We start from the raw sequence: 87,571 nt of genomic DNA on the forward strand, positions 1-87,571 counted from the left end.
AAAGTTATCTATTAAAAAGTGAGTTTTAAAAAATGTCTGGAGTTAAAAAAACAAGTGCTTTTTGTTTTGCATAATTTCCAGATTTAGTTTTTGTATTCATATGATTATTAATAGTATTCATAGAATGTTTAGACCGTTTAAACAGAATTCCCAGCCGTTAATCTTCCGATTTTGACCGTTCAGTAGTTCGTATTTTTTCCGATGAAAAAACTGATGATCTTTGATTTGTCAATCCACCGAGAGTGGTACTACTTAATTACAGCATTACCTACCGCAAACATCTGCTGATTATTATAGTCAGAACATTAACTGTTCTTTAGCAGAGCTTTGAATTTTACAATTCAAAAATCATTCACATTTATAAGCATCTCTTTTATGGAAGATACAAATCTATTCTACCATGAGGCGGCAATATACAATAACTGGTATGTGTTGCATGTGGATCATCATAAAACAGATTATTTTGTCCGTTTTGTTAAAAGGAAGTTAGGTAATGATTATCCTATCATATCATTTTCCCGTGAGTTGCTGCATTATAAGGATAAAAGGTATTTAGTGATTGAAAAGCCTTTGTTTCCGGGCTATTTGTTTGTTCATAAACATCCGGAGAAAGTATTGCATTTGCTAAAGGACAATTTCAAAGAGATTTATGCAAAAATCATTCGGTTTGAAGGAGAACCTGCAGAGGTGAATGTCCATGAAATGCGCCTTTTATTAGCTTTGTCAGACCACACAGGCAAGGTGGGTATATCTAAGGCTTATAAAGAGGGAGAGGGAATAGTAATAACATCTGGTCCACTTTCAAATTTGAAAGGAGAGATCAGGTTTATAGATAAAAAGAAAAGGAAAGTGAATGTCTCATTTCCTTTATTAAATACCTTGATGAATGTTTCTTTAAGTTATGATCTCCTATAGGGCCTGTAAACAATGCCTGTAGGGGGGCTTAAATATTTAATATGATAGTTGCTACAATTAAAATGATATATACCCTACTTGCTTTAGATTATGATTAAAATCAAAGATGTCATTGAAATACCTAAAGAGAATGAAATAACTTCAGTTGAAGATCATCATGGAGAATTCATGCATAACCTTATTAAGAATAATAATTTAAAAAGTACTCTTGAAATCGGTTTTGCTTATGGGAAGTCTGGCGCTTACATAATGTCTGCAACTCAGGGACATCATGTAGCAATAGATCCTTTTCAGGATGATTTTAAAAATATAGGAGTTGATAATATCGGAAGGATTGGCTTAAGTCAACATTTGGAATTGCACAGAGACTTTTCTCATATGGTGCTTCCTCAATTGTTAAAAGAAGACAGACGTTTTGATTTTGTATTTATTGATGGTGATCATAAGTTTGACGGAATCTTTATTGATTTCTATTATTCAGATCTTCTGCTGAATCCGGGAGGATTTATTTTGTTTCATGACACCTGGATGAGAAGCACTTGTATGGTTGAGAGTTTTATCAAAAACAACCGGAAAGATTATAAATACATTAAGATAGAAGAGAATAATCTCTGTCTGATTCAAAAGGTGGGAAAGGATGACAGAGAGTGGATGCATTTTAAAGAATTCTATACTTTGAAATCCTTTTGGGCTTATAAAATGACAATTAAGAAGCTTAAATTGAAAAATTAGAATGAGTGTTTTTTATCATGTATTCACACATCATCTGCGACAGGTATTGCAATACAGAGGTGCATTATTGCTATCTCTGTTCTTGCATCCGTTGATAATGGTTTTCCATACGCTCATGTTTAAGGGAATATATGAATACAATCACAAACAAACGCTCTTAGGATATACATTGCCTCAAATGATATGGTATTTCGGATCGATACATTTCTTTTATTATCTGGTCTGGAATAATATTGACAAAAGTATCAATGAGAAAGTATTGTATGGTGGGTTTGAAGTCCAGTTGCTGAAGCCCTTTTCAATCATGGCGTGGGAGTTTTCTCAATTAGCTTCCCAAAAGATACTTTCAGCTATTATTGAATTTGTTCCTGTATATCTGATCTATTATTTCATATGTTTTCCGGATTTTATGTCTGTTACAGGTTTATGTCAGTATCTGATATTATCGGTTCTTGCATTGATACAGTTTTTTCTGATGGGCTTTACTATGGGCATTTTATCTTTTAAGTTGAATAATTTAACATTCCTTAATAGTATTAAATTTATCATTGTTAACATCTTTGCAGGGGCTGCATTTCCTATAGAATTCTTTCCGGAAATACTAAAGAAAATAATATTGTTGCTTCCGTTCCATTATCTGTATTATACGCCCGTTCAATTTTTGTTAGGAAAGGTTAATATAGGGATGTGGAGAGTGTTTTCTAATTGCTTTATGCTGCAGATTATATGGATATTAGTCTTCTTCTTTATCGCAAGAACTGTTCTGAATAGAACGATGAAATCCTATATGTCTGTTGGAGGATAAGCAATGAGAGTAATTAAACTTTTCGGGCTGGATATAAAGAATAAATTTCAGAGAGCCATTGAATTCAGATTGAATTTCATAATCACTCTGATTATTTCATTATGCTATAATACGGCATTGCCAATATTTCAGTTTTTTATCTTTAAGGGAATAAATGGCTTTCCTGGCTGGACTGTTGAAGAGGTTATTTTATTTCAGGCAGTTCTTCTATTCTGGACCGGTATTATTGAATTTTTATTTGGAGGTGTAAGAAATAATATCAGCAAGGAGGTTCTGCATGGTGGATTTGATAGAGTTTTTCTTTGGCCTCATCATCCGCTGGTTTCAATATTTACAAGAGGAGTGGATGTGTTCGCTTTCCTAACGGTGGTGGCAGGTTTCGCAGGTATCATGATTGTTTCTTTTCGTTTAGGAATACAGATGTCCTGGTATACATTGCTTCTGTTTATTTTGTTTTTGTTCTGCGGAATAGTATTTTATGTTTCTCTGCTTATTATTTACTGTGCATTAACTGTTCTGTTGATTAAAATGGATAGACTTCAGGAAGTGCTGGATAAAATTTTCTTCTTCGGTTCTTTTCCGGTTGACCTATACCATGGCTTTGGAAAGATATTTTTCCTGGTGATTTTTCCGTCAGCCTTGTGGATACATATTCCATCAAAGGTATTGCTTGGTGGTGTAGATGAAATTAGTTTTTATTCAGTTATAACAAGCTTGTTATTTTTCATGTGTGCAGTTTTATTCTGGGAGTATCAGGTTAAAAAATATACGAGCTCAGGAGGATAATATGATTGTAGTAAGAAATTTATCTAAAACATATAAGGTTAGTAGTGCTGATAACTCAAGTTTAATCAGTTCTTTAAAATCCTTCATAAGCCGTGAATATCGATATATAAAAGCACTTGATCAGATAGATTGGGAAGTGACACAAGGAGATATTCATGCGCTGATAGGAAGGAATGGTTCTGGGAAATCTACTTTGGTGAAGATACTTTCAGGAGTGATTTATCCGACTGAAGGAGAGGCATTGATTAATCATTGTAATCCCTGGAAAGACAGGATCAAATATGTGAGGAATATCGGGGTTGTACTTGGTCATAAAACCCAGCTGACGTGGGAACTTCCTGCAATTGATACATTTATCCTATATAAAAATCTTTATTCCGTTAAGACCTGTTTTTTTAATGAAAATTTGAAATACTTAATAAAAGCATTTGATGCTGAGTCTATAATCAGAAAACCTGTAAGAAACCTGTCTCTGGGGGAACGAATGAAATGTGAAGTCATTTGTTCTTTACTACATGCCCCTAAAGTACTTTTTCTGGATGAACCTACAATAGGCCTGGATTTGATATCAAAAGATCAGGTGAGGTCTGCAATAAAAAACATTAATAAAGAATTAGGCACAACTATAGTGCTTACTTCTCATGATATTTCGGATGTTTTAAGCTTATGTAATAAAATCAGTCTGATTGATAAGGGCAGGTTTCTCTTTAAAGGCTCTGTGAATGAATTGCTGGAAGTTCATGCTTCTTATAAATTAATTTCAATAGAATTGTTAAAGAGAGTTGACGAGTGCTCACTGGACGGTTTTTCATATATAAAGACTGGTGATTATAGTATTCAGATGGAACTCAATGAGAATACCAATTCAATTCATAAAAAGCTTTATCAGGTAATTGATGAATTGCCTATAAGTGACATCACAATTGAGTCTGTGAAGCTAGAGCAAGTTGTGAAGTCTTATTATGAGAAAGCCTGATGCTTTTTTATTAAAGTTAAAACGGATAGTATAAGTGAAAGTACTTTTTGTTGTATATGAGTTTCAGGATTTCGTCTCTGGTGGACTAAGTCGTGTGATAAACGGTGTTGCTCCCGAACTATGCAAACTCACTGAACTTGATGTTCTTCATATTTATCCATCCTTTATCGGAATTAATCTATATGATGTATATAGGTGCAACGAGGCCAGCTATGCAGCGTCTTTCAAAAGGATGAGGCTAGCGACGAAGAATAACATAATAAAGCATATCGAAAAAGAAAACTATAATATCATTCATTTTTTCTATGTGCTGGATCTGATGGCTGATGTGATGCAAGAATTGAAAGAGAAATCTTACAGTAGTAAACTGATTTATAGCGTTCATAATCTTGTTAAAAAGGAGACGTCTATAAGGAGAAATCCTGATGGTTTGTTAGATTGTGAGAAAAGAATGTTTGAACTTTCTGACAGGATCCATCTCCTGAATAAATCATCTCATTCATATTTTAAAATATGTTATCCTGAGTTTTCAAAGAATGATAATATTTCAATTATACCAAATGGGCTGGAAGGAAAGTCATTTGTTAATAAAGATGATGCATTTATACAATCATTAAAAAATAAAATTGGTCCTGATAAGAAGATTATATTTTCATCATCCAGATGGGCACATGGAAAGGGCCTCGAATTTCTTATAGATTCTATGGAATTACTTCTTGAGAAAAGAGAAGATGTCGTTTTGGTATTAGCAGGAAGGAAATCTAAAAGTTGGGAAACAGAGGGAGATAAATATGTTAGAATGATCGACGAGAAAGTTGAGCGAATTAAAAATTCTGTAATCGTATTAGGTTGGATTAATGAGGCTCAGAGAAATTCACTTTTTGAAACTACTGATTTATTTGTAATGCCAAGTGAATTGGAATACTTTTCTTATGGATCATTGGAACCTTTGTTTTGTGAAGTTCCTCTTGTGCAATCAAAAATTGATTGCCTTGAAGAGTTTCTTGTAGATGGAGAGGATTGTTTATTTTTTAATCCAAAAGATAGTCATGATCTATCCGTTAAAATTGAAATCATGCTAGATGATAGTGAGCGTTCATTGTTAACAGCCCGAAATGGGAGCTTGAAAGTTAAAGCGAATTTTATCTGGTCCGAGATCGCAATAAAGTATATGGAAATGTACCAAAGCGCATTAAACCCTGTACAAGACCTATGAGGTATGCAATTGTTCAGGAAAACCCAGATGGTCAATTTATTGGTTTTAATCAGTGGAAACACATTACAAGTGGAGTATTCGCAAGTAGAGAAGATATTATTGAGCTGCATGAAAAAGATAACTTTGATGTAATTCACTTTTTATTTGATGAAGAATCAATTAGCCTAAATATAGATTTGACTGAAAAGCTAAAAAGACTTTCTCCAGATGTCATAATCATTTTGTCTTTTGAAAATAAACTAAGTGAAAAGTTTGATCAGAACTCTGTATCGTTTGATTTATTTGATCTGATACTATTTTGCAATGATTCGTATTTAAAACTTTTTGGAAAGAAGTTGGCTGGGAAAATCCACAGGGTATTGACTTCGCCCACTGATATTAGCTTTTTAGAAGCTTCAATTGTACAGAGTTATCAGGAAAAAAAGTACTTTACTGTTATAGATGAAAGTTTTTCAGTCCTAAGGTTATTTCTGACTTTCGGTTTCTTTGCTAATAAAATATTGTCGGAATACACATTAAGAGTGATAGATGCCAATGCTTCTGACAGTTCATTGCAGGATTGCTTCCAATCAAGTAAATATGTCTATGTCCCCAAACCAATATTTGATAAAGGAAAGATAACTATATTATCAGCTTTGTACGGCACTATACTTATAGCTCATCCATCTGTTGATGGGGCCAAAAGTATGTATCCATATACAGTATTCAATCCAGAGAATTCTTCAGGTCCCAAATACATGCTGAAGTGGCTTTTTCAATCAAAGGATTATGATGATTTTATTAAGGAAAGTGCAAGAATTAATATTATAAGAGAATCGGGAGGAAACAAATTGAATCAATTACTTAATCTGATTAATTATTCTAGAATAAGTCGCTCTCTTAATAAGATAGATGTTGTTAGAAGTTTTGAGAATGAGCTTTCAATTGAAAATGAAATAAAATTAATAGGTGGAGTTGCTCCTTTCCCGATTAGTGATGATGAATTTAGGGTTGTGTGTATGTTGAAAGACGGAGAGGATCATCTGCCTGTTTTTTTATCACATTACAGGAATCTGGGCTGTAAACATTTTATTTTCGTTGATAATTACTCAGATGATAACACTATGAACCTCTTACTTCAACAGGATGATGTAACAGTGTATCAGACCAGTTTACCTCATAAGCTATATGAAAATGATATCAGAAGAATTATGGTCGAGAAACATTGTAAGTTTAACTGGTGCATTTTGCTTGATATAGATGAGTTGTTTGACTTTCCTCTATCGGATCAGATAGGCATGAGGGGGTTACTTCAGTATCTCAAATCATCAGGATACAATGCAATGGTTGCGAATATGCTGGATATGTATTCTAGTGAAGATTTAGCGTTAGAAAATTTTGATCCTGAAAATATCAAAGAAATTTATACTTCTTATGATATTTCCCATATCAAAAGAAAGCCATATTTTGCCCAGACTAATATTTCTTATAACAGGAGCAATATACTCGGAAATAAAAGAATTTCATGCTATTGGGGAGGTGTTAGAAGCTATATATTCCCAACATTAAAACAGGATACAATACTTACCAAACATCCGCTGATATATCCCGACGGGTCATTATTTCCCGTTTCTAATGCTCATTTCTCAGACAATGCAAAGGTCGCAGACATAACAGGTGTTTTACTTCATTATAAGTTTATACCATCTTTTAAATTTAAAGTTGCGAAATCGCATAGTCAGGGTAACTATGCAAAGTTTACCCAGGATGAATATGATTCATATCATCAAGTTATGGAAGGGAATGAAATATTTAAGATCCATACCCCTTATACTCAGCGATTGAGGCATATAGACGAGTTAATAGATTCAGGGTTTTTAGTCATAAGCAATGCTTTTAAGAGATTTGTTAAGGATTACTCAGCAGTTTAATATTATTTGTTGTGAAATATTGCATAGTATCTTCTGGAAGTCAAGGGAATGAAAAATCGGGATTTTATCAATGGGCAAAAGCATTTGATACCTGTGTTTTGACTCCTGATGAATTTTGCTATAAGGTTCATTCATCCGAAACATTTGATATAATACATGTACTGTGTTGCGATGAAGAGTTTGAATTTATAAAGAAAATAGGAGAGAATCCTTTTCTAAAAGGAAATGCCTTGTTAGTGTTGTCATTGAATACATATCTGCCTGAGGCGCAAGAATATCTTGATCAGTACAGATGCTTACTTTCTCTTGCTGATCAGGTAATAGCCTGTGATCTTTCTATCAAAAATGACATTTATGAAAAGACGGGAATTCTGGCTAAAGATTTAGCACATCCATTTGATTTTGATTTTTTTAATAATGAGATATCAGATAAAGTAAAGAAGAATACTTTTTTGATTTTATCAGATAAAATAAAAAAATGTAAAAGAGAACTTGGATATACTTATTGGTTATTGTCTCTTTTTTTTAATGTCAAAATTACTAATCCTTATGATGAGGAAAGGATTATTGGGGAGTCTATAAAGAAAAGCAGATATGTTCTTACTCTTGATAATATTAATGATGGCGGCAGAGTTGCTTGTTTATGTGCTGTGGCTGGTTCTATTATGATTTCAACTGCCAGATATGAAGCTGCAAGAGTAATATTTCCTCTAAATGTTTTCCCTCATGGTGATATGTCTAGAATGAGAGAGATATTGAAGTGGATCATTTCATCACGAACCTTCAGGAACTATTTTAAAGAAACAGCTCTGAAAAATGTCCTGAACTTTAACTGGGGAAATAGTAAGGATAGTTTTTTAAAGTTGGTTGGGATACAGTCTTGTTCTCAGCCTGTGATATCAAAAGAAATTATTTACAATAATAATTTCAGTATTAATAATGAGATCAAACATTTATCTGGCCCTGTTGAAATAAAGTATGAAGAGGAACAATGTATAATTGTATGCTTGCTTAAAGATGGTGAAGAGCATCTATCATCGTTTCTTAAACACTATAGAGAACTCGGAATCATTCATTTTATCTTTATTGATAATGGCTCTGAAGATAATACACTTTCAATTCTTACCCATGAGATAGATGTAACAATTTATCAAACTGTTTTACCTCATAAATATTTTGAAATAGAAATTAGGAGGTATATAGTAGAAAAGCATTGTAAAGGCAGGTGGTGTATGGTAGTGGATATTGATGAGTTATTTGATTTTCCTTTATCAGATAAATATTCTTTTAATGACTTTATTCAATACAATAGAACGAATGGTTTTAATGCTGTAGCTGCATACATGTTAGATATGTTCAGCACTGAAGATCATATGACTTATGATTCGGAAGGTCTGGATTTAAAAGCTACATTCAAATATTTTGATATCTCCAATGTGAGGAAATCTCCTTATTTTGATTCATGGAATGTTGCCTATAACCAATGGAATTCGAATAAAAATGAGGCTATATTCAGTTATTGGGGAGGAGTGAGAAAGTCCGTTTTTAAGGGAATTAAGCATGATACAATACTTTTAAAACATCCTCTGATATTTCTTGACGATCATATCAAGCCTATCACAAATGCTCACTTCTCTGATCGTATTAATTTATCTGATGTCACCTCTGTTCTATATCATTATAAATTTGTTCCTTCATTTGCCAGTAAAGTAAATGAAATCAATAATAAAAATAATTATGTTCGGTTTTCACAGGATGAGTATAGGGCTTATTATAATTATTTATTGAGGAACAAAAATATCAGTATTAAAACTGTCAATGCAACAATTCTTGGACATGTAAATGAATTGATAGAAAATGGATTTTTAGTGGTTTCTGAAAGATATAAAGAGTATATGAAACGTAGTGATTATAAAGTGTTGATATGATTGTCTCTTTTTTATTAAAAAAATGAAAATACTTTTTGTAACGTTTGAATTTGGAGAACATGTTCTTGGGGGGCTCGGAAGAGTCATTAATGGCTTAACGCAAGAGCTTCGCCATCATTTAGTAGTTGATGTTTACCATATTTATTTTGATCCCAAAATCATGTCTATATCAGCGAAAGTATATAGGTGTGATAAAAATAGCTATGGAAAGTTGATAGCGAAATATCCATTCAGATATGGTACTAGTCTTATAAGACATGTAAAGAATGAAAAATATGATCTGATCCAGTTTTTTAGTGTTCACTGGATAATTGGGAATATTATTAATAGAGTGAATAAGGAGTTGTCGGATTTGAAGATTGTATATAGTATTCACAGTCTTATTAAATATGAAAAAGGAATCAGACTTAATCCCAATTCATTTTTTAAGTGTGAGCAAAAATTGATTGAATCTGCCAGTTCTATTCATGTTTTAAATAAAACATCCTTTGATTATCTGAAATCTTCATATGATGAGCTTTCTGTACAAAAAAACGTTGCGATTATTCCTAATGGGGTAAATTTAGATGATTTTTATGAAGACGATATGCAATTTAGAAGAAAGATTAAGGGGAAATTGAAAGATCACGTATTTGTGGTCTCTTGCATGTCTCGTTGGGCACATGGAAAAGGCCTGGAATACTTTTTAGATGCTGCTGAGATTTTACTAAAAAAAGGAAGAAGAGTACAGTTTATACTTGGGGGAAGGAAGTGGATTAGCTGGGAAATGAAGTGGTATAGTTACATGTGGAAGATTGATAAAGCTGCTAAACGGATTAAAGATGGCGTTATTATTTTAGATTGGCTTAATTCAACCCAAAGAAATACTTTATTCAGTCTGAGCGATGTTTTTATAATGCCTAGTGAACTGGAGTATTTTCCTTACTCGATTTTAGAACCAGCAGCAGCAGGCGTTCCGATTATTTCTTCAGATATTCCTTGTGTGAGAGAAATGCTTACGGATAAGGAATGCCTTTTTTTTCAGCCTGGCAATAGTAATGACCTTGCAGCGAAAATTGAATTGTTAATGGATAGTGCTGAGTTAGGATGGAAGCTTGCAGAAAGAGCTAAAAAACGAGTAGTCAGAGAATGTGACTGGAAGAATATAGCCAGTCAGTATGTTGATATGTATCAATTGGTTGCTGATAGCACTGATAAACAAGTTGTGAAACTGGTTTAAATATGAGGACTGCCTATTTAACATCAGATATAAAGCTTAATGCTGCATGGATAAAGGGGCTAAAGGCTGATTATATTAAATGGAAAGAATTAGTTAATATCAATTCTCATAATTTAACCTATGATCTAATTATAGCAGATATCTATGCGGATTGTAGTATTTATATACAAGAGTTATTAAGGATTAAAAATATTTATCCCGATTTATTGTTGGTTTTAATCATCAAGGAGTCTTTTGCTATTACAAATTTATGGATGAGAGCTCTTACAGAGGCTGATTATATTTTTGGGAATTCATATAACTTAAGCAAAAGGATTGAGTTGCAATCAGGATTTAAAGTTACAGAATTTTTTGTGCCTGAAGATATAAATCTTGAAGATAAGTATATTGAGTCTGTCAAATCTGATAAGCTACTTATAGTTTCTCAGAAGCCCTATTCACTATGGGATTTTATAAGAGAAGTAGGAGTGTTAGCTGGTTTATTTGCTTTAACAAAATATAAACTAAGAATAATTAATTGCCAGGACCTTACGAAGGTTTATAAAGAAATAGAATCAAGCAAAATTGTTTATTTGTCAGACCCCTTGGATGATGAAGGGATGTTAGTTCAATACTGCTGTAATGCTAAAACGATCCTGGTTTCTATAATTGACTATAATCCTGCTAAGGTTTGTTATCCTTATACTATATTTCACAAAGGACATAAAAGGCAGGGACTATTGCTTTTGTGGATTTTTACATCAAAAGCTTTTTCGAACTTCTTTATAGATACTGCTAAGCATAGCAGCGTTAATCTGGACAATGAAAATAGGGTATATAACTTTTGGGAAAAATTAAGATATAGGATTACAATTCCAGAATTTGAAAGCAATCAATCATTGATGAGCTACATTCATCATTATTTTGGAGATAGTAATATACAATGGGGTGAAGATGAATGTGGGTTGGTTTGTCTTTTAAGAAATGGTTCTGAGTATATAGAAACTTTCTTAATGCACTACCGTCAAATGGGCATTGCTCACTTTATCTTTATTGATAATGGCTCTGATGATGATACATTAGATCTTTTGAGAGGAGAAAAGGATGTTACAATTTACCAAACTTCATTGCTTCATAAATTTTATGAAAATGATATCAGAAGATTAGTTATAGAGAAGCATAGTAAAAATAGATGGTGCCTGAACGTTGATATTGATGAACTATTCGACTATCCTGATTCTGATAAAATTTCCTTGAAAGATCTGCTTGGGTATTTATCCGGAAATCGATACACTTCTATGGCAGGCTACATGCTGGATATGTTTACTAAAGAAGTTATCTTTAGTAATAGGGAAAAAATAAATTTGAAAGAATCATACAGGTTTTATGATATTTCAAATATAGAAAAGAAAGATTATTATGCTCCTGATGTGATTGCTTATTGCAATTATAATAAGTTATCATCTAACGATATTAAATGTTATTTTGGTGGTATACGGAAGACCCTTTTCTCCAGCAATGTTGCCGGTCATTACCTGTTGACCAAACATCCGCTTATATACCTAGATGGTGAGCTTGAACCTGTTACGAATCCTCATTATTGTAATAAATCCAAAGTAGCTGATGTGTCTAGTGTTTTGTACCACTATAAATTTACTCCATCTTTTAAAGAAAAAGTACTTGAAAGCCGGAAAACAAATAGATACATCAAGTTTGCTCAACGTCAGTATGATCAGTATTATAAGAAAATTGGAGATGATAAGTCTTTAATTATAGATACTCCCGGAAGTAAAGAATTATTTAGTGTTAATGATCTTGTATTAAATGGGTTTATACAAGTGTCTCCCGCATATAAAAAATATGTAGAATCTGTTTGCCTGCAGCAGCAATTGATTCCTTAGCTATGGATATTATGTATTATATTTTATTGATCATGAATTACTTTTATGGATTCATGGGATTTTTGTGTCTGCTTATGTTCTTATTTCCTGTTTTCTATTATTTGCAAAAAGGACTATTATCAAAACAATACTTTTCATTAGTTCTTTTTTTATTGGCAGGAGTTTTTATCTTTTCAGAGATAGGCGTTTCAATCATTTCAATTATTCTTTCTGCAGTTATTGTTATTAATGTCTTATTCTATACTTTTTTTTCTATTAGAGGATTAAAGAAAAAAAAGATCTTAAATGATCCATTTACATTTGAGCCCTCTGTGTCCATCGTAATAGCCGCAAAAGATGAAGGAAATGTGATAGGAGATACATTACGATCTTTATGTGAGATCGATTATCCTAGGGATAATTTTAATATAGTTGTCATTGATGATGGATCTTCAGATAATACCTGTTTTGAGGTGGAAGAGTTAAGAAAAGTTTTCCCAAATATAATTTTGGAAAGTAATGAAAGTTCCAAAGGTAAAGCCTGGTCTATAAATTCTGTGATTTCAAGGTTAGATAGTGAGTTTATATTAATATTAGATGCGGATCATTTGGTAGATGAAAATATACTTAGAAATATGGTTAAAAGTTTTGAGTATGAAGATGTATCCTGCGTTCAGTCTGCCAGTCTGGTAAGAAACGGAAGCGTCAATCTTTTGACTAAAATGTTGGAGTTGGAGTATATCTTCAGATGTAAAAGCATATATCCAGGAAAATCAATAGGCATATTTGTAGGTTCCGGGGGAATGTTCAGAAGAGTAGATCTCATTGATCTAGGTGGATTTAATACTGAAATGCTTACAGAGGATGTAGAATTATCTTACCGCATTTATAAAAGCGGAAAACGTATTGCGTACAATTGTGATATTACAACATTTGAATTAGCAACTCCGGATTACAAAAACTTTTACAACCAAAGATATCGATGGATGAGAGGATTATGGAGCGCAATGTTCAGACATCTTTTTCATAAAGACAGCTATATGCTGGACTTCAGAACAAAAGTTCAGTTTATTCAGTTTACACTTGATGGTTTTGTTGTATTTTGTTTCTGTTTATTACAGGTTTATTTTTTTCTGGGATTGATTGAATTAATAACATTTAAAATGCAATGGCCAATATTTATTCTGTCTTTGAATTGCATTTTCACATTTGGTATAGGTTTTTGGAGAGTTAGTAAATGGTCTAATTTTAATTACCTTATTCTTTTTTCATTTTACATGATCGCTCATACCTATCCGTTTATGATGGCTTTAATTGATAGTTATCTTCTTAAAAAGCCAGAAGTATGGATCAAAACAGACAGGTCTGTATTAGTAAAGTAAATTATACTGCCGAATTAGTTACTGCTAGGCTCTTCATCAATTACCTCTTTAGTTTTAATTTCTGATAAATAAGTTATGTTATACCAGGATCGCGATTACGTTTTGACTGGTGCTACCGGTATTTTAGGTAGTCATGTCCTTTATGAATTGCTAAGAATGCGTAAAGAAAAAATACTTAGTGGAAAAATTATTTTGTTGTCAAGGTCCATCAAATCTTTGAATGTTTCAGAGAGAATTGAAAAACTCTTTGATGACGATCTCATTCCTGATTATATAAAAGCATATGATAAGAGAGAGCTACTAAGCATGATTCATATCATCGACGCTGATCTCAAAACGCCTGGATTATTCTCTGAGACTCTTAAAAGTTTAACCAAAAAAGCTGTATTTATACATCTCGCAAGTATTGTAGATTTGGGAACAAAAAAATCAACCAGAGAAAAGATATATGAGAATAATTACCTTCCTACAATTAACCTTCTTACAGAACTTGAAGAAATAATAGATAGATTCATTTTTGTAAGTACAGCTTTTGCATCTGGAGAAAGGGAGGGGATCATAGATGATGAATTTTTAGGTTTAGATTTCAATAAAAGAAAATTCAGAAATCATTATGAAAGGATTAAACTGGAAACAGAACATGAAGTGAGTAAAATCTGTATTGAAAAGAAGATAAGCTATCAGATCCTTAGACCCAGTATTATATGTGGCAGATTAATGGATGCTCCTTATTTCGTAATGCCTAAGTTTCTAACCTTTTATTTGGTCGGTGGATTTTTTTATTCTATGAAAAATAGAAGTAATGGAAATATGGAAATGATAAGAATTTCCGCTAACAATTCCTCTGTATTAAATATAGTTCCAGTTGATTATGCTGCAAAGGCAATAGTGCGGGCAATGGAAAGAGACGATATTACGGAATTAAATATCGTTAGTAATTGTGGCGTTACTATTGCCGAAATCGGATCGATCATTTTTAATTGTCTTGACTTTGAAGATTATATGATTGTAATGAAAGAGCCAGAAGAGAAAAATCAGTTAGAGCAACTGTATTATAAAATAGTAGGAGAGCAGTTTAATAGATATATTCATAGCGGAAAAACAGAGTTTGCAACAAATCTGTTGGAATCTGTTATGAATGATCTTGAATCGCCGGATGTACGGAAAAATTTGGGAAGTTTGTTTGAATATGCTTTTCAGAAAAAATTTATTGATTCCTTATAAGATCATATTAAATATTAAAATATCAGGATTAAGGTTATGGACAGGTTTTTCTATGGTTGGTACATCTCAGTACTTGAAACTATTAAAGATTATCTCTTATTTGGTGGTACTGCGTTTTTAATTTTCTATATTTTATTTAAAGGATTTTTTTACTCAAGAAAGATTCAAAAAAAGTATCCCAAATTTGATGATTATAAAAGAGATATATTTTATTCCTTTCTTTCAATGATCATACTAGGCCTCAGTGGTGCATTGGTGTTTTTTGTTTTCAGTGAATATACTTTAGTCTATTATAATATTTCAGATTATGGTATTTTATATTACATTATTTCAATACCACTGGTTATTTTTTTACATGATACATATTTTTACTGGACACATAGATTTATGCATTTACCTTCATTTTTTAAGATCTTTCATAGTATTCATCACAGAGCATATAATCCAAGTCCATGGTCTGCTTATGCCTTTAATCCTTTAGAGTCTATTGTTGAAGCTGCGATTGTGCCTATAATAGCTTTTATAATTCCTGTCCATATTCACGTATTTTTATTTTTTTTCTTATTTCAGATCTTTTTTAATGTTTATGGACATCTAGGATTTGAGTTGTACCCGAAGGGGTTTAATAGAACACTAATTGGAAGATGGCTTAACACTTCTGTTGGACATAACATGCATCACAAGTATTCTAAAAATAATTTTGGCCTGTATTTTTTATTTTGGGATAGATGGATGAATACATTGGATAATAGGTATGATGACCACTTTGATGCTATTACAAATCCGTTAAAGGAGGAAGATAAAGTCTTGAATTAAGTATTAATATTGTCGTTTTGAGACACTTTTAATTCAATTAGTTATCTGATAAATAGTTTACCTTTATTATTCAAGCCATAGATTATTCTTTTTTGAATTCCACTTTTGTTTCTGATTTTCCTGATTATAGACTTCTTCCCAACTTCAACAACTTCACTCGAATTTTCATTTTGTAGATTATCCGAAGGTGGAGGTATTTCCTGGCAAATCCATTTGTTGCTTTCTTTGGTATAACAAAAAATACGGCATTTTAGATATTCAGTTGAATCTGTTCCTTTTTTAAAATAGCCCGTCACAAATACAAGTTCCCCAATTGAATCATTATTTAAATCTACTGCTTTTACCAGGTAACTTAATCCTTTTATTGAATCGATTATTTGCTGTTCTAATTTATTGTTTTCAAAAAAGTTAATTTTCCAGTACAACCAGTCATTTTTTACGTTACTTACAGCCTTAAATGATTGCTTGTAGATGGAATCATTATCATGAAAAATGAAAGATGATTGTAGCGGAGTTAATGTGTCATAGATTTGATGTACAGCACTAGCATCATCCTTTTTATTGATACAAGAGAACAAAATGAATGTTATGGATATAATCAGATTCTTTTTCATTAGTCCAGATATTGAAGAAAGGGTTAGGTATAAATTACCTTTTTTAGCTTATCCGTTATTTCTTCTATGCTTGCTGATCCATCAATAGAAATGACATTCAATTTAGATTTCATGTATTCTATAGCAGGTCGTGTTGTCGATTCAAATATATTGATGCGTTTAAAATGAGTTTTGGGATCCTGATCGTCTATTCTATCAGATGTTTCAGCACGCTTTTTTGCACGAATTAATAATTCATCCTTTGGTACTTCTATGTTGATCACTTTGTCAATTAGCATTCCTTTTTCCTTAAAAAGATCGATCAACGTGTCGACCTGAATTTCTGTTCTAGGATATCCATCTAGTATAATACCCGTCTCCTCTATATTCTCATCAACAATCTTTCCAAGTAAAGTTTTCATAATTGAATCTGGTACCAAATCACCCTTCTTTTCATATTCATTCGCAATTATCCCGAATTCGGTATTCTGTTCTTTTTCCAATCTGATTCTATCTCCCGTTGAGATATGGCGAAAGCCTAGTTCATTTTTCAATATTTCGCATTGTGTTCCTTTACCCGAGTAAGGGGGGCCGGTTATTACCAATATTTTCATCTGAATTAATTGAAATTTAAATCAATATAATTAAAATTTTGATATTTTGTAGAGACGCCATGCTGGCGTCTCCTTTTCTATAATAGATATGCTTTCAAGCTAGCACAATTTGCGATGTTCTTAATTTCAGAATGGTGATTAATGATTTTTTAGATAGTAGAATGAATGATGAGATTTTTTTCATTGACCTGTTATCGAAAAAGAGACGCCATGCTTGGCGTCTCTTTTAGTAGTATTAAATAAGTTCTTATAAATTCTTATCGCCAGCCACCTCCAAGAGCTTTATAAAGATTGGTCTTTGCCATGTTCTGCCTTTTTCTTGCTTCCACAAGTTGTAATTGTGCATCAAGCGACTTCTGCTGTGAAATGATCACTTCAAGATAGGTAGCTCTTCCTGATCTGAAAAGCTCAGTTGAAATATCTACTGACTGACTCAAAGCAAGAGATTCATTGGTTCTCAGGTCGTGAATCTCCTGAAGTCTTTTTAGTCTTGCCAATTCATTGTACACTTCAATATATCCATTCATGATGCTTTGCTGGTAATTATACAAAGCTTCTGTTTGTGCAGCATTAGCATTCTGGAATTCTGCTTTTATCTGACTTCTGTTTAGTAATGGGGCTGTAAGTCCTCCGAATATTGTATAAGCTATGGATTCCGGACTGGTAAACAGTAAACTTGTTCTGAATGCCTGATAACCATAAGCACCTGTAATGTTCAACGATGGATAAAAGGCTGCCTGCGCAGCTTTGACATTTGCTTTGGCCGCCTTTAATTCAAATTCTGATTGTCTTATATCCGGGCGGTTTCCAAGTAGGTCAGTTGGAACCCCAACATTGACAAGAAAATCAAGCGAGTCTTTATATTGATCTTTATTGCGTCTTACAGGCTGTGGATATCTACCAAGCAGATAGTTTATTCTGTTTTCAGTCTCAAGGATTTCCTGAAGGGTTTCTTTTTCCATGGTTTTTGAATTTAAAACCTGACCTTCAAATTGTTTTACAGCAAGTTCATTGGTAATGCCAGCTTGTTTCTGAGTTTGTACGATCATTAGCGCATCTTCCTGAAGCTTTATATTTTCTCGCAAAATATCCAGTCTGTTATCAAGAGCCTGAAGCTCATAATAGCTATTTGAAACTTCAGCAATAATATTGGTTACTACAAGATTTTTAGCTTCAATGGAACCTAAGAATCTTGCAACTGCTGCTTTCCTTCTGTTACGTAGTTTTCCCCAGATGTCAGCCTCCCAGCTTGTTTGAAGACCGAGGTAATAATCACGAAGGTTTATTGGTACAATTTCATCTTGTCTGATATACGTCGAAATGTTACCGGCTCCATCCATTGTATAAAGTCCATATCTTCTCTGTGCCATTGTACCGAATCCACTTACAGTCGGGAGCAAAGCTCCGGTGGAAGATCTAACGCCAGCTCTGGAAGCTTCAATTCGTTGAAAAGCTTTAAGAATATCAAAGTTTTGATTTAATGCCGTGTCAATCAAATCAATGAGAATGGGGGTATTGAAGTATTCTCTCCAATTGATTTTTGCAACGTTCAATGAATCTTTTTCTCCATAATAGGAAGATGGAATCCCCTTGGAAAATCCGGCGTTGGGATCGGTGATTTTGCATCCCGAGATAAGAATGCAAAAGGATATGTTTATTAATATGAATAAATATTTCATTGTTTAAATTGACTCAGTTAATGAAAATTGTTCTTTCATAGCTTTCTTTTCTCTCTTTTCTACTATTGTTGCAAAGAAGACATATAAACCCGGGATAATGATTAAGCCGAATACTGTTCCGAAAAGCATTCCTCCAGCTGCCGCAGAACCTATGGTCCTGTTACCTACTTCTCCGGCTCCGCTGGCAAACATAAGCGGAATAAGCCCGGCAACGAATGCAAATGAAGTCATTAGTATGGGCCTTAATCTTATCTGAGAACCTTCTATAGCGGCTTGCAAAGGCGTTTTCCCTTCTTTCTGTTTTTGTATTGCAAATTCAACTATCAGAATGGCATTCTTACCCAATAAGCCGATAAGCATCACCATGGAGATTTGGGCATAAATGTTGTTTTCAAGTCCCAATATTGCCAGCATGAAAAATGCTCCAAATACTCCAACTGGAAGTGATAAGATAACTGATAATGGTAATATGAAACTTTCGTATTGAGCAGAAAGGAGCAGATATACAAAAAGTAGACAGATCATAAATATATAAATGGTCTGATTCCCCGACATCACTTCATCACGTGAGATCCCAGCCCAGTCAATGCCATATCCCTTTGGTAGTTTTGTTTCTGCTACTTGCTGTATTGCCTTAATCGCGCTGCCGCTGCTATAGCCTTCTGCTGCTTCACCATTTAGCTCTGCGGAAGGGAACATGTTGTATCGGGTGAGCTGCTCCACCCCGAAAACTTTCTCTAGAGTTACAAATGCGGACAAAGGCACCATTTCATCCTGGTCATTTTTCACAGTAAGCTTTAAAATGTCATCCGGATCTGCTCTGTATTCTGGTAAGGCCTGAACCATAACTTTGTACATTTGTCCGAATTTGATAAAGTTGGTAGCATATTCGCTACCAAGCAGGGTCTGTAATGTGGCCATTGCATCACCAACTGTAACACCTTTCTGTGCAGCTTTGTCATGATCGACATGCAATAGATATTGAGGATAGCTGGCATCGAAAATGGTGAAGGCTGTAGCAATTTCCGGCCGGGCTCTCAGATCTTCCATGAATTGATTTACAACTCCTTCCATCTTTTTAATATCACCTGTGCCCGTCTTATCCAAAAGTCTGAGCTCATATCCGCTAGCATTTCCGTATCCGGGCACAGCAGGAGGGGGAAAGAATTCAATCTTCGCATCTTTGATATGCGCTGTCTTTTCTGAAACAAGTTCAATGATTTCATCAACAGATTCTTCTCTTTTATCCCATGGTTTTAAATTAATCAGGCAAGTTCCGAATGTAGCACCCGTGCCGTCTGAGAGTACATTTGTTCCTGCCAGTGATGATACGGATTCAATTGAGTTGATGTCTTTGCAAGATCTTTGTATTTCATTCACAATAGCCTTGGTTCTTTCCAATGTAGAACCGGAAGGTGTTGTAATACTTGCATAGAACATCCCCTGGTCTTCTTCAGGAATAAAACCGGAAGGGAGTGTGGTGCTTAAAAGTCCTGTGCCAGCTGAGAATGCGAGCAATACTGCGAAAGTTACAACTTTTCTGTTAGCTATGATGCTTAATAGTTTTTGATACCTTGCAGAAATATTGTCATACCAAAAATTAAATATTCTGAAAAATCTTCCTAAGAAATTATTTTTGGGTTCATCGTGATGCACGGGTTTCAGGAATAGTACACAAAGAGCAGGGGTAAGGGTAAGTGCTCCGATGCCTGAAAGAATAATGGCAATAGCCATCGTTAAGGAAAACTGCTTATAAAAGATACCGACAGGACCCGTCATGAAAGAGGTAGGAATGAATACAGCTGACATGACGAGTGTAATGGCAAGTACTGCCCCGCTGATTTCTTTCATCGCTCTTTCAGTAGCTTTCTGAATAGTGTATTTTCCGGTCTCCAGTTTGGCATGTACAGCTTCCACAACAACGATCGCATCATCAATAACAACTCCAATAGCCAGTACCAATGCAAATAGTGTAATAAGGTTAAGTGAGAAACCGAATAACTTCATGAAAAAGAATGTGCCTATCAATGATACAGGAACTGTTATGGCTGGAATTATAGTAGACCGGAAATCCTGAAGAAATATGAAGACAACAAGAGATACAAGTATGAATGCTTCAATTAAAGTTTTGATCACTTCATGAACAGATGCATCAAGAAATCTTGATACATCATAACTGATCTCATAATCCATTCCTTTCAGGAATGTAGATTGCTTGAGTTCCTCCATTCGGATTTTCACATTTTTGATCACCTCACTGGCGTTGGATCCTGGCAATTGTTTAAGCATTAAAGATGCAGAGGGTTTGCCATTAAGCTTTGATTCCACATCAAAGTAAGTTGTTCCGAACTCAACATCTGCAACATCTTTTATGCGAAGTATTTGTCCGTCCGAGTTAGCTCTTATGGGAATATTGGCATACTGTTCTTCAGTATTGTATCTTCCGGTATACTTTACTATGTATTGCAGAGCCTGAGCTGACTTATCAGAGCTTTCGCCTATTTTACCGGGAGCTGCTTCGATGTTTTGTTTCTGCAAAACCTGAATGATATCATCTGTATCAATATTATAAGCCAGCATCTTGTCAGGCTTGAGCCATATTCTCATGGAATATTCTTTGGCACCAAGAATATCTGCATAGCCTACTCCTTGAATACGTTTTAATTCAGCCAGAATATTGATATCTGTAAAGTTGTAAATGAATTTCTCCTGAAAGCTAGAGTCGGTGCTGAAAATATTGAGGTACATGAGCATGCTGTTTTCTTCCTTCGCTATTTTGACACCGTTTTTTATAACCTCTGAAGGCAGTTCTCCCATTACCGCAGAAACTCTGTTTTGCACATTTACAGCAGCAATGTCCGGATCTGTACCAACTTCAAAAATGATCTGAACAACACCTACACCGTCGTTTCCTGCGTCTGAAGACATGTATTTCATCCCTGGAACACCATTAATAGCTCTTTCCAGAGGTACAATAGCTGCTTTGGTAACTGTTTCTGCATTGGCACCTGTATATTCAATAGTCACGTTTACCTCGGGTGGCGCAATGCTTGGAAATTGCGTCATAGGCAACTGAGTCAGTGATAGTAATCCCATTAAGGTGATGATAAGGGATATCACTATTGATAACACAGGCCTGTGTATAAATCTTGAAATCATAATTTTTTATATAATTAAAAAGCCTGTATTAATTTATCACTGTAGTACCTTCATTTGGAGCAATAGAAGCCGGTTCCGGTATGATTTTATCTCCTTCACGGACCCGTTGTAATCCTTCATAGACTATTTTGTCTTTGGGAGTAAGGCCGGATTCAATCACATATAAATGAGGAAGTCTTAGTTTGGGTATGATGTTTTGCATCTTAACCTCATTGTTCTGATCGACAAGGAAAACAAAGGTTCTGTCCTGTACATCAAAAGTAGATTTCTGAGGAATGATCATCACCTTGCTAAGGTTAGTCTTCAGAAGGACTTTGCCACTAGCTCCATGCTTAAGTATCTTATCAGGGTTTGGAAATCGTGCTCTGAAAGAAATGTTTCCCGTTGCTTTGTCAAACTCTCCCTCAATGGTTTCAATCTTACCTTTGTATGGATGCTCTGTTGAATTGGCAAGAAGTAAGCTTACCTCTTTAGTCTCGGCCTGTTGCTTTGTATGTGTTACAAAATTCAGATATTCATTTTCTGAGACATTAAAATATGCGAAAACTTCTTTGTTGTCAGATATGGTAGTAAGTAATGTGCCTTCGTTAACAAGGCTTCCCATTTTCAAAGGTATCCTGTCAATAATGCCATCAAACGGAGCTTTGATTTGTGTAAATGATAATTTCAGACTTGCATTTGCTGTCTGAGACCTGGCTTCATCGATTTTTGCATTAAGAGCCTCCAGCTTAGCTTCGGCTCTAGCTACTTCTGTTGGAGAGACAATATTTTTTTCAAGGAGAGCTTTGGTGTTTATTAAATCAAGCTCAGCAGATTTAGCTTCTGCTACCGCATTTTTTAGCTGAGAATTAGCTTTGGAAAGTTCTTCTCTGTATGAATAATCTTCTATGCTAAACAGCAGCTGCCCCTGTCTTACACCCTGTCCTTCATCTATGTGGATCTTTTTAATTTCACCATATACTCTTGCTCTTATTTCGACATTTTTTATCGCATGCAGGTCGGCAACATATTCCTTGGTATATGAAGTGTCCAAGATAACGGGACTTGTTACTGGAAAAGTCTCTATTCTGGTTTGGTTTTCTTTATGTGAAGAGCAAGACATTATGAGTATGCACAAAAGCATACATGCCTTGCCTGTATATTTTTTCATATATAAGTTTTTAAAAAGAATGGGATATTTCAAGCAGAATTTTCTTCAATAGAATTCTGACTAAATGAAATATCATTTAGTAAATAATAAACATGCAAGTACCATAGCTGCGAACAGCAATGAACTTGTTGAATTATAGAATGGATTATGCCTGTTTAGGCGGAGGTGATGAGTGTTCTAAAAATGAAGAATAAGGCCTTATAATTAAGGGTGATTTAGGGTCCTCAATTAAAATGAATTGTTCTATAGAAATATCTATAATCTGGCAATAATAAAAATCATTGGTCTTCTTGAGCCAGTCCGGATTGTCGTCATCCTCGTCTTCAGGGGTATCATCGGGAATTTCCATATATACCTCTTTAACCAGCTCAACAACACTGTTATATTCTTCTTCAACTTCTTCAACTTCATTAAATGGAGTATCATCTTCATTTTCGCCAGGCAAAAATGCAGTATTAAGGAAGCATAATAAAAGTATATATGTCAGTGCTTTTTTCCACATACCTTGGCCAATATAACGAAAAGATTTTCTTCATTTGTACTATTCGAATGGGAAAATATTTAAATAGTTTAAAATGTAATAGGTCGTTGTATTATTATTAGAAATAATTGATTAAATCAATTTGTAGGAATACAGGATAGATTCAGATGATGCAAGAGATTTAGCTCTGAAATCATCTGTTTTAGATTTCTTTAAATTTTTGATAAAGGGAAAAAATAAAGGTGATTGGGAAAATGATAAGTCCTATAATAAATATAGTCTTCCCATGTTTTCGGTCGTTCTCTGAATAAGCATATATTTTTTGGCCGTTTGGGAGAGATTTTTTATAAGTTATTATATGCCAGCCTATAAAAATTCCTGAAAGTCCGCCTAGTATGGTCATTATATAAGCAAATAGAATCCAAGCCTTCTGACTTGCCTCCGGTTTGGCAAGGTCCTCAATCCTTTGTTTTCTTAATGCATTTAAAAGTTCAGGATCAAATTGCTTTCCTCTTTGTATCAATAGTTTGTGAGCAATTTTATAGTCAATATTACTCCACTCATCAGGCTTCATTAATATCTCATAAAGTTCTTCATCTGAAAAGCTGTGCAAATAGTGTGAATCTTCAATCTCTGTAGTCAGATTATCAGCCTCTTTGTCCAGAAATGCATTGGCTTTAGCAAAATCCTTCTGATGTATTTTTAGTTGTACAGAATTAGAAATGAGTACATCTCCACTATAGAGTGTTCCTTCAAGAGGTTGATTGTTGTGTATTAGTTCGGCTTCAATACCAATTTCTTTAAGAACATCAGCAAAGTCTCTGGCCTGCTCTATATTAGTGAAATTGCGGAATACTGAGTAATCGTCGGAATTCATTAGTTTATTTAAATCAGAATTTTTAATTGAATTTATTGTGAATTAAATAGTTGAAGTATCGTTTGTTGTTTCTGCTTCTGTTACTGCATTCTCTTTTTCTACAAGTCTTTTTAGTTTTTCTGCATAATCTTTTGCTACAACGTATGTATCACTCCATTTGTCATGCCAACCTCTGCTTGGAGAGCCGAGACAGGAAAATGCTTCAAATGGGACATATCTGATTAAAGCTCTCAGCAAGCAGGTTCTAAAATCTGGTTTTTGAGCAAATTTGTTTATTACAATGTACCCTGTAATCATTTTGCCAGGTGTTTGTTGAAAATAATATTCAAAAAGGCAATTTAATAGAGGGTAGGAAAGTATGATGATAAGGTTTGTGAGCGCTAAGATAGCTTCATTGATTGCTGGTATTGCGGCTATCAGGTAACCAATAATTATAAGTACAAAATAATCAGTAATTAAATGAACAAACCTTAATCCAGCATTGATGGTTCTTACCTCAACTTTATTCTTGTAAGTTCTTGTAATTTTTCTTGCTATTCCGTCTTTGCCACTCTCCATATGAGAGATTGTTTTTTCGACAGTAATTTCTTCGAGAGATTTCATATGGTTAATCGTCAATTTTGCAGTATCTAATTATAAATGATTTTTGTTTGTTTTTATTTGTAAAAATTAATTGTACTCTGTCGATGTCACAAAAATCTTTCATTTTTGATTTGAGAGAATCATTAATTTGAGATGCAATTTCTTTTGGAGTGTGCTTAGAAAAATCAGCTCCGATAATTTCTAATGAAGCATATGATCTAAAGGCATCTTCGGAGTATCCGGTTAACATGACTTTGTCACAATTACAAGCTGAGGTCGTTATTTCTTCCAATTGTTTCGTTTTGTTTTGTAACCTTTCAATTGCATCACTAAACCAGCAGCTGGAAGTAACCAAACAAAATATTATTGGCAGGAAAAATTTGAAACTTTTCATTAAAACTATTGATGCTGAAATAATAATACGAATTTACAAAAAAAATGGATAAGTCTTATGGCTGTTGATCTGGATTAAATTTGTGGAGAAATTTTTGGGGAAATACGTAACTTTATAGATCTGTAATCCTTCATCAAACTATGCCGTATTAAAGGTTTATAAGTCAGTTACATTGACTTAAGACGAATTATGAGGAAATTTTTAATGCTCCTATTTATCACTTTTTTAGTGATAGCCTGTCAGGAATCAAAAAAGGGGAAAGAACCTTTAACTACAATAATAAATGATTCAATCATATCAGAACATGACGGTCGTTGCCTTCAGTGTTTCAGTCTTTCTAAAGAAACTAAGGATACGACTTTGTTAATTAATAACGAGCCATATGTATTAACATATTCTTCAGTTATTGATACTTCTGAAACGCTTACACAGATTGATGTTTATTCTAGTAATGGTAAAAACTATAAAGATATTTTCAGAGGATATAATGCTTACTATACAGTTTCGCTAAAAGATTCAAATAGGCATACAATATTCTCAAAGAAATTTCTGAAAAAGGAGTTTGGTGGAGATAGCTATGATAAATCTATAGTGGTAGAAAGTGGTGCTAATATGCCCAAATTCAAAGGATATTTGTCAAAGTTTGATTCATTTTTATTTACTCTAGAATTTTGGGTTCCTGACAGTGATATAGGTCTTGAATGTTTTTTTATGTTAGACCGAAAAGGGAATATAATAAAGAACTTTGTAAACAATTGGTTTGGTGGTGGAGATTGTGATGGAACTATTGAAGTATCACCATCTAAAGATTTCATTCTTACTTGCAGAAGTATAATTAATACTAATGGGAAGATTGTTAATCTTGACAAAGAAGATGTTGGGCTTGTGTGTACTAAACTCATTAATGATAGTATTATATTAGTAATCGAACAGTTTAATGATACAACCAAACTTCCCAATGCTATTTTGATGAATAATTTTGGAAAGGTTTTAAAGAAATTCAATTACCAGGGATATTATAATGTTTTAGGTTATATTGTTCCCATACGCTACGACAGCCGTTCTGAGAATTATTATCTTTTTGACCAAACCTTAAAAAATATCAGAACTATAAACCGTGATAGGCCGTTAGGGTCAGAAGCTCTGAGGCTGGACCTGATTGAGTCATATGATGGCAATCAAAGAGCGCATGAAGTCAAGGTCGTTTTCAAAACAGAAGGTAGAGCTAATAACTTTTATATAGATTCAATAACACAACAGATAAGGTATGAAGGAGGTATTGGAAAGAAATAATGTAAAACCACAACACATTTTTATTAGTGCTATGATAGTTGATATTGTCATTTATTTATTATGGCATACTATAAAAATTTTTGATCCGGAAGTAGCGGATTCCAATTATTTCGAAATAATACTGTCTATTATAGATCTTGCGGCCTATTCTTTTTCATTATATTTTCTTATTTGGATAGAAAGTAGAATAAATGAAAAAAAAATGCTCAGATTCCCAGTTTATGGTTTAATATTATCACTGGTTATACAAAGGCTTGCTTATTTTTATCCCATTATCGCTCTTCCTGCTAACAGCATTTTGATTTATATACCAGGTTTAATATTGATGGTTATTCTGATATCTTTTCTTATTAAGAAAAAAGGAGTTTATTCTTCGGAATTTAAATTTATCGGAATTACTTTTCTTGTTTCATTAGTTGTAATGCTCACTTATCCTGTGATGTTTGCTATGATTACAACTCAGTATCCAGAGCTTATTTCGTTTAATGTGATATCCGAAATTATTCAACTTATTATGATACTTCCCAAAATAGCAATTCTAATGCTGACGATTAAGTCTCTCAAAGAATTTAAGAAGGAAGAAACAGAGGTATTAGAAAATTATTAAATTCAACTTTAAGGATTATATATTTAGAATTCAAATCAAGCAACTAAATTGCCTCTTAATCTTTTTCTCTGAAGGCAATAGTGGGGAGTTATCAACTTTCTACTTTAAGCTTTCAGCTTTTAACTTTACTATACCTATATTCATCACATATAACATCATTCTTAATGGCAGATTTTTCGAATATACATTCAAATTTGAATCCTGCTTTTTCAAGTACTTTTTGAGAAGCTTTATTAAAATCAAATATACCACTATATATACGAATCAGGTTTAATTGATTAAATCCATAATCTGTAATGAGATGTACAGCTTCCGTTGCAATGCCTTTTCCCCAATATGGTTCACCTATCCAATAACCAAGTTCAGCTGATATCCTGTGAACATCATCCTGTGGGACTAATCCTATGCATCCGGCTAATTCTCCTCTATACTCTATTGCAAATGTAAGATAGGGTTTCTGAGATATACAGAAATTAATGAACTCCATTGCGTTTTGTACAGTATATGGATAAGGAAAATAATCCCGGACATTGTCCCATATATTTTTATTGTTGGCTAGCTCTGATAATCTGTCTCTATCTGAAATCTGAAATTTCCTCAATAAAATATTATTACTCATATTTGGTTATGGGTATTGATAATCAATAAGGTATGTGGTAAAATTTTATTTTCGGTAATTTAGGTATATCATATTGGAAAAAAAATAATTTTTCAGAGGTGACCTTTTATCCGATCTTCCATTAATAGTAAAAAAACAATAATCATGAGTGACGAGCTTATTATTGAGTTGATTAAAACTAACAAAGAGGATAAAGCTTTTCGAGCCTTATATAAGTATTTTCCAATGATCAGGAAAATGATCATTTCTAAAGGTGGCAAATTGGAAGATGCAGAGGATGTCTTCCAGGAGGCTCTTATCATTTTATATAAAAAAGTAAGATACACTGAATTCAGGCTTACTGCTAAGCTAAGTACCTATTTATACAGTGTTTGTCGGTTTCTATGGAAGGACGCTTTGATAAAAAATGGAAGGCAGGATTTCTCTGATATGATTGATGCAAATGAAGATAATGAAGAAAGTATGTGGGCAGAAATGAAAGAACAGGAGAGTGATCTTAGTACTTCAGAGAAAATTATAAATGATCTGGGGGGGCGCTGTAAAGAATTATTAATGCTTTTCTATATGGAAGCAATGAAACTAAAGGATATTGCATCCAAGATGGGCTACAGTTCCGAAAATACAGCTAAAAATCAGAAATACAAATGTCTGGAAGCTGCAAAGAAGAGGCTAAAAGAACTAAAGAAGGTAGGTATATAATTTAAGCTTGAAAATATAAATCTGATGAGCAAGATATATGAAATAACAGAGAAGATAGATCGATATCTGTCGGACAAGCTTAGTGAAACTGAGAAATTACAGTTTGAAAAGATGATATCAGAAGATCCTGGCCTTCAAGAAAGCGTGGAACTTCAAAGGGAAGTAATGAATGGCGTTGAAGGTCTTGTATTAAAGCAGAAAGTTTCAAAAGCATACCATCGTTTTAAACTGACAAAAGTACTGATTAAAGCAGGGCTGATTAGTCTTGGAATAATAGCAGTTGTCCTGGCCGTGGCTATTTTTAGGTCAAGTAAACATCATACTCATTCATCCCATCCGCATAAAGAGAAGGTGTTTGATTCTAAAGATATAAAGACTGAAGAAAATCATTCTCTGCCAATAATAGAACTATCACCACAAGAAGTTGAAAAGGTTGATGAGAATATTAAAAAGGATTTATCTGAAGCAGGTCAATCTCTTCAATTACAATTATTCACATTAAATTCTGAAAAGGATACTGTAATACAGACAAACGCAGGTACAGTACTTTCAATTCCCGCATCATGCTTTATTAATGAGAATGGCAAGCCAATAAAAGGTGAAATTCAATTGACGTTTAAAGAAGCTATGGATGCAGCGTCTATCATGAAAAGCGGACTGACAAGTACGACGGATGGTGCTTTACTGGAAAGTGCAGGTATGTTTTTTATCAGCGCCAGGCATAATGGCCAAGAATTAAAAATTGATTCGTTAAAGAATATTTATGCGGAAGTACCTACAAATAACAAAAGGGGTGATATGCAATTGTTCGATGGAGTACATACGAATGATGGTAAAATTAATTGGGTTAAGCCCAAGCCTTTGAGTAATTATTTAACTCCAGTTGATATTCATTCTCTCAATTTCTATCCTCCAGCATACCTTGATTCTCTTGCAAAGTGGGGATATAATGTTAGGGATAAGAAATTTACAGACAGTCTTTATTATTCTTTTGCAGGTTTGTTTGTAAAGGTAAATAATTTGGAACCCAAGGAGGAGTACGTTCCCGAGGACACTTCAGTTGCCAGAGACAATCAAGAAACTCCGGTTTATAAGAACAATCAGCAAAGGAGCAAGCTTGGGTTTGTAACTAATGACGTTCAAGCTATAAACCCAGGCAAGATTAAGGCCATTTGGAATGATCGTTTTCAGAAGACTTTAATTGCTACACGTGAGTTTCAAGAGCGAATACCTTTCATTCATAAAACATGCGATAGTAAAATTTTAGACTTGTATGTAAAGAATCTGAATAAGCCAATTTCAGCAATTGACCTAATGGCGGCTCAGCAGCTAAACGGAGAGTTGAAAAAAGTTTTTCTTGATTTTGCTTCCAGAAAAGAAGGAAAGGTAAATGTACGCAACAGTCAGATGGAGAAGCTTCGTGAGTTTTATTCAATTCAAGCTAAAGCAGTCTCGGAAGCTGCATTTAAAACTGAAGAGGCAATCAGACAAGAACAGAATAGACTTGAACGAATTGCTCAAAAGAAAAAAGCCACTCATGTGAGTGAAGATAAGGTAAGAGAAATTATGAATCTTCAAGAGGAATATGATCTTAATCTTACTGAGGCCTGCAGGCAATTAGGAATTATCAAACCAGTTTTTGCCTCTACACAGGTTTATGGTTTTTCAATACGATCTAATGGTTGGAAAAATATAGATAGATTGGTCTGGGAGGCCGCTGTGAATAGGACTACATTCAAATACTCTGCAGGTGGAAAGAAAGCAGAAATTAAATATCTTCCATTTTCGGTTAAGTTAAATGAGTATAAGCAGTATGATAGGATCTATGTCTACCTGCTGGCAGATAAGCTTAATAGCTTTATGCGACTGCAACAGGACAATGACCTCTTTAAAGAGCAGCTTAATGAGCTAATGAAATACAAAATGGTTTGCCTGGGTTTTAAAGGTGATAAGCTTTATTTCTCTGAAGTTGAAAATGTAGAATCAAAAGTATATGAGGATATCATTTTAAAGGAGATAGATGAAAAGATTTTAAATCAAAAGCTTAATTCATTAAAGAATTTAAATCAACTGGAAGGTATTGTGAAAGAAGTGGATTATTGGAAAAGTGAACTTCAGGAGGAGAAAAGAAGGAAGAAAGAAAGAGATAGAAGGAATTTCAGAGTGAAAGTTATGCGGGTGATATTTCCTTGTGCGTTGATCCCTTCAGATGAGGAGGTGTACGACTAGCACATTTGAAGGATGAGAAACAGGGCACTTCCATCGGGAGTGCCCTGCTTTTTATGACATTTTCCATTAATTATTGATAATTTTTTAATCCTTAATTTAAGTTTTAAACCAGTTATGACATGCTAGTACATTACGGAATCAAGGGGGATGGGAAGAAAATATTCTTTTTAATTTAGTTTGTGTGTAAATATTTTTTTATTTCCTTCGCTATGTTTTTAAATAAATAGCGATATGAAATATTTTATTTTAGGAATTTTTTTATTCGTCGTTGCAGACGCATTAGGTCAAAGCGATTCCCTTTCTTCTTCTGATACCATAAGACATCAGAAGTTACAGGAGATAATAGTGACGGCATCTAAGACAGAAGAGAAGCTATTGCAAGCTCCAGTTAGCATTGAAAAACTAAATTTAATGGAAATAAGAAATTCCGGACAGCCTACCTTTTTTGAAGCCATTGGAAATTTAAAAGGTATACAAATGATTACACCCAGTCTGGGATTTAAAGTGATCAATGCAAGAGGGTTTACGAATACAACAAATGTCAGATTCGTGCAGATGGTCGATGGTGTGGATAATCAGGCGCCACACATTGGCGCTCCGATTGCCAATTCCCTTGGTCCAAACGAGCTGGATATATACAGGGTAGAAATTGTGCCTGGGTCCGCATCTGCTGTATATGGAATGAACGCAATTAACGGAGCCGCAAATTTTATAACTAAAGATCCATTTAATTTTCAGGGATTCAGCTTTCAGCAAAGGTCAGGAGTTAATCATATAGGAGATAAGGAAACTGATCTAAAATATTTCAACGAATCAAGTTTCAGATGGGCTAAGAAGCTGAACAATCAGTTCGCTGTTAAATTTAATGGATCTTTTATGAAAGGAACGGACTGGTATGCAACCACCATGACCGACCTAAATCCCAAAGCCAATACCTCAACGGGGCTTCTGGGTGCAGAGAACGTTGGTAAGGATCTAGTTAATAATTATGGTGATGAGTCTTCTAATCGAAGAACCATTAGTTTGGGAGGCAAGCAATATGTAGTAAGCAGAACAGGGTATTCAGAACAAGACGTTACCAGTTATAATCTTCAGAACATAAAAGGCGATGCAAGCTTTTATTACAGACCTAATGAGAAAATCGAAGTATCTTATCTATATCGATTTGCATATATGAACAATGTTTATCAAAGGACAAACAGATTCAGATTTGACGATTATCTGACTCAACAACATGTGCTGACTGCAGGGACAAAGAGTATAAGATTTAAAACATACCTTACAACTGAAAATACAGGGGAATCATATAACATAAGATCAATGGCAGAAAATGTAGAGAGAAGTTTTAAAAGTGATGATGCCTGGTATAAAGATTTTACTACTCAATACAATAATAGCGTCACAGCTGGAAAGACAGTACAGGAGGCCATGGGTGATGCAAGGAATTTTGCAGATAAAGGCAGACCTGAACCAGGGTCTAAAGAAATGAAAGACCAGATAGCAAAGCTAAGAGATATCAATAATTGGGATTATGGAGCGGCTTTAAAAGTAAAGGCATACCTGGCGCATACAGAAATTCAACATAATCTTACAGACGAATTATGGTCTTCCTTGAGAAGAAAGCATAAAATAAACATCAACTATGGCCTGGACTTCAGGGAATATATCATTGTTCCTGACGGAAACTATTTTATTAATCCTGTTGAAAACGGACAGAACCTGACTTATTGGAAAACAGGTGGATTTGTTCAGGCAACCAAATTACTATTTAATGAAAAAGTAAAGATTAACGCAGTATTAAGAGTTGATAAGAACCAGTACTATAAAGCAAAGTTTAATCCGAGACTTGCAGTTGTATATACGCCTGTTCAAAATCATAACTTCAGGGTTTCTTATCAAAATGGATACAGGTTTCCAAGTATTTTTGAAGCATTTTCAAATATCAATAGTGGTGGCGTAAAAAGGGTAGGCGGATTGCCAGTGATGTCTAATGGGATTTTTGAAAATAGTTACCTGAGAAGTTCTATCGATGCTTTTCAAGCCGCTGTTACCAATGATGTGAATAAAAATGGTTTGACTCAGGCGGCAGCTATTGAAAAGAATAAAGGCCTGTTAAAAAAGAATACTTACACTTATTTACAACCAGAACAAGTCTCTAGTATCGAAGCTGGTTACAGAACATGCGTGTTAAACAAAACTCTGACGTTTGATGTGGATTTTTATTACAATATATATAACAACCTCATGGCTCAGGTGGAAGCCAATATGCCTAAGACAAGCAATGCTGACAGTGTTGCCTATTATCTCAATGATAAAAAGAAGCAAGACAAATACAGGCTTTGGACCAATTCTAAAACAGTAAGTTACAATTATGGTGGAACAGCCGGAGTTTCTTATTTACTTCCACAAAATTTTGTGATAGGAGGAAATGTGACTTTTGCAAAACTATACAGAAGAGATCAGCAAGACGGGCTGGAAGATGGATTTAATACCCCAAAATGGATGTATAACATTTCTTTAGGTAATCCTAGAATGTACAAATCTTTAGGATTTAATATTAACTACAGAAACCAAAGTGGTTTTTTATGGCAGTCAGCTCTTGCTACTGGAACTGTACCGAGTTATTCAACAGTGGATGCTCAGGCTCAATATAACCTTATGAGGGAATGTTTAAATATCAAATTAGGAGGAACTAATATATTTAATAAATACTATTATACTTTTCTCGGTGGACCGTCTGTTGGAGCTTTTTATTACATAGCTGCTACCATCAATCTATAGGGTTTTTAGACGAAGATTTGATTAAGTTATCTTTCCAAGATGCATAATCTTGGAAAGATAATTTTACTCAGATTTTTAATTTTGCAGATTTTTTGTCAAGAAACTCTTGAATATCACTTTCAAGGTCTTCAAATAACTTTATCATCTTTTCACCTTCTTTGGTGAGTATTGCACCTCCGCCGCCTTTTCCACCAATAACCTTTTCTACAAGTGGAGAAGATGCCTTCTCATTCATTGACTGGATCAGATGCCAGGCTTGTTTATAGGCCATTTCCATGGATGCGGCGGCTTTTGAGATGGAACCATGTTCTTTTACCTTTTTAAGGAGTTCTACACGTCCCCGGCCTAAAAACGGGCCTTTTTCAGAGTTTATCCAAAATCTGCCATCTATGCTATATTCAGAATTAGAAGCCTTGCTCATTTTTTTTATTTTTACCTCCATAAAGATATATAAATGATTTAATTAATGAATTAGCATTTTTCAGGCACCAATGTAAGGGAAATTTTTAATTAGTTGGGTTAAGTATTTGATTTATAGTATGTCATTTTGTTCGATAATCTGCATAAAATATTTTTAAAATAAGCTGTAACTTTTGAGTTGAGTCGGTTGTCTTATGACTGATTTATCTGATACGTGAGAATTTAAATGATTAGCACTAGGGAATATAATACTGCTGTAAAGGAGTATTCCAGAAATATTTTCAGGTATGTATTCAAATGCATAAAGGACGAAGACGAAGCTAAGGATATCGTCCAGGAATGTTATTTGAAGCTGTGGACGTGGAGAACTAACGTCAATCCTGACAAGATAAAGTATTGGCTGTTCACCACTGCGCATAATACTATGCTCAACCATTTAAAAAAATCATCAAAGGTTGTCCCTATGGAAGGGTTGTCAAATATAGATCCTTTCGTAGTTCCCAATGACGGATTTGATTTAAAAGGCCTCATAGATAAATCACTGGATTTGCTTCCTCAGATGCAAAAGACAATTATAATTTTACGAGATCTTGAGGGGTATAATTACAATGAAATAGGGGAGATGCTTGAGCTGTCAGAGTCTCAGGTAAAGGTATATTTATTCAGAGCGAGGCAGAAGATGAAGGAGTCGTTAAAAGATTTAAATAAGTATTATGAGAACAATTGACCAAAGTAATTATGAAGAATGGATCTTCGAATATTACGAAGGTACATTGAATGCTGAAGAAAAAGCCCAGGTGTTAGACTTTGTGCAGATGGATTCTTCATATATGGAGGAATTTGAAGCTTTTGCAAAAACTTATTTAAGAGAGCCTCTTCCCGATAAATTGCCTATTGAAAGTTCTTTATTAAGAAGAGAAAATTATTTCAGTATCAATTATGTAATAGCTTCAACTCTTGTAATAATTGTCTCCGGATTATTACTTGTTAAAAAGTCCGAAGTGAAATCTGAACAGGTCAATATTACAAAGCATTCAGTGATTAATGAATTACATCAACAGGGGGAATTATCTAAAGAAAAAAGACTTCCTGTTCAGAGGCTGAATTACAGTAATCCTACAGTGAAAAGGGTTGAACCTTTTGTGCAATTTGGTATTAACAATGAACATATAATAATTTCAGATACCAACCATACTTCTTTACCCAATGTTGTTAGGGACCTTAAAGAAGTTCAGGAAGTGCCTAAAGTAAATGCCTATGACAGTCTTTCTGGGGAAAAAGCTACAACTACTATCGCACCAGAGAAGATAACCGACAAAGATGCAATAACAGCTCCAAAATCAAGGTTGGAGAGGAAAGCTGAAAAGAGAAAGTTGAAGCAAATTGCGAAAGCTAAAGAAAAACAAAGAAGAGAAAGGGAAGCTCAAAAGCTTATGAAAGGGAATATGCCTTATGTAGTGCCACTAGATCCTAATACTTTTTAAAAAAATCAATAAATATCATAGTTAATATTAAACTCTCCTGAAATAATGGAATGCAGATATTCTTTGCCTAATGAAAGTGATAAAGTTGAAATCTTGAAATTAAAACAATCATAAAACAAAATTTAAAATCATTAATCTATTTGGAATTGAGCAAAGTCTTTTACAAAAATTTTTAAACACAATATGAAAATGAAAAACATATATTTTTTATTTCTGATAATGATTATTGGAATGTGTGAAAAGACTTTCGCTCAATCCAGATGGGTTGGCATAATGCCTATGGAGTTTAATCCTTCATTTGCGGGTAATGCCGGTGGGCATAGAATCGTTTCTTTGGGGGCTGGAAATACTGTAAGCACAGAATTTTCTTATGCTAAAGGTAGAATACTTAATACAAGTGTTTCATATGATAATTTTATTTCCAGATTAGCCACTGGTGTTGGAGTTATAGCTTCCTGGTATGATGGAAATATTAAATCAACTTCATACGAAGGGAAATTATCAGCTTTAAAAACTGGTTTAATTGTTTCACCCAAGATAAGTATCAAAGGTAAATATACGATAGCGCCATCTGTTGGATTGTATTATAGACACCTTGACTTATATACAAATAATTATGATTACAATACCTTAGCTTTAATGTCTGATTTTTTTAATCTTAAAGTAGGCTTGCTGTTTAATTCTGAAAAATTTTATTTAGGGTATGTCCATAATTTTTTGCCCTTAGAAGTTAGGAACCCAAAAAATACGAATATGGGCCCTTATTATGAAGATGATTATCGTGGTTTTAAAACATTTGGTATAATTCAAACAGGCTATAAATTTCAAAAAAACAAAGAGTCAAAGATAGCATCAACATTGCAGGCCGCAATAAGGGTAGGTAAATACACAGAGTTGTCTGATTTGATGAATAAGGTGAATTATACTGTTAAATATAAGAAAGTCCTTTTAGGAGTATCAACGGCAAGTGGATCAAGGCCTCCACCAGTGCTTTCAAAAGTATCTTATTTAAAGCAACGACTACATTTTGATTTTCTTGCAGGTATTGGGTTTCAGACAAAAAATATAAAGATTTTTTATGGACAGAATATCTCGAATTTGAAATATTGGTATAACGGAGAATTATCATGTCGCATCATTATATCGAACAAAACTAAAATAATTAATCAGTTTTAATATATCAGATAGTAATAATAGTTTGACAGGACCATTTACGTTTTGATGTTGAGCTTATAGTTATAATGGGTTAAATCCATCCTGGGTTGAGTAAAGTCTTTAGGCAATTAAAAAACGAATAAGTAGATGAAAAACATTTATTTTTTATTATTGATAGTGATCATTGGAAAGTGTGAAGAGACTTATGCTCAATCGGGTTGGATAGGGTTAATGCCCATGGAGTTTAATCCTTCATTTGCCGGAAATTCAGGTGGACATAGGATTGCAGCATTAACAAGCTATGAGCATTCTGTAAAAAGAAGTAGGGAAACAAGTCCATTGAATTCAACACTTGCCAGTGCTTCATATGATAATTTTATATCTAATATTGGAAGTGGAGTAGGCTTTTATATGTCCTCCAGAAAATATTCTTCTGGGGATACCAGTTCTCCTTATCATATTTCTTATACTTCATTTAATGCATTAAAAGGTGCCCTTATTATCAGCCCTAAAATCAGTATTCGAGGTAAATACACTATCGCCCCTTCTTTAGGATTGAATTATAAACATTTAAGTTATGATTTTCAAGCTCCAGGGGGAAACGTCAATTATGATTCTTCGAAAATTAAGTTCGAAAATTTTAAGTCTGAGATTTTTTATCTAAGCATGGGTCTGTTATTTAATACTGAAAAATTTTACATTGGATATTCACATTTTTTCCAGGCCTTTAATGGTGCTCGCAACATGAATTCTTTTTATGAGGAAGATTATAGATCAGGCAAGCAATATGGTATAATTCAGGTGGGTTATAAATTTCAGAAAAATAAAGATTCTAAATCTTCATATACTCTACAAAAAGTTGTTTGGACGAATCGAAAGTTTGATTTAATTACTATAGTAATAGACGGTCTTACATTTACATATAAATATAAAAAAATCCTTGCAGGGATTTCTACTGGAAGCTCATCTCATTTTGGGATTGGTTATCAATCAAATAAATTAAAAATATTTTATTCACAGAATTTAGATTTAAGTAATTTTTACCATGGCGAATTATCTTGCCGTCTTTTAATTCCAAACAAGAAGAAAACTTTTTATCAGTTTTAGCATCACGTATACAAAAAACTTAAATTGAGGTTAGTTATATTCTAACAATCATGAATTTAAATCAGATAACAGTTCCATCATTAGACCTTGCGAAGTCAGTCGCATTTTATGAAAAGATAGGTTTAAGATTAATCGTAAATGCATTGCCTGAATATGTCAGGTTTGAATGCCCTGATGGAAGTTCAACCTTCTCTCTGCATAGAGTAGATGATCTGCCTTCCGGTGATGGTATATGGGTATATTTTGAATGTGAAAATCTTGATGATGTGGTGAATACCTTATGTGAAAAGGGAATTGAATTTACTGAGATGCCCAATGATAAATCCTGGTTATGGAGGGAAGCAAGATTGAAAGATCCTGATAATAACCAATTGATATTTTTTTATGCGGGAGTAAATAGAGTTAATCCTCCATGGAGGGTGTAAGGGTTATGCTTGCAAGATGTCTTTATTCTGGATGATTTTTGTTCTCTCTTTGATATATATTTTGATTTTAAGTCTTTAAATTCTTTCTATTATTGATCTATTCTTTCGCTGATTTGAATAATTAAATCTGAATGGGTAGATTGTTAAAATTTTTATTATGAAAGAACTCTTAAAATCATTTAACCTCCTTTCTGAAGAGGAGATAGCTGAAATATATTCTGTCACAGAGGTGTGCAATCTTGAGCGAGGTGAGTTTTTTATCAGGGAAGGTAGCATTTGCAATGTCGTGGCATATATTGAATCTGGTATTATAAGATCTTTCTATACTACTGAAGATGGAGAAGAAATGACGTACTGTATTTCTTTCCAAAATTCATTTATGACCGCCTATTCTTCTTTTATTACAGGCCAGCCTACTTTGGAAAATGTTCAGGCTATAACTCCTGTAAAGCTTCTTATACTAAAAAAAAAGGATTTGGAGCAAATTTCTGAAAAAAGTATAAACTGCCTCAAATTTGGAAAGTTTATGGCTGAAAAGGAATACCTGGAATTGGAAAGAAGGGTCTTTTCTTATCAGCGTGAGAGTGCAAAGGAACGCTACAACAGTCTTTTACTGAATCATCCTAAATACATAGAGCAGATTCCTCTCAAATACCTCGCGTCTTATCTAGGAATAACTCCAAGACATTTAAGTCGCTTAAGAACTGAAATGATTTAATAGACATTTGTCTTTTCAGACTTCTATTCCTTATCCTACTTTTACCGGAAACTCATTTCGGTATATATGAAAAATGTTGTAATTATTAATGGTCATCCTTTCAAGGAAAGTTTTAATGCTTCTCTTGCTTATGCTTATAAGACCGGCGTACAAGAAGCAGGGGCTAATGTATCTGAGATTTTTATTGGCGATCTTACTTTTAATCCAAACCTGCAATTCGGATATAGTAAAAGAATGGAACTGGAGCCTGATCTTCAGGATGCCTGGAAAACTATTAAAGAGGCAGATCATCTTGTTTGGATACACCCTGTCTGGTGGGGAGGTATGCCATCTCTTATGAAAGGATTTATAGACAGATTGTTTCTTCCCGGAATGGCCTTCAGTCCTAAGGAAAATTCTATATGGTGGAATAAATTACTTATTGGTAAAACTGCAAGAATCATTACTACAATGGATCAGCCTGGATGGTATTACAGACTTGTTTACGGAAGACCTAGTATCAATCAACTTAAAAGATGTACTTTAGAGTTTTGTGGAATAAGGCCTGTCGAAGTTACTACCATAGGAATAATAAAAACTTCCGATAATGCAAAAAGGGAAAGATGGCTCAAGAAGGCTTATGACCTAGGGTTAGCCTTAAGTTAGTTGTTCTTGGTCGGCTGATCTTTTTGTTTGGTCAAAAATGAATAGTTCGTAAAAACTTTTTGAGACTTGAAGGCGTTTATTTTATCTTCATTACTTCTATGGTTTCAAACAGACTTTTTGACGCTCCTTACTGTGAAATAAAGGAGCGAAATGACGGTATTATTTATGCCAAATGGAAAGGCTTTCTAAAACCTGGGCAGGTTAAAACAGGATGTCGATTTATGACTGATTATGTCAGGAATAATAAAATTACTGTTCATCTGAGCGATCATAGAGATCTCAGAGTGCTTTCAAAAGATGTTCAGGATTATTTGATAACTGAATGGTTTCCAGAAATCGAAAATCAGGGTATGAAGAAAATTGCTGCATTGGAGGCTCCAGATCCCTTTGCAAAAGTAACTGTAGATAAAGTAAATAAAGAAGCGCAGGTTGGCAATCTTATTATTCGTTCATTTGAAACGGAAGAGGATTGTATCAACTGGCTGCTTGAATAAAAGCTAATAAAAACTATATTTAAGTTAAGGGAGAATATAAGTTCAATTCAGAAATTATATTCTCCTTTCATTTTAATAAAGTCTAATACCTGGTAACAAGCGCTAATCCCTGAAATTTTCCTAAATCATCTTCTTCTACAAAAACGGTTTCACCTCCCTTGCTGAGATTTTTCTCAATCATTTCATCTATCAGGTCATCAATAACGTCGGGCTCATGGAGGGCACTATGATCTTTTAATTTGATGCCATCATTTTCAACTATGCCTGGCTGAAAAAGGCCTTTTTGCACGTATAATGTTTTTCCTCTTCCTTGTTCGATGGCATTCCATATTTCATTGATGTCGCTGAAGAATTTACCGGTTCCTACAGCGGATTTAAGTTCATTTATTCTCTCCCTTGAAGTATTTTTATGAAACTCATTTACAGTAGGCCAAGCTTTTGCTATAATCTGATTTGGCTTTACTTCATTCCTGTCAATCGAAACTGATCCTATGATCGCAGATTTATTGTCTGCAACATTCATATAATGTACATAGTTTCGTTCTTCAGTTGCCAGAATAAGAGGTTTGGGATTATTTATAAGAACCTTCTGAACCTCCTTATCAACTTTGTTGAAAAACTCCTCTGTAAGATTTTCTTGTCCTTTGGACATAGACGCAGCATGCTTACTCTCGGGAAACGGTGAGTCATTTATTATCGGAAACGGTGAAACGTTTTCAGTAATTTCCTGATCATTGAAAGCTTCTATTAGCCGTGCTTCCTGGTGACTCAATACCAGTATATAATAAGAAACTTGTTCATGAAGAGCCCTTATAAGGTCTCTTGTAGCAAAAGTATTATCTATAATTACTCTGTCTTCAACATGGATTGGTAAACGAGTATATTCCAGAATATCAGCATTTGCGAAAATTACCAGACTTTCTTTATTATGGTAGCTATGATTTAAGGTTACCGAAAGTTGATTTAATTTATCTATGATATTTTTGGTTAGCTTTTTATCATTATATGCAGAGAGTCTTTCTTCTGCTTCATTTATAAGGTTTTTAAGCTGAATGGGATCTTTTTTATTATCAGGGTGTGTTCGATGCGTATTTAAAATGATCGTAACACAGACGTCAGATCTGATATCCTTTAACTTTTCAAATAGTTCATTTATCATATCTCTTTCCTTTTGGTTCCTTCTTCATAAAAGGTAACAATGAATCCGAAGCTAAAAGTTTACAGATAGGCTAAAAGCTAAAAGCAGAAAGCTTAAAGTTTTATGTTCCGCTTTCGGCTTTAAGCTTTTCGCTTTGTGCTTATTAAAACTTAACAATTTTAAACTCAACCCTTCTGTTTAGTTTTCTTGTTTCTTCTTTATTATTGTCAGCTATAGGCTTAGCTCCTCCATAGCCTTTTCCTGATATCCTGTCTCCTGAAATTCCTTTGGAAATAAGATAATTTTTAACAGTTTCAACTCTTTGCTCTGAAAGCGTTACATTTTTATCCGGATCCCCCATATTGTCTGTGTGTCCTGATAGTTCAATCTCTATTGTAGGATTTTCAAGAAGCAGATTTGCAAGTTTGTTTAATTCTGGGTAAGATATAGGCAGTAATTTTGGTTCACTTCTTACGAAGAAAACGTTTTTCAATGGAATGTCTTCACCTACTTCCAGCGGAGTAAGATAGATATTACGCTCTATTTCCATATATTCACTAATGTTAGGAACGCTGATAGTATCACGCACTGAATAAAAACCGGGGTGCTCGGCAAAAAAAGAATAAACCTGGTTATATGGCAATGCTATTTTATAATCTCCATTATGTGGATCTGAGCTTGCTATACCAGCTTCCTTATCGTCATCCAGGTCTCTGTAAGTAATGCCTGTTTCAATAGGTTCCTTGGTCTTGCTGTTAAGTACTTTTCCATAGATAAGTACCAGAGGGTTAGGTTTTATAGGGCCTGGTAGCTTTATTCTGAAGATGTCACTTTTACCTGTTGCTTTTTCCTCAGATATAAAATACGCATATTCTCCGGATGCAGGGATGCTGTAGTAAGCGTCCATTCCTTTCGAGTTTACAGGCAAACCTATATTTTGAGGGACAGACCAGTTTGTCCAGGAATTATCTAGTCTTCTCGTCACGAATATATCATTCTTTCCATATCCCGGATGTCCTGTGCTGCTAAAGTATAATGTAACTCCATCCGCTGCCAGAAAGGGCGATAATTCCGTTCCCGGTGTATTAACAATAGAACCAATGTTTTTAGGTACTGACCATGTATTATCATCTTCCAGAAATGAAACATAAATATCTCTTGATCCATAAGTTTCATCTCTTTGCAGAGCCATTAACAATACTTTCTTGTCACTACTTAAAAAATATTCATTGAAAGTACTTTTATTATAATAATTTCTGACGTTAATTCTAGTAGGCATGCTCCATCCATTCTTGGTCTTATTAGACATGGATAATCCCATTCCCTGAGCCGCACCTTTGGAGTCGTAAGTATTCATCAACAAAACAGTATTGCCGTCAGGACTTACAGAAGATACTGCATTTGGACCGTCGTTATTAATAGGAACTCCGACATTTATAGCTTTACCCCACTTACCATTTTGAAAACTTGAATAATATACATCCTGATAATCACCCGCACCGCCTTTGTTTTCAGGAGAATAATTTCTCGTGAAATATAATCCGTTTCCATCAGGAGTCACAACTGGCGTTAACTCTCCATATACAGTGTTTACACCAGCTCCAAGATTTTCAGCCGGCGAACTGTAACTCAGGTTAGGAGCAGTATTGATTTTAAGTTTAGTCCCTTTGATGAAAAAATCATCCACATCAAATGAGGAAGCTCCCCATGCTGCAAAGCCCACTGCTTTACCAGTAAGAGCATAATTGATCTCCGACAACACATGATCATTTGCAAGAAAGCGGACAGTTGAGCCACTCTTTTCTATTTTTAAAATATTATTATCAACCTTTATTTTTAATGATGTAGTAAAGTCCTTGATAAGTGTTGGCTTTCCTTTTTTAACTTCAAGTACCCGGTATTGCAGGTTTTTGACATTGAAATATAAAGCGTTCTCCTGATCTGTTCCAATCATGAGGCCATATTCGCTTCCTGGTTTACGTATTCCAAATTTGGCTTCTGCTGAAAAGTTTGCAGAGGTATTGAGTAGATTAAAGTAATTATTAATGCTACCACCAGCAATGTCGTTGTGTTGCCATACCAGTTTGCCACCTCTGATGTCTGATTGATCTGTTGGGCCATTAGGAAGCCGCCATCCTGTATCGTTATTATCAAAATGATCCTCTTCTACTATCCCTGCTGTCTGTGCAAAGGAAGTTTTAGTTAAAATGAAAAATAGCAAAATAAGGATGTTGGTTGGTCTTGTCATTATGTGCGTATTTTTAGGGAGTAACGATTGGATTGAAGATAATATTTTTGATGAATATATAAAATCTACTTCCATATATATTCTATTCTCAGAATAGATGATATTATAAGTCAGTCGTTTGCCTTGTTTTCATTTCTTTTATCATTTTATAAGACATGTATCCAAGGCCCGTCATTATAAGAAATATTGTAACCCATACCCAAAGCATTGAGGAGAAAAATGTTTTCTCAGGCGTTTCAATTTGTTGGGGAATATCATGGATGGCTCCGACATTTATAATGCTTAGATTTTTCGGAATGCTGTCTTTAAAGTACCCTAAATCATACTGAGGATAAGATAATTTTTTATCTCCGAATTGAAGCGTATACGCTTTCCCTTTCTCAAGCATAGCTGTCATGTAATATACAAGTTGATAGCTTTCTATGTTTTTTATTTTTAATGGCTGATTATCTTGGTTTTCAATGATCAGTTGGAAATCCTTAACTTTCAAATGATCGAATTCAATGATATTGTCGCTGTTCGAACGAAGTGTAGTCTCAGTGATAGTGTTATAATGTTTCTTGCCTTTTTGGTAATAGGTGGTGCATATTGCAGTATTCCTGAAGTAATAATGGGGCTCTAGAGCAGTTATTTTTATTTTATCTATCAGTTGAGCTGAAGGAAAAGAGATAGAGATGTAACTTTTCTTATCGGAGCTGTCTTTCCTATGTACATGGGCCCTGGGAAGTTCGATAAACTTCCCTTTTTGGGTATAAGAGTCATAATATCCTGCCTTTAAAATGTTGAGAGGAGCGCTCCCTGAATCGCCTATTTCGAGCATATAGTACTCATAATCCAACAAAGGGAAGTTCAGAATTTTAACTTCTGAAGTATTATTAGCAGAAGGGTAGGACTCTAGATGATAATCGTCTTTAATAATATACCAAAGTTTATTGTCACTACTACCGCTAAGTTTTGCTTTCTTTCTTACATCTGAATTTTTAATGATCAGGCTTATGTTATCTATTTTATTTTTAGCAGTATTCTGAAGTATCAGTTTGGAACAACATTTTGATTGAGATTTATATTCTTTAATGTTGTATTCTTTAAATATCTGATGTACCTGTAAAGGGACTTCTCTGCTTAATATATATGGGATTTCCTTTTGGGTATTATCATAAATTCTTATATCTGACAGATCATCGTTCAGATGAGTCACGATTTCGGGAGTCAACAGAATTTTATAGAACCTGCTTTCATTTACTTTACTTAATGAGGCTTTCTTCTTAAATGCTTGTCCATATGAGTGTCCGAGAATAAGGAAGAATAATGTATATAACAATAAATTTTTCATAATCATTAAGAAGTAATAGTTGTTTCATCATCTATGATCAGCTTTTTAAGCTTTTGATACATAAATGAAATTACTAGTAATAGAATACCGAGACAGATAAATGAGGCTATTTTGCCGCCTTCTGAAATTCCTCTTAGGTCGAATATAAATAACTTAAGCAGAGTGATAAAGAATGTTGTCAAAGAAATGATACGAAGCTCCTTTCTTTTTTTCTTCATTCCAAGAACCATAAATACGAGGGAGCTTATACCCCATAGTATAGGATAGCCAATTTTATGATTCTGACTTATAATGTAGCCAGTTCCTTGCATTTCTTTAAAGAAAATGAAAAGTACTATATGGTCCAGTTCACTACTTAGTATGAAAAGTGCAACAAATGAAATAAACCACAAAAAGACTTTGCCAGTTTTCACTTTAAAGCCAAATACCGCTTTGACTTTACGGTACATAAAAACTAAGATCCCAATGAACAGTAGCGTATCAATGTATTGGTAGGAAAAGCTGAGGAAAGAAGTGTTTTGATTTATAAGATACTCTTCTCTCAGTTTAATAATTTCCTGATGATAATAAGTGGTATAGAAAAGGCTTGACAATAATCCCAGAACCATTGTTCTGATCATCGATAATCTTGATGTGTCCTTGTGGTCTAAAAGCAAGAGGGAAAGCACAAACATGAGGTTGTAGCTTCCTGTAATGGTAGCTCTTAAGCTGCCAATTGATATGTGGTTTAGTAATTGATAATGAAGTTCCAGGAAGCCTGAAAAATATAATAGAATAAGGAATATGGTGCCCAGCGCTTCGTCATAATATTTGACAGGCAGGAAAATTATATTTGTAGTAGTTTCTTTCTTCAGTAATAGTCTTGTAAGGATTATAGAAGTAAGAGATATTAGGCTTGTGATAAATCCTTTGTTTAAAATGATTGTTTCAGAAAAGTTTCTGTCGTAAATATTTATCCAGTCCATTATAAGGCTTATTAGCATGAGAGCTGTAACTACTAAAGATCCGGTCTTAATAAGTGTAATACCCGATTTCTGAGATAACCACAACAAAAGCACAGCTTCTGCTGCCCAGAATAGCGTGATGTAGTTTCCTTCCAGCTGAACAGGCGCGGCAAGGCTGAGGAATGTAAGAACAAGACCTATAAGTAGGTAAATAAGGTTGGTGTCTGCTTTTTTGGTTTTATACAATGTGAAGGCAAAGATAAAATTGAAAATTGCTATCACCGCTGTGAATAATCCCTGGAACATTCCTCCTTTAATATTGGCAAGTATGATCATACCAGCAGTGTAATAGAGGAATGTGTTGCTCAATAATATACTGATATCTATGGCTGCGAATCTTTTGTTTTCTTTTATATTGTTAATGATATTCATGAGGAAGAATATCAAGTAAAAGATTGTGGCAAATACCATTGCTCCAGTATATGGAGCATCAGGGATGCCCTTTACTTTGGTTATAAGCCAACCTCCATAAAGCACAATAGTGAAGAGGTAAGAGATTATATTCAGAATCTTCCAACCTTTAAAGTAAGCCAATACCAACATGCCCGTGTTTAATGTAATGATGTAGGTGAAAAGTATAATGTAATTACCTTCTCCTGTGCTTACCATGAATGGAGACGCAAAGCCTCCGATAATAGCAAGTATGGCAAGTTCTTTTCTGTTATAGGTTATGGAAAAGAGTACTGAAAATCCTGTGATCACTACCATTATCAGAAACGCTGCTGTTTGACTGAATAAATGATATTCATGAAATGCAATTGAAATCGTAAAATAAAAGATAGACATTCCTCCACCTATCAACACAGAGCTAAACGCAGCGAATGTCTTGCGCATTTTATGAGCAAGTCCTAGTAATATTCCTCCGCATAGTATTCCTATAAATACCCTTCCGATTTCATGTATCCAGTTTTGGTCTATTGCATATTTTACAAAAAATCCAATACCTAAAACCAAGATGGCAATACCAATTTTATTGATGAGGTTTTCTCCAATGAATTTTTCAATGTCCGGATTCCTTTCGAAGAAGCTCGGTTTTTTCTCTTTTGGTTTGGCTGCAGGAATTGCTTTTGCAGGAGGTAAAATAGGAACCTGTTTTTTTATTGGTTCTTGCTCCTTTGATTGTCCTTCAATTTTAGGCTCGTTAATCTTAACGGGTTCGGGTTTTGGGGTGTCAAGATTAAATATTTGTGATAATAAAGATTCATCTTTCTTCTCCACTGACTTAGAGGGCTTAGGTTCAGGGACTGAAAGTTTTTTAATGTCGTGTTTTAGACTATCAATTTTTTTTGATAATTCATTGAATTTATTGTCGACTAAGCTGTTCTGTCTGATTAGCAATATGATGATTATCAGTAGTCCAATAAAAATTAAAAGTTCCATAAGTATCTTAATTCCGGATGTTTATTTCAATTACGAATGGGATATCTTTCCGTTAAAAAAAGGATAAAATTTAGGTAATTGAATTTTAAATTTATATTAAATTATTGTAAAACAGTTTATTGTGATTGTTTATTTTTCAGCCGGATTACAAGCAAACTCCTGGCCAGACTATCAAATTTTCCCGCTTGCACTTTTAAGCGCGTTGTTATGTTTTTATAATAAGAATTTAAAAAAAGGAGGGGAGAATGAAAAGTGCAGTAATTGGTAGAATTTATACACTGATATTTTTTGTGCTATTTCTTTCAGGATGTCAGGTGGTAGAAGGTATTTTCAAGGCGGGTATGTGGACTGCTTTCATTATTATAGCCTTGGTAGTAGTGCTCATTATATTCGTATTGCGAAAGATATTTTGAGGACGGATTGATATTATTTTCTCTGTTGTTCTCTGATTTTAATAAATTACAAAGAGAAATACATGGTGAAGTGCGTAATTGTGCAAGCGATTAAGTACTCTTAATCACTAGTATGACTTATGCTTTCTATTGTTCTATCTACTACAAGAGAGTTCCATCCATTGAATTCTTTTTTATCAAGTACTTTAATTCTGTCCTTAATTTTTTTCTTGAAATTTGAGCAAGTAGATTTTCTTAATGACAACATTTCGGATAATTCATCTGATGTGATGTCCTGTTTGTTTGAAACAAGATACATGATGTAAAATGCCTTTACTATCGGAAATTTAAGTTTATGGAAGATTGTATTTGCTGTTACAGATTCATTGTATCCGCATTTGCTGCATCGTCTGTCAAATTGTTCCTTGCCTTTACCGCAGCTTGTTGAATTGCATTTTTTGCATTGAAATTTGGTTTGGCCTTTAAGTTCTTCCAGATATCTGAAACAGGTAAGCTCATCAGGATAAACTTTAACAAATTCTTCAAAATTTACCTGGTTTTTCATGATTCTGGTCATGGCTATATCAGACATATCCTTCTTCAGTGCTCTGTTTGCAAGATCAAGCTGCAGGTTCATCGTAGTGATTTCTTCAGTTTGGTTGATTAGCCTTTCATATGCCTGTTTAAGCTGTTCTGTTCTTTGTGCTACTTTTTCCTCTAGTTCCTTGTTAATCTTGTCCTTTAATAATTCCTTCTCTTTCATTTCTTCAATAGACTTATTTTGTGCGGCTTGCCTCATTTTGATTTCAGCCCCCATTCTGTCTGTCAGCGACATAGAAAGTAAGATTATATCGAGAATGATACCAATATTTAGACTGTACACAGTGAAGATGGTTGATTTGATAAAGCCATAGTTTTCTAATGCAGTTATTGTAAATGCTGCAAACAAGCTTGTATATGCAATCCATAAGAAAAAGGCAGTTTTGTTTCCTCTTAAGTAACTTCTGAGAGATATTTTATATGCTAGTAAAAACGGGATAGTATCAATGTAAATAGCATATAAGATATTTCTGTTCAAGAATAAACCATATAATAATATCAATCCTCTGATGACTATTACAAAGTTTATGACTTTGTTAAAAAAAGGTTGAGTTTCTTTTAGATTTAAAAATCCTTTTATGAATAACAAGGCGAAAGTAATGATTCCATATAAAGCAAGACTAAAGGCATATAGATTCCACTCCGGGTTTTCAGGCCAGAGATATTGGAATGCGAAGCCACTTTGACACATAGAATAGAGACTGAATGACAGTACATAAAAAACATAATATAGATAAATGCTCATTTTGATTGATATGTACATCAAAAGATTGTACAAGGCCATCATAATTAAAATGCCATAAAAAATTCCTAACACATAGTACTCTGCCAGGGCATAGGATATGAATTTCTTATAAGATCTGATTTGGGGACTTAAATTGTTTTCGTTTTCCGATTTTACCCGAATGTAAAAAGTCAATGTTTGGTTCTGGGGAATCCGTAATTCAAATTCAGGATTTTTATGCAAAAACATACGTTTGTTAAATGAAATCAGATTACCTGCCTGAGTCAATTGGTAATGCCCATTTTCATCTGGGGCATAAAATGAAATATAATTTATGTTATGATCATATAGCTCAATCAGCCAGTTTCTCTCATTTTTTGTCAGGTTTTTAACAGAAAATCTAAGCCAGTAGGAGGAAGCTTTGTTAATGTTTACAACATCAGAAGTTTGATATCTGAAGCTGTCAGCATAAATAGGGCTTGTAATTGTTTTAATATCAAGTTTGTTGGTTTTATCTTCAAATACTCCTAGGTACTCTTTTCTGACTCCTTTTTCTTCAATTTTATTAGTCAATAAAAATACATGCTCTGCATTTACAGAGGTATTTAAAAAGTGTATTAAAAAAATGCAAAAAATATAATAATATGTTTTCATATTATTTTATGGTTATCAATAAGATGTAAAGGCTAAATTAATAAGATTTTTTTAAATGAGAATTGATAGTCTGAAAAAAAATATGGATAAATATACGCCTATGTTAGACGAATAAAAAGTTTGTCTTTTAAATGTTTTTAAAATTAATAATCGTTGAAATTTGAATTTTTGGGCATGTTTTTATTGTCTTTTAAGCGAAAAATATAAGTAATTTACATGCTTTCAAAAGGTTATAAAACCAATTTTTCCTCTCCTAAAATTTGACTTCTTCTCATCTTCTCGATAGTATGGTTTATAATCAAGCCCGAAAGTGAATAACTGGATTATTAAGTTCACTATTCTGGGAATATTCAAATTTGATAAGTAAAAGAGTCATTAAATTTTATCTGAAGATTTTTGCCTAAACATTAAGTAATAAGACTTATGGAAAGAATTTTAAGTACACCTGTAATTGAATTAGAGGATCAGTTTAATTTCTTTGAACGGGACTTAAGAGTTGAACTGGCTGCTGCTAAAATTGAAAAATTTGAAAAGGGAAATCGAATTCACAGACAGAATGCCTTCCTGGTTTCTGTACCTATTCTTTTAGAAGGGAGTTTAAGGATTTTTCGTCAAACTGAAGACAGAGAAATTTTGCTTTATTATGTAAATAAAGGAGAAACCTGTATGATGTCTTTATTGTCGTGTTATGGTCAAACACCAATGAATGCGGCAATGGAAGCTTCTGAGAGATCGGAATTAATTCTGGTTCCGAGAATTAAAGTGTATGAATGGCAAAGAAAATATTCTTCCTGGAATGATTTTGTAATTAAGACTTTTGCACAAAGACAGGAACAATTGCTGGATTCATTCGATTCTCTGGCGTTTTCAAGTATTGACAAAAGAATTAAGGATTATCTTATCCGTCTTTCTTCTAAAACCAAACAACAAATCGTTTCAATTACACACCAGGAATTGGCCAATGAACTTGGCACAACCAGGGTGGTAATTTCCAGAATTTTAAAATGCCTTGAAATTGAAGGCGCGATCGAATTGCTTCGGGGGGCAATAAAAGTTAAGGACTTAAAACTTAACTAACGCTTTAACTTAATTTTCTGCTTGTTTCGTAGCTATTGATAAACTAGTTTTTGTCAATAGCTTTTTTGTTTTTGATAATAAGAGAGTTATACTTTTTAAGACGTTTTATTTTAATTTGGATTAATTTTAAATAAAAATTAGCTTTGCGTGTATAAATTAATTTTATCCACCCTATGCTTTCTTTCTATACGAAACGAATTTTCCCCATTGTCTTTAGTGCAATCCTTTTGTCTTCGACAACATCCTGTAAAAAAGATAAAGATCCCAATCCTTCTTCTTCAGGTTCTAAAGAGCAGGAGGTAGTAAACAATTATGCTGAGATTGTTTATGCTTCCTATTTAGATTCATATAATAAAGGTAAAGATTTGCAAAACAAAATTAACGCTTTTTTAGCAGAGCCTTCTGCACAGAAATTAAATGAAGCAAAACAAGCCTGGCTGGATGCCCGTGTGCCATATCTTCAGACTGAAGCTTATCGTTTTTATGACGGCCCTATTGATGATCCTGAAACTGGGGTGGAAGGTTTGTTAAACGCATGGCCAATGGACGAGTCGTATATTGACTATGTTGAAGGTAATGAAAATGCTGGAATCATTAATGACTTAGGTGTGAGTCTTACCAAGGAAAATCTAACTGCTTTAAATGAAGGAGGAGGGGCGGCAGAAACTTCTATCAGTGTGGGATATCATGCAGTTGAATTTTTATTATGGGGCCAGGACTTCAGCAATGATGGCCCCGGTAACAGACCATATACCGATTTTATAGATGGTGGAACTGCTAAGAATCAGGAAAGAAGAGTTCAGTATCTTCGCACAATTACAGATATACTTGTGGAGGATCTTGATTATTTAGTTAAATCATGGGCACCAGGTTCTAACAATTATCGTAAATCTTTTGAAGCTAATGTAGATGAATCTCTAAGAAACATTCTGTTCGGTTTTGCAAGCTTAAGTGGTGGTGAGCTAGCTGGTGAAAGAATGCAGGTTTCCCTTGAGTCAGGTCAGCAGGAAGATGAGCACTCATGCTTCAGCGATAATACACATAATGATATCATCTATGATGCTCTTGGTCTTGAGAACGTTTATTATGGAAGATATACCAAACTGGATGGAACTATCATTGATAAAGCAGGCATCGACGAACTTATAGCAGCTAAAGATGCTAATTTGAGCAGTAAGATGAAAACTCAACTTGCAACTACCAAAACAAGTGTCAATGCAATTCATCATCCTTTTGATCAGGAAATTACTGATCCGGAAGGTAAAAAGCGTATTCAGGCTGCAATAGAATCGCTTTATAAACAAGCCGATCTATTAACAGAAATAGCTGCTAAACTTGAAATTACATTTAATAAGTAGAATGAGTTTATTAAATATAATAAAAAGCTGTACCAGGGGATTATTATTCCTTGGTACGGCTTTTTTATTTACCTTCCTTTTTATTATCACTTCTTGTAAAAAGGATAAAGAACCTTCCACAGAAAATGCTGCAGAGGCTGGTGAAGAGCTGGCCGGTGGCTTGGCAACAGTTTTTGATCAGACTGAAAATGCTTTTGGCCATTCTATTCCGGGAGTAAGTATAGAAGACAATGCCAGATTTGTAGTTGGCAATTCTTTCTTTCGTGATAACTGGGTAATCGCCCCTTCTTCAACAGCGGGTCGCGACGGAGTGGGGCCTTTGCTCAACACATTATCATGTTCAGGATGCCATTTCAAGGATGGAAGAGGCCAACCTCCTCTCGATGGGAACGATCCCGTTTCTATGCTTATGAGACTTAGTATCGCTGGTACCGATATTCACGGTGGGCCACTAGGGCATCCTGATTATGGAACTCAGCTAAGCCCTAATGCCATTTCTGGTGTACTTCCTGAAGGGACATTTAAAATTACTTACCTCCCTCTTGATGGCAGTTTTGATGATGGAGAGGTTTATCAATTGAGAAAACCTGTATATGAATTTATAAAGTTGAATTATGGAGACCTTGGTGCAAATGTACTAACTTCTCCAAGAGTAGCTCAGCAATTGCCGGGCCTAGGCTTGCTTGAAGCTGTTGATGAAGCAGTCATTCTTTCTTACGCCGATGAGAATGATTCAGATAAGGATGGTATTTCAGGTAGACCAAACTATGTTTGGGATGAAGCTCAGAATCAAAATGTCCTTGGTCGATTTGGCTGGAAAGCGAATCAGCCTAATATCAGACAACAGGTTGCAGGAGCTTTCTCTGGTGATATGGGAATTACATCATCTCTGTTCCCTGAAGAAAACCTTAGCCCTATCCAGTTTCAGAATTATGCCAATTTGCCTAATGGCGGGACTCCAGAAATTCAAGATGACCTCTTTGATAAAGTAGTTTATTATACGACCACTTTATCTGTACCAGGAAGACGTAATTGGACAGCAACGGAGGTATTGAGAGGTAAGCAATTATTTACCGAAGCCAAATGTAGTAAATGTCACATTCCTAAAATGAAAACAGGAATTTATCGTCCTGTTAAAGAATTGTCTAATCAGGAAATTCGTCCATATACAGACCTGTTGTTACATGATATGGGAGTGGGCCTGGCGGATGGTCGTCCTGATTTTCTTGCTAACGGTAACGAATGGAGGACACCACCACTATGGGGGATAGGTCTTGTTAAAAATGTAAATAAACATACATATTTTCTTCACGACGGCCGTGCTAGAAACTTTCAGGAGGCCATACTCTGGCATGGAGGCGAGGCAGAGCAATCTCAGAAAGCATTCAAAGCAATGTCAAAATCAGATCGGGCCTCACTTGTGAAATTTCTGGAATCTCTATAATCATTATCGAATGAAACACACCATATTTATTTTGCCCTTATTATTTTTGTTTTTTATCGGATGTAAAAAGGATACAGAACAGAAACCATCAGATGCCTTCAATTCTTTTGACAGAAAAGGAATGCTGGAAAATATAGGTAGAAATATTATTATACCTTCTTATAAGGAATTGAATAATTCTTCACACAACATGACGACTGCATGTGAAGGATTTGTAAGCAACCCGACAGAGGAAAATCTAATAGCATTACAAAACGCCTGGAAACAGACAGCAGGTGCATGGAAGAGATGTGAGCTGTATAAAATAGGTCCGGGTGATGATCTGTCTGTTGCTCTTTATAGCAGTATTGATTTTTCGCCTGTTAATACTTCTTTAATTGAAGATGCAGTTAATACAACTTCGGTAATTGATACAAACTATGTTAAAAATAAGGGAGCCTCTGTAAAAGGCTTTCCAGCTATTGAATACCTTCTTTTTAACTATGCTAATGGCAATGCTTATATTCTCAATAAGTTTGCAGGAACAGAAATTTCAATACAAAACAGGAAAAATTACCTTCTTGCATTGTGTAGGACTTTGGAATCCAAGTCTATTGAAATACTTGGTCTTTGGGAATCTGGCTATATCAATATATTTATAGCTTCGGATGGGAAGGATATCAATAGCTCAATAGGAATGTTGGTCAATCAGCTGATCTACCTTACAGAGGTTGTTAAAAATAAAAAGCTTGGAAAGCCATTGAACAATATGGGAGTTCCACAAATTAACCAACTCGAGGCCCGCGAGAGCGGAATGTCCCTGAGTCATATTAAAGAGAATGTTATTTCTCTTGAAAATGCATTTCTTGGTAAAAGTTCTAAGGGAGATTTGGCTGGGTTTGATGATCTTCTGAATTATATTGGTGCCAGACATGAGGATGTACTATTAAGCAATAGGATAAAACAACAGTTTGATAGTATCTATATTGCCATAAATAGGGTCGAACCATCTTTGCAAACAAGTCTTGAAACTTCTCAATCAAACGTTAAGGACTTATATTTGAAAGTACTGGAACTCGTTGGTTTATTTAAAGTGGACATGACAACTGATCTCGATGTCTTGGTTACTATCTCCGATAATGATGGGGATTGAGTTGTTAAAATGAGATTAGAATAGAAGGGGCCTGAGTATTCGGGACTCTTTTTTTGAAAAAATTAAATAAAAGAACAAAGAATTCTTAGCTAAATACAATGAAAGGTCAATTTAGCTACATGTTATTGTATTATTTGTATATGTAGTAGGATTAAAGATTAAAATTGGAAGTTACGGGAAATTAATTTTGGGTAATTTCATCCTGGAAATAAATTCTAACATGATGAATAAACCCATATTGTTTTTTTTATTGACTGTATTGCTGGCACCGCTGACAGCATCTTCTCAGTCTGCTACTCCTTGGCTTCACGTTGAGGGAAACCTAATTAAAGATCCTGCAGGAAACACTGTTATTCTTAGGGGCGTTGACTTTCAGGATATCAAAGAACAAGCCACTGATAGAACTGTTGGTTTGAATGGATTGATTGACGTAGTAACAAACCTTGATGATACTTTATCTGAGTCTCCAGGATGGTATACAAGGGTGCTAAGATTTACGGTAGAACCACCCATCTCCAACCTTGAACAATATTATCAGCAAACTTTAAAACCTGCTGTAGATTATGCTACATCTAAAGGGCTCTATGTAATTATCGACTGGCATTATATTGCCGATGTAAACGGGAATATAGCGACTACCAATGCTTTCTGGAGCTACATGGCGCCTAGGTTCAATAATTACTCCAACGTATTATATGAGGTATATAATGAACCTATTAATAATAACCTTACCTGGGGACAATTCAAACCATATATGCAGGCTTGGGTAGATCTCATAAGAAAGTATGCCCCGCACAACCTTATTCTTGCTGGAAGTCCAACGTGGGATCAGAAAATGGGAGATGCCGCTACTAATCCTTTAACCGGAGGAAACATTGTATATGTCGCGCATATCTACCCTGGTCATTGGACTGCAACAGGCGCTGGTTCTGTGAAAGCACAGGTAGAAAAGGTTGTAAAAGTTCATCCTGTATTTTTATCAGAGTGGGGCTTTAGCCAGACTGTTTCTGCTACAAGTACTTTGTTGAAAGGTACTATTACAAGCTATGGAGATCCAATAGTTAAATGGGCTGAAAGCCTTGGCCTAAGTTGGTCTGCTTGGGTAGCTGACAACGACTGGGAACCAGCCATGTTTACAAGAGACTGGAAATTAAAGGTTGGTCCTGGTGAAATGGGGGGCTTTGCTAAAGATAAACTGTATGAATTTAAAGATGATCACCAGCCTACTGATGTACCATGTTTTGCTCCGTATTTAGGCCTTCCTCAGACTTTGTGCGGTAAGAACTCTGTTACAATCGGTCTTCAATCAACTGCTGAAGATGTTTCTTTCAAGTGGTTTAAAGATGGAGAAGAATTAACTGACCAGATGGGAGCAACAATTGAGGCAACCGAAACGGGTAAGTATAGGGTAGAAGCGACTTTAGGCACATGTACTATGGCAGACGAAGTGGATGTTGTAAAAACTATGTTTCCTATTAGCCTAGGAAAAGGTGCTGTTCTAAAACAAGATCCTCTTGTTATAAAGGTTGATAATGCAGAAGAAAAGTTTACTTACCAATGGTATCATAACAATCAACTGATCGAAGGGGCAGATTCAAGTTCATTAGCTGTCTTTGATACATGTGGCGCATTTTATTCTGTTCTTGTTACTTCTGAAGATTGCGGATCTGTTTCTGATACATTTAAAATTTTATGTGCAAGAGGATATTTTAAAGGTAAACCTTTCGATATCCCTGGAATTATTCAGGCAGAGGATTATGATTTTCAAAATATAGCGAATACAACCTATTTTGACTCGGATCCTTCCAATCAGGGAGGTTCATATAGAAATGACGAAGTAGATATTGAGGCGACCAAAGACGTTAACGGTGCGTTTAACGTAGGCTGGACAGCAACAGGGGAATGGCTGGAATATTCTATATCAGTAAAAGAAAATGGGGAATATCCTGTATATCTTAGAGTAGCTGGAAATCCGACACCAGCTGTTGGTGCAAATGTTCATATAAAACTGAATGGTAAAAAAGCATCTTCTACAGTTACACTTCCAATTACTGGAGATTGGCAAAAATGGGAAACAGTATCTTTAGGTATTGTTACTTTTAACACCACTGATACTTTATTAAGGTTCTTTATTGAATCCCCTGGCTTTAATCTGAACTATATAGAAGTTGGTCCTAAGGTAGAAACCAGTATTTTCGGCAGACGCAATGCATCTTCATTAATAGTTTATCCTAATCCGGTAAATGATCTCGTCTTCTTCTCAGAGGAAATACCATATGACTGGACAATCACTACGCTTATGGGAAATGTATTATTGAGCGGAAATGGTATTAATGCGGATGTGAGCAGCTTAAACAGAGGTACCTATCTGTTGAATGTCAATGGCAACGTTGCGAAAATAATGAAGTATTAATAGTTAAATGAATAAAGCAGAATGAAAAAAGAAGGCCGGATTTCCGGCTTTCTTTGCTTTTATATATAGGAAATGTAAACTTATTGAAGTTTAATTCTTAATAGGATTGTCAATTGTCCCACAGACCTCAGGTACTGGTATATCGGTATTTTCAGAATATCCATAGGTAAGAAGTCTTACTCTGTTAATACAAACTCGTATAAACTCCGGAACAAACAAATCAAATTTTTTATATGATGAACTCAATTCAGGATGTCTTTGCTGATATTGAATAACCACATCTTTTACCTGTTCCCAGAACTTGTCTTCAGAATATCCGGCATAAGTATGAAGGATATTGGATATATATCTGAATACTCCATCAAAAACACCAGACAAGATAAACAAAGTTGCATATTGATCTTCGATGTCACGTAGTATTGACCTGATATTATCAGGAACATTTTGTTTGCCTTCTTTTGTAAGAACGATCTCTTCAACAAAGTCTTTGATAATAATTCTCTCCGGTACATAGTTTTTCATTACCAGTATTGTGTTTTCTCCATGAGGACTAAAGAAAAATTTATGTTGATAGAAAATGTGAAGTATTGGTGTGAAATAGTTGTTCAGATATTTTCCTACCCATTCTTCTGCACTCAATCCCGACTTTTCTATCAGGGTTCCAATAAATGATTTACCTTTTGAGTCAACATACATTAATGAAGCCATGGTCATCATATTCTCTTCTTCATTAAGGTAGGGCGTAGCACTTTCCCTCCAGACAGCTCCTAGAAGTTCTTTATATTGATAAGGAGCTCCTTCAATCAATTCGTATTCTGAATGCTTGTATCCTACAGTTGCTACTTCTCCCAATAGGGTAAAGCCTGTTGATTGAAGCTCACTGTCTGAGCTCAGTTGATCCTTTACCCATTTTGTCACTAAAGGCGCTACTTTTAATTTTTTGTGAGATAATCCTCTGTATATAGAAGTATTTAAAATTGATATGGCAGTTTTTACATAGAATCTGTCAGGATTGGATATGTTAAAGAAAGTCCTGATAGATTGTTGGGGTGTATAGTCATCTTCTCCTGGCCCAAGCGGTACAATACATTTAGAAGCAATATCTCCGGCAAACTGAAATACTATTTTATTTTTCCATTGCCACTCATGTACAGGCATCATCCAATAGTTTTCAGGATTGAGATTTTGTGATAAAAGTACTTCTTTAAATTTTGAATATTGTTCATCTCCTAATTCAGAATAGGCTAGAGTTTCAAATGGCAATTCCTCGATGTTACTGTATTCAGCTTTTAATTTGTGAACAGCTATCCAGTTTAATTTAATAATCTGATCTGCTTCTGGCACAAAGGAACGGTAGTCATCAAGGTTAAATCCTATACGTCCTTTATTTACTGTAGCCCAAGGATGTCCGTCCATCTGATGCTCTATTAGTTGGTATCCAGCATCTGCAAGCTTGTCGGATTGTATTTTTCCTTTCGATTCGAGAAAGGCATCTGCATAAAGGGTATTGTTGGTTTCCTCAATGAAGTGGGTTAAGGTAAAAGGTTTTATTCCAAAAGTCTCCTGCATTTCTATGAAAAATAATGTAGCGCTGATATTTGGGACTTCTTGTTCATCGTGAAATTTACACAGTGAATCCTTATGGATATGCCAGTAGTCCATTTTGCGATGTTCTCCGGTAAATTCATAATATGTATTAGACTTATCTGTATATAACCTGAAATGTGTGATCCTTTTATCCGAAGAGCGGATCACAGGAGTTGCCAGTTTTTCGTGTATAAGCTCTGTTATGGCTTTGCAAAGGTATGCCCGGTTTACTTTGTTCCATAGGTTAATATTCAATACATCTGTTCCTGGTAATTTTGCAATTGGAGTATTTATTTGTTCTTCTATCATGATATTTTCGGGTTTAATATGGTTGAGTATTTTTTTGAATATTTAAAATGTAGCATTAAAACTATAGGTAGGGATAGTATTGCACATATTGACGCCATCATAAATGGAGCTATATATCCATCTCGTCCAACTAAAAATCCTGCTAATAATGGTGCTGACATGTAGGCAATATTTTGTGTAATATGCATTAGGCTATAAGCTTTAGCAGAATCCTTACCTGGAATTGTTTCGAAAAAAGATATGTCAAGATGGACGAAAATCAGAAAGATAGATATTCCAAAGAGACTTCTAAATATTATTTCTGAAATCAGAGACTTTACATAAGCTTGTAAAAGTAAAACACTAAATATGATGAGAATTACACCACAAATGAATGCCGTGTTTTTAATTATTGAACTTTTGCCTGCAAGCGGTAGCAGAAATAATGCAGATAAGCTTGGTATTATGAATAATACTGCTGCCCATGTATAGTTAGCCTGCGGAGCATACCTGTCTATGATAAATTCAGTATAAAATGGCCTTATCAAAGTTGATGACAGATAAAACAAAAATGTGATCATACAAATCCATAGAAGCCTTGTTTTATCAAATGATATAGATTCAGAATTAGATTGAATCTGAGCACTTTTTTGTACGTCTTTTAACCTGAGGCTAATTCCCATTTGTATAAAATCAAACAGTCCTATGATTATAAACAGGTATTGAACCGAAATCTTATCTATGATAAAAGCACCGGATATTGCAGAAACTATCATTGATAAGTGTACCAATATTCCGAGCTTGGTAACAACCGATGTCTTGTTTTCACTCTTGCTTATCAGATGGGGATACATTAACAGATAACTGCTTTTGAATAGAACCATCAGAATAGAACATACATAAAATAAAGTGATGTCGTTTGTTAAGCCGCAATAAACACTAGCTATACCTGCTATGAATTGAGTTAGGCAGAGCAGCCTGAAGATATCTGTCTTTTTTGAAACCAAGGCCCACAAAGGATATGATAACATAAATATCAGTCGGAGTATACATAAATAAGTTCCTGTATATGCTGGATCATTTATTCCAAATATCTCTTTGAATATCCTCGGATAGAAAGGAGCAGGAAGAGACTCTGCTAACGCAGCAAGAAACGCAATAAGTAAAATGGGGCTACTGTGTTTGTTATCTGTCATATTACTTCTTTTATATAACAGACTCATTCAATACTTCCATTGCAGAGGTTGTGAACGACTGAAATGCAATTTGTTTTTCTATAGCATATATTTCTTTACCTGCAATAGCATTGATAATGGTAGCATTCCTGTATGCGCCCATGCCCAAGTCTGGTGTAACGAATCCATGTGTATGCAGCTCAGCATTCTGGACAAATATTTCATTTCCTTTATAGTCTATTGAATAATTTCTGTTTACATCAAACCTACCAGATTTATCCCATTTAATCCTGTCATGGACCGGTCTGATACAGTCCGGGACTCTATACTTATAGCCGGTAGCGAGAATGATAGCATCAGTTTCCAGTTCTGTATCCTGATCAGTCTGAACATGCTTGAAGGAAAGTAATTTCTTATTCAGAACAGATGTAGTGATGGCTTTTAATTCATGACTTGGTTTAATGCTCACTGGAACAGGCCCTTCCAGGGTTAGATGATATAGAGTGTCATATATTTCATTGATCAGGTCATAGTTGATGCCTTTGTATAGCATACCCTGCTTATTCAATACGTCTGTTCTTTTATCCGGAGGCAGTGAATAGAAATGGTCTACATATTCAGGAGAGGTAAGCTCGAGTGTGAGTTTGGAATATTCCAGAGGAAAGAGTCTGTCAGGCCTTGTGTACCAGTTTAACTCCTGTTCTTCAAAAGAAATACTATTAAGCAGATCATGAAATATCTCCGCAGCACTTTGCCCTGATCCTATGATAGTGATAGATTTTTGCTTTAGAATATCTTTTTTTCTGAATAGGTATTCTGAAGTATGAAAAGTATTATCCAGCTTTTGATTTTTAACAAAAGCGGGAATGGAAGGAGAGGTCCCCGTTCCGATTACTAACCTTGGGGTACGGTAGATGCTTTCTTTTTCCGTATTGTTTTTCTTAACTATTACTGTGTATAAATTTTCTTTTTGATCAAATGTAATAGCTTCGACAGTATGTCCAAAAATACATTCAGGAAGCTGTCTGCAGACCCATTTGCAATACATATTGTATTCTTTTCTCAGGATAAAAAAATCTTCTTTTATATAAAATTTATAAATCCTGTTATTCATTTTCTGGTAGTTCAGAAAACTAAAAGGGTTGCATGGATCAGCCATTGTGACAAGATCAGCAAGAAAAGGTACCTGAAGTGTAGTATTGTCAAGCATCATTCCCGGGTGCCATTCAAATTCCGCATTGTTGTCAAAGAATATTCCACTTAAACCAGCCTTACCATGGGTTAAAGCAGCAAGGCCCAGATTGAATGGACCTATGCCTATACCTATAAAATCAAAGTAGTTATTCATTTTCCTGATTTAATGGTATTGATGAATGAATATTAATGTTGCAGTTGGGGAATCTTTCTTTATACCATTCCCTTGTACAAAAAGTAAGATTGGATGTTTTGTGTGGCATCGCAATTACCTTTTGAAGTTTGAAGCCTAATCTGGTCACCAGGATATGCATCGGCTTGGCGTTAATGTCTGCTTCACCGATGCATTTTCCCACCTCTGGCTGGCTGAAGATAAATTCCATTGTGAGTTGTCCTACCGGCATGGTAAATTTTTTGTTTTTATCTGTTGGTGCTATCAACAGGTGAGCACCATAGTCACCGGGAAGTGATTCATAATACTTTCCAACTGTATCTCTCATTGGCCAGTATGGTTCCAGTGTAAATGTTGGTTCACCGTTAATCATTCCAATAAATCCATTCGAATGATCGGCGTCTTTAAGCATGATATAGAAGGCTTCCAGGTCTCGTATAGGTCCATCCATTTTCCAAAATGTTTTTGTATGCTCTTGGTTGAACCAGTCATGTACCATCTCCAGATCTTTGGATAAGTCAAATGGCCTAAGCGTTATTTCAATTCCGAGATCAGGGAAATCTTTCTTGAATGCAAGACTGTTGATGTCAGGTTTAATTATGTTTTTTGAAAAATACCGGAAAACAAGAGGGTTGGGGTAATCCACGTATTCAGCAGGATTCTCAATAGGTGCCCGTGCTTCGTCTTTGTTACCTATGGTTGTAAGGAGGTTTCCTTTCGCAGTCCAGTCTCTGGCATAAAGGAGGTATTCAACAAGACCTGTTGTGTCTTCAATCTGAAGGGCTTCCAGTTCCTTAATTAATATTTTAATGAGACGTTCTTCATCAGCAAGACCATTCGATCCGAATGCGCCAATGATTCCGAATATGTTATTGATCAGAAGGTAATATGTATACTTTGGATGAATATAATCTTCAGGAATGATAGATTGGCTGGCTTCACCAAGGTCCGGAAGGAGATAATGTAGTTCTTCTGCTTTGCCCGCTCTGAAAAAGTATCCCTGATTGTCTCGGAAATACAACTGTTTAGGAAATCCTATATTATCCAGCTCTACCATAATATTTTGCTGATGCGCTTCGCAGGCAAGTCCAAAACGGTTGTATATTCTTATCAGTGGTGTCAGACTTATCTGTAAGTACTTTTTAAACCATTCTTCAGTAAGATTCTCAAAGGTTTTTCCGGTTTTTAGCGATTCACTTTTAATGATTACAGATAATCTGGAATCCTGGCCAAGCAGACCATCCTGAGTTAAGGCAGCAATAGGAGTGACATTCTTTTCTGAACCATCTCCTTTTTGGAAGATATTTTTTCTTATTACAGTATTAAACCCTTCAATGAAAGCTCCTTCAAGATTTTTTATTGCGATGAATCCCGGATCTGTAACAAATGTTATTTCAGGAAATTTATCTTTTAATTGTTCTCCCCAGGCCGTGTGCATAAGCCTGCTTATATCATAGCCTCTGTGCAACTCTCTTTCTAGGTTTACCCGTTCAGAATTGGTTATTTTTACGTGCAGGGAAAATTTAAACATGAACTCACTGTATGCACTGTAAACTGTTCTTACTGAAGAGGTGGCAGTGTATTCAGGTCCGAAAGGTCCTATATGAAGGAGTTTTCCGACTTCTATAAGTTTGATTACATCAGCTTGTTTAAGTAAATATGCAGCTTCCCATGGGTGTATAGGCAGAAGTTTTTTGTCATAATGGAAATTAACTAAATCTTTTGCCTCAGTTGAAGTTCTTGGGCTTTCCAATAATGAAGTTCTTATCTTTTGGGTTAATTCTGTTGCATAAGTACTTTTCTCCACAACGATTTCCGGATCAGCAAGGAAATAATGTAGTTGAAAGCTATTGCGCATTTCAGGAGTATAAAGAGCAAGTTCTTTTTTGCTGAAACCCATTCTGCTTTTTGATACTGGATGAAGTTGATGACCCAATAGCATAGATTGCTCTGCTTCAATAAATGGTATTGAAAGCTTGTTAAGTTCTCCTAATATATTGTCATGCAGCGCTTCTTCCAGGAATATAGCTGTATTGGTAATGCTATCGTTAATTCTTTCAAGCAAAAGATTTTGATGAGAGCTATTGCCTAGCTCCTTTGCTATAAGGAAAAGAAAGGAATCAATGTTGGTTTCAGATATTACATCTGTTTCTGCATTCCTTTCTATGATAGGGAATTTAAATAAATGTCTACCCGTTGCTGAATAATATATGAGCGGGCAATACACTTCTTTTTGGGATTCAGGAAAAAGAATTTTTATCCATTTATCATGATTTACTTTTAAGAAGTAATCTCTTAAAGTCTGGTCATATTTTGGAATATAGAAGAATCTATGCCAGTTTTTGTATTCTCTTAGAAAACAATTTAAAAGGGCTGTGAAATTTATTTCTTCTGATATATGCTCAATCTTAGTTGTTCTTTGCATAGTCGCGTCCATAGAGTTTAATTTGTGTCAGTATATTTTTAATATCATCAATGGTTGTTTCGGGATTTAAAATTGTAAATTTCAGGTACACCTCTTTATTTACCTTAGTGCTTGCTATTAAAGCTTTCCCGGATTCAAACATTTTCTTTCTGATATAGGCATTGATTGCGTTCAGCGATATATCATTTACTCCATAGGGATTGTATCTGAAAAGAATTGTACTGATCTCCGGATGATTGAGTAGTTCAAGCTCCTTATCTTTTTCTATTGATTTAGCTGCTTTAACAGCAAGTTCAATTATGGTGTCTATATAACTTCCTAATGTCTCTTTTCCTGTAAGACGAAGCGTAAACCATAATTTCAATGCATCAAATCGTCTTGTCGTCTGAATAGATTTATTAACCTGATTAGGGTATCCATCCTTTTCATGTTCTTTGGGGTTTAAATAATCTGCATGATGTGTAATGTGTTCGAAAGATGCTCCGTTTCTTACCAACAAAGCGCTGGAGCTAACCGGTTGAAAAAAGGCTTTATGATAATCAACAGTTACCGAGTCTGCATGCTCAATGCCATTGATCAGGTGTTTGTATTTATCGGAAAGCAGCAATCCACAGCCATAAGCGGCATCTACATGAAACCATAGTTGATGTTTAGTTGTTAAAGCACCAATCTCTTTAAGAGGGTCTATGCTTCCGAAATCTGTTGTACCTGCGGTAGCAACGATTGCAATTGGAATATTACCAGCTGCTTTTTCAATATCGATAGATTCCTGAAGTGCATTAATATCGATCTGATATAACCTGTTTGTTTTAACTGTTATGATAGACTGTTCACCGAGACCAAGTAAAATAGCGGCTTTGCGCAGACTAAAATGACTTTTTTCGGAACAGAAAATTCTGAACTTGCTCGCTTCAACTGGAAGTCCTTCTTTTTTTACATCCCATTGAATCTTGTGTTTCAGGAAATAATCTCTTGCGAGCATCATTCCCATGAGATTGGATTGAGTGCCGCCACTGGTAAACACACCATCGGCTAATGGTCCTAATCCTAGTTCTTTGCACGTCCATTCAATTAATTTCATTTCCATTAAAGTGCCACCTGCACTTTGATCCCAGGTATCGAGAGAGGAGTTTAGCGAGCTAACTATAACTTCAGCCGCAAGAGCAGGAATAAGTATAGGGCAATTAAGATGAGCAATGTATTGAGGCAAGTGAAATAGAACAGCGTGCTTCGTATAGATATCATCTACTTCAGCGAGGACTGCATCCAGGCTTGTAAGGGGAATATTCAGATCAATACCATTTACCTTAGGCCTTAATTGTGCAGGAGTTATTCCTGAAAATGGCTTGTGAGAACTTCTAAGATGATTGGATATGTAATCAGTAACCTTTATGATGGTTTTTTCATAATGCTGGATGTTGGATTCTTTATGGTTGAATATATTTAGATCGTTCCCTCTCGAACGGACAAACATCGTCTGGAGGGTCTTTTTTACCTTTGTAATCATACTCTGAGGATTTTTTTCAAAGGTATTTCTGCTTTGGCTGATCGAATGTGCTATTGTGGACATTTAATAGGCTAAAAAGTATAATCTTTAAAAAATACAATTATGGTATTGTGTACTATTCGTGGTTTATCTACAATAAAATCATTTTTATTTAATTTTTTTTGACTTTAAAACATATAATATGCTAAATTAGACCTTTAATTATATTTAGACTATTTATAAATAACTATAAATTGTACATTTTTATGAAAGTTTTTAGCATTCATGATTTTCTAAAAAGCCTTCAGACAATCGGAGCAGCTGTATATTCTTTTAATCAACATTATAGCAAGCTTCAGATAAAGAGGAAAGATGTATGCGGTGATATTTATGGTTATCAGATTGACAATGGTGTGGTAATGGCGATTCATGATCTGGAGATCTCTCAGCCACTTTGTTTTCCATCTTTAAGTCAGGAGGAATATTTTAAAATAAGCTTTTTTATAGAAGGTGATTTCAGGATGACTAATTCGGTCTCAGGCAAATCACAGGAGATACAAGGCGGAACCTGCAGAGGTTTCTTCTTTCGTAGTAAAGGCATCAATAGGGTTTATCCTAAAAAGAAAAAGATAGTTTCAGTTGATCTGGGAATAAGGTTAGGTTTATTAAAAGAAGTATTAAAGAATCTTCCATCCAGCAAGATAAATCTGAAGATGATACAGCTGATTGATTCTTTTCAAAATATATCCATATTGGGAAGAATTCCTCCTAATGTCAATAAAATTCTAACAGAGATCCTTCAAAATAAAGAGTCTGATTTTGCTCAGTTGCTTGTGATAAGAGCAAAGGTTTTTGAGTTGCTGGCAGAGTTGATGAAGTTATCGGATTCGTTTATCTGGGAGAATAATCAAAGTAATTTTCTTTCTGAAAAAGATCTTCAAAAGTTATTCAAAGCAAGGGAATATCTAGAAGACAATATCAGCAATCCTCCAACTTTAAAAGAACTTTCAAAGATTGTTTGTTTGAATGAGTTTAAACTGAAAAAAGGATTTAAAGAATGTTTTCAATCCACTGTTCACAACTACCTCGTTGATCGCAGGCTGTGTGCTTCATGCACATTGCTTAAGAAAAGTGATTGTCCTATCAGTCAGATTGCCTATGATATAGGCTATCAATGTCCAAGTAAGTTCATTCATTCATTCAGAAAGAAATTCGGTGTGACACCTGGTCAGTTCAGAAAGCAAAATGGACAACTTGTATAAGTTGTAAGTATTGAAAAAGCATAAAGTATAAAGCTGAAAGTATCCTCGTAGAGACGCCATGTTGGCGTCTCCATATCCACGAAGAGCTACAATTAATTTACAGTAGATGAATTTTATTATGTAGCTCTTGCTCAACTGTGGCTTTCAAGATTCCTTGAATAGTATATTTTGGCAGCATAGGGTGAAGCCCTAAGCATGATTGAGCTTGGTTCCTCAGTTGACAGACAAGATTCAGAAGATTTTATGAAGAGCTAATTTTTATAAATAAAAAAGCCACTTCATTTCTAAAGCGGCTTTCAAAGTATGGATTGGTTAAATTTTATTATTGTATCTGCTGCTCATGTTCAATGATAGCAGAAGAAGCATCGCTATCTTGCCCGAATACTACAATGCTATAATGCTTATTTAAGCTACCTGAAAATGTATTAGGTGCTTCATAGTAAATCGTTTTTCCCCCAAGCCTGTATATAATACCTGAAACGTTATACTCTTTAGTATCTTCGGAACCAGATTTGATAGCTCTCCATTGTGCTGCAGCGCCAGCAGTATATTCTGTAGATGCACTTGATTTTCCATAAGCTACATATTCGTGAGCACCTGCTTGTGTAGCCCAAAGTTTATATGATGGATAATAAGCTTGCATGGAAAGAGAATCATTTCCTGCTTTGAATAAATTTACAAATCTGTAGGAGAATTTTGTTAAAGGATCACTTACATTACCAAAGTCGTCATTCAAAACCTCAATCTTAGGAGCAGCGACAGTTCCGCTTAATAGTACAGTGTAATATTTATCTTTTTCAATCTTTAAATCAAAAGAAGTATTTGTTCCTCCTGCAGAAACTGTCAATTTCTGATTACCTTCAGAAACCTTGATATACTTGGAATATGCTTTTGTGGCTATATCTGCAAGAACTTCGCTTCCTAACTTAAATTGGGTATTACCAGAAGCATCCGAAAGTCCATTTACAAAAAGTATACTGGTGTTTTTAGGCAAATTGTTTGGCGTAGGAGTATCCTTTTTCTCTTCTTTACATGAGCTAAATAAGAATACTTGAAGCGCAAATAATAAGACAATATTTTTTAAAACTCTCATAAAATTTTTTTTAACAAAATAAGTATGCAGACAACCATATCTTATAGTCCATTTGGTATTTAAAATATGCTGATCGGTATTTTAAAAAATCCTGAATGGCCTATTTAACCTCCTGTTTTTCCTATTAGGCCTATTCTTATTATTTGTAATTATGTGATCGATATGTAATGATTCTCTTATGTTAAAATTTGTTATTCGTCTGTTTATTCTGACAGCTTTTTTATTTTTTGGAAATTTTTCATTTGCTCAAAAAACAATTTCCGGAACTATAATTTCTGATGATGGTCCTGTTCCTTTTGCTGTGCTGGAATTAAATGGCAATAGTGGTTCAAGACAAGCTATGGCTGATGATAGTGGCTTGTTTAGTTTTAATGATCTTACTGATAGCTCATATACTCTAAATGTAATGGCAGTTGGTTTTGAAGTCCACAAAGAAACTGTCCATGTTGGTTCAGTTGTAGTTATTCATCTGAAATCTGAAGAGATCAAAGAAGTGGTTGTTTATGCAAGTCGCATTGGTAAAAGGGAAGAAGAAGTGGTGTCAGTGTCTGTATTATCAGAAAAAGAGCTTCAGCAACAGGCTACGATCAATAATAATCTTAATGATATTTTAAGTAAAACAACTCCAGGAGTTGCTCAGAGCACGGAATCTGCCAGTAACTATGGACAGGGAATCAGGGGAAGGGATATGTTGGTAATGCTGGATGGTGTGCCTCAGTCAACTCCTATTCGTAGCGCTTCCAGAGAGTTGAAGTCTCTTGATATATCTTCAATTGGAGAGGTTGAAATTGTCAGAGGTGCTACAGCTGTCTATGGGCATGGTGCTACGGGAGGTGTTATTAATTTCACTACAAAGAGTCCTAAATTTAAAAATGATACTGTTTGCTTTACAACTTCCGTTTCCGGCAATTCTTCTTTTGTCTTTAATAATGACGCCGTTCAGAAGAAAGATCCATTGGGTGGAAGAATTTTTCAGCAGATTACAGGTAAGGCTGACAGATTCAGCTTTCTAGCCAATGGAGCATATGAGTACATTGGGAAATACTATGATGCGGAGGGCGATCTTATTCCTGTTGATCCTTTGGGGCAGGGAGGAGCAGCGAATACGAATAACTTAAGTCTACTTGGAAAGGTTGGTTATGAGATCAATGATAAGTCAGGCATAGAACTGAAAGGGTTGTATTTTAATAGCATTCAAAAACCTGGATTTATAAGTATGGGAGGGGAATACAGAGTTCAGAAGGCCGGTACTCAGTTTGGAAATGTTTATGATGATCAGTTAGGTACTGCAACTAAAAACCTTAGTTTTACCTTACGTTATTATAATGAAGAGCTATTCAGGAATACTTCTTTTAAAGCTTTAGCCTATCTTCAGAACAATTTTGCCCGATTCCCTTATGAACATTCATCAACCTATTTTCCTCCTTTAGACAGCCTCAGAAGATCAGCTCAGAGTTATATTTCATCTGATAAAATGGGCATTCGGATCGACTTTAAAACTGAACTGCCTAAGTTGGTCGGAAGTACTCTTACTTATGGTGCAGATCTTGTAGAAGACAATACATTTCAGAAGCTTACTGATGGAAGGATTTGGGTACCAGGCATCAGGCAATATAACCTTGCTCCGTTTTTGCAAGCGAAAATAGTTCCTGTAAAAAAACTTGTGCTGCGGGCAGGACTAAGGAATGAAACAGTTATCCTAAAAGTAAATGATTACAAACAGCTGAGATCAAGTCAAATGGTCCAGGGTGGTACGCTTACTTATAACAAATGGCTTTTTAATGCAGGTGTCAGATATAATCTACATAAATTATTCAGCCCATATGTCTCGTATGGACAAGGATTTGCCACAACAGAAGTAGGACGTGAACTAAGAGGCACAGCAGCTAAAGCTCTAACTGATTTGAAACCTAAGCCGCAAGTGGTTAACAACTATGAGTTCGGTTGGGATATGGGACTTGGAGATTTTACAATTCAAACTGCAGTTTTCTATAATACCTCACAATATGGCGTTACAATCTTCGGAACTTCATTTGATGTTCAAAGAGCTCCTGAAAAAATTTATGGAATTGAATCGGTTGTGAATTATAGCTTAAAAAAATGGCATTTCAATGCATCTGCTTCTTATGCCGAAGGAAAGAGTGATCCTGATGGTAATGGCAGATTTACTGATTATCTGCTTGGGTCTCGTATCTCCCCTTTAAAGCTTACAGGGAGTGTATTGTGTAAAGTATCAAAAAAGATGGATGTAGGTGTTCAGGGGCTATACTCTGGTAACAGAAACCGCTTTGAAGGACAACCTGCAGGATTTGGAACAGGTAAGGTCACAGACTATTACCTAGTAGATTTAATGGTAAATTATGCTTTATGGAAAGGAACTTTCAGCATGGGGATTAATAACTTTTTTAACCGATTATATTTTCCTCCGATTTCTCAATGGGCAGGTTCCGGAAGCAGCTATGTAGCTGGAAGAGGACGTACTATTAATTTTACTTATACGATCAACTACTAATAAATGCCTATCAGAAATATAGATGTATTTAAAGTCCATTCATGGGCTGGAATCATTGCAGGAATTGGATTACTTATCATCTCTCTTTCAGGTTCCGTTCTCTGCTTTAAGCATACTCTGGAAGAAATATTACATCCTGAGTTGTATAATGCAAAATATCACTCTGTCCCTTTAGCTTCAGAAATGTATGGTGATCTAAACAAGCAATATCAGGAATGGTGTGTGACAACTCTTTATTATCCAAAGGAAAAAAATCAGGTTTACAGAGCTTATCTAATCAATAGAAACAATGCTAATAACAAAAGAAAAGTATATCTGGATTCTGAAACCATGAAATGGGAGGTGATGAAGTATGACCTCATTAATTTTACCGAAGACCTGCATTATTACCTTTTGTTACCAAGATATCCAGGACTAATAGTTACATTTATATTCAGCCTAGGGCTTTGTATTGCTGTAATTTCAGGAGCCTATATTTATCGTAAAAAACTTCTACAGATCCTTTCACTAAAATTTAAGAACCTTAAGAACTGGCATAATTCCATTGGTATGCTTTCTCTGGTTTTTAATGCACTGATGGCAACCACAGCATTATTAATTACGCTTTCAGGAGTGATAGGAGGGCCACGTGGTACTTCATTTTATCAGACAAAAATACCTAAGTCGTTCGATTTGAATGTGCTTGTAAATGAAGCGAAGGAGGCTAATCCGGATAAATATGAACCCATTAAATATATCTCCTTTCTTTCGGAAAGAACTATGTTCCACTTTCAGCATAATGATGGAAAAAACGGTGCTCTTGGAGCTTATCATAGAGTCTTTCTTCATCCTGAAACAGGTAAACTAATTTCAGTAGGAGGAAAGAATGAGTCACATTTAATGAGGGCATTGAATAGTAGTGTTTCATTTCATTTTGGAGATTTTTCAGGCATGCTTCTGAATATTCTTTATTCAGTTGGTGGAATTCTTATTTCTATCCTTACTATTTCAGGTGGCTTGATTTGGTTGAAAAGAACCAGAGGGGAAATAAAACCTAAAAAGGCAAAGAGGGAACAAGCAAATTTTGAATATAAATTCAGAAGATATTTTAAAAAAGGATGTAAAGCATTTGCTTGGCTGTTTCCATTTATGATAGGAGGAGGAGCTGTATTGGGGATTTTTACGGGAAACATTTTGCTAAGCGCATTGTACTTTACGACCTTGTTGTTGTTTCCATTGATTTTTAATTACATCATTCTTTTGATACTTTGGATCCCTATAGGAGTGGCTTTGTTAATGGAAAAGACAAAAGCATATAAGTTTAGAATTTATAATGCGGCATCTACAGCGCTTTTTGCAGGAACATTAATTTGGTATGTAGTGATGTGGTATTTGAGGTTTTAGAAGCGATAGTACATTAAATTATTTTTGATAACTGGTTATAAAAACAAAAGGGGCATTTGCATGCCCCTTGTTGTCTGTCAAAAAAAGTAACCAACTTTTTTTACACCTTGTGAATTATAAAATTCACGACACCCCAAATTGTGAAATCCATTGTATCTGTAATTTCGACTGGCTTTTCAGCATTGTCAGAAAAAAGGTACAGCTTATTTTGATGTTTTCCAACCCTTTTTAAAACCATTTCTCCATTAATAATCGCAATTACCATAGAGTTTTGGCCGGGTTCTTCTTTTCGGTCTACTACTAGCAGGTCACCATCTGTGACCCCGGGCAACTGAAGGTTGTTCCCCTTTATACGGACATAAAACGTCGAGGACGGATTTTTAATGATAAGATTCTCCAGATTTTTTTCTTTTTCATTTTCGGATACTCTTATCGACTGATTTACAGTTTTTTCATTAAAAATAGCCTCTTCGATTTTTAGTGAAATCCTCTGATCATTTGCAGATATTCTTAGCATGTCCGTTAATTATTTTAGCAAATATACATACGTTTTGCTAAATAATTTAGTTTTAGTGAAAATATTTTTTTTAACTTTGATCCGTTAATCAGGAAGCTTTAATAATTGAAAAAAACGGGTTGTCCTGCTGGTGTGTTCAAAGATTTTATTTTCCTCATTATCAATTGATGGAGATAAAATGAATTTAATTTAACAAAGATTTAATGCTTTTTGCAATCGTCGATATTGAAACAACGGGAGGGTACTCCGAAGGTAACAGGATTACTGAAATTGCTATAATAATCACAGATGGCTATAAAATAATAGACAGATTTGAATCTCTTATCAATCCCGGTGTGCCGATTCCTCCTTTCATTACAGGACTTACGGGAATCGATAATTCCATGACCGATGCTGCTCCTTATTTTAATGAGGTGGCCGGGGAAATTCATGATTATCTGAAGGACTGTATTTTTGTAGCACATAACGTTAGTTTCGATTTCAATTTTGTGAAGTCAGAACTTGCCGAAGCAGGCATTGAGTTCAAACCCAAAAAACTTTGCACTGTAAGATTAAGCAGGAAAATATTTCCAGGATTCCCTTCTTATAGCCTAGGTAACTTATGCAGGTTCTTAAATGTGGAAATTGAAAACAGACATAGAGCGGGCGGGGATGCTGAAGCAACTTATGAGGTTTTTACAAAGTTAGTAGAAAATGATTCGGAAGGGTTTATTATTACTTCTTTAAAAGCGAATTCAAAGGAAACAACACTTCCTCCAAATCTTGATAAAGAGCAGTTCAATTCTTTACCCTCTCTTCCTGGTGTATATTATTTTCATGATGAAAATGGTAAGGCTATGTATGTGGGCAAAGCAATAGATATTAAAAAGCGTATTGCGGGGCACTTCAGTTCCAGGAATTCTGCAGAGGAAAAACTTAGATTTTTTAATAATATTCATAGTATCTCTTTTGAACTTGCGGGTAATGAGTTAGTGGCTTTCCTTATGGAATCACATGAAATAAAAAGGCTCTGGCCTCCTTACAATAAAATACAGAAATTCCCGGAAGCTCAGTTTGGTATTTTTTCCTACTATGATCAAAATGGTTACCAAAGGCTGAGTATAGGCAAGATACAAAAAACAGTTCCTTTGTTTTCTTTTAACTACATGACTGATGCCAGAGATTTTCTATATGCAGCAGTCAGGGATTTTGATCTTTGTCCAAGATTGTCAGGGCTTCAAACAACTAAAAAAGCTTGTGTGGATTACAGTCTGAAAGCCTGCAAGGGTGCTTGTGTAATGGAGGAATCTCCTGAAGACTATAACAAAAAGGTAGAGGATGCATTGGATGGAATGAAACAGGAAAAACCGACCTTTGCTATAATTGGTAAGGGGAGATCACGGTATGAAAATTCAGTAGTTCTTGTTGAAGATGGGAAATACCAGGGCTTTGGCTTTGCAGAAGACAATACGCTTAATCATATTGATGATTTTAGAAATGTTATTACAAAACAAAAAGAAAGTAAGGATATTCAGAAAATCATCAATCAGTTTGTTGCAAAGCAGGAAAAAGGAAAGTTGAAAGGATATAAATTTATACCTCTTTCATCAGATAAAATTGTTGTTGAATAATAAGAGGGATATTTTCACACGTTCATTATATTAAAAGAGTCCCTAATAACGGGACTCTTTTGATTACAGACAATTATTCAGATTTTTTATATGTATCTATAAAATTCTTTATCTGGTCCTTTTCAATACCATTTGAGATAAGTCTTATAAACTCTGATCCAATAATAGCGCCTCGGGTATATTTACAAGCCATATCGAAGTTTTCTTTTGTCCGTATGTTAAAGCCTATCATTGTTGGTGTTTGTAATTTCTCATCTCTGATTTTTTCAAAGTATGAATTTCTGAACGCTGTTTTATCATTACTTCCTGTGGTGCTATTCGATGATAATACATAAATAAAACCTGTAGTCACTTTATCAATAAACTTCAATCGTTCTTTTGAAGTCTGTGGACTAATCATAAATATCGAAGAGAGATTATTCTCTTCATATATTTCAGCATAGTCTTCCAGAAGTTCTTCAGGAGGCATTTCCGGGAATAGAACGCCATCTATTTCACACTCTTTACATGCTTTGCAGAATGCCTCCATTCCAAATCTAATGGCAGAATTATAAGATCCCATCAAAACTAATGGTATTCTGACCTGATCTTTTATTTTTAATAACTCTTTAAACAAAAGCTTAAGTGTCATTCCATTGTTCAATGCTCTATTATTACTTTCTTGTATGATTGGACCGTCCAGAAGTGAGTCTGAATATGGAATACCGATCTCTATCATATCTACACCTGCTTCCTGTAACGTAAGTACTAGTCTCGAGGTATCATATAGCTCAGGATAGCCTGCAGTAAAATAAACAGATAGAATTTTATTTTTTATCTTAAGCGTTTTTGTTAGTTTATTATTTATTTTGATTGCTGTTTCCATAGTTTCAATTGTAGTTTTCATAAGTACTAAGATCTTTGTCTCCTCTTCCTGAAAGACAGATGACAATTACTTCATCTCTTTCAAACTTCTTTTTGTCAAGTATTGCCAGTGCATGAGCAGATTCCAATGCCGGGATTATTCCTTCTTTGGAAGCCAGTAATACTCCTGCTTTCATAGCTTCATCGTCTGTGACAGGAATATATTCTGCTCTTTTAATTTCATGTAACCTTGAATGTAAAGGTCCTATACCCGGATAATCAAGTCCTGCAGAAATTGAATGAGCTTCGGCTATTTGTCCGTCATCGGATTGGATGAACAGGGTTTTACATCCGTGAATAACTCCAGGCTTTCCAAGATAAGTAGTAGCTGCAGACATACCGGATTCTACGCCATGTCCTGCTGCTTCAGCTCCGATGAGTTTTACTTCCGGTAAATCAAGAAAGTGGTAAAAACTTCCAGCTGCATTACTGCCACCGCCAACGCAAGCAATCACATAGTCTGGTATTGTCTTCCCAGCTACTTGATAAAGCTGATTCAGAATTTCACTGCTGATCACAGACTGAAACTTTGTTACCATTGCAGGATAAGGATGTGGTCCGAATACAGAGCCAATAAGATAGTAAACATCTTCAGGATTATTAATCCAGTATCTTAAGGCTTCATTGGTTGCATCTTTAAGCGTTTTGCTACCTGATCTTGCTGGAATTACAGTAGCTCCAAGCATTTGCATTCTCTTTACATTGGGTTGTTGCCTTTCAATATCTTTTTCTCCCATAAAGACAGAGCAAGATATGCCAAGCAGAGCACAAACTGTTGCTGTCGCTACTCCATGTGAACCAGCACCTGTCTCTGCTATGATGTGTTTTTTGCCAAGTGTTTTGGCCAATAATGCCTGGCCAATAGTATTATTGATTTTATGAGAACCAGTATGGCAGAGATCTTCGCGTTTTAGGAGAATTTTGGTCTCATATATTTCCGATAATCTTTGCGCATAATATAAAGGTGTAGGTCTGCCTGTATAATGTTTAAGCAGCCAGAAGAATTCTTTTTTAAATGATGCACTGTCAATAATCTTCAGATAATTCTTCTGAAGTTCTTCTATGTTTGATATCAGTGTTTCGGGCACATAGGAGCCTCCGAAAGTGCCATAAAAGCCTTTCTCTGTTACTTCAAATGTCATAGGTTATTGAGTTAGGTATAAAACAAAAAAGGCTCACCGTGCACAGTGAGCCTTTTATATCATATAATATTATAATCTAATATTCTTCAGACATAACTATACTGTCCACAATCTCTTTAGGAGTAATGTGCCAGCACCAATAGTTATGTTTTAAATTATTCATGAAGCAAGTATAGATAAAAAATGCGGACAATCAAAGTTAAATACATATTAAAGTTTAAACTTTTAGATCCTGTTATAGTTTGGATATAAAAAAATACTATGATGATGAGGATAAAATCCGGAATTAATCTATTGCTATTTTTGGCTTTTTTTATTTATGCCCAAAACTCATTTGCGACTAAAGTGTGGATACCTTCATCCCTTACAGACGTCTTTGGAACTAGTTTACATTTTACAATAAGTGATGATGGAAAGGTTTCGGCAACGAAGAATTATAAAATAAGTCCTGGTGATACCATGGTATTGCAGCATGGTATGAGAAGCTACCTATTGTTTAGGGGAATTTTTGGTACCCCCGATAAATGGATTACGATTACTAATCAGGAAGGAGGAATTGTAGATATTAATTATCTGATAGTAAACCCGGTTTACTACAATTCAGCTTTTCGTCTTCAGGAATGTCAGTATGTGAAAGTATCTGGGCGAGGATCACCAGGTATAAAGTATGGAATAAAAATTTCTCACTCCTGTTGGGATGCAGCTCCTATAAACGGACAAATTACAAAGGGAGGAGGTTGTCACGGAGTTGTTTTTGAATGGACAAACTCTTCTATACCTAAGGATAAGCTTACAAGTCATATCGAAATAGAAAATATCGAAGTGACGAATGCCGGAGCTTCTGCTATTTCCTGCAAAATAGATGGAGGTGGTAATGGACTTGATGGAAGAGATAATTCTTTTGTCATGGAAGATATATTTATTCATGATAACTATCTGCATGATATTGGTATGGAAGGTATTTACATAGGACAATCAACTGAGTTGCCTATCTGGCATAGCACTATCAATGTAAAGTTATATAACAATCTGATCGTAAGGACTGGATTTGAACCTATACAAGTCCGTAACGCACTTGAGGTTGAAGTGCACAATAATATTTGTTATCAATCAAGTCTCCTTGACGGAACCAGCTATGGTGTGGAAAATAATGGATTTCAGATAGAAAGAGGTACAAGAGGAAATTTTTATAATAACATCATCATGGATGGTAAAAATGAAATGGTTCATGGACTTAACAGGGAAGGTTTTAAAACAGCTTTTCTTCCCGATCTTCCAGAAGGTAATCTTATAAATAAACTTGGTGCCGGTATAGAATTTTATAACAACTATCTTGATGGCGGAGCTGAAACATATACCTGGAATGATACAAGTGATGTGAATGATTTCAACAGTGTGTCTGCAGCATTTTATTGCGAATCTGATTATCTGGGGACTGAGAAACGTGTTACGAACTTTGATGGCAATTATGTAAGGAATATTTACAGAGGTGCCAATGACCCAGGAAAACCAAAGGCTGACCTTGAATATTTCTTTATTAAGCAGGACAATCCTGCCACTCCTGAGGATGATGAAGATCCTGTAATCTATAATATCTTTAATAACTACTTTTCCGGTGGTAATGGAATGGAAACCCATGGTACCGTTCCCACCTTGCAATTGGGAGAGAATCAGGTAAATCTTAATCTGGAAGAAATCCAGTTTATAGATCCTGTTTATGGTAAAGATAATTTTTGTATAGTGCCAGGATCATTTTATTATGATAAAGGGATTTCATCGTCAAGGCCGGATGCCAAAGGATTTGGCTTAACCTCTTGTATTGTTTCTCAGCTTAGTGTTAACAGTAATGTTGTAGATGTTGCATCAACTAAAACCTTTGACTTTACATTGAAGGTATTCAATAAATTTGCAACCTCTCTGATAGAAAGTAAGGCAATACTAATGTTCAGCCCTTGCGAAAAATGCACGCCTGTAAAAATTTCAGATGCATTTGATGTAACTGGAGGAGTGAAGGAGGTAGAAATAACAGGAAAAAGTTTTCCGCTTAATGCGTCCGATCTAAGCTACGGGGTGGGCAATATATATGCTGTTATATTCGATCCTCAGACGAATCATAAAAGCAATGAAATAAGTTTGGCTCAAGGTTCTTCAACCTCTGGTAATGAAATACTTACTGCTGATAAAGTGTTTTATTCCAATGCACCTTCATCCGCAATTGGAGCTATTGTAGGAAATCCTGTAAGTGGTTCAATCCAATGGGAGAAAAGCGTTGATAAAATTAACTGGACTCCTTTGCAAAATGGCAATCAAATAGCTTTTGTACCAGATGTTGATCTCTCTGCGACTACCTACTTCAGACGATTGAGTAATGGAAGTCCAAGTAATGTATTTACGGTTAACATACAACCAGGAACTGTAACTCATTCTGTAATCGGAAATTCACAGTGGTTTTTAAATTCTGGTGACCCTGTTGCATTATCCGGAAGCCCTGATCAACTGAATGGAGTGGATCAGGCTGGTAATGTCTATCAATGGCAGGTAAGTATGGATAATATTAACTACTATGATATTCCGGGAGCAAATGGGTTATCTTATGATCCGGGTATTGTTTATGTTACTACATATTACAGACGCAACCTTACAGGGTTTGAACCTTCTCAGAATATAGCTAAAGTAGGAGTCAGTCATTTGACTTGGGCTAATGACACGGCCTTTACAACAACAAATTGTTTACCTTCAACTTACAATGTTCAATACAATACCTGGGGTAATTTCCCTGGTAATACAGTATTTAGACTTGAATTATCTGATAATACCGGTAGTTTTGATAACGCTCTTATAATCGGTACATCTGAATCCAGACCTAATGGAATGATTACTGGAGAGATTGCTTCCTCTTTGCCTGAAGGGAGTTATAAGTTGAGACTTGCTACTTCATCTGGTGTTGGGGCGATTACAGACGGTAGAGATTTATGTTTTAATGTATTGTCAAATAATTCTCCAATGACTATTGATGGTTATAAGCTTTTCCCGAATCCATCCAGAGAAGAAGCACACCTCGTAATAGGACATTTAAAGGGACAGCAAGTGATGGTTTCTGTGGTAGACCTTTTTGGAAGGAAAGTAATTTCAAAAAAAATTATTGTAGGAGATGAGGAGCTTATCGGAGGAAACCTTGTTGCAGGAACCTATTTTGTAACAGTAGATTCAGGGAAAGAGAAAAGGACTTTGAAATTTATTAAAGTACAATAATTAAAAATAAGCTAAGCAGAACTGTCAAAGTTCTGCTTAGCTATAAAAGTTATTCAAGACCATTCATTTTTTCTCTAAGGATATCATTTTCCTGATTTAGTACTTTTAGCTGCTGGCTCATTTCCATCTCTCTTCTCATCATATCTTCCTGAGTAGCCCCAAGTTCTTCCAGGTTTTGTCTCATTTGTTCTTCCTGCTCTCTTAATTGCTGCGATTTTACCTGTGTTTCATCAAGAAGTTTTTTCATTTTCTCTGCTGTCATTGAATTTGAAAGAGAAGCAGCAATGTTTTCAGATATTTTTAATAAGAAATCAATTTCGTATCCTGCAAATACCTTAAAGGAGGCAAGTTCTATGATTCCATATATTTCTTCATTATATTTTAATGGAAAAACAATTACTGATCTTGGCATTGCCAATCCTATCCCGGATTTGATCTGCACATAATCTTCCGGTACTTCAGACATGAATATGTGTTCTTGCTCCACCCATGCTTGACCTGCCAATCCTTCTCCTTTTAAATAACGGGTTTTACCAAACTTTCTTCTATTCCATGCATAAGATGCTATCTCCTCAATATACTCTTCTTCATTTTCTACTTGACACACAAGGAACATTCCCTGGTTTACATCAAGATATTTTACCAGGGAAGAAAGGATGGTGTATGCAAATTCAGTTCTATCGTTATAATTATTTCTCAAAAGGTCATTAAACCTTGCATTACCCTCGTTCGCCCAATTTCTGATCTTGTCTTCCTCTGAAACTTTTTTAAGATTGTTCCTCATTTCAATTAATGAATTACCAAGAACATCCTGGCTGCTTAAAGGGCTGAACTCTGCTTCAAAATTTCCTTTACCAATGTTTTCTGCAAACTCTGAAGTTTCTTTTAATCCCTCAATCAAGGTATTGATTCCTTTAGCCATTTTACCAACCTCATCGTTTTTGATGTTCTGAATAGGTTCCGGATGTAAGCCTTTGCTAAGATCTTCTGTAACCTCTCCAATCTTTTTAATCTGATTGAGAACGGTATTAGAAGTATAAACGGATATCACCACACATACTACAATGATTAAAATACCGGAAATGAATAAACCATTTTTAAGAGACCCGAAAAATTCGGTCATCATAAATTCATCTTTTTCTTTTTCGGTTTCTTTAATCTTTATTATTATGTCAGTTTGTTCTATGATTTTGCTGGCAATCGGAATCACTGTTGCTTCAAAACGCTCACTTACTAAAGAATCGGATAAATTTGTTTTGTAGTTATTTATAATTGTAGTTTCAAGGGCAATAAGTTTGTCTGCATTATTCATAACATCCTTTAATAGCTCCTTCGATTCATCTTCTTCCCAAAATACTCTGTTGGCAAGTAAATCTTTTTTTAATTTATGTAAATCACTTATATAATCTATATCAGAAGATTTATCAGCCTGTACAGGGGAATAGCCATAAACAAGACCGGAGGTGTTATGTATACTCTGAAGTACCTCAAATCTGAACTGATTAAGATTTTGCAAAGAAGGATCTTTCTCCTTTAAAATTTCCCAAAGGGCTCTTTGAGAATTGTTAATGGCGGAAAGGTTAAATACACCATTCAAACCAAAGATGATTATTAGAATGAGGAAACCTCCAATGATTTTCTCTCTTATCCCGAAGTTTTTTATTTCCATTGATATAAGGTTCTATTCAACTATCTCAGAATGTTTTTGAAAGTATCTACCGTAATAGGCTATATAAACGTAACAGATGAAGGCTATAATAAGAGCTACCTTAAGACCTGAAACCAAACTTAAGGAATTATAAATTAAAGGAATAATTGCTCCTCCTGCAATACCCATAATAAGTAATGAGGCTCCTCTTCCTGTATATTCACCCAACTTGTGCAATCCTGATGCAAATATTCCTGGAAACATAATTGAATTGAAAAAGCCAATTGCAGCAAGAGAGTATATGCCCAACTCCTCAGATCCTGCAATTCCAATGGTAAGTAAACATAAAGTGCTTAATGCAAAGATAAAAAGTAGCTTACCTCCATTAACAAATTGTAATATAAATCCACCTGCAAATCTTCCTACCATTGCCAGAGCCCAATATGCGTAAATTACAGTCGCTTTATCACTTGCCAGGTCCGGATAATATTGATCTATGATGGCTCCAAGATTTGATCCTATTGTCACTTCAGCCCCTACATACATGAAGATGCCTAGTGCTGCGAGATACAGATTAAGTTTAGAAGTGTTCTGATTACATTGTTGTTTAGATTGATCATTCTTTACAAGATCCGGCATTGGAAGAAAGAATATCAAAGATGCCAGAATTATAAGCCATATGGCAACTGTCCAGTATGGTGATTGCACAGCTATAGCTTGAATTTTTCTAAAAGAAAGTAGTTGGTCTGGCTGCAGTAAGGAAATCTCTTCATGTGTAAGGCTGGCTGTTTTCATTATCAGAAAAGTTCCAAGCATTGGTCCCAGTGTAGCCCCCAGTGAGTTTAAAGCCTGAACCACAGTTAGCCTTGAAAATGAATTCTGTGAAGAGCCAAGATTTACAATGTAAGTATTTGCGGATATTTGTAATAGCGTTATACCTGAGGCCAGAACAAATAGTCCTCCCATAAAAAGAGGAAATGAGAGCAAGGTAGAAGCAGGATAGAAGAGGTAGGCTCCAGTGGCTGCTATACCTAATCCTGTTACTGTTAGATATTTATATCCGAAAAGAATTAATAGGTCTTTTTTGTATTCGGAGAAAAGAAAAAATCCCAACGACACAAAGAAATATGTTCCAAAGAACGTCAGATTTATAAGGCTCTTTTTAAAGTCATCCAATTCAAATATATAATCCAGTTGGGCAATTAGAGTACCATTCAATGATGTTAGTAATCCCCATCCGAAAAATATTATGCTGAATGCCAGTAATGTGGTATTTTGAAATGGCGGCGGTTGTTTTTTCATTTTTAAATATACATCGACAATATAGTGATTTTCATATTGAACTCTCAACGGAAAGCGTTTTAATTGGTTGTGCTAAAGTCTTGATTTAGTTATCTTTTGCTAAGATTTTTATGCCTATAGCTAATCATTTTATGTTCAGGATGGTACAAAAATAAATTTATACTTATATGTTGAATAGTATTTTTAAGTAAAGTGCTGATAATGTTTTGTTAAGGAGCTGAAAATAAGTGGAGCAGAACCATTTATTTAGGATTCTGTTAAATAAAAAAGAAGGTATTCAGACAGAAGAAGGAGGAGGGGTATGGAAATGATATCAAAGATTATTTGTCCTACAGATTTTTCAATCAATTCGAGTAATTCGGTGCGTTACGGATATGAGCTTGCTAAGGTTTTAAAAGCAGAGCTTGTATTATTCCATTGTATTGAATCAAAATATAAAGATGCTTTTGATGATAGTATTTCCCGCGAAAAGGAAAAGGCTTTAAAGGAGCTGGAATCAATTGCTGATGGGCATAGAATACGGGATAAATATGGAAATGTAAGCATTTCATCAATAGTATCGGCAGGGAATCCTGCTAATGAAATCATTAAGACAATAAAAGCTGGAGAAGGAAATCTAGTTGTAATGGCTACAAAGGGAGTATCTGAAAGATATGCTCCATATAGCCGTATCACCTCCGAGGTAATTGAAAAAACCTGTTGCCCGGTATTGGAAGTACCTCCAGGGACAACCTACACTCCTATACAGAAAATAGTTTATACAAGTGAACTTACCGGTGAGGACGAAAAGGAGGTAGTAGATTTTGTTGTGGAGTTGGGAGAATCTCTTCATGCTCATATTGATTTTCTAACTATACAGGATAAGCAAGCATCATCAAATGCTGATGAACTTATTAGTTATGGTTATAATAATTTCTTGATGAAAAGTGATACGAGCGATGTAGCCTTTTTTGTCCTTGAAAAAAAAGACATCATTAAAGGAATTAATGAATTTACAGAAAGGCATGAAGCTGATCTTATTATTGTTTCCCCTGGGCATGAGAAACTGTACAACAATTTTATTGAAGAAAGCAGCACCCATGAACTGGTTAATAAAACACATTTCCCTGTTCTGGTAATGCATAAAAATAAAGAATGTCTCGTGACAGCATAATACAATCAAGAATTCATTAGCTCTGTAAATAATATGGAACAAACAGGATTGAAATCATTGGTCGCTGGAATAGAGAAGATTGGAATTACTAAAGCTAAAAATATACATTGGAACCTTTCTCCTGCTGAACTTGTGGAACATGCAATCCGCAATGAGGAAGGTATACTAACTAATGATGCTGCTTTAGCTTGTGATACCGGAAGGTTCACAGGCAGAAGTCCTGATGATAAGTTTTTTGTTAAGGATGAATTAACAAAAGATTCAATTCACTGGGGAGATATTAATCATCCGATTGATGGAAGATACTTTGATGTTATCTTCCATAAGATGCTTGATTATTCGGAAGGAAAAGAGTTATATGTTCGGGATGCCTTTGTATGTGCCGATTTTAATTACAGAAAATCACTCAGAGTAATTACCACAAAAGCATATCATAATCTTTTCAGTTATAATATGTTTATGAGGCCTGAATTATCGGAGCTTCAGTATATACATCCTGAGTATACTATTCTATGCTTTCCTGATTTTGAAGCCAATCCAGAGACTGACGGCGTGAGAAGCAAAAACTTTTCTATTACGGATCTTACAAGAAAGGTGATTCTTATTGGAGGGACAGCTTATACCGGAGAAATCAAGAAATCAATATTTTCAATATTGAATTATATACTCCCTCATCAACATCAGGTGTTATCTATGCACGCCTCTGCCAATATAGGAAAGGATGGTAAGGTAGCTGTATTCTTTGGTCTTTCAGGAACTGGAAAAACAACTTTATCTGCAGATCCTGATAAATTTCTGATTGGAGATGATGAACATGGATGGGATGACAAAGGTGTGTTCAATTTTGAAGGTGGTTGTTATGCTAAAGTTGCTAATCTTAATCCAGAAGCTGAACCTGAAATTTATGGTGCAATAAGGTTTGGGGCAGTGCTTGAAAACGTCAGATGCTTCCCTTATTCAAGAGATGTCGATTATAATGATACAAGCATCACTCAGAATACAAGAGTATCTTATCCTATAGAGTATATTCCTAATACTGTACACCCATCTAAAGGTGGTTTACCTACTAATATTTTCTTTCTTACTGCTGATGCCTTTGGAGTATTACCCCCAATATCAAAGCTCACTCCGGCACAGGCTATGTATCATTTTATATCAGGGTATACGGCAAAGGTGGCTGGCACTGAAGAAGGAATACATGAGCCTAAGCCTGTGTTCTCAGCCTGTTTTGGCGCACCGTTTATGCCTCTGCATCCTACAGTATATGCTAATTTGCTTGGTGAAAAGATGAAAAAGAATAAAGTTAATATCTGGCTTATCAATACCGGTTGGACCGGAGGAGCATATGGTACTGGTTCAAGGATTAAACTGAGATTTACAAGGGCAATGATTACAGCGGCGTTAGAAGGAAAGCTGGAGAATGTTAATTTTAAAAAAGAACCATTTTTCGGGTTGATGGTACCTGATACATGTCCTGGAGTGCCTAATGATATTCTTTTACCTTACAACACCTGGAAGGATAAGGAACGTTATAAATCGACTGCAGAGAAACTGTCAGATGCATTTATAAAAAACTTTGAAGCATTTGAATCTTTTGCTACTGAAGAAATCCGTGCGGGAGCTCCAGTGGCATATTAGCCTAAAGGGTTTTAGAAAGCTTCTGTTAGATAAAGGTAAAAGCCTGAGGAGTTTTTGCCTATAGCGAAATCGACTCTGAGATTGATGCTTTCTTTAGGTACAATGGCAAAGCGTATACCTGCTCCCAATGAGTATTTCAAGCCATCGATGGAATAGTCTTTCAATCGCTGGCTTACTTCTCCCAATCCAGCAAACGCAACAGCACCAAATCTTCTCCATATGCGCATTCGATATTCGCTTTGCACTGCAATTGCATTGTTATCTCTGTATCTGCCGAGATAATAGCCTCTCATAATAAAAGGACCTCCAATATATGCAAGGTTTCTGACAGGAACATCACCTGCTGTGATTTGAGAAAATAACTGTAAGGCAAGAACATTCTGTCCGCCTAATTTTATGAATTTTCTAAAATCAAAAAAGTTGGTTTGAAATTTAAAATTACTACCAAAGATATTTCTGAAAAACACATAGGAAACCTGCAAATAGGCCCCTTTGGTAGGATAAAATGCATTGTTTCGATTATCCCAAGCGATCAATGGTCCCAGACCGGAACCTGTACCACCGTTTTTACCTAATATATTTTCCTGATCGAATAGGCCTCCAGGCTCATAATCAAGACTGAGTACATCCTGTAGTTCATAGTCAAATCCACCATATAGCTTTTTATATATTTTCCTCATGTATTGAGACGTAAGATATATTTGTCTGTAGGTATATGTCTCCATGTTACTTTTAGGAGTGTTATTGCCTAGACCATAGAATCTATCTGGGAAGTAGCTGTAGGTACCAAACCATTTAATTATATAGTTTTCTTTCTTAAAAAATAATCCTCCACCACTCTCTATGATAATTTGTTTTCTCTGAGTATAGATAATAAATGATTGCACATTGGAAGATCTTACAGCAGTGTCTTTACCTATCTTAAAAATTACTGTACCAAGTGCACCTCCTCCAAATTTTGTTTCTGGTGTATTTATAACAAGCGGAAGTACGAGAAATGCTCTTTTTTTTCTGGGGACTAAAGCGCTGTCCTGCACGGAGGATATTGCTAGTAGAGATCTAGTAAGTAATAAGAGTAAAAAAAATAATTTAATCGATCTCATATGTAAATTCTTCGGTTAATTTTTATAATTATCAGTGAAGGTTTTTGTTTTTAAATTTTATGAATATCTGTTTGAACTTTGAATGGAAATTTTTTTGACATTATTTAAGTTTAAACAGGATTTATTCATTTAGTTTTGATAAAATCATGTGGAAAAATAGTTCTGAATAAGATTATCTTTTATTTTTATCTTTCGTAAACAGGCTTGGAATGGACGAAAAGGGATGATAAAATAGTCGGAATTGAATGTAGGTAGCCGGAAAGACAAAATCCGCTAAAAGTAAAATGAAGCTCTTAATTATTACTGAGTTATATATAGTCCAAGTTTAGTACTCATAACAGGAATAACCTGGAATTAAAACTACTTAACCTAATTCAATGCTGCTATGAAAAAGATTCGTTACCTTATTTTGTCTTTCTTTTTTTGTGCAATATTCTTTTCATGCGAGTCGCTCGTAAAAAACTCATTTTTTATTTCTTCTCATCTTAATAGCTCTGCAGATAATGGTTTTATTGACCATGAACCCCAGGAATGTATTGCATCAGTTGAGTTGTTTGATACATTATCTAACTGGCAGAATAAAAAGTTTGATCCTTCCAGAGAATTAGAAGGGTACATTCAATATTCTGCACAAATATCACACGGAATAGGGGAATATGGTCTTTTAACTTATCTCAATAAAAGAGACTCTTCTTTTGTGATGATCTTTGCTAAAACCGCTGGTGATATGGTTTGTGAAGTTAAAGGTGTTAAAAGAATCATGGTTCAGGATAAACAAGTTTTGTTTGAAACGTTATGCAGAACTCAATGCGATTTTGAACAGCCGGCTACAAGTATGATTAAAATTGATAAAGAGGGAAATGTGAAAACAATAAAATCATGGGTAGTAGATAAATCAATTGGCAAAGTTTACAAACTCAAAACTTCCAAAGTAGACTGTGTTGAAGCTTATTACACTGACTATGAATAATAAGTGATAATCTTATTAAGATACCTCAAAGCAATAGTTATTAAAATATTTCAAAACCCTGATTTTAATTGTACCTTTGCACTCAGATAGAAGAGTAATCTAATATGAGTTTCAGTAAGTTGCAAAGGATAGTAGTTATTCTTGCTGTATTATCGTCAATATTTATCCTTACCATATTTTTTTTAAGGGATTCCATCGCCAATTGGGCTCTGGGTAAGGTAAAAGAAAAATTCAGAACTAATTATCAGGCAACCATTTCATTCAATAATATATCTGTTCAAGGCCTTTCCGGCATAAGTGGACAAGAATTTTATATCGTTCAGGATAACAAGGATACTCTAACTAAAGCAGAAGCACTTTCTTTTGAACTGGACTTGTTTCATACATTAACTGGAGATTTTAGATTTAAATCTTTTTCTATCAGAGATGGTTATTTTCATCCGGTAAAAAAAGGTAAGGAAGATAATTACTCTTTCTTATTGAAGAGAGGCACAAGCCATGAAAATTCTGATACTTCGAAAGGGTATGGTTATATACTTAACAGGATCTTGACTGCTTCCTTTAAAGCATTTCCTCCGAGATTAAAGATCTCCGGATTTAACTGTGCTTTTACAAAAGATAACAAGCAATATATTTTCAGAATAAAGAAATTTTTTCTTCATGACAAAAATTATAAAGCATCTATAGAAGTTCCGAACACACATCAGATACTGATTTCTGAGGGCCAAATTAATAAACGGAAAAGGTTGATCAATGGAAACCTGTATGCTGAAATTTCTTCAATGAAAGTTCCTTATCTAAATGATCTTTATATGTTGGATTTTAGATTTGATACACTCAAGTTCAATCTTGCAGATAATGATTTCAATGATGGACAGCTTGATCT

69 protein-coding genes are annotated in these 87,571 nt (G+C 34.9%); 41 read left to right on the forward strand and 28 right to left on the reverse strand.

The window, feature by feature from the left end:
- Nucleotides 1–375: 375 nt before the first annotated feature.
- The 13 genes from J7604_RS21120 (at nucleotide 376) to J7604_RS21180 (ending at nucleotide 15,768) form a co-directional block, all read left to right on the forward strand.
- Nucleotides 376–915 carry a transcription termination/antitermination NusG family protein gene (locus J7604_RS21120; protein WP_293900431.1) on the forward strand — a complete coding sequence of 180 codons (540 nt, stop codon included), beginning with the start codon at nucleotides 376–378 and terminating at the stop codon, nucleotides 913–915.
- 90 nt (nucleotides 916–1,005) lie between these two features.
- A complete protein-coding gene (locus tag J7604_RS21125) occupies nucleotides 1,006–1,647 on the forward strand; it encodes a class I SAM-dependent methyltransferase (protein ID WP_293900434.1) in 642 nt (213 codons plus the stop codon).
- Between the two features lies 1 nt (nucleotide 1,648).
- Complete coding sequence (locus J7604_RS21130; protein WP_293900437.1) at nucleotides 1,649–2,452, forward strand: ABC-2 family transporter protein; 804 nt, start codon at nucleotides 1,649–1,651, stop codon at nucleotides 2,450–2,452.
- Nucleotides 2,453–2,455: 3 nt separating this feature from the next.
- Nucleotides 2,456–3,238: an ABC-2 family transporter protein gene (locus J7604_RS21135; RefSeq protein WP_293900440.1), complete on the forward strand. Its 783-nt coding sequence runs from the start codon at nucleotides 2,456–2,458 to the stop codon at nucleotides 3,236–3,238.
- 1 nt (nucleotide 3,239) lies between these two features.
- Nucleotides 3,240–4,214 carry an ATP-binding cassette domain-containing protein gene (locus J7604_RS21140; RefSeq protein ID WP_293900443.1) on the forward strand — a complete coding sequence of 325 codons (975 nt, stop codon included), beginning with the start codon at nucleotides 3,240–3,242 and terminating at the stop codon, nucleotides 4,212–4,214.
- A 34-nt stretch (nucleotides 4,215–4,248) separates the two neighbouring features.
- Entirely contained in the window at nucleotides 4,249–5,430 is a 1,182-nt protein-coding gene (locus J7604_RS21145; protein WP_293900446.1) for a glycosyltransferase family 4 protein, read from the forward strand.
- Entirely contained in the window at nucleotides 5,427–7,340 is a 1,914-nt protein-coding gene (locus J7604_RS21150) for a glycosyltransferase family 2 protein (RefSeq protein ID WP_293900449.1), read from the forward strand. Before J7604_RS21145 ends, J7604_RS21150 begins: the two co-directional genes overlap by 4 nt.
- 11 nt (nucleotides 7,341–7,351) lie before the next feature.
- Nucleotides 7,352–9,268: a glycosyltransferase family 2 protein gene (locus tag J7604_RS21155; RefSeq protein ID WP_293900452.1), complete on the forward strand. Its 1,917-nt coding sequence runs from the start codon at nucleotides 7,352–7,354 to the stop codon at nucleotides 9,266–9,268.
- Between the two features lie 22 nt (nucleotides 9,269–9,290).
- Nucleotides 9,291–10,487 (forward strand): glycosyltransferase family 4 protein, encoded by a 1,197-nt coding sequence (locus tag J7604_RS21160; RefSeq protein WP_293900455.1) that lies wholly within the window; start codon nucleotides 9,291–9,293, stop codon nucleotides 10,485–10,487.
- A gap of 2 nt (nucleotides 10,488–10,489) precedes the next feature.
- Nucleotides 10,490–12,367, forward strand: a complete 1,878-nt coding sequence (locus J7604_RS21165; RefSeq protein WP_293900458.1) for a glycosyltransferase family 2 protein — start codon at nucleotides 10,490–10,492, stop codon at nucleotides 12,365–12,367.
- A 32-nt stretch (nucleotides 12,368–12,399) separates the two neighbouring features.
- Nucleotides 12,400–13,728: a glycosyltransferase family 2 protein gene (locus tag J7604_RS21170; RefSeq protein WP_293900461.1), complete on the forward strand. Its 1,329-nt coding sequence runs from the start codon at nucleotides 12,400–12,402 to the stop codon at nucleotides 13,726–13,728.
- Nucleotides 13,729–13,803: 75 nt separating this feature from the next.
- Complete coding sequence (locus J7604_RS21175) at nucleotides 13,804–14,952, forward strand: SDR family oxidoreductase (RefSeq protein ID WP_293900464.1); 1,149 nt, start codon at nucleotides 13,804–13,806, stop codon at nucleotides 14,950–14,952.
- Nucleotides 14,953–14,988: 36 nt separating this feature from the next.
- A complete protein-coding gene (locus J7604_RS21180) occupies nucleotides 14,989–15,768 on the forward strand; it encodes a sterol desaturase family protein (RefSeq protein WP_293900467.1) in 780 nt (259 codons plus the stop codon).
- Between the two features lie 41 nt (nucleotides 15,769–15,809).
- On the opposite strand, the gene J7604_RS21185 is transcribed toward J7604_RS21180, so the two are convergent.
- The 9 genes from J7604_RS21185 to J7604_RS21225 all read right to left on the reverse strand — a co-directional run bounded on the left by J7604_RS21185 (nucleotide 15,810) and on the right by J7604_RS21225 (nucleotide 25,297).
- Nucleotides 15,810–16,382, reverse strand: coding sequence for a hypothetical protein (locus tag J7604_RS21185; RefSeq protein ID WP_293900470.1), 573 nt, complete (start codon nucleotides 16,380–16,382; stop codon nucleotides 15,810–15,812).
- 23 nt (nucleotides 16,383–16,405) lie between these two features.
- The gene (locus J7604_RS21190; protein WP_293900473.1) at nucleotides 16,406–16,975 is read right to left on the reverse strand and encodes a nucleoside monophosphate kinase; all 570 of its coding nucleotides are present in this window, start codon (nucleotides 16,973–16,975) and stop codon (nucleotides 16,406–16,408) included.
- 257 nt (nucleotides 16,976–17,232) lie between these two features.
- Entirely contained in the window at nucleotides 17,233–18,654 is a 1,422-nt protein-coding gene (locus J7604_RS21195; protein ID WP_293900476.1) for an efflux transporter outer membrane subunit, read from the reverse strand.
- 3 nt (nucleotides 18,655–18,657) lie between these two features.
- Nucleotides 18,658–21,813, reverse strand: a complete 3,156-nt coding sequence (locus J7604_RS21200; RefSeq protein WP_293900479.1) for an efflux RND transporter permease subunit — start codon at nucleotides 21,811–21,813, stop codon at nucleotides 18,658–18,660.
- Nucleotides 21,814–21,841: 28 nt separating this feature from the next.
- Nucleotides 21,842–22,963, reverse strand: coding sequence for an efflux RND transporter periplasmic adaptor subunit (locus J7604_RS21205; RefSeq protein WP_293900482.1), 1,122 nt, complete (start codon nucleotides 22,961–22,963; stop codon nucleotides 21,842–21,844).
- A 145-nt stretch (nucleotides 22,964–23,108) separates the two neighbouring features.
- Nucleotides 23,109–23,465, reverse strand: a complete 357-nt coding sequence (locus tag J7604_RS21210) for a hypothetical protein (protein ID WP_293900485.1) — start codon at nucleotides 23,463–23,465, stop codon at nucleotides 23,109–23,111.
- A gap of 181 nt (nucleotides 23,466–23,646) precedes the next feature.
- On the reverse strand, nucleotides 23,647–24,321 hold the full coding sequence (locus J7604_RS21215) for a hypothetical protein (protein ID WP_293900488.1): 675 nt from the start codon (nucleotides 24,319–24,321) through the stop codon (nucleotides 23,647–23,649).
- 42 nt (nucleotides 24,322–24,363) lie between these two features.
- Nucleotides 24,364–24,924: an RDD family protein gene (locus J7604_RS21220; protein ID WP_293900491.1), complete on the reverse strand. Its 561-nt coding sequence runs from the start codon at nucleotides 24,922–24,924 to the stop codon at nucleotides 24,364–24,366.
- A 4-nt stretch (nucleotides 24,925–24,928) separates the two neighbouring features.
- Entirely contained in the window at nucleotides 24,929–25,297 is a 369-nt protein-coding gene (locus tag J7604_RS21225; protein ID WP_293900494.1) for a hypothetical protein, read from the reverse strand.
- 189 nt (nucleotides 25,298–25,486) lie between these two features.
- Here J7604_RS21225 and J7604_RS21230 point away from each other — a divergent pair, with 189 nt between their 5' ends.
- Both J7604_RS21230 and J7604_RS21235 read left to right on the forward strand, forming a co-directional pair.
- The gene (locus J7604_RS21230; protein ID WP_293900497.1) at nucleotides 25,487–26,590 is read left to right on the forward strand and encodes a hypothetical protein; all 1,104 of its coding nucleotides are present in this window, start codon (nucleotides 25,487–25,489) and stop codon (nucleotides 26,588–26,590) included.
- Nucleotides 26,565–27,197, forward strand: coding sequence for a hypothetical protein (locus tag J7604_RS21235; protein WP_293900500.1), 633 nt, complete (start codon nucleotides 26,565–26,567; stop codon nucleotides 27,195–27,197). Before J7604_RS21230 ends, J7604_RS21235 begins: the two co-directional genes overlap by 26 nt.
- Nucleotides 27,198–27,309: 112 nt before the next feature.
- On the opposite strand, the gene J7604_RS21240 is transcribed toward J7604_RS21235, so the two are convergent.
- Nucleotides 27,310–27,816 carry a GNAT family N-acetyltransferase gene (locus J7604_RS21240; RefSeq protein WP_293900503.1) on the reverse strand — a complete coding sequence of 169 codons (507 nt, stop codon included), beginning with the start codon at nucleotides 27,814–27,816 and terminating at the stop codon, nucleotides 27,310–27,312.
- Nucleotides 27,817–27,960: 144 nt separating this feature from the next.
- On the opposite strand from J7604_RS21240, the gene J7604_RS21245 reads away from it, so the two are divergent.
- The 3 genes from J7604_RS21245 (at nucleotide 27,961) to J7604_RS21255 (ending at nucleotide 33,525) form a co-directional block, all read left to right on the forward strand.
- On the forward strand, nucleotides 27,961–28,515 hold the full coding sequence (locus J7604_RS21245) for a sigma-70 family RNA polymerase sigma factor (RefSeq protein WP_293900506.1): 555 nt from the start codon (nucleotides 27,961–27,963) through the stop codon (nucleotides 28,513–28,515).
- A 24-nt stretch (nucleotides 28,516–28,539) separates the two neighbouring features.
- Nucleotides 28,540–30,744, forward strand: coding sequence for a hypothetical protein (locus tag J7604_RS21250; protein ID WP_293900509.1), 2,205 nt, complete (start codon nucleotides 28,540–28,542; stop codon nucleotides 30,742–30,744).
- Between the two features lie 231 nt (nucleotides 30,745–30,975).
- Nucleotides 30,976–33,525 carry a TonB-dependent receptor gene (locus J7604_RS21255; protein WP_293900512.1) on the forward strand — a complete coding sequence of 850 codons (2,550 nt, stop codon included), beginning with the start codon at nucleotides 30,976–30,978 and terminating at the stop codon, nucleotides 33,523–33,525.
- A 67-nt stretch (nucleotides 33,526–33,592) separates the two neighbouring features.
- Here the strand turns inward: J7604_RS21255 and J7604_RS21260 are convergent, their stop codons facing one another.
- On the reverse strand, nucleotides 33,593–33,946 hold the full coding sequence (locus J7604_RS21260) for a LysR family transcriptional regulator (protein ID WP_293900515.1): 354 nt from the start codon (nucleotides 33,944–33,946) through the stop codon (nucleotides 33,593–33,595).
- Between the two features lie 225 nt (nucleotides 33,947–34,171).
- On the opposite strand from J7604_RS21260, the gene J7604_RS21265 reads away from it, so the two are divergent.
- The 8 genes from J7604_RS21265 to J7604_RS21300 all read left to right on the forward strand — a co-directional run bounded on the left by J7604_RS21265 (nucleotide 34,172) and on the right by J7604_RS21300 (nucleotide 39,973).
- Nucleotides 34,172–34,672: an RNA polymerase sigma factor gene (locus J7604_RS21265; RefSeq protein ID WP_293900518.1), complete on the forward strand. Its 501-nt coding sequence runs from the start codon at nucleotides 34,172–34,174 to the stop codon at nucleotides 34,670–34,672.
- The gene (locus tag J7604_RS21270) at nucleotides 34,659–35,429 is read left to right on the forward strand and encodes a hypothetical protein (RefSeq protein ID WP_293900521.1); all 771 of its coding nucleotides are present in this window, start codon (nucleotides 34,659–34,661) and stop codon (nucleotides 35,427–35,429) included. The genes J7604_RS21265 and J7604_RS21270 overlap by 14 nt, the downstream gene beginning before the upstream one ends.
- Before the next feature lie 189 nt (nucleotides 35,430–35,618).
- Nucleotides 35,619–36,605 (forward strand): hypothetical protein, encoded by a 987-nt coding sequence (locus tag J7604_RS21275; protein WP_293900524.1) that lies wholly within the window; start codon nucleotides 35,619–35,621, stop codon nucleotides 36,603–36,605.
- A gap of 126 nt (nucleotides 36,606–36,731) precedes the next feature.
- Entirely contained in the window at nucleotides 36,732–37,691 is a 960-nt protein-coding gene (locus J7604_RS21280; protein ID WP_293900527.1) for a hypothetical protein, read from the forward strand.
- A gap of 50 nt (nucleotides 37,692–37,741) precedes the next feature.
- Nucleotides 37,742–38,116 carry a VOC family protein gene (locus tag J7604_RS21285; protein WP_293900529.1) on the forward strand — a complete coding sequence of 125 codons (375 nt, stop codon included), beginning with the start codon at nucleotides 37,742–37,744 and terminating at the stop codon, nucleotides 38,114–38,116.
- A 157-nt stretch (nucleotides 38,117–38,273) separates the two neighbouring features.
- Nucleotides 38,274–38,834: a Crp/Fnr family transcriptional regulator gene (locus J7604_RS21290; RefSeq protein WP_293900531.1), complete on the forward strand. Its 561-nt coding sequence runs from the start codon at nucleotides 38,274–38,276 to the stop codon at nucleotides 38,832–38,834.
- 66 nt (nucleotides 38,835–38,900) lie between these two features.
- The gene (locus J7604_RS21295) at nucleotides 38,901–39,479 is read left to right on the forward strand and encodes an NAD(P)H-dependent oxidoreductase (RefSeq protein WP_293900533.1); all 579 of its coding nucleotides are present in this window, start codon (nucleotides 38,901–38,903) and stop codon (nucleotides 39,477–39,479) included.
- Between the two features lie 59 nt (nucleotides 39,480–39,538).
- Nucleotides 39,539–39,973 carry a hypothetical protein gene (locus J7604_RS21300; RefSeq protein ID WP_293900536.1) on the forward strand — a complete coding sequence of 145 codons (435 nt, stop codon included), beginning with the start codon at nucleotides 39,539–39,541 and terminating at the stop codon, nucleotides 39,971–39,973.
- An 82-nt stretch (nucleotides 39,974–40,055) separates the two neighbouring features.
- On the opposite strand, the gene J7604_RS21305 is transcribed toward J7604_RS21300, so the two are convergent.
- The 4 genes from J7604_RS21305 to J7604_RS21320 all read right to left on the reverse strand — a co-directional run bounded on the left by J7604_RS21305 (nucleotide 40,056) and on the right by J7604_RS21320 (nucleotide 47,076).
- Complete coding sequence (locus J7604_RS21305) at nucleotides 40,056–41,132, reverse strand: hypothetical protein (protein ID WP_293900539.1); 1,077 nt, start codon at nucleotides 41,130–41,132, stop codon at nucleotides 40,056–40,058.
- A 142-nt stretch (nucleotides 41,133–41,274) separates the two neighbouring features.
- Complete coding sequence (locus J7604_RS21310) at nucleotides 41,275–43,359, reverse strand: OmpA family protein (RefSeq protein ID WP_293900542.1); 2,085 nt, start codon at nucleotides 43,357–43,359, stop codon at nucleotides 41,275–41,277.
- A gap of 103 nt (nucleotides 43,360–43,462) precedes the next feature.
- Complete coding sequence (locus J7604_RS21315) at nucleotides 43,463–44,692, reverse strand: hypothetical protein (protein ID WP_293900545.1); 1,230 nt, start codon at nucleotides 44,690–44,692, stop codon at nucleotides 43,463–43,465.
- Nucleotides 44,693–44,697: 5 nt separating this feature from the next.
- Entirely contained in the window at nucleotides 44,698–47,076 is a 2,379-nt protein-coding gene (locus J7604_RS21320; protein WP_293900548.1) for a DUF2339 domain-containing protein, read from the reverse strand.
- Nucleotides 47,077–47,321: 245 nt separating this feature from the next.
- Here J7604_RS21320 and J7604_RS21325 point away from each other — a divergent pair, with 245 nt between their 5' ends.
- A complete protein-coding gene (locus J7604_RS21325; protein WP_293900551.1) occupies nucleotides 47,322–47,489 on the forward strand; it encodes a hypothetical protein in 168 nt (55 codons plus the stop codon).
- 100 nt (nucleotides 47,490–47,589) lie between these two features.
- Here J7604_RS21325 and J7604_RS21330 read toward each other — a convergent pair whose 3' ends face one another.
- On the reverse strand, nucleotides 47,590–49,446 hold the full coding sequence (locus J7604_RS21330; RefSeq protein WP_293900554.1) for a 7TM diverse intracellular signaling domain-containing protein: 1,857 nt from the start codon (nucleotides 49,444–49,446) through the stop codon (nucleotides 47,590–47,592).
- Nucleotides 49,447–49,869: 423 nt separating this feature from the next.
- Between J7604_RS21330 and J7604_RS21335 the strand changes: the two genes are divergently transcribed.
- The 5 genes from J7604_RS21335 (at nucleotide 49,870) to J7604_RS21355 (ending at nucleotide 56,870) form a co-directional block, all read left to right on the forward strand.
- Nucleotides 49,870–50,523 (forward strand): Crp/Fnr family transcriptional regulator, encoded by a 654-nt coding sequence (locus J7604_RS21335; protein ID WP_293900557.1) that lies wholly within the window; start codon nucleotides 49,870–49,872, stop codon nucleotides 50,521–50,523.
- A 173-nt stretch (nucleotides 50,524–50,696) separates the two neighbouring features.
- Nucleotides 50,697–51,881: an imelysin family protein gene (locus tag J7604_RS21340; RefSeq protein ID WP_293900559.1), complete on the forward strand. Its 1,185-nt coding sequence runs from the start codon at nucleotides 50,697–50,699 to the stop codon at nucleotides 51,879–51,881.
- A gap of 1 nt (nucleotide 51,882) precedes the next feature.
- A complete protein-coding gene (locus J7604_RS21345) occupies nucleotides 51,883–53,325 on the forward strand; it encodes a di-heme oxidoredictase family protein (RefSeq protein ID WP_293900561.1) in 1,443 nt (480 codons plus the stop codon).
- 10 nt (nucleotides 53,326–53,335) lie between these two features.
- Entirely contained in the window at nucleotides 53,336–54,457 is a 1,122-nt protein-coding gene (locus J7604_RS21350; RefSeq protein ID WP_293900564.1) for an imelysin family protein, read from the forward strand.
- A gap of 223 nt (nucleotides 54,458–54,680) precedes the next feature.
- Nucleotides 54,681–56,870 (forward strand): cellulase family glycosylhydrolase, encoded by a 2,190-nt coding sequence (locus J7604_RS21355; RefSeq protein WP_293900567.1) that lies wholly within the window; start codon nucleotides 54,681–54,683, stop codon nucleotides 56,868–56,870.
- Between the two features lie 90 nt (nucleotides 56,871–56,960).
- Here J7604_RS21355 and J7604_RS21360 read toward each other — a convergent pair whose 3' ends face one another.
- The 5 genes from J7604_RS21360 to J7604_RS21380 are packed head-to-tail and all read right to left on the reverse strand — an operon-like array spanning nucleotide 56,961 to nucleotide 65,218.
- On the reverse strand, nucleotides 56,961–58,766 hold the full coding sequence (locus J7604_RS21360) for an IucA/IucC family siderophore biosynthesis protein (protein ID WP_293900570.1): 1,806 nt from the start codon (nucleotides 58,764–58,766) through the stop codon (nucleotides 56,961–56,963).
- Nucleotides 58,763–59,941: an MFS transporter gene (locus J7604_RS21365; protein WP_293900574.1), complete on the reverse strand. Its 1,179-nt coding sequence runs from the start codon at nucleotides 59,939–59,941 to the stop codon at nucleotides 58,763–58,765. Before J7604_RS21365 ends, J7604_RS21360 begins: the two co-directional genes overlap by 4 nt.
- A 10-nt stretch (nucleotides 59,942–59,951) precedes the next feature.
- Nucleotides 59,952–61,268 carry a SidA/IucD/PvdA family monooxygenase gene (locus J7604_RS21370; RefSeq protein ID WP_293900577.1) on the reverse strand — a complete coding sequence of 439 codons (1,317 nt, stop codon included), beginning with the start codon at nucleotides 61,266–61,268 and terminating at the stop codon, nucleotides 59,952–59,954.
- On the reverse strand, nucleotides 61,261–63,723 hold the full coding sequence (locus tag J7604_RS21375; protein WP_293900580.1) for a GNAT family N-acetyltransferase: 2,463 nt from the start codon (nucleotides 63,721–63,723) through the stop codon (nucleotides 61,261–61,263). The genes J7604_RS21370 and J7604_RS21375 overlap by 8 nt, the downstream gene beginning before the upstream one ends.
- Nucleotides 63,695–65,218 (reverse strand): aspartate aminotransferase family protein, encoded by a 1,524-nt coding sequence (locus tag J7604_RS21380; protein WP_293900583.1) that lies wholly within the window; start codon nucleotides 65,216–65,218, stop codon nucleotides 63,695–63,697. The genes J7604_RS21375 and J7604_RS21380 overlap by 29 nt, the downstream gene beginning before the upstream one ends.
- A 245-nt stretch (nucleotides 65,219–65,463) precedes the next feature.
- Between J7604_RS21380 and J7604_RS21385 the strand changes: the two genes are divergently transcribed.
- The gene (locus J7604_RS21385; protein WP_293900586.1) at nucleotides 65,464–66,459 is read left to right on the forward strand and encodes an AraC family transcriptional regulator; all 996 of its coding nucleotides are present in this window, start codon (nucleotides 65,464–65,466) and stop codon (nucleotides 66,457–66,459) included.
- 322 nt (nucleotides 66,460–66,781) lie between these two features.
- On the opposite strand, the gene J7604_RS21390 is transcribed toward J7604_RS21385, so the two are convergent.
- The gene (locus J7604_RS21390; RefSeq protein WP_293900589.1) at nucleotides 66,782–67,552 is read right to left on the reverse strand and encodes a DUF4397 domain-containing protein; all 771 of its coding nucleotides are present in this window, start codon (nucleotides 67,550–67,552) and stop codon (nucleotides 66,782–66,784) included.
- 178 nt (nucleotides 67,553–67,730) lie between these two features.
- On the opposite strand from J7604_RS21390, the gene J7604_RS21395 reads away from it, so the two are divergent.
- Both J7604_RS21395 and J7604_RS21400 read left to right on the forward strand, forming a co-directional pair.
- Nucleotides 67,731–70,064 carry a TonB-dependent receptor gene (locus J7604_RS21395; RefSeq protein WP_293900592.1) on the forward strand — a complete coding sequence of 778 codons (2,334 nt, stop codon included), beginning with the start codon at nucleotides 67,731–67,733 and terminating at the stop codon, nucleotides 70,062–70,064.
- 3 nt (nucleotides 70,065–70,067) lie between these two features.
- Nucleotides 70,068–71,447, forward strand: coding sequence for a PepSY domain-containing protein (locus tag J7604_RS21400; protein WP_293900595.1), 1,380 nt, complete (start codon nucleotides 70,068–70,070; stop codon nucleotides 71,445–71,447).
- Nucleotides 71,448–71,547: 100 nt separating this feature from the next.
- On the opposite strand, the gene J7604_RS21405 is transcribed toward J7604_RS21400, so the two are convergent.
- Entirely contained in the window at nucleotides 71,548–71,964 is a 417-nt protein-coding gene (locus J7604_RS21405; protein ID WP_293900598.1) for a S24 family peptidase, read from the reverse strand.
- Nucleotides 71,965–72,167: 203 nt separating this feature from the next.
- On the opposite strand from J7604_RS21405, the gene J7604_RS21410 reads away from it, so the two are divergent.
- A complete protein-coding gene (locus J7604_RS21410) occupies nucleotides 72,168–73,574 on the forward strand; it encodes an exonuclease domain-containing protein (protein WP_293900601.1) in 1,407 nt (468 codons plus the stop codon).
- Nucleotides 73,575–73,647: 73 nt separating this feature from the next.
- Here J7604_RS21410 and trpA read toward each other — a convergent pair whose 3' ends face one another.
- Together trpA and trpB are read right to left on the reverse strand one after the other, a co-directional pair.
- The gene (gene trpA / locus J7604_RS21415) at nucleotides 73,648–74,460 is read right to left on the reverse strand and encodes a tryptophan synthase subunit alpha (protein WP_293900604.1); all 813 of its coding nucleotides are present in this window, start codon (nucleotides 74,458–74,460) and stop codon (nucleotides 73,648–73,650) included.
- On the reverse strand, nucleotides 74,444–75,619 hold the full coding sequence (trpB, locus tag J7604_RS21420; RefSeq protein WP_293900607.1) for a tryptophan synthase subunit beta: 1,176 nt from the start codon (nucleotides 75,617–75,619) through the stop codon (nucleotides 74,444–74,446). The genes trpA and trpB overlap by 17 nt, the downstream gene beginning before the upstream one ends.
- Before the next feature lie 264 nt (nucleotides 75,620–75,883).
- Between trpB and J7604_RS21425 the strand changes: the two genes are divergently transcribed.
- Nucleotides 75,884–78,871, forward strand: coding sequence for a T9SS type A sorting domain-containing protein (locus J7604_RS21425; RefSeq protein ID WP_293900610.1), 2,988 nt, complete (start codon nucleotides 75,884–75,886; stop codon nucleotides 78,869–78,871).
- Between the two features lie 49 nt (nucleotides 78,872–78,920).
- On the opposite strand, the gene J7604_RS21430 is transcribed toward J7604_RS21425, so the two are convergent.
- Nucleotides 78,921–80,540 (reverse strand): GAF domain-containing protein, encoded by a 1,620-nt coding sequence (locus J7604_RS21430; RefSeq protein WP_293900613.1) that lies wholly within the window; start codon nucleotides 80,538–80,540, stop codon nucleotides 78,921–78,923.
- Nucleotides 80,541–80,552: 12 nt separating this feature from the next.
- The gene (locus tag J7604_RS21435) at nucleotides 80,553–81,821 is read right to left on the reverse strand and encodes a sugar MFS transporter (protein ID WP_293900616.1); all 1,269 of its coding nucleotides are present in this window, start codon (nucleotides 81,819–81,821) and stop codon (nucleotides 80,553–80,555) included.
- 301 nt (nucleotides 81,822–82,122) lie between these two features.
- Here J7604_RS21435 and J7604_RS21440 point away from each other — a divergent pair, with 301 nt between their 5' ends.
- Nucleotides 82,123–82,974, forward strand: coding sequence for a universal stress protein (locus tag J7604_RS21440; RefSeq protein ID WP_293900619.1), 852 nt, complete (start codon nucleotides 82,123–82,125; stop codon nucleotides 82,972–82,974).
- A gap of 33 nt (nucleotides 82,975–83,007) precedes the next feature.
- Entirely contained in the window at nucleotides 83,008–84,612 is a 1,605-nt protein-coding gene (gene pckA / locus J7604_RS21445; RefSeq protein ID WP_293900622.1) for a phosphoenolpyruvate carboxykinase (ATP), read from the forward strand.
- Nucleotides 84,613–84,623: 11 nt separating this feature from the next.
- Here pckA and J7604_RS21450 read toward each other — a convergent pair whose 3' ends face one another.
- Nucleotides 84,624–85,715, reverse strand: a complete 1,092-nt coding sequence (locus tag J7604_RS21450) for a BamA/TamA family outer membrane protein (RefSeq protein ID WP_293900625.1) — start codon at nucleotides 85,713–85,715, stop codon at nucleotides 84,624–84,626.
- Nucleotides 85,716–86,100: 385 nt separating this feature from the next.
- Between J7604_RS21450 and J7604_RS21455 the strand changes: the two genes are divergently transcribed.
- On the forward strand, nucleotides 86,101–86,685 hold the full coding sequence (locus tag J7604_RS21455) for a hypothetical protein (protein ID WP_293900628.1): 585 nt from the start codon (nucleotides 86,101–86,103) through the stop codon (nucleotides 86,683–86,685).
- A 104-nt stretch (nucleotides 86,686–86,789) separates the two neighbouring features.
- The coding region (locus J7604_RS21460; protein ID WP_293900631.1) for a hypothetical protein at nucleotides 86,790–87,571 on the forward strand (782 nt) is incomplete at its 3' end.

The organism is Sporocytophaga sp., assembly GCF_017745095.1.
Classification (GTDB): domain Bacteria; phylum Bacteroidota; class Bacteroidia; order Cytophagales; family Cytophagaceae; genus Sporocytophaga.

Bases quoted from the DNA above. Each gene is read 5' to 3' on its own strand.
- J7604_RS21185 (WP_293900470.1), bottom strand. From the start codon at position 16,382: ATGAAAAAGAATCTGATTATATCCATAACATTCATTTTGTTCTCTTGT.
- J7604_RS21220 (WP_293900491.1), bottom strand. From the start codon at position 24,924: ATGAAATCTCTCGAAGAAATTACTGTCGAAAAAACAATCTCTCATATG.
- J7604_RS21240 (WP_293900503.1), bottom strand. From the start codon at position 27,816: ATGAGTAATAATATTTTATTGAGGAAATTTCAGATTTCAGATAGAGAC.
- J7604_RS21165 (WP_293900458.1), top strand. From the start codon at position 10,490: ATGAGGACTGCCTATTTAACATCAGATATAAAGCTTAATGCTGCATGG.
- trpB (WP_293900607.1), bottom strand. From the start codon at position 75,619: ATGACATTTGAAGTAACAGAGAAAGGCTTTTATGGCACTTTCGGAGGC.
- J7604_RS21205 (WP_293900482.1), bottom strand. From the start codon at position 22,963: ATGAAAAAATATACAGGCAAGGCATGTATGCTTTTGTGCATACTCATA.
- J7604_RS21125 (WP_293900434.1), top strand. From the start codon at position 1,006: ATGATTAAAATCAAAGATGTCATTGAAATACCTAAAGAGAATGAAATA.
- J7604_RS21395 (WP_293900592.1), top strand. From the start codon at position 67,731: ATGTTAAAATTTGTTATTCGTCTGTTTATTCTGACAGCTTTTTTATTT.
- J7604_RS21380 (WP_293900583.1), bottom strand. From the start codon at position 65,218: ATGATTACAAAGGTAAAAAAGACCCTCCAGACGATGTTTGTCCGTTCG.
- J7604_RS21350 (WP_293900564.1), top strand. From the start codon at position 53,336: ATGAAACACACCATATTTATTTTGCCCTTATTATTTTTGTTTTTTATC.
- J7604_RS21225 (WP_293900494.1), bottom strand. From the start codon at position 25,297: ATGAAAAGTTTCAAATTTTTCCTGCCAATAATATTTTGTTTGGTTACT.
- J7604_RS21120 (WP_293900431.1), top strand. From the start codon at position 376: ATGGAAGATACAAATCTATTCTACCATGAGGCGGCAATATACAATAAC.
- J7604_RS21180 (WP_293900467.1), top strand. From the start codon at position 14,989: ATGGACAGGTTTTTCTATGGTTGGTACATCTCAGTACTTGAAACTATT.
- J7604_RS21130 (WP_293900437.1), top strand. From the start codon at position 1,649: ATGAGTGTTTTTTATCATGTATTCACACATCATCTGCGACAGGTATTG.
- J7604_RS21455 (WP_293900628.1), top strand. From the start codon at position 86,101: ATGAAAAAGATTCGTTACCTTATTTTGTCTTTCTTTTTTTGTGCAATA.
- J7604_RS21135 (WP_293900440.1), top strand. From the start codon at position 2,456: ATGAGAGTAATTAAACTTTTCGGGCTGGATATAAAGAATAAATTTCAG.
- J7604_RS21335 (WP_293900557.1), top strand. From the start codon at position 49,870: ATGGAAAGAATTTTAAGTACACCTGTAATTGAATTAGAGGATCAGTTT.
- J7604_RS21270 (WP_293900521.1), top strand. From the start codon at position 34,659: ATGAGAACAATTGACCAAAGTAATTATGAAGAATGGATCTTCGAATAT.
- J7604_RS21355 (WP_293900567.1), top strand. From the start codon at position 54,681: ATGAATAAACCCATATTGTTTTTTTTATTGACTGTATTGCTGGCACCG.
- J7604_RS21430 (WP_293900613.1), bottom strand. From the start codon at position 80,540: ATGGAAATAAAAAACTTCGGGATAAGAGAGAAAATCATTGGAGGTTTC.
- J7604_RS21265 (WP_293900518.1), top strand. From the start codon at position 34,172: ATGATTAGCACTAGGGAATATAATACTGCTGTAAAGGAGTATTCCAGA.
- J7604_RS21170 (WP_293900461.1), top strand. From the start codon at position 12,400: ATGAATTACTTTTATGGATTCATGGGATTTTTGTGTCTGCTTATGTTC.
- J7604_RS21440 (WP_293900619.1), top strand. From the start codon at position 82,123: ATGGAAATGATATCAAAGATTATTTGTCCTACAGATTTTTCAATCAAT.
- pckA (WP_293900622.1), top strand. From the start codon at position 83,008: ATGGAACAAACAGGATTGAAATCATTGGTCGCTGGAATAGAGAAGATT.
- J7604_RS21315 (WP_293900545.1), bottom strand. From the start codon at position 44,692: ATGAAAAATTTATTGTTATATACATTATTCTTCCTTATTCTCGGACAC.
- J7604_RS21330 (WP_293900554.1), bottom strand. From the start codon at position 49,446: ATGAAAACATATTATTATATTTTTTGCATTTTTTTAATACACTTTTTA.
- J7604_RS21290 (WP_293900531.1), top strand. From the start codon at position 38,274: ATGAAAGAACTCTTAAAATCATTTAACCTCCTTTCTGAAGAGGAGATA.
- J7604_RS21450 (WP_293900625.1), bottom strand. From the start codon at position 85,715: ATGAGATCGATTAAATTATTTTTTTTACTCTTATTACTTACTAGATCT.
- J7604_RS21245 (WP_293900506.1), top strand. From the start codon at position 27,961: ATGAGTGACGAGCTTATTATTGAGTTGATTAAAACTAACAAAGAGGAT.
- J7604_RS21150 (WP_293900449.1), top strand. From the start codon at position 5,427: ATGAGGTATGCAATTGTTCAGGAAAACCCAGATGGTCAATTTATTGGT.
- J7604_RS21200 (WP_293900479.1), bottom strand. From the start codon at position 21,813: ATGATTTCAAGATTTATACACAGGCCTGTGTTATCAATAGTGATATCC.
- J7604_RS21360 (WP_293900570.1), bottom strand. From the start codon at position 58,766: ATGATAGAAGAACAAATAAATACTCCAATTGCAAAATTACCAGGAACA.
- J7604_RS21215 (WP_293900488.1), bottom strand. From the start codon at position 24,321: ATGAATTCCGACGATTACTCAGTATTCCGCAATTTCACTAATATAGAG.
- J7604_RS21390 (WP_293900589.1), bottom strand. From the start codon at position 67,552: ATGAGAGTTTTAAAAAATATTGTCTTATTATTTGCGCTTCAAGTATTC.
- trpA (WP_293900604.1), bottom strand. From the start codon at position 74,460: ATGAAAACTACAATTGAAACTATGGAAACAGCAATCAAAATAAATAAT.
- J7604_RS21285 (WP_293900529.1), top strand. From the start codon at position 37,742: ATGAATTTAAATCAGATAACAGTTCCATCATTAGACCTTGCGAAGTCA.
- J7604_RS21375 (WP_293900580.1), bottom strand. From the start codon at position 63,723: ATGGACGCGACTATGCAAAGAACAACTAAGATTGAGCATATATCAGAA.
- J7604_RS21385 (WP_293900586.1), top strand. From the start codon at position 65,464: ATGAAAGTTTTTAGCATTCATGATTTTCTAAAAAGCCTTCAGACAATC.
- J7604_RS21230 (WP_293900497.1), top strand. From the start codon at position 25,487: ATGAGGAAATTTTTAATGCTCCTATTTATCACTTTTTTAGTGATAGCC.
- J7604_RS21190 (WP_293900473.1), bottom strand. From the start codon at position 16,975: ATGAAAATATTGGTAATAACCGGCCCCCCTTACTCGGGTAAAGGAACA.
- J7604_RS21435 (WP_293900616.1), bottom strand. From the start codon at position 81,821: ATGAAAAAACAACCGCCGCCATTTCAAAATACCACATTACTGGCATTC.
- J7604_RS21260 (WP_293900515.1), bottom strand. From the start codon at position 33,946: ATGAGCAAGGCTTCTAATTCTGAATATAGCATAGATGGCAGATTTTGG.
- J7604_RS21195 (WP_293900476.1), bottom strand. From the start codon at position 18,654: ATGAAATATTTATTCATATTAATAAACATATCCTTTTGCATTCTTATC.
- J7604_RS21305 (WP_293900539.1), bottom strand. From the start codon at position 41,132: ATGATAAATGAACTATTTGAAAAGTTAAAGGATATCAGATCTGACGTC.
- J7604_RS21175 (WP_293900464.1), top strand. From the start codon at position 13,804: ATGTTATACCAGGATCGCGATTACGTTTTGACTGGTGCTACCGGTATT.
- J7604_RS21425 (WP_293900610.1), top strand. From the start codon at position 75,884: ATGATGAGGATAAAATCCGGAATTAATCTATTGCTATTTTTGGCTTTT.
- J7604_RS21160 (WP_293900455.1), top strand. From the start codon at position 9,291: ATGAAAATACTTTTTGTAACGTTTGAATTTGGAGAACATGTTCTTGGG.
- J7604_RS21405 (WP_293900598.1), bottom strand. From the start codon at position 71,964: ATGCTAAGAATATCTGCAAATGATCAGAGGATTTCACTAAAAATCGAA.
- J7604_RS21400 (WP_293900595.1), top strand. From the start codon at position 70,068: ATGCCTATCAGAAATATAGATGTATTTAAAGTCCATTCATGGGCTGGA.
- J7604_RS21235 (WP_293900500.1), top strand. From the start codon at position 26,565: ATGAAGGAGGTATTGGAAAGAAATAATGTAAAACCACAACACATTTTT.
- J7604_RS21320 (WP_293900548.1), bottom strand. From the start codon at position 47,076: ATGGAACTTTTAATTTTTATTGGACTACTGATAATCATCATATTGCTA.
- J7604_RS21255 (WP_293900512.1), top strand. From the start codon at position 30,976: ATGAAATATTTTATTTTAGGAATTTTTTTATTCGTCGTTGCAGACGCA.
- J7604_RS21250 (WP_293900509.1), top strand. From the start codon at position 28,540: ATGAGCAAGATATATGAAATAACAGAGAAGATAGATCGATATCTGTCG.
- J7604_RS21280 (WP_293900527.1), top strand. From the start codon at position 36,732: ATGAAAAACATTTATTTTTTATTATTGATAGTGATCATTGGAAAGTGT.
- J7604_RS21140 (WP_293900443.1), top strand. From the start codon at position 3,240: ATGATTGTAGTAAGAAATTTATCTAAAACATATAAGGTTAGTAGTGCT.
- J7604_RS21275 (WP_293900524.1), top strand. From the start codon at position 35,619: ATGAAAAACATATATTTTTTATTTCTGATAATGATTATTGGAATGTGT.
- J7604_RS21370 (WP_293900577.1), bottom strand. From the start codon at position 61,268: ATGAATAACTACTTTGATTTTATAGGTATAGGCATAGGTCCATTCAAT.
- J7604_RS21410 (WP_293900601.1), top strand. From the start codon at position 72,168: ATGCTTTTTGCAATCGTCGATATTGAAACAACGGGAGGGTACTCCGAA.
- J7604_RS21340 (WP_293900559.1), top strand. From the start codon at position 50,697: ATGCTTTCTTTCTATACGAAACGAATTTTCCCCATTGTCTTTAGTGCA.
- J7604_RS21345 (WP_293900561.1), top strand. From the start codon at position 51,883: ATGAGTTTATTAAATATAATAAAAAGCTGTACCAGGGGATTATTATTC.
- J7604_RS21365 (WP_293900574.1), bottom strand. From the start codon at position 59,941: ATGACAGATAACAAACACAGTAGCCCCATTTTACTTATTGCGTTTCTT.
- J7604_RS21295 (WP_293900533.1), top strand. From the start codon at position 38,901: ATGAAAAATGTTGTAATTATTAATGGTCATCCTTTCAAGGAAAGTTTT.
- J7604_RS21210 (WP_293900485.1), bottom strand. From the start codon at position 23,465: ATGTGGAAAAAAGCACTGACATATATACTTTTATTATGCTTCCTTAAT.
- J7604_RS21310 (WP_293900542.1), bottom strand. From the start codon at position 43,359: ATGACAAGACCAACCAACATCCTTATTTTGCTATTTTTCATTTTAACT.
- J7604_RS21325 (WP_293900551.1), top strand. From the start codon at position 47,322: ATGAAAAGTGCAGTAATTGGTAGAATTTATACACTGATATTTTTTGTG.